Annotated in this window: 105 protein-coding genes; 61 read left to right on the top strand and 44 right to left on the bottom strand. The window is 64.6% G+C overall.

Annotated elements, in window-relative coordinates:
* Positions 1-121: 121 nt before the first annotated feature.
* The 19 genes from EDE08_RS34330 (at position 122) to EDE08_RS34235 (ending at position 21,098) form a co-directional block, all read left to right on the top strand.
* Positions 122-526 (top strand): YciI family protein, encoded by a 405-nt coding sequence (locus tag EDE08_RS34330; RefSeq protein ID WP_131873886.1) that lies wholly within the window; start codon positions 122-124, stop codon positions 524-526.
* Positions 527-573: 47 nt separating this feature from the next.
* On the top strand, positions 574-939 hold the full coding sequence (locus EDE08_RS34325) for a YciI family protein (protein WP_131873888.1): 366 nt from the start codon (positions 574-576) through the stop codon (positions 937-939).
* Positions 940-1,067: 128 nt separating this feature from the next.
* Positions 1,068-1,808 (top strand): TetR/AcrR family transcriptional regulator, encoded by a 741-nt coding sequence (locus EDE08_RS34320; protein WP_131873890.1) that lies wholly within the window; start codon positions 1,068-1,070, stop codon positions 1,806-1,808.
* 121 nt (positions 1,809-1,929) lie between these two features.
* Positions 1,930-2,421 (top strand): DUF2852 domain-containing protein, encoded by a 492-nt coding sequence (locus EDE08_RS34315; protein ID WP_131873892.1) that lies wholly within the window; start codon positions 1,930-1,932, stop codon positions 2,419-2,421.
* 235 nt (positions 2,422-2,656) lie between these two features.
* Positions 2,657-3,421 carry a serine acetyltransferase domain-containing protein gene (locus EDE08_RS34310; protein WP_131873893.1) on the top strand — a complete coding sequence of 255 codons (765 nt, stop codon included), beginning with the start codon at positions 2,657-2,659 and terminating at the stop codon, positions 3,419-3,421.
* 139 nt (positions 3,422-3,560) lie between these two features.
* A complete protein-coding gene (locus EDE08_RS34305) occupies positions 3,561-4,082 on the top strand; it encodes a flavodoxin family protein (RefSeq protein WP_131873894.1) in 522 nt (173 codons plus the stop codon).
* Between the two features lie 380 nt (positions 4,083-4,462).
* The gene (gene tolQ / locus EDE08_RS34300) at positions 4,463-5,179 is read left to right on the top strand and encodes a protein TolQ (protein WP_028180156.1); all 717 of its coding nucleotides are present in this window, start codon (positions 4,463-4,465) and stop codon (positions 5,177-5,179) included.
* Positions 5,180-5,324: 145 nt separating this feature from the next.
* Entirely contained in the window at positions 5,325-5,774 is a 450-nt protein-coding gene (gene tolR, locus EDE08_RS34290; protein ID WP_131873895.1) for a protein TolR, read from the top strand.
* Between the two features lie 3 nt (positions 5,775-5,777).
* Complete coding sequence (gene tolA / locus EDE08_RS34285; RefSeq protein ID WP_131873896.1) at positions 5,778-6,737, top strand: cell envelope integrity protein TolA; 960 nt, start codon at positions 5,778-5,780, stop codon at positions 6,735-6,737.
* A gap of 41 nt (positions 6,738-6,778) precedes the next feature.
* Positions 6,779-8,122 (top strand): Tol-Pal system beta propeller repeat protein TolB, encoded by a 1,344-nt coding sequence (gene tolB, locus EDE08_RS34280; RefSeq protein ID WP_165936330.1) that lies wholly within the window; start codon positions 6,779-6,781, stop codon positions 8,120-8,122.
* Positions 8,123-8,381: 259 nt separating this feature from the next.
* The gene (locus EDE08_RS34275; protein ID WP_131873898.1) at positions 8,382-10,712 is read left to right on the top strand and encodes a putative bifunctional diguanylate cyclase/phosphodiesterase; all 2,331 of its coding nucleotides are present in this window, start codon (positions 8,382-8,384) and stop codon (positions 10,710-10,712) included.
* A gap of 162 nt (positions 10,713-10,874) precedes the next feature.
* A complete protein-coding gene (locus tag EDE08_RS34270) occupies positions 10,875-11,636 on the top strand; it encodes an N-acyl amino acid synthase FeeM domain-containing protein (RefSeq protein ID WP_131873899.1) in 762 nt (253 codons plus the stop codon).
* A 242-nt stretch (positions 11,637-11,878) separates the two neighbouring features.
* Complete coding sequence (pal, locus tag EDE08_RS34265; RefSeq protein ID WP_018641585.1) at positions 11,879-12,367, top strand: peptidoglycan-associated lipoprotein Pal; 489 nt, start codon at positions 11,879-11,881, stop codon at positions 12,365-12,367.
* A gap of 188 nt (positions 12,368-12,555) precedes the next feature.
* Positions 12,556-13,614, top strand: a complete 1,059-nt coding sequence (gene ybgF / locus EDE08_RS34260; RefSeq protein ID WP_131873900.1) for a tol-pal system protein YbgF — start codon at positions 12,556-12,558, stop codon at positions 13,612-13,614.
* Positions 13,615-13,695: 81 nt separating this feature from the next.
* A complete protein-coding gene (tilS, locus tag EDE08_RS34255; RefSeq protein WP_131873901.1) occupies positions 13,696-14,751 on the top strand; it encodes a tRNA lysidine(34) synthetase TilS in 1,056 nt (351 codons plus the stop codon).
* A gap of 276 nt (positions 14,752-15,027) precedes the next feature.
* Positions 15,028-16,950, top strand: coding sequence for an ATP-dependent zinc metalloprotease FtsH (gene ftsH / locus EDE08_RS34250; RefSeq protein WP_131873903.1), 1,923 nt, complete (start codon positions 15,028-15,030; stop codon positions 16,948-16,950).
* 255 nt (positions 16,951-17,205) lie between these two features.
* Positions 17,206-18,045, top strand: a complete 840-nt coding sequence (locus EDE08_RS34245; RefSeq protein WP_131873905.1) for a universal stress protein — start codon at positions 17,206-17,208, stop codon at positions 18,043-18,045.
* Positions 18,046-18,054: 9 nt separating this feature from the next.
* Entirely contained in the window at positions 18,055-19,326 is a 1,272-nt protein-coding gene (locus EDE08_RS34240) for an APC family permease (protein WP_131873906.1), read from the top strand.
* Positions 19,327-19,652: 326 nt separating this feature from the next.
* Complete coding sequence (locus EDE08_RS34235; protein WP_131873908.1) at positions 19,653-21,098, top strand: hypothetical protein; 1,446 nt, start codon at positions 19,653-19,655, stop codon at positions 21,096-21,098.
* Positions 21,099-21,169: 71 nt separating this feature from the next.
* On the opposite strand, the gene EDE08_RS34230 is transcribed toward EDE08_RS34235, so the two are convergent.
* From EDE08_RS34230 to EDE08_RS34215, 4 genes are all read right to left on the bottom strand, one after another.
* On the bottom strand, positions 21,170-22,165 hold the full coding sequence (locus EDE08_RS34230) for a glycosyltransferase family 2 protein (RefSeq protein WP_131873910.1): 996 nt from the start codon (positions 22,163-22,165) through the stop codon (positions 21,170-21,172).
* Positions 22,166-22,375: 210 nt separating this feature from the next.
* Positions 22,376-23,938 (bottom strand): hypothetical protein, encoded by a 1,563-nt coding sequence (locus EDE08_RS34225; RefSeq protein WP_131873912.1) that lies wholly within the window; start codon positions 23,936-23,938, stop codon positions 22,376-22,378.
* 110 nt (positions 23,939-24,048) lie between these two features.
* Positions 24,049-25,323: a glycosyltransferase family 87 protein gene (locus EDE08_RS34220; protein WP_245524977.1), complete on the bottom strand. Its 1,275-nt coding sequence runs from the start codon at positions 25,321-25,323 to the stop codon at positions 24,049-24,051.
* Positions 25,320-26,831 carry a hypothetical protein gene (locus tag EDE08_RS34215; RefSeq protein WP_131873914.1) on the bottom strand — a complete coding sequence of 504 codons (1,512 nt, stop codon included), beginning with the start codon at positions 26,829-26,831 and terminating at the stop codon, positions 25,320-25,322. The genes EDE08_RS34220 and EDE08_RS34215 overlap by 4 nt, the downstream gene beginning before the upstream one ends.
* Positions 26,832-27,242: 411 nt before the next feature.
* Here EDE08_RS34215 and EDE08_RS34210 point away from each other — a divergent pair, with 411 nt between their 5' ends.
* The gene (locus tag EDE08_RS34210; protein WP_027545569.1) at positions 27,243-27,407 is read left to right on the top strand and encodes a Flp family type IVb pilin; all 165 of its coding nucleotides are present in this window, start codon (positions 27,243-27,245) and stop codon (positions 27,405-27,407) included.
* A 275-nt stretch (positions 27,408-27,682) separates the two neighbouring features.
* On the opposite strand, the gene EDE08_RS34205 is transcribed toward EDE08_RS34210, so the two are convergent.
* A complete protein-coding gene (locus EDE08_RS34205) occupies positions 27,683-29,176 on the bottom strand; it encodes a hypothetical protein (protein ID WP_131873916.1) in 1,494 nt (497 codons plus the stop codon).
* Between the two features lie 238 nt (positions 29,177-29,414).
* Entirely contained in the window at positions 29,415-30,143 is a 729-nt protein-coding gene (locus EDE08_RS34200; RefSeq protein ID WP_131873918.1) for a hypothetical protein, read from the bottom strand.
* A gap of 551 nt (positions 30,144-30,694) precedes the next feature.
* On the opposite strand from EDE08_RS34200, the gene EDE08_RS34195 reads away from it, so the two are divergent.
* Positions 30,695-31,375 carry a TetR/AcrR family transcriptional regulator gene (locus EDE08_RS34195; RefSeq protein ID WP_131873920.1) on the top strand — a complete coding sequence of 227 codons (681 nt, stop codon included), beginning with the start codon at positions 30,695-30,697 and terminating at the stop codon, positions 31,373-31,375.
* 153 nt (positions 31,376-31,528) lie between these two features.
* On the opposite strand, the gene pyk is transcribed toward EDE08_RS34195, so the two are convergent.
* Both pyk and EDE08_RS34185 read right to left on the bottom strand, forming a co-directional pair.
* On the bottom strand, positions 31,529-32,965 hold the full coding sequence (gene pyk, locus EDE08_RS34190) for a pyruvate kinase (RefSeq protein ID WP_131873922.1): 1,437 nt from the start codon (positions 32,963-32,965) through the stop codon (positions 31,529-31,531).
* Positions 32,962-33,555, bottom strand: a complete 594-nt coding sequence (locus tag EDE08_RS34185) for a DUF1036 domain-containing protein (RefSeq protein ID WP_131873924.1) — start codon at positions 33,553-33,555, stop codon at positions 32,962-32,964. The genes pyk and EDE08_RS34185 overlap by 4 nt, the downstream gene beginning before the upstream one ends.
* Positions 33,556-33,723: 168 nt before the next feature.
* Between EDE08_RS34185 and EDE08_RS34180 the strand changes: the two genes are divergently transcribed.
* The 4 genes from EDE08_RS34180 (at position 33,724) to EDE08_RS34165 (ending at position 36,849) form a co-directional block, all read left to right on the top strand.
* Positions 33,724-34,029 carry a DUF1244 domain-containing protein gene (locus tag EDE08_RS34180; protein ID WP_131873926.1) on the top strand — a complete coding sequence of 102 codons (306 nt, stop codon included), beginning with the start codon at positions 33,724-33,726 and terminating at the stop codon, positions 34,027-34,029.
* 196 nt (positions 34,030-34,225) lie between these two features.
* The gene (locus tag EDE08_RS34175; RefSeq protein WP_008546273.1) at positions 34,226-34,498 is read left to right on the top strand and encodes a DUF2312 domain-containing protein; all 273 of its coding nucleotides are present in this window, start codon (positions 34,226-34,228) and stop codon (positions 34,496-34,498) included.
* Positions 34,499-34,614: 116 nt separating this feature from the next.
* Positions 34,615-36,381, top strand: coding sequence for an adenylate/guanylate cyclase domain-containing protein (locus EDE08_RS34170; protein ID WP_131873928.1), 1,767 nt, complete (start codon positions 34,615-34,617; stop codon positions 36,379-36,381).
* A gap of 42 nt (positions 36,382-36,423) precedes the next feature.
* Positions 36,424-36,849, top strand: coding sequence for a DUF1801 domain-containing protein (locus tag EDE08_RS34165; RefSeq protein ID WP_131873930.1), 426 nt, complete (start codon positions 36,424-36,426; stop codon positions 36,847-36,849).
* Positions 36,850-36,986: 137 nt separating this feature from the next.
* Here the strand turns inward: EDE08_RS34165 and mepK are convergent, their stop codons facing one another.
* The 3 genes from mepK to EDE08_RS34150 all read right to left on the bottom strand — a co-directional run bounded on the left by mepK (position 36,987) and on the right by EDE08_RS34150 (position 42,931).
* On the bottom strand, positions 36,987-38,603 hold the full coding sequence (gene mepK, locus EDE08_RS34160) for a peptidoglycan L,D-endopeptidase MepK (RefSeq protein WP_245524976.1): 1,617 nt from the start codon (positions 38,601-38,603) through the stop codon (positions 36,987-36,989).
* 285 nt (positions 38,604-38,888) lie between these two features.
* Positions 38,889-41,084 carry a L,D-transpeptidase family protein gene (locus EDE08_RS34155; RefSeq protein WP_131873934.1) on the bottom strand — a complete coding sequence of 732 codons (2,196 nt, stop codon included), beginning with the start codon at positions 41,082-41,084 and terminating at the stop codon, positions 38,889-38,891.
* A 350-nt stretch (positions 41,085-41,434) separates the two neighbouring features.
* Positions 41,435-42,931: a sigma-54-dependent transcriptional regulator gene (locus EDE08_RS34150; RefSeq protein ID WP_131873936.1), complete on the bottom strand. Its 1,497-nt coding sequence runs from the start codon at positions 42,929-42,931 to the stop codon at positions 41,435-41,437.
* A 127-nt stretch (positions 42,932-43,058) separates the two neighbouring features.
* Here EDE08_RS34150 and EDE08_RS34145 point away from each other — a divergent pair, with 127 nt between their 5' ends.
* The 12 genes from EDE08_RS34145 (at position 43,059) to EDE08_RS34095 (ending at position 53,925) form a co-directional block, all read left to right on the top strand.
* Positions 43,059-44,966 carry a M3 family oligoendopeptidase gene (locus EDE08_RS34145; protein WP_131873938.1) on the top strand — a complete coding sequence of 636 codons (1,908 nt, stop codon included), beginning with the start codon at positions 43,059-43,061 and terminating at the stop codon, positions 44,964-44,966.
* 93 nt (positions 44,967-45,059) lie between these two features.
* Positions 45,060-45,284, top strand: coding sequence for an AbrB/MazE/SpoVT family DNA-binding domain-containing protein (locus EDE08_RS34140; RefSeq protein WP_027545558.1), 225 nt, complete (start codon positions 45,060-45,062; stop codon positions 45,282-45,284).
* 11 nt (positions 45,285-45,295) lie between these two features.
* Positions 45,296-45,691 (top strand): type II toxin-antitoxin system death-on-curing family toxin, encoded by a 396-nt coding sequence (locus EDE08_RS34135; protein ID WP_131873940.1) that lies wholly within the window; start codon positions 45,296-45,298, stop codon positions 45,689-45,691.
* 96 nt (positions 45,692-45,787) lie between these two features.
* Positions 45,788-45,940, top strand: coding sequence for an aa3-type cytochrome c oxidase subunit IV (locus tag EDE08_RS34130; RefSeq protein ID WP_008136857.1), 153 nt, complete (start codon positions 45,788-45,790; stop codon positions 45,938-45,940).
* Between the two features lie 137 nt (positions 45,941-46,077).
* On the top strand, positions 46,078-47,208 hold the full coding sequence (locus EDE08_RS34125) for a Re/Si-specific NAD(P)(+) transhydrogenase subunit alpha (RefSeq protein WP_131873941.1): 1,131 nt from the start codon (positions 46,078-46,080) through the stop codon (positions 47,206-47,208).
* Between the two features lie 22 nt (positions 47,209-47,230).
* On the top strand, positions 47,231-47,548 hold the full coding sequence (locus EDE08_RS34120; protein WP_028180801.1) for a proton-translocating transhydrogenase family protein: 318 nt from the start codon (positions 47,231-47,233) through the stop codon (positions 47,546-47,548).
* 39 nt (positions 47,549-47,587) lie between these two features.
* Positions 47,588-48,985 (top strand): NAD(P)(+) transhydrogenase (Re/Si-specific) subunit beta, encoded by a 1,398-nt coding sequence (locus EDE08_RS34115; RefSeq protein ID WP_131873943.1) that lies wholly within the window; start codon positions 47,588-47,590, stop codon positions 48,983-48,985.
* A 217-nt stretch (positions 48,986-49,202) separates the two neighbouring features.
* Positions 49,203-50,000, top strand: a complete 798-nt coding sequence (locus EDE08_RS38740) for an alpha/beta hydrolase (RefSeq protein ID WP_165936329.1) — start codon at positions 49,203-49,205, stop codon at positions 49,998-50,000.
* A 97-nt stretch (positions 50,001-50,097) separates the two neighbouring features.
* Positions 50,098-51,432 (top strand): sodium:proton antiporter, encoded by a 1,335-nt coding sequence (locus EDE08_RS34110; RefSeq protein WP_165936328.1) that lies wholly within the window; start codon positions 50,098-50,100, stop codon positions 51,430-51,432.
* A gap of 49 nt (positions 51,433-51,481) precedes the next feature.
* On the top strand, positions 51,482-52,579 hold the full coding sequence (locus EDE08_RS34105) for a calcium:cation antiporter (RefSeq protein WP_131873947.1): 1,098 nt from the start codon (positions 51,482-51,484) through the stop codon (positions 52,577-52,579).
* A 20-nt stretch (positions 52,580-52,599) separates the two neighbouring features.
* Positions 52,600-52,884, top strand: coding sequence for a cupin domain-containing protein (locus tag EDE08_RS34100; RefSeq protein ID WP_014492439.1), 285 nt, complete (start codon positions 52,600-52,602; stop codon positions 52,882-52,884).
* 93 nt (positions 52,885-52,977) lie between these two features.
* Positions 52,978-53,925: a hypothetical protein gene (locus EDE08_RS34095; protein ID WP_131873949.1), complete on the top strand. Its 948-nt coding sequence runs from the start codon at positions 52,978-52,980 to the stop codon at positions 53,923-53,925.
* Between the two features lie 27 nt (positions 53,926-53,952).
* On the opposite strand, the gene EDE08_RS34090 is transcribed toward EDE08_RS34095, so the two are convergent.
* Together EDE08_RS34090 and rpsU are read right to left on the bottom strand one after the other, a co-directional pair.
* Complete coding sequence (locus EDE08_RS34090; protein WP_131873951.1) at positions 53,953-54,603, bottom strand: tetratricopeptide repeat protein; 651 nt, start codon at positions 54,601-54,603, stop codon at positions 53,953-53,955.
* Positions 54,604-54,854: 251 nt separating this feature from the next.
* Positions 54,855-55,151: a 30S ribosomal protein S21 gene (gene rpsU, locus EDE08_RS34085; protein ID WP_008546194.1), complete on the bottom strand. Its 297-nt coding sequence runs from the start codon at positions 55,149-55,151 to the stop codon at positions 54,855-54,857.
* 260 nt (positions 55,152-55,411) lie between these two features.
* Between rpsU and aqpZ the strand changes: the two genes are divergently transcribed.
* Complete coding sequence (aqpZ, locus tag EDE08_RS34080; protein ID WP_131873953.1) at positions 55,412-56,134, top strand: aquaporin Z; 723 nt, start codon at positions 55,412-55,414, stop codon at positions 56,132-56,134.
* 37 nt (positions 56,135-56,171) lie between these two features.
* Here aqpZ and EDE08_RS34075 read toward each other — a convergent pair whose 3' ends face one another.
* Positions 56,172-57,278: a 5-(carboxyamino)imidazole ribonucleotide synthase gene (locus tag EDE08_RS34075; protein ID WP_131873955.1), complete on the bottom strand. Its 1,107-nt coding sequence runs from the start codon at positions 57,276-57,278 to the stop codon at positions 56,172-56,174.
* Positions 57,275-57,763 carry a 5-(carboxyamino)imidazole ribonucleotide mutase gene (gene purE, locus EDE08_RS34070; protein WP_131873957.1) on the bottom strand — a complete coding sequence of 163 codons (489 nt, stop codon included), beginning with the start codon at positions 57,761-57,763 and terminating at the stop codon, positions 57,275-57,277. The genes EDE08_RS34075 and purE overlap by 4 nt, the downstream gene beginning before the upstream one ends.
* 142 nt (positions 57,764-57,905) lie before the next feature.
* Between purE and EDE08_RS34065 the strand changes: the two genes are divergently transcribed.
* A complete protein-coding gene (locus EDE08_RS34065) occupies positions 57,906-58,625 on the top strand; it encodes a GGDEF domain-containing protein (protein ID WP_165936324.1) in 720 nt (239 codons plus the stop codon).
* 2 nt (positions 58,626-58,627) lie between these two features.
* On the opposite strand, the gene EDE08_RS34060 is transcribed toward EDE08_RS34065, so the two are convergent.
* The 3 genes from EDE08_RS34060 to EDE08_RS34050 form a co-directional block, all read right to left on the bottom strand.
* A complete protein-coding gene (locus EDE08_RS34060) occupies positions 58,628-58,879 on the bottom strand; it encodes a hypothetical protein (protein ID WP_028181614.1) in 252 nt (83 codons plus the stop codon).
* Positions 58,880-58,902: 23 nt separating this feature from the next.
* Positions 58,903-59,121 (bottom strand): hypothetical protein, encoded by a 219-nt coding sequence (locus tag EDE08_RS34055; RefSeq protein ID WP_028181615.1) that lies wholly within the window; start codon positions 59,119-59,121, stop codon positions 58,903-58,905.
* Between the two features lie 123 nt (positions 59,122-59,244).
* Positions 59,245-59,451, bottom strand: a complete 207-nt coding sequence (locus EDE08_RS34050; protein ID WP_008546179.1) for a YdcH family protein — start codon at positions 59,449-59,451, stop codon at positions 59,245-59,247.
* Between the two features lie 329 nt (positions 59,452-59,780).
* On the opposite strand from EDE08_RS34050, the gene EDE08_RS34045 reads away from it, so the two are divergent.
* Positions 59,781-59,960, top strand: a complete 180-nt coding sequence (locus EDE08_RS34045) for a YdcH family protein (RefSeq protein ID WP_061880823.1) — start codon at positions 59,781-59,783, stop codon at positions 59,958-59,960.
* A gap of 162 nt (positions 59,961-60,122) precedes the next feature.
* On the opposite strand, the gene EDE08_RS34040 is transcribed toward EDE08_RS34045, so the two are convergent.
* On the bottom strand, positions 60,123-61,226 hold the full coding sequence (locus EDE08_RS34040) for an NAD(P)/FAD-dependent oxidoreductase (RefSeq protein ID WP_131873961.1): 1,104 nt from the start codon (positions 61,224-61,226) through the stop codon (positions 60,123-60,125).
* 202 nt (positions 61,227-61,428) lie between these two features.
* On the opposite strand from EDE08_RS34040, the gene EDE08_RS34035 reads away from it, so the two are divergent.
* The 5 genes from EDE08_RS34035 to EDE08_RS34015 are packed head-to-tail and all read left to right on the top strand — an operon-like array spanning position 61,429 to position 68,573.
* The gene (locus tag EDE08_RS34035; protein WP_131873963.1) at positions 61,429-64,107 is read left to right on the top strand and encodes a sensor domain-containing protein; all 2,679 of its coding nucleotides are present in this window, start codon (positions 61,429-61,431) and stop codon (positions 64,105-64,107) included.
* A gap of 34 nt (positions 64,108-64,141) precedes the next feature.
* On the top strand, positions 64,142-65,620 hold the full coding sequence (locus EDE08_RS34030; RefSeq protein ID WP_131873965.1) for a glycerol-3-phosphate dehydrogenase: 1,479 nt from the start codon (positions 64,142-64,144) through the stop codon (positions 65,618-65,620).
* 52 nt (positions 65,621-65,672) lie between these two features.
* Positions 65,673-66,845, top strand: coding sequence for an ABC transporter ATP-binding protein (locus EDE08_RS34025; protein ID WP_131873967.1), 1,173 nt, complete (start codon positions 65,673-65,675; stop codon positions 66,843-66,845).
* Positions 66,842-67,756 carry an ABC transporter permease gene (locus EDE08_RS34020; protein WP_131873969.1) on the top strand — a complete coding sequence of 305 codons (915 nt, stop codon included), beginning with the start codon at positions 66,842-66,844 and terminating at the stop codon, positions 67,754-67,756. The genes EDE08_RS34025 and EDE08_RS34020 overlap by 4 nt, the downstream gene beginning before the upstream one ends.
* Positions 67,757-67,760: 4 nt before the next feature.
* On the top strand, positions 67,761-68,573 hold the full coding sequence (locus EDE08_RS34015; protein ID WP_131873971.1) for an ABC transporter permease: 813 nt from the start codon (positions 67,761-67,763) through the stop codon (positions 68,571-68,573).
* A 95-nt stretch (positions 68,574-68,668) separates the two neighbouring features.
* On the opposite strand, the gene EDE08_RS34010 is transcribed toward EDE08_RS34015, so the two are convergent.
* The 4 genes from EDE08_RS34010 to EDE08_RS33995 form a co-directional block, all read right to left on the bottom strand.
* Positions 68,669-69,535 carry a carbohydrate ABC transporter permease gene (locus tag EDE08_RS34010; protein ID WP_131873973.1) on the bottom strand — a complete coding sequence of 289 codons (867 nt, stop codon included), beginning with the start codon at positions 69,533-69,535 and terminating at the stop codon, positions 68,669-68,671.
* On the bottom strand, positions 69,532-70,404 hold the full coding sequence (locus tag EDE08_RS34005) for a carbohydrate ABC transporter permease (RefSeq protein WP_131873975.1): 873 nt from the start codon (positions 70,402-70,404) through the stop codon (positions 69,532-69,534). Before EDE08_RS34005 ends, EDE08_RS34010 begins: the two co-directional genes overlap by 4 nt.
* 94 nt (positions 70,405-70,498) lie before the next feature.
* Entirely contained in the window at positions 70,499-71,884 is a 1,386-nt protein-coding gene (locus tag EDE08_RS34000) for an ABC transporter substrate-binding protein (RefSeq protein WP_131873976.1), read from the bottom strand.
* Positions 71,885-72,136: 252 nt separating this feature from the next.
* Positions 72,137-74,065 (bottom strand): AsmA family protein, encoded by a 1,929-nt coding sequence (locus EDE08_RS33995; protein WP_165936327.1) that lies wholly within the window; start codon positions 74,063-74,065, stop codon positions 72,137-72,139.
* Positions 74,066-74,337: 272 nt separating this feature from the next.
* On the opposite strand from EDE08_RS33995, the gene EDE08_RS33990 reads away from it, so the two are divergent.
* Both EDE08_RS33990 and EDE08_RS33985 read left to right on the top strand, forming a co-directional pair.
* Positions 74,338-75,045, top strand: coding sequence for a CoA transferase subunit A (locus EDE08_RS33990; protein ID WP_061880812.1), 708 nt, complete (start codon positions 74,338-74,340; stop codon positions 75,043-75,045).
* 68 nt (positions 75,046-75,113) lie between these two features.
* Positions 75,114-75,764, top strand: a complete 651-nt coding sequence (locus EDE08_RS33985) for a CoA transferase subunit B (protein ID WP_131873980.1) — start codon at positions 75,114-75,116, stop codon at positions 75,762-75,764.
* Positions 75,765-75,896: 132 nt separating this feature from the next.
* On the opposite strand, the gene EDE08_RS33980 is transcribed toward EDE08_RS33985, so the two are convergent.
* The 5 genes from EDE08_RS33980 to EDE08_RS33960 all read right to left on the bottom strand — a co-directional run bounded on the left by EDE08_RS33980 (position 75,897) and on the right by EDE08_RS33960 (position 81,324).
* Positions 75,897-77,543 (bottom strand): ABC transporter permease, encoded by a 1,647-nt coding sequence (locus EDE08_RS33980; protein ID WP_131873982.1) that lies wholly within the window; start codon positions 77,541-77,543, stop codon positions 75,897-75,899.
* Positions 77,544-77,598: 55 nt separating this feature from the next.
* Complete coding sequence (locus EDE08_RS33975; RefSeq protein ID WP_131873984.1) at positions 77,599-78,624, bottom strand: Fe(3+) ABC transporter substrate-binding protein; 1,026 nt, start codon at positions 78,622-78,624, stop codon at positions 77,599-77,601.
* A gap of 164 nt (positions 78,625-78,788) precedes the next feature.
* Positions 78,789-79,667 carry an SUMF1/EgtB/PvdO family nonheme iron enzyme gene (locus EDE08_RS33970; RefSeq protein WP_131873986.1) on the bottom strand — a complete coding sequence of 293 codons (879 nt, stop codon included), beginning with the start codon at positions 79,665-79,667 and terminating at the stop codon, positions 78,789-78,791.
* Between the two features lie 57 nt (positions 79,668-79,724).
* Positions 79,725-80,822: a copper-containing nitrite reductase gene (gene nirK, locus EDE08_RS33965; protein ID WP_165936323.1), complete on the bottom strand. Its 1,098-nt coding sequence runs from the start codon at positions 80,820-80,822 to the stop codon at positions 79,725-79,727.
* 301 nt (positions 80,823-81,123) lie between these two features.
* Complete coding sequence (locus tag EDE08_RS33960; protein ID WP_131873990.1) at positions 81,124-81,324, bottom strand: hypothetical protein; 201 nt, start codon at positions 81,322-81,324, stop codon at positions 81,124-81,126.
* 167 nt (positions 81,325-81,491) lie between these two features.
* On the opposite strand from EDE08_RS33960, the gene hemN reads away from it, so the two are divergent.
* The gene (gene hemN, locus EDE08_RS33955) at positions 81,492-82,844 is read left to right on the top strand and encodes an oxygen-independent coproporphyrinogen III oxidase (protein ID WP_131873992.1); all 1,353 of its coding nucleotides are present in this window, start codon (positions 81,492-81,494) and stop codon (positions 82,842-82,844) included.
* 180 nt (positions 82,845-83,024) lie between these two features.
* The gene (locus EDE08_RS33950; RefSeq protein ID WP_131873994.1) at positions 83,025-83,222 is read left to right on the top strand and encodes a DUF1858 domain-containing protein; all 198 of its coding nucleotides are present in this window, start codon (positions 83,025-83,027) and stop codon (positions 83,220-83,222) included.
* A 108-nt stretch (positions 83,223-83,330) separates the two neighbouring features.
* Here EDE08_RS33950 and EDE08_RS33945 read toward each other — a convergent pair whose 3' ends face one another.
* Positions 83,331-84,041, bottom strand: a complete 711-nt coding sequence (locus EDE08_RS33945) for a Crp/Fnr family transcriptional regulator (protein ID WP_131873996.1) — start codon at positions 84,039-84,041, stop codon at positions 83,331-83,333.
* Positions 84,042-84,171: 130 nt separating this feature from the next.
* Here EDE08_RS33945 and EDE08_RS33940 point away from each other — a divergent pair, with 130 nt between their 5' ends.
* Complete coding sequence (locus EDE08_RS33940) at positions 84,172-85,383, top strand: NnrS family protein (RefSeq protein ID WP_131873998.1); 1,212 nt, start codon at positions 84,172-84,174, stop codon at positions 85,381-85,383.
* 2 nt (positions 85,384-85,385) lie between these two features.
* Here the strand turns inward: EDE08_RS33940 and EDE08_RS33935 are convergent, their stop codons facing one another.
* A complete protein-coding gene (locus tag EDE08_RS33935) occupies positions 85,386-86,414 on the bottom strand; it encodes an AraC family transcriptional regulator (RefSeq protein ID WP_131874000.1) in 1,029 nt (342 codons plus the stop codon).
* 204 nt (positions 86,415-86,618) lie between these two features.
* Here EDE08_RS33935 and EDE08_RS33930 point away from each other — a divergent pair, with 204 nt between their 5' ends.
* Positions 86,619-87,239: a response regulator transcription factor gene (locus EDE08_RS33930; protein ID WP_061880802.1), complete on the top strand. Its 621-nt coding sequence runs from the start codon at positions 86,619-86,621 to the stop codon at positions 87,237-87,239.
* Between the two features lie 174 nt (positions 87,240-87,413).
* Positions 87,414-89,090 carry a mucoidy inhibitor MuiA family protein gene (locus EDE08_RS33925; protein WP_131874002.1) on the top strand — a complete coding sequence of 559 codons (1,677 nt, stop codon included), beginning with the start codon at positions 87,414-87,416 and terminating at the stop codon, positions 89,088-89,090.
* A 100-nt stretch (positions 89,091-89,190) separates the two neighbouring features.
* On the opposite strand, the gene EDE08_RS33920 is transcribed toward EDE08_RS33925, so the two are convergent.
* From EDE08_RS33920 to EDE08_RS39305, 4 genes are read right to left on the bottom strand one after another with little or no spacing between them, the layout of a single operon-like run.
* A complete protein-coding gene (locus EDE08_RS33920) occupies positions 89,191-90,027 on the bottom strand; it encodes a heme ABC transporter ATP-binding protein (RefSeq protein ID WP_131874004.1) in 837 nt (278 codons plus the stop codon).
* Positions 90,024-91,109, bottom strand: a complete 1,086-nt coding sequence (locus tag EDE08_RS33915; RefSeq protein WP_131874006.1) for a FecCD family ABC transporter permease — start codon at positions 91,107-91,109, stop codon at positions 90,024-90,026. The genes EDE08_RS33920 and EDE08_RS33915 overlap by 4 nt, the downstream gene beginning before the upstream one ends.
* Entirely contained in the window at positions 91,106-92,056 is a 951-nt protein-coding gene (locus tag EDE08_RS33910) for a heme/hemin ABC transporter substrate-binding protein (RefSeq protein WP_131874008.1), read from the bottom strand. Before EDE08_RS33910 ends, EDE08_RS33915 begins: the two co-directional genes overlap by 4 nt.
* A gap of 5 nt (positions 92,057-92,061) precedes the next feature.
* On the bottom strand, positions 92,062-92,268 hold the full coding sequence (locus EDE08_RS39305) for a hemin uptake protein HemP (protein WP_131874010.1): 207 nt from the start codon (positions 92,266-92,268) through the stop codon (positions 92,062-92,064).
* A gap of 261 nt (positions 92,269-92,529) precedes the next feature.
* Between EDE08_RS39305 and EDE08_RS33900 the strand changes: the two genes are divergently transcribed.
* From EDE08_RS33900 to EDE08_RS33875, 6 genes are all read left to right on the top strand, one after another.
* Entirely contained in the window at positions 92,530-94,878 is a 2,349-nt protein-coding gene (locus tag EDE08_RS33900) for a TonB-dependent hemoglobin/transferrin/lactoferrin family receptor (RefSeq protein ID WP_207913175.1), read from the top strand.
* A 98-nt stretch (positions 94,879-94,976) separates the two neighbouring features.
* Positions 94,977-95,312: a heme-degrading protein HmuQ gene (gene hmuQ, locus EDE08_RS33895; RefSeq protein WP_131874014.1), complete on the top strand. Its 336-nt coding sequence runs from the start codon at positions 94,977-94,979 to the stop codon at positions 95,310-95,312.
* A 30-nt stretch (positions 95,313-95,342) separates the two neighbouring features.
* The gene (hutX, locus tag EDE08_RS33890; RefSeq protein WP_131874016.1) at positions 95,343-95,849 is read left to right on the top strand and encodes a heme utilization cystosolic carrier protein HutX; all 507 of its coding nucleotides are present in this window, start codon (positions 95,343-95,345) and stop codon (positions 95,847-95,849) included.
* Between the two features lie 23 nt (positions 95,850-95,872).
* Positions 95,873-96,649: a tonB-system energizer ExbB gene (gene exbB, locus EDE08_RS33885; protein WP_131874018.1), complete on the top strand. Its 777-nt coding sequence runs from the start codon at positions 95,873-95,875 to the stop codon at positions 96,647-96,649.
* 3 nt (positions 96,650-96,652) lie between these two features.
* Positions 96,653-97,099, top strand: coding sequence for a TonB system transport protein ExbD (gene exbD, locus EDE08_RS33880; protein ID WP_131874020.1), 447 nt, complete (start codon positions 96,653-96,655; stop codon positions 97,097-97,099).
* Positions 97,099-97,944, top strand: a complete 846-nt coding sequence (locus EDE08_RS33875; protein ID WP_131874022.1) for an energy transducer TonB — start codon at positions 97,099-97,101, stop codon at positions 97,942-97,944. The genes exbD and EDE08_RS33875 overlap by 1 nt, the downstream gene beginning before the upstream one ends.
* A gap of 192 nt (positions 97,945-98,136) precedes the next feature.
* Here the strand turns inward: EDE08_RS33875 and EDE08_RS33870 are convergent, their stop codons facing one another.
* On the bottom strand, positions 98,137-99,492 hold the full coding sequence (locus tag EDE08_RS33870) for an esterase-like activity of phytase family protein (protein ID WP_131874024.1): 1,356 nt from the start codon (positions 99,490-99,492) through the stop codon (positions 98,137-98,139).
* A 149-nt stretch (positions 99,493-99,641) separates the two neighbouring features.
* A complete protein-coding gene (locus EDE08_RS33865) occupies positions 99,642-100,649 on the bottom strand; it encodes an alpha/beta fold hydrolase (RefSeq protein ID WP_131874026.1) in 1,008 nt (335 codons plus the stop codon).
* 134 nt (positions 100,650-100,783) lie between these two features.
* Between EDE08_RS33865 and EDE08_RS33860 the strand changes: the two genes are divergently transcribed.
* The gene (locus EDE08_RS33860; RefSeq protein ID WP_131874028.1) at positions 100,784-101,677 is read left to right on the top strand and encodes a LysR family transcriptional regulator; all 894 of its coding nucleotides are present in this window, start codon (positions 100,784-100,786) and stop codon (positions 101,675-101,677) included.
* Here EDE08_RS33860 and EDE08_RS39300 read toward each other — a convergent pair.
* The 6 genes from EDE08_RS39300 to EDE08_RS33830 form a co-directional block, all read right to left on the bottom strand.
* Positions 101,658-102,008, bottom strand: a complete 351-nt coding sequence (locus EDE08_RS39300) for a hypothetical protein (protein ID WP_131874030.1) — start codon at positions 102,006-102,008, stop codon at positions 101,658-101,660. The two genes, EDE08_RS33860 and EDE08_RS39300, sit on opposite strands and share 20 nt — an antisense overlap.
* A gap of 78 nt (positions 102,009-102,086) precedes the next feature.
* Positions 102,087-103,055 carry an MBL fold metallo-hydrolase gene (locus tag EDE08_RS33850; RefSeq protein WP_131874032.1) on the bottom strand — a complete coding sequence of 323 codons (969 nt, stop codon included), beginning with the start codon at positions 103,053-103,055 and terminating at the stop codon, positions 102,087-102,089.
* Between the two features lie 126 nt (positions 103,056-103,181).
* Entirely contained in the window at positions 103,182-104,078 is an 897-nt protein-coding gene (locus EDE08_RS33845) for a carbohydrate ABC transporter permease (RefSeq protein WP_061880788.1), read from the bottom strand.
* Complete coding sequence (locus tag EDE08_RS33840; RefSeq protein WP_131874034.1) at positions 104,071-105,027, bottom strand: carbohydrate ABC transporter permease; 957 nt, start codon at positions 105,025-105,027, stop codon at positions 104,071-104,073. Before EDE08_RS33840 ends, EDE08_RS33845 begins: the two co-directional genes overlap by 8 nt.
* Before the next feature lie 174 nt (positions 105,028-105,201).
* Positions 105,202-106,548 carry an ABC transporter substrate-binding protein gene (locus tag EDE08_RS33835; protein ID WP_131874036.1) on the bottom strand — a complete coding sequence of 449 codons (1,347 nt, stop codon included), beginning with the start codon at positions 106,546-106,548 and terminating at the stop codon, positions 105,202-105,204.
* Positions 106,549-106,634: 86 nt separating this feature from the next.
* Complete coding sequence (locus tag EDE08_RS33830) at positions 106,635-107,678, bottom strand: C-terminal binding protein (RefSeq protein ID WP_131874038.1); 1,044 nt, start codon at positions 107,676-107,678, stop codon at positions 106,635-106,637.
* Positions 107,679-107,928: 250 nt separating this feature from the next.
* Here EDE08_RS33830 and EDE08_RS33825 point away from each other — a divergent pair, with 250 nt between their 5' ends.
* Positions 107,929-109,614 (top strand): methyl-accepting chemotaxis protein, encoded by a 1,686-nt coding sequence (locus EDE08_RS33825; protein WP_131874040.1) that lies wholly within the window; start codon positions 107,929-107,931, stop codon positions 109,612-109,614.
* A gap of 253 nt (positions 109,615-109,867) precedes the next feature.
* Here the strand turns inward: EDE08_RS33825 and EDE08_RS33820 are convergent, their stop codons facing one another.
* Positions 109,868-110,845, bottom strand: a complete 978-nt coding sequence (locus EDE08_RS33820) for a Bug family tripartite tricarboxylate transporter substrate binding protein (RefSeq protein WP_131874042.1) — start codon at positions 110,843-110,845, stop codon at positions 109,868-109,870.
* Positions 110,846-110,935: 90 nt separating this feature from the next.
* Positions 110,936-111,871 carry a DMT family transporter gene (locus EDE08_RS33815; RefSeq protein ID WP_165936322.1) on the bottom strand — a complete coding sequence of 312 codons (936 nt, stop codon included), beginning with the start codon at positions 111,869-111,871 and terminating at the stop codon, positions 110,936-110,938.
* Positions 111,872-111,976: 105 nt separating this feature from the next.
* Here EDE08_RS33815 and EDE08_RS33810 point away from each other — a divergent pair, with 105 nt between their 5' ends.
* Positions 111,977-112,366, top strand: coding sequence for a DUF1330 domain-containing protein (locus EDE08_RS33810; protein WP_207913173.1), 390 nt, complete (start codon positions 111,977-111,979; stop codon positions 112,364-112,366).
* Positions 112,367-112,557 lie beyond the last annotated feature (191 nt).

The raw sequence follows: 112,557 nt of genomic DNA, 5'->3' as shown, positions 1-112,557 counted from the left end.
TCCAAATAATTCCTGTCCCGCTGTCGGCTCGGCAGAAGGTCGTTCGTCTTGGAGGGGAGCGCGGGCCAGCTGTTTCCGCCCTCGGGACAGACAGAATGACTGCGAGCAGCGAGGAAGTTCCATGCGGTTCATGATGCTGATGATCCCGCTCGGCTACGAGAACGCACCGCCGGACGTTCAACTCGATCCCGAACGTGTCGCGGCGATGATGCGCTACAATGAGGCGCTGAAGGATGCCGGCGTGCTGATCACGCTCGACGGCCTGCATCCGCCATCGATGGGCGCGCGCGTCTCGTTTGCGACCGGCAAGCCCATGGTCACCGACGGCCCCTTCACTGAAGCCAAGGAAGTGCTGGGCGGTTACTGGATGATCGAGGTCGCCTCGCGCGAGGAAGCGATCGCCTGGGCGAAGAAGTGCCCGGCCTCGGCCAACGAAATCATCGAGATTCGGCAGGTGCAGGAGGTGACCGACTATTCGCTTGAAGTGCAGGAGGTCGTGGCCGGGTTTGGCGACCTCAAGAAGTAGACGACAGCCGCGACCGTTTTCCGATCAACCAACCAGAGGAGATATCCATGAGCGCCGAACATACATTTCTCGCCGTCTATCTCGGCAGCACCACCGGTGCCAAGATGGCGGCCTGGCGCGCCCTGCCGGAGGCCGAACGGAAGACTAGGGAGCAGGAGGGCATGGCTGCCTGGCACGGCTGGGTCGAGAAGCACAAGTCCGTCATCGTCGAGATCGGCGGCCCGCTCGGCAAGACCCGCAGGATCGACGCGAGCGGCGTCACGGAGGTCAGCAATGCGCTGACCGGCTTCACGGTGGTACGCGCCGCCTCGCAGGAGGAAGCTGCCAAACTGTTCGAGAACCATCCGCATTTTGCGATCTTTCCGGGCGAGGCGATCGAAGTGATGCCCATTCTGCCCATTCCGCAGATGTAGCTTCGGTGCGAGTCCGTTCCGGGCTCGATGCCGACGCACCGGCCCGGCATGGCCGTGGAAGTACGGGGTTAATCCTGCCTCATCGCCGCTAGTGACCTTCACGCCCGGCTCATGTAAAGGTCGTTCACATGAGCTGGCGCAAGGAGCAGCGCCGCGCCGAGCGCGGCTATCACCACGGCAATCTGAAGGAAGCCTTGTTGCAGGCCGCTCTCGGGCTGATCGCCGAGAAGGGGGCGGCCGGCTTCACCTTCGCCGATGCCGCGCGCATGGCCGGCGTCAGCGCCGCGGCGCCTTATCGGCATTTCCGCGATCGCGACGAGCTGCTGTCCTCGATCGCCCAGCGCGGTTTCGAGCAGTTCGAGGCGCGCCTGAGCGCGGCTTGGGACGACGGGCGCCCCGACACGGTCACGGCCTTCGAGCGTGTCGGCAAGGCCTATCTCGCCTTCGCCCGCGAGGAGCCGGCCTTCTACAACGCGATGTTCGAATCGGGCGTGCCGGTCGATGCCAATGCCGCGCTTCAGACCGCCAGCGAACGCGCCTTCAACATCATTCGAGCCGCCGCCGAGCGGCTCGCGGCGCTGACACCGCCCGGCACGCCCCGCCCGCCGGCGATGATGATGGCGCTGCACATCTGGTCGATGGCGCATGGCGTGGCCTCGCTGTTCTCCCGCGGCGATGCCGCGCGTCGCAAATTGCCGATGTCGCCGGACGAGCTGCTGGAGGCCGAGGTGCTGATCTATCTGCGCGGCCTCGGCTTCCCGATCGACCGCCGCCCTCCGGCCAAGGGCGCCGAGCCGCCGCCGGTACCGCCGGAGGCTTCCTCCGGTTCGGGCGTGCCGCCGGGCGGCCCCTGGGGCAAGGCGAAATAAAGTTGCGCAAATAATTCCGCGGGCCTGTCAGGCGCTCGGCTTGACAAAATCGCGGGATGGTTTAGCTATGTAAATGTTATTTACATTCACAACGGCGCAGGTGCCGTGATGGAGATGGGAAATGGCCTACACCGCTGATGTCAATCGATGGCGCGGCCCTTCGGACCAATACCAACAGTACGAGCGTCCCCGCATGCTGGATACGCCCTGGCATCCCGGCTGGATTGCCGTAACCATCCTCGGCTTCATCATCTGGTGGCCGATCGGACTTGCCCTTCTCTTTTTCACACTCGGGAGCAGAAGAATGTCGTGCTGGAGCCACCAGGATCGCTGGCAGAACAAGATGGAGCGGATGCAGTACAGGATGGATCGCATGCGCGACCGCATGGAGCGCCGCGGCTTCGGCTTTGGCTTCGGCCCGCCGTCCTCCGGCAACCGCGCCTTCGACGAATATCGCACCGAGACGCTGCAGCGCCTCGAGGAAGAGCAGCGCGAGTTCAAGGATTTCCTGACCCGTCTGCGTCACGCCAAGGACAAGGAAGAGTTCGACCAGTTCATGGCGCAGCACAAGACGCGTCCGACCCCGCCGCCCACCGACCAGCAGCAGGGCTGACATCCAAGCCTGACGCCTCTCAAAGCCTTCAGGCGCATGCCCCCAAAGTCCTGATGGCCCCGAGCCGCCCGTTTGCGCAACCCGCAGGCGGGCGGTTTGGCTTCGACGTGTTCGCCCTAGCGCGAGAGGCCGGATAGCTGCGCGCGAGCGGACGCGCATCCCGTGGGCACCGCTGGCGCCTTGATCCGGACCGCCTATATTCGCCGTCACAGCTGCACGCGGATCGGAGGCGACAATGCCGGAAGCTGCGATAGACGCGAGCGACGACCTCTGGCCGGCGATCCGCCGCGAGGCGCAGCGTGCGGCAGCTGCCGATCCCTTATTCGGCAAGACGCTGGCCGGCGCCATCCTTACCCATGACGATTTCGCCGCGGCTCTGGCCGACCTGATCGGGCGGCGGCTTGGCAGCCGCGCCGAGCGCGCGCGCTTCACATCCTTTTCCCGCGACGCCTTTCACGACGAGCCGGACCTGATCGAAGCTGCCGGCCGGGACCTCGCGGCCATCGCGCGCCGCGACCCCGCTGTCGCCGACCTGCTGCCACCATTGCTGCACTACAAGGGTTACATCGCGCTGCAAGCCTGGCGCGTCTCGAACTGGCTCTGGCGTCATGACCGCCGCGACGCGGCGCTGCTGTTTCAGAACGAGGCGTCGAACCTGCTCCAGGTCAGCATTCATCCGGCTGCCAGCATCGGATCCGCCGTCTATCTGGACCACGCCACCGGCATCGTGATCGGCGCCAACGTCGTCATCGGCGACGACGTCACCATCCTCCAGAACGTCAGCATCGGCCGCAGCAGCGAACTGCCGGCGCGCTCGCCGCGCATCGGCCGCGGCGTCTACATTGGCGCGGGCGCGAGCATTCTCGGCGACATCAGCATCGGCGATTCTGCAAAAATCGGTGCCGGCACTGTTGTGACGAGCGACATCCCCGCCGGCTGCACGGCGGTCGGCAATCCGGCGCGACTGACCAACTGCCCCGAGACGGTCTCGGCCGCCTGACGCGCCCTCGCTGCGAGCATGCGTTACCACCGCTCTCGCACGCTCGCTTTGACGCTTTCTCGGCGCCTGTTGACGTGAATCAAGCCGCGCACATCGTGGACGCGATGTAGTTCGCCGGGCACAGGCAAGGAGCACGACGATGGCGAACGCAAGGATTCTCGTGGTCTATTATTCCCGGACCGGCACGACGCGCAAAGTTGCTCAATCCCTGGCGGCTGCGCTGTCCTGTGACAGTGAGGAAATCACCGAGGCTGGTAGCCGCAAGGGGATATTCGGTTATCTGCGCTCGGCCGTTGAAGCGCGACGGCAGATCCCATCGCGCATCGACGCCACTGTCAGGGATCCATCTCTCTACGATCTCGTTGTGATCGGAACCCCGGTCTGGGCATGGTCGCTGTCTTCGCCAGTCCGTGCCTACCTGCTCGCAAACAGGTCGAAACTCCCTGCGGTGGCGTTCTTCTGCACGCTTGGCGGGGCCGGCAGCGATCAGGTCTTCGGCCAGATGCGGGAGCTCGTCGGCAAGCAGCCTCTTGATTGTCTTTCCCTCACTGCGCGCGAGGTCGCATCGACGAACCACGGAGCGCGGCTCGCCACGTTCGTCGAGGCCCTACAGCGGGCCATTGCGAACGGGCGCAGCAGTGCAGCGACGAATGCGGCCTGAGCGGAGTTCGAAACCCGGTTCCGGGACCGCGGGTCTTGTCCTCGATTTCCCCGCCAGATGCCGCCGCCTCCGGGGGCTGCCCGGGCCAAATCCCTGGCCCGCCAGCCTTTCCGGCAGCCAAATTTGCCGCCGGTAACCGCGCATTAACCAACGCCGGGCTCTGGTAATTGCGGACAGTCGCGCCCAAAGCCGTGTCGGGGCCCATAGTTTTGACATCTTGGCGGGGAATGCAGGCGGCCGGCTTGGACGAGCCCTGCACCCCAGAAGAACAAGGCTTTGAGCGGGCTTGCCGGCCGCGCCGATTCTAGCGCGGCTGTTGGGAACCGGCCATATCGTTGGCCAGGACATCAGGTAACGATCGCCTTGAGAGGATACTGCTTATGAATCCGGCCGACGTGGCTCAGTCAGCCCTTCCGGTTGCCGCCTCCGCCGACGTGTCGCTGATTGCGCTGTTTTGGCAGGCTCACTGGATCGTGAAAGCGGTGATGCTGGGACTTCTGTCCTGCTCGGTCTGGGTCTGGGCGATCGCCATCGACAAGATCTTTCTTTACGCGCGCACCCGGCGCTCGATGGACCGGTTCGAGCAGGCGTTCTGGTCCGGCGAGTCGATCGAGGAGCTCTATCGCACGCTCTCGGCCAAGCCGACGCACTCCATGGCAGCCTGCTTCGTGGCGGCGATGCGCGAGTGGAAGCGTTCATTTGAAAGCCATGCGCGCTCGGTCGCCGGCCTGCAGATGCGCATCGACAAGGTGATGAACGTCTCGATCGCCCGCGAGGTCGAACGGCTGGAACGACGCCTGCTGGTGCTGGCGACCGTCGGCTCCGCCGGCCCCTTCGTCGGCCTGTTCGGCACGGTCTGGGGCATCATGTCGAGCTTCCAGTCGATCGCGGCGTCGAAAAATACCTCTCTGGCGGTTGTTGCCCCCGGTATCGCGGAAGCGCTGTTTGCGACCGCCGTCGGCCTTATCGCCGCCATTCCTGCCACTATTTTCTACAATAAGTTCACGTCCGAGGTGAACCGGCAGGCCCAGCGGCTGGAGGGCTTCGCTGATGAATTTTCCGCCATCCTGTCGCGTCAGATCGACGAGCGGGGCTGACGGACGGCATGTATGGAGCGTTTTCGAGCGAAGTGGATACCGGTTCGCGTGAAGAAAACGCGTCAAGACAAGAATCCAGAGCCCCGTTCGGATTTCATCGGAACGGAATTGGCTCTACTGTGAAGGGCAATTTGGGCACTCGATCATGGCGATGAACGTTGCGAGCTCATCCGGAGGCGGCGGGCGCCGCGGCCGGCGCAAGCCCGTCGTGGCCGAAATCAACGTCACGCCGATGGTCGACGTGATGCTGGTGCTGCTCATCATCTTCATGGTGTCGGCGCCGATGTTGACGGTCGGTGTGCCGCTAGACCTGCCCCAGACCCAGGCCAAGAGCCTCGAGAACAACGACCAGAAGCCGATCCAGATGTCGGTCGACATCAACGGCAAGGTGTTCATCAACGACACCGAGATCGCGATCAATGACTTGATACCCAAGCTGAAGGCGATCACGGATGCGCGGGGCGGGCTCGAGGAACGCATCTATCTGCGCGCCGACAAGAAGGCCGATTACGGGACGGTGGCCAAGGTCATGGGCCTACTGTCCGGCGCCGGATTCAAGAAGCTCGCCCTCGTCACCGAAGCGGATCAGGGGTAAGCGGTGAAGGTGAACGTCGACAAGACACTCGTTGCGTCGATTGCCCTCCATGTCCTCGTGCTTGGATGGGGCCTCGTCACCTTTAGCAGCAAGGCCTACATCGCCCCGGAAGAGTCGCTTCCGGTCGACATCATCTCGACCGATCAGCTCGCCAAGATGATGGCTGGGCAGAAGACCGGCAAGAAGGAAGAGCCGAAGCCCAAGGTCGAGAAGATCGCGGAGCCCAAGCCGGAGGAAGACGCCGTCGGCAAGGTCACCGAGAAGAAAGAGCTGATCAAGACCAACTCGACGCCCGAGCCGCCGCCGAAACCCGTCGAGAAGCCGGTCGAGAAGAAGCCCGAGCCGCCGAAGCCCGTGGCCGAGGCGAAGCCGAAGGAAGAGCCTAAGCCGCAGGAAAAGAAGCCTGATCCGGCCAAGGAAGATCCGATTGCCGAGCTGCAGAAGAAGCTGGACACCAAAAAGCCGCCGCCCAAGCCCGTGGAGCAGAAGGTCGCGGCGGTGCATCCGCAGCAGCAGCCGAAGCCGAAGGAGCGCACCTTCGACCCCGCGCAGATCCAGCGCGACCTCGACAAGCGCGCCACGACACGGCACGAGCTGACTGGATCGGCGCTGAATGCGTCGGCGTCGCTGGGAGCGGCGACCGGGACGGCCGTCGCCAACGTCGCGACCTGGCGCGGTGCTTTCCAGGGCGCGGTCAAGCGCTGCTTCACGCCGACCTATAACGGGCAGGATGCCGATCAGTACGAAGCCGACATCGACATTCCCATGAAGATCGACGGATCGCTGGCTGCCGAGCCGATCGTCGTCGCGGTGCGGGGACCGTCGCGGTCGATCGCGCAGGCGGTGGCGGAGAGCGCCAAGCGCGCCATCGTGCAGTGCCAGGTCTATTCGTTCATGCCGAAGCAGCAATACGAGAGCTGGAAGCTCATTCCGATGACTTTCGGTCTGAAAGATATGTTGTGACATCCGAACCAAAGAATTTTGCGATGAATGACGCCCGATCGATGAACCGCCGCCGCTTCATGACCCTGACCGGGTCGACGCTCGCGATGCTCGGCGGTGGACACGCCTTCGCTCAGGGGCAGCCGCGACTGCGCATCGATCCCACCGAGTTTCAGCCAGTCCCGATCGCGATCACCAGTTTTGTGCCGGGCTCGCCCTCCGACGGCGACGTCGGCAACGGTGTCACCCAGGTCATCACCAACAATCTGAAGCGCTCGGGCCTGTTCGCGCCGATCGACCAGGCCGCCTTCATCGAGCGCATCAGCAACATCGACGTCGCGCCGCAATTCCAGAACTGGAAGACCATCAACGCGCAGGCTCTCGTCACCGGCCGCATGACGCGGCAGCAGGACGGCCGCCTCAAGGCCGAATTCCGTCTGTGGGACGTCATCTCCGGTCAGCAGCTCGCCGGCCAGCAATATTTCACCTCGCCGGAATATTGGCGCCGCATCGCCCACATCATCTCCGACCAGATCTACGAGCGGATGACCGGCGAGAAGGGCTATTTCGACAGCCGCGTGGTGTTCGTGGACGAGACCGGGCCGAAGGAGCGCCGCGTCAAGCGGCTTGCGATCATGGATCAGGACGGCGCCAATGTGCGCTATCTGACCCGCGGTTCCGACCTCGTGTTGACGCCGCGCTTCTCGCCGAACTCTCAAGAGATCACCTACATGGAGTTCGGCCAGGGCGATCCGAAGGTCTATCTCTACAATATCGAGACCGGCCAGCGCGAGATCGTCGGCAACTTCCCCGGCATGACCTTCGCGCCGCGCTTTTCGCCGGACGGCCAGCGCGTCATCATGAGCCTGCAGCAGGGCGGCAATTCCAACCTGTTCGTGATGGATTTGCGCTCGCGCTCGACCACGCGTCTCACCGACACGCCGGCGATCGACACGTCTCCGTCTTACTCGCCCGACGGCACCCGCATCTGCTTCGAGTCCGATCGCGGCGGCCGCTCGCAGATCTACGTGATGGCTGCGAGCGGGGGTGCTGCGCAGCGCATCTCCTTCTCCAAGGACGACACCAACGCCACCTATTCGACGCCTGTGTGGTCGCCGCGCGGCGACTACATCGCCTTCACCAGGCAAGGCGGCGGGCAGTTCTCGATCGGCGTCATGAAGCCGGACGGTTCGGGTGAGCGGCTGCTCACCTCCGGCTTCCACAACGAGGGCCCGACCTTCTCGCCGAACGGCCGCGTGCTGATGTTCTTCCGCGATCCCGGCGGCAATGGCGGGCCGTCGCTGTACACGGTCGACATCTCCGGCCGCAACGAGCTGAAGGTGCCGACACCGGGCTTTGCCTCGGACCCCGCATGGTCGCCGCTGCTGTCCTCGACGTCGGGCTGACGGGAGCGCAGCTAAAACATCGCGTGTTCAGACGCGCGATGTTTTCGAAAAAACGCGCCGATTTTTTCGAGTTCGCAGCGCACGGCAAGACTTCCTTCACCTTGTGCCCGGCAAGGCTTGCCTAGCTGCTTGATATCTAAGCGAAAATCGGTTCGCTATTGCCGAAAAACAACCCGACTTTAACGATGTTCCCTCAGAAAGGCTTCATCTCAGTTGGGTTAGAACTACGCGCCCAACCAGGACGCGCGTACACACCAACATGCAGTTCGCTAGCCAGAGCGGAGAGCAGGAGGAACAGGCCTCGCCGACGATTTCGGCGGCGCTGACCGATTCGCTGTTCGAGGCGCCCGGCACGGTGCTTACCGGCATAGTGTTCTCGGCGTTCTCGGCCTCCTTGACGGCGCTCAAGACGGGACAGACGCTGCTTTGGCTATTTGTCCCGCTGCTCATTCTTGCGGGAGCCATACGCGCCTTCGATTTGAGCCGGTACCAGGCCAGAAAATCCGTTCTGAGCGCAGAACAAGCGGCGCGTTGGCAGCAGCGCTACCAGATCGGAGCGCTCATCCAGGCCGCCGCCATCGGTCTATGGTGTTCCACGACCCTGCTGAGCAATGAGGACGCCATCGCTCACATGATTGCCCTCTCGGTCACCACCGGAATCGTGGCGGGAGGAGCGGGGAGAGCTTACGGACGGCAGTGGATATTTCGTCTGCAGGCCACCTTGATATTCGGACCGGCCGTGATCGCGCTGGCGCTTCACGCCACGCCTTACTACATGGCGATGTCGGTCGTGTGCGCCGCGTTCCTCCTCTCGGTCATGCGGCTCTCCGGCAATCTGCACAGGATATTCTTGCGCGCCGTTGTCGCGCGCGAGCGCGAGGCCGCGCTCGCCGGCCAGTTCGACACGGCCCTTAACAACATGCCGCACGGGCTCTGCATGTTTCGCATCGACGGCCAGCTCGCGGTGATGAACCACCGCTTTGGCGCGATGATGAATCTGCCCGACAATCTCACCCAGACCAGCACGACTGCGCGCGACATCATCGCCGCATGCGTCGAAGCGGGATCGATTTCGGCGGCCAGCGGCGAGGCGATCATCTCCGACATCGAAACCGCCCAGGCGAACGAAATCATCACCGCCGACCCCGATCCGCAAAGGAATCGTTCGCTGTCATGGACCGTCCAGCCGATGGCTGATGGCGGTGCGGTTTTGCTGCTCGAGGACATCACGGAGCGCCGCAACGCCGAGGCCAGGATCAGCCATCTGGCCCGCTACGACGATCTCACGGCGCTGCCGAACCGTGTCAATTTTCGGGACGAGATCGAGCGTTTGCTCGCAGTCGCGCGCCATTCGGAGCGTCTGTCGGCTCTGCTCTTCGTCGATCTCGACCAGTTCAAGCAAGTCAACGATACGCTGGGTCATCCCTGCGGCGATCAGCTTCTGTGTGCGGTCGCCAATCGCCTGCGCGAGATGCTGCGCCCCGAGGATTTCGTCGCCCGCTTCGGCGGCGACGAGTTCGTCGTCTTCCAGCAGAACATCTCTTCACCGGAGGACGCCTCGGCGCTTGCCCGCCGTATCGTCGAACGCCTGAGCGAGCGCTACCGTATCGAAAACCATCTGGTCGAGATCGGCGCCAGCGTCGGCATCGCGCTGACTTCCCCGGGCGAGATCAGCGCCGATACGCTGCTCAAGAATGCTGACATGGCATTGTACCGAGCCAAGGCCGACGGTCGCGGCACCTTCTGCTTCTTCCGCGACGAGATGGCGGCGACCGTCGAGGCCCGCCGCATCCTTGAGCTCGACCTGCGCAAGGCGCTCTCGAACGAGGAATTCGAGCTGTTCTACCAGCCATTGGTCAATCTGAAGTCCGGCAAGATCACCACCTGCGAGGCGCTGCTGCGCTGGAATCATCCGGTGCGCGGCACGGTCTCGCCGGTCGACATCATCCCGGTCGCCGAGGACATGGGCCTGATCGTCGATCTCGGGCGCTGGATCCTGCGCCGCGCCTGCATGGAATGCATGAAGTGGCCGGACGGCGTCAGCGTTGCCGTCAATTTCTCGCCGCAGCAATTCCATCAGCGCGACGTCCTGAGCGAAATCCGCTACGCGCTCGAAGTGTCGGGCCTGCCGGCACATCGACTGGAAATCGAGATCACCGAGTCCTCGCTGCTGCGCAACACCCAGCTCACCCACGACATCCTGTCGCAACTGCGCGCGCTCGGCGTGCGTATCTCGCTCGATGATTTCGGCACCGGCTATTCCAGCCTCAGCTACCTGCACAATTTCCCGATGCAGAAAGTGAAGATCGACCGCTCCTTCCTCGAAGGAATCGATACCGACCGGCCGCTGACGCTGCTGCGCGGCGTCGCGCGGCTGTCCGCCGACCTCGGCATGTCCGTCGTGGTCGAAGGTATCGAGACCAACGAACAGCTCGAACTGATCAGCGCCGACGGCACCGTGACCGAAGGGCAGGGTTACCTGTTCAGCCGGCCGGTTCCGGCGGTGCGCGTCCGTCAATTGCTCAATGCCTCGCATGGCCGTCGTATGCCTGACGACCAGCTCGTCATCGCGTCGTCGCGATCGGCCTGATCCCTTCGTCGCGGCTCCTTTATTGCAACCGGCCCCCGCCAGCTCCGTAGTATTGCGGGCCCCAAAAGGTTAACCCTAACAATTCTAAGGCTTTGCAATTTCGTTAAGGAGCCATTAATCTGCTACTACTCGCGGAAGTTGCTTGGTGTTTAGAGGTAGCAGATGAAGTCCGGAGCCGAACCGAGCGCGGCGCTCCTTCCACGCGGCGCCGCGTTGTTTGATCGCATCGATTACCGACTCATCGAAACTCCCGAGGACAAGGACAACCTGTACTTGATGCGCTACCGCGCCTATCTGCAGGCCGGACTGATCCCGCCGTCGGAGTCGCAGCGGGTGACGGACCGTTTCGACGACGCGCCCAACGTCTGGAATTTCGGCGTCTACGTCGACGACGAGCTCTGCAGTTCCGTTCGCATCCACGTTCTGACGTCCGAATGCCGGATGTCCTACACCACGGAGGTGTTCGGCGACGTCCTGCATCCTCGGCTGGACCGGGGCGAGGTCTTTGTCGATCCGTGTCGATTCGTTGCCGATCCCGAAATGCAACAGCGGTTCCCCGAACTGCCTTATCTGACGGTCCGGCTTCCCTTCGTTGCCTGCGAGCATTTCAATGCCGATGTCGGGCTCTCGATGGTGCGGACCGATCATCAGGCGTTCTACCGCCGCGTGTTCCTGTCAGAGACTCTCACCGAGCCGCGTTCATTTCCGGGCTGGCCGACGCAGAAGGCCGTGCTGATGGCCTCGGATTATCCCAAGGTCCGGGAAAAGATCCTGACGCGTTTCCCGATCATGCGCTCCAGCGCGTTCGAGCGACGCATGCTGTTTACACGCAGCACCGCGCGCCAGGCTGCAACGCGTCCCGCGCTGGTGACCACGCCGCGGAACCGGGATGTGGCGGCTCCGGTGGTCGGTTCGGCCTACTAAGGCGGTCCCCCTCTCGATTCAGCTCAAAATTCCAGCAGAAGCCGACGCTTTTGCCGGCCGGCGCGGCTTGCCTTCACCCTCGCGCCACATTTACAAATCATTAACCATGACGGTTGCTTTTCGCTGACTGGGGGCATTTGAGCGGCTGAGGCAAGGTTCCGTCAAGGTTGACGGAACGTTCGCTTAACCAACCCCCTGTAGACCGGACAGCAGTGGACTAACGTGAGCGTGGAGGCTCCGGAATGAAACATCCTATGCGTATCCTCCAGGGATTGAAGCTGGCCGCGGTGCTCGCCGTCGCGCTGTCGATGGGCGCCTGCGCCAACAAGAATGCTGCGACGGATGCGATGGCCAATGCGGCGACGCCCGGCAGCCAGCAGGATTTCGTCGTCAACGTGGGTGACCGCGTGTTCTTCGAAAGCGACCAGACCGATCTGACCCCGCAGGCGATCGTGACCCTGGAGAAGCAGGCGCAGTGGCTCCAGACCTATCCGCGCTACAGCTTCACCATCGAAGGTCATGCCGACGAGCGCGGCACCCGCGAATACAACATCGCGCTCGGCGCCCGGAGAGCCCAGTCGGTGCGCTCGTTCCTCGCCTCGCGCGGGATCGATCCGAACCGTATGCGCACGATCTCCTACGGCAAGGAACGGCCGGTCGCCGTCTGTAACGACATCTCCTGCTGGTCGCAGAACCGGCGCGCCGTCACCGTCTTGAACGCGAGCTCCTGACGCTTCAGTCAGCCGCCGTTCAGCTTCGTAAATGGACTATGCCGGCGCCCTCTCGGGCGCCGGTTTCGTTTCAGCATTCTGTGACAGAAACCGCTTGGTAGCAGTCACATTTTTGGCGTACTCCACTTCAATGTGGGGCGCGTCGAATGTTCCGTCGCAGGCCATTTCGCTTTTGTCGTCAGGGCAAGATGTCATCCAGAATTAAGGTCTTTACCGGCACCGTGGCGACCGCCGCGCTGCTCTCTTTGTGCTCGCCCGCACTTGCGCAACCGGTCTTCGCGCAGTCGGATGACGCCGACCCCGAGATGCGGATCGAGCGGCTGGAGAACCAGCTGCGCCAGCTCACCGGCCAGAACGAAGAGCTGCAATATCGCAATCGCCAGCTCGAGGAGCGGCTGCGGGCGCTCGAAGGCGGTGCGCAAGCCGCGTCCGGCCAGGCACCGAACGTTGCGGCGATGCCGCCCGCCCAAATCGCACCAACCCAGGTCACGCCGGGCTATCGCCAGCAGCCGGCCGCGCAGCCGAATTACGAGCAGCCGCAGATCGCCGCCCCTGCGCCGATCATTCAGGAGCAGCCGGCGCCCGGCGCACCCGGCACGCGCCGCCGCGGCGATGCGTTCGATCCGAACCAGAACCCGAACGCGCCGGGCGCGCCGCGCGCGCTCGGCGGCGGGCAGCAGCCGATGCCGGCGGGAACCGGTGCCGGCGGCCGCAACCCGGGCGAGCCGCTCGATCTCGCCAACACCAGCCCCCGGTATCAGCAAGGCGTACCGCCAGCCGCACAGCCCGGCTATCCGCCGGCCCAATCCGGCTATCCCGCGCCGGCCGCCGGCAGCGCGGGCCTGACCACCCTGCCGCCCTCGGCCACGCCGCGCGACGAGTTCGACCTCGGCATCGGCTACATGCAGCGCAAGGACTATGCGCTTGCCGAGCAGACTATGAAGAATTTTGCGCAGAAATTTCCGAGCGATCCGCTGGTCGGGGACGCGCAATACTGGCTCGGCGAAAGCTACTTCCAGCGCCAGCAATACCGCGACTCCGCGGAAGCCTTCCTCGCCGTCACCACCAAATACGAGAAATCGGCCAAGGCGCCGGATGCGCTGCTACGGCTCGGGCAGTCGCTCGCCGCGCTGAAGGAGAAGGAGGCCGCCTGCGCCGCCTTCGGCGAGGTCGGCCGCAAATATCCGCGCGCCTCCGCCGGCGTCAAAGCGGCGGTCGATCGCGAGCAGAAGCGGGTGAAGTGCTGAGGCCCGGCGTTTCTATCCTGACAACGCGGGTGGTGCTGCGCTAAACATCGCGATCATCCGCCGAGGATGCTGGGCCGGGTCATGTCAGACGATGATTCTCCGATCTCGGCGCGCGAGGCGAAGCGGCTCTTCGCCGGCCTGAGAGCTGCGCCGGCGCTGGTGCTCGCGGTCTCGGGCGGGCCCGACTCGGTCGCGCTGATGTGGCTTGCGGCGCGCTGGCGGCGCAGCCTCGCACGCGGTCCGCTTCTCACCGTCGTCACGATTGATCACGGCTTGCGGCGAGAGGCGGCGCGCGAGGCGCGCGAGGTCAAGCGGCTCGCCGCCGGGCTCGGGCTGCCGCACCGGACCCTGCGCTGGCGCGGCACAAAGCCGAAGGCGGGGCTGCCTGCGGCAGCGCGCGAGGCCCGTTACCGTCTGCTCGCCGACGCCGCGCGTGCCGCGGGCGCGAGTCATGTGCTGACGGCCCACACCCGCGACGACCAGGCCGAGACGCTGTTGATGCGCCTCTTCCGCGGCAGCGGACTTGCCGGGCTGTCGGCCATGGCTCCCCTCAGCGAGCGCGACGGAATCGTGCTGGTGCGTCCGCTGCTCGATGTTCCGAAGTCGCAGCTGATCGCGACCCTGAGGCGGGCGAAGGTCGGCTTTGCCGAGGACCCCACCAACCGGGACACCGCCTTCACCCGGCCGCGGCTGCGCGCGCTGCTGCCGCTGCTCGCGGCCGAGGGCGGCGATGCGCGCAACCTGGCGCGGCTCGCGACAAGGCTGGCGCGGGCCAATGCGGCGGTCGACGTGCTGGCCGACGGCGCCGAGCGCTTCCTCCGTTTGCGGGATCGCGGCGTTGCGCCGCAGGCGGGGGGCCGAAGCTTCGAGGCCTCGGCCTTTGCCGCCCTGCCGGAGGAGGTCCGGCTGCGGCTCCTGCTGCGGGCGATCAACGCGCTCGGACATGAAGGGCCGGCGGAACTCGGCAAGGTTGAAACCCTGATGTCCGCACTGGACCAGGCGGTGGCCGCAAGTCTCCGCGCCCGCGCCACCGGCCGGCCGGTCCTGAAACAGACCCTCGCGGGAGCCTTGATCAGCCTTGCCGGCGGGCGTATCCACATTGCACCGGCACCGGCCCGGCGGCGCACCGGGAGATGAGCACGAATGAGGGCGGATCATGGCACCGGCCGTTTCGCATCCGCGCCGTCAGGCCACCTTAACCAGGCCGGAAAACCCCCGATCGGGCGCCATTATTTCCGCGGGAATCGCGCTAAGATGGGATAAATAGTCCCATCGCGTTCCCTTGGCAGCGACCGGGGCGGCACCTAAATTGTATCCGTCTAACGATGAGGATTCCTTGGGATTTCCTCGCATTGACCAAAGCCACTGCCCAAGGATCAGGGTTGCGATCCGCGCGACCACGAAGGAAGATCAATGAACGCCAATCTGCGCAATTTCGCCCTCTGGGTCATCATTGTCTTGCTGCTGTTGGCGTTGTTCACGCTGTTTCAGAATCCGGGTCAGCGGGCCTCCTCGCAGGACATCGCCTTCTCCCAGCTCCTGAGCGAAGTTGACCGCGGCAATGTGCGCGACGTCGTGATCCAGGGGCCTGATATCCACGGCACCTTCACCAACGGCTCGAGCTTCCAGACCTACGCGCCGAACGATCCGACGCTGGTGAAGCGCCTCTATGACAGCAAGGTGCAGATCACCGCGAAGCCGCCGGGCGACAATGTGCCCTGGTTCGTCTCGCTGCTGGTCTCCTGGCTGCCCTTCATCGCGCTGATCGGCGTGTGGATCTTTTTGTCGCGGCAGATGCAAGGCGGCGCCGGCAAGGCGATGGGCTTCGGCAAGTCGCGCGCCAAGATGCTCACCGAAGCGCATGGCCGCGTCACCTTCGAGGACGTCGCCGGCGTGGACGAAGCCAAGCAGGACCTGCAGGAGATCGTCGAGTTCCTGCGCGACCCCGGCAAATTCCAGCGCCTCGGCGGTCGCATTCCGCGCGGCGTGCTGCTGGTCGGTCCTCCCGGCACCGGTAAGACCCTGATCGCGCGTGCGGTCGCGGGCGAAGCCAACGTTCCGTTCTTCACCATTTCCGGTTCGGACTTCGTCGAGATGTTCGTCGGCGTCGGCGCGAGCCGCGTCCGCGACATGTTCGAGCAGGCCAAGAAGAACGCGCCTTGCATCATCTTCATCGACGAAATCGATGCCGTCGGTCGTCACCGCGGCGCCGGCCTCGGCGGTGGCAATGACGAGCGCGAGCAGACGCTGAACCAGCTGCTGGTCGAGATGGACGGCTTCGAGGCCAACGAGGGCGTGATCCTGATCGCCGCCACCAACCGTCCCGACGTGCTCGATCCCGCGCTGCTGCGTCCGGGCCGCTTCGATCGTCAGGTCGTGGTGCCGAACCCCGACGTCGTCGGCCGCGAGCAGATCCTGAAGGTGCATGTTCGTAAAGTTCCGCTGGCGCCGGATATCAACCTCAAGACCATCGCGCGCGGCACGCCGGGCTTCTCCGGCGCCGACCTGATGAACCTCGTCAACGAGGCTGCGCTCACCGCCGCCCGCCGCAACAAGCGGATGGTGACCCAGGCCGAGTTCGAGGAGGCCAAGGACAAGGTGATGATGGGCGCCGAGCGCAAGTCGCTCGTCATGACCGAGGAAGAGAAGCTGCTGACGGCCTATCACGAGGGCGGCCACGCCATCGTCGGCCTCAACGTGCCCGCAACCGATCCGATCCACAAGGCGACCATCATTCCGCGCGGCCGTGCGCTGGGCATGGTCATGCAGCTCCCGGAGCGCGACAAGCTGTCGATGTCCCTGGAGCAGATGACCTCGCGCCTTGCCATCATGATGGGCGGCCGTGTCGCCGAAGAGCTGATCTTCGGTCGCGAGAAGGTGACCTCGGGTGCCGCCTCCGACATCGAGCAGGCCACGCGCCTTGCCCGCATGATGGTGACGCGCTGGGGCCTGTCGGAAGAGCTCGGCACCGTCTCCTATGGCGAGAACCAGGACGAGGTCTTCCTGGGCATGTCGGTGTCGCGCACGCAGAACGCGTCCGAGGCGACGGTCCAGAAGATCGATTCCGAGATCAGGCGTCTGGTCGAGGAGGGCTATCAGGAAGCCACGCGTATCCTCACCGAGAAGCGTGCCGACCTCGAGGCCCTCGCCAAAGGACTGCTGGAGTTCGAGACGCTGAGCGGCGACGAGATCGTCGACCTGCTCAAGGGCAAGAAGCCGAACCGCGAATCCGTGCTCGAGCCGACCACCCCGCGCGCCTCCGCGGTGCCCCCGGCCGGCAAGCCGCGCCCGCGTCCCGATCCGGATCCCGGCCTGGAGCCGCAGCCGCAGGCCTGATCGCAAGCGGCAGACCGAATGGAAGAACGCGGCGGAAACGCCGCGTTTTTTTTTGCCCGAACGCGCGTTCGTGAGCTGGCACTCCGCTGAATCCCTCAGCGGAGTGAGCTCCGCCGAACCGGTGCATTCCTGCTCCCGCCTGCCCTTCACTCGAGCCTTGGCCGTTTTGTCACAGCCAACTCGGCTGAACCTGTTGCGGTGGGTCAAGAAGGGGGACCTCGACAGCGTTAGGCTCAAGTCCTTAAGGAGGGAAACATGGCTTTCAAGGATGTTCTGCTGACCCTGACGAGCTATCCGGAACCGACGTCGGTCTCGGTGATTGACGATGCGGTTTCGCTAGCCGCCGTCCTGGATACGCACCTCGCAGCCATTTCCTGCGAAGTCCATTTGGAAGTACGCGAGAGCTTGCTTGGGAATGCGATCATAGACATCCCTGCCATGATCGCGCGCGAGGCCGCCAGGAGCCGCCACAATGCGCAAGCGCTGCTCGCGGCGTTCGAAGCGGCGGCCGCAAAGTCGGGCATTAGGCATGAGACCATCTTCGAGCAATGTGCAACCCAAAGCGAGCCGGGGCTGCTGGTCGATTACGCAAGGCTTCGCGATCTCACGATCATGCCGATGCGGGAATCCCACGAGCGGTGGGATGCCGAGGAGGTGATCTTCGAATCCGGCAGGCCGACGCTGATCCTGCCTACGGCTCCGCGATCGCGTCCATTCCGGCCCGATGCTGTTTGCGTGGCCTGGGACTTCAGCCGCACCGCCGCCCGAGCGGTTTCTGACGCGCTTCCTTTGCTTGAAAGGGCGAAAAACGTGCGCGTCGTCACCGTCACGCATGAAAAGGCTTTGGATTCCAAACGTTCCGCCGAAGAACTGGCAAAGAACCTGGCCCGTCACGGCATCGAGGTTGTGCTGGACAAGATCGACGCCGAAGGCAAGCCGATCGGCGAGGTCCTCGAAGTGTACGTGCTATCTCACGGCATCGACGTGCTTGTGATGGGCGCGTACGGAACGTCCAGGTGGCGCGAATTCGTGCTTGGCGGTGCGACGAGAAGTCTGTTGTCTAAACCGCCGATCCCGATTCTGTTCTCGCATTGACGGTCGTTCATGCAAGAGGTGAGAACAGATGCTGCCACTTGTCGAACGGGCAGCAGCACAACGCCGCACAAGTCTTCAAAGCTGATCAGATCGCTCACGCTGACGCACGCGGTGCTCTACGGGCTCGGCGTCACGATCGGAGCCGGCATCTACGTCCTGGTGGGAGCTGCCGCCGCACGCAGCGGGATGCATGCGCCTCTGGCGTTCCTCGCTGCTGCCGTCGTGATGGGCATCACGGCCGGGACCTTTGCTGAACTGGGCACGCGGCTGCCGGTTGCGGCGAGCGAGGCGGCCTACGTTGAAGCCGCATTTCACCACAAGTGGCTCGGCGGTGTCGCAGGATTGCTCGTGGTGGCCGCGGCGACGATTTCAGGGGCTACCATCACGGTCGGAAGCGCCGGCTACATCGGCGTATTTCTGCCGCTGCCTGCCGCCTGGATCATCGCCGGCGTCGTGCTTGCGATGGGAGCGATCGCCTGCCGGTCCGCGGTTCAGTCCATCAGCTTCGCTGGACTGATGACGGTGGTGGAAATCGGAGGATTGATCCTCATCATCGGGGCCGGCCTATTCGAGGGTGAATCTCTGGTCTCTCGGCTGCCCGAATTGTGGGCTCCCATGAGCGACCTGGCAGCCTGGACCGGGATCGCACAGACCTCGCTGCTCGCCGTGTTTGCGTTCATCGGGTTCGAGCACCTGGTGAACATCTCCGAGGAAATGAAGAATCCTTCGCGGACTCTGCCTTGGGCCCTCTTCATCACCCTCGGCGTGACGGCGCTACTCTACATGGCGGTTGCCTGGATTGCGGTGGTCGCCGTGCCGCCGGCCGAGCTCGCGCATTCATCAGCCCCTCTTGCGCTGGTATTTCAGCGTCTGACCGGGCTTCCTATTTCGGTTCTGAGCGCGATTGCGGTCGTGGCGACGGTCAATGGAATCATCGTTCACATGATCATGATCGGACGTGTGCTGTACGGCCTTGCGGACCGGGGCAGCCTTCCGGCTCTTCTCGCGAGGGTGAATGCCACAAGCAGGACGCCGGTCGTCGCGACCCTCCTCGGCGTCGGCGCCATCCTGATCCTCGCGCTCGGCGTTCCGCTGACGGGATTGGCGGAATGGACCTCGCGATTGACGCTTGGGATTTTCGCCTTGGTCAATCTGGCACTGCTTCGAATCAAGGCAAACGAATCAAAGCCTCCGGCAGGCGTGTTCGTCGTGCCCGTTTGGGTGCCGCTTGCAGGGCTATTTACAGGTGCCGCATTGCTCCTGGTCGATCTCTTCGGATAGCGCCGGCTTCAGGCGCGGTCGCCTGCCGAGCCGAGAGCCGCCAGAGAGCCGCTCGCATTGTGGTCCGCTTCAACCGCTTGGGAAATGATGTTCCTGCGGCTTGTTGAGGTTTGATGTCGGCGAGTTGCTGGCCGCAAACGCTCGAGAGCTGACCTCAGGTGCTCATTCGTCCTTGCTGTGCTTCGTTCCCGTGGCTGCATTTGATGCGTTCCGGTCACGTCAATCGGTGCTGCCGTTCACAGGAACGCTGGAATCGTCGGCTCACCCTAGGCGAATGCGAGAACACTCAAGAAGAACTTAACGCTTGCGTTCTAGTTTGGCCCGCCATGTCTGACCAGGTCGTCCACAGCGCGGTTCAACCGTTTTCGGCACGTGCAGCGCTCCCTTGGCTGGTGGGCCTCAGCGTCTATGCGGCGCTGCTCATTGCCGGGCCACGCTTGCTCGGCGATCCCGACACCTATTCTCATGTCGAGCTCGGGCGCTGGATCATGGCGCATGGCGCCCTGCCGACGAGCGATCCCTTTTCGTTTTCCAGGCATGGCGCGCCCTGGATCACCTTCGAATGGCTCTCGGAGGTCATCTACGCGGCCGCGTACGTAATTTCCGGCTGGCCGGGCGTCGTCGTCGTCGCCGCGGCGGCGATAGCGCTCGCCTTTGGCTTGCTGACCTTTTTCCTGCTGCGTGAGCTTTCGCCGGTCCAGACGCTGCTCATGGTGATCGCCGCCGTCATCCTGCTGGCGCCGCATATGCTGGCGCGGCCGCACGTCCTCGTCCTGCCGGTCATGGTGATTTGGGCGGCCGCCCTGGTGCGCTGCATGGATCGTGGAGGGCCTCCGCCCTACTGGGCCCTGCCGCTGCTGGTGCTGTGGGCCAATCTTCACGGCAGTGGGGTGCTGGCTCTCGGGCTGATCGGCCCTGCAGGGCTCGAGGCGCTGCTGCGCGAGAAGCCAAGCGAATGGCCGCGCGTGCTGCTGCGGTGGCTACCCTTCACGGCACTCGCAGTCGCAGCCTCCTGCCTGACGCCCCATGGGCCGGAGCCGCTGCTCATGCCGCTGACGACACTCGGCCTCGGCCCCGCGCTCGCCTGGATCGCGGAATGGCGACCGCAGGATTTCGGCCATGTCGGCGGTTTCGAGTTGCTGCTGCTGGCTGGAATCTTTGCGCTCTCGCGCGGCGTGACGCTGCCGGTCGTGCGGGTTCTTGTGGTGCTGGGCCTGCTCCATTTCGCGCTGGCGCAGATGCGCAATGCCGATCTGTTGGCCATGCTGGCGCCGCTCTATCTGGCAGCCCCTCTGGGGCGGAGATTCGGCGGCGCGGCTGCGGACGATGCGGCCGTCGCGTCGCGCGGCCTCACTCTGGCCGGACTCGGCGTGTTGATCGCGGCGAGCGGGGTGGCCCTGGCGCATGACGTCAGGCCGGCTCCGACCATCACGCCTCAGGCAGCCATCGCTGGAGCCGATCTCGCCAAGACTGGGCCCGTGCTCAACGACTATTCCTTCGGCGGCTATTTGATCTTTGCCGGCATACCGACCTTCATCGATGGTCGCGCCGAACTGTACGGCGGACCGTTCATCGAGCGCTACAATCGTGCCCTGGCGCTGATCGACCTCGGAGATTTTCTCAACTTGCTGGAGGAATACCGCATCGGAGCGACGTTGCTCGCACCGCACACACCGGCAGTCGCCATGCTTGACCGGCTGCCCGCGTGGCAGCGCGTCTATAGCGACGACGTGGCGGTCGTGCACAAGCGGCGGGATGCGCCACAAAGATAGGCCAAGGGCGTATCTGATTTATAGGCATCCGCATGACACGCCCGTCCGGCGCCTGGTCACGCGTCGTCGAGTCACTCGTTGATGGCGTGGATCGCGGGTGGGGCCGCCGCCTCGTTGCGGTCGAAGCCGGCGCGGGTCTGCACCACGTAGAGCGGGCGGCGCTTCACCTCGGCGTGGATGCGCCCGACATAGAGCCCCACGATGCCCGTCATCAGCATGTTGATTCCACACAGCAGCGACACGAGGACGATCGTCGAGGACCAGCCGGTCACGAGGTGGCTATCGTTGCTGAGCCACATCAGCACCACCCAGCCGCCGTAGAGCATCGCGAGTCCGGAGACCGACAATCCGCACCAGATCGCCAGCCGCAAGGGCAGGTCGGAAAAGCCAAGTGCGGCATTCATCGCGAGCCGTACCATCTTGAACAGCGGGTATTTTGTCTCGCCCGCCGCGCGCTCGAGGCGGTGGAAGGCGACCTCGGCCTGCCGGAAGCCGAGCCAGGCGATCATGCCGCGCACGAAGCGATCCTGCTCCGGCATTTGCCGAAGGGCGTCGAGCACCTTGCGATCGATCAGGCGGAAGTCGCCGACATCGGCGGGGATGCCGACTGAGGACATCCTGCCGAGCAGCCGGTAGAACAGATGCGCGGTCGCACGCTTGAAACGGCTTTCCCCCTCGCGCGACAGGCGGCGGGCGTGGACGACGTCGTTGCCTTCCTGCCATTTCGCGATCAGTTGCTCGATCACTTCGGGCGGATCCTGCAGGTCGGCATCCATCACGATGATCGCGTCACCTTGCGCGGCGTCCATACCGGCGGTGATGGCGACCTGGTGACCGAAATTGCGCGACAGGCCGATATAGCGAAAGCGCGGGTCGCGCGTGGCGAGCGCCTGCAGCACGATCGAGCTGGAATCGCGGCTGCCGTCGTCGACGAAGATCGCTTCTGCCGGCCCGTCGAGCCGCGACAATACCAGCTCGAGACGGCGCAGCAGGACCGGCAGCACGGCTTCCTCGTTGAATACGGGGATGACGAGGCTGTAGCGGATCGATCTGGGCCTGGCCGCCATGCGAAAGATTCCAACTGTGTTTCAGGAGCGGGACTCTAATGCGCCGGTGGTTAAGGTCGCCTTGTCGCAACGATTAAGGATCTATTGCTCCGGGGCCCATGCCGCGGGCTTGAACTACCGGAGACCAAAGGACGGAGCAGCTGGATGGTGCCTGATTGTCCGCGTTGTGCCGAGCGCACGAGGACGATCCAATCCCGATCTCGTCGCGCTTCAGGACCGGCGACGGATCCTGTAGAGGACAAATCGGTCCGAACTGTCCAACAGCTGGAGCAGATCCGGCAGCGGATTCGCGGCAGGCGGCCCAACCAAATAGAGATAGTCGTAGTCCCGGTACCACGTGCGGACGAGGGGCGGGGCGTTCGCCGGCGGCTGGCCTGCCGCAATCGCAACAAGCAGCCCTGACGGCACTATTCCTCCGTCGGACAGCGCAAGACGGCGCACGGCCTCGCGTGTCCGTACGGGTTGCTTGCCGGTTTCCGTGAAGAGATTGATCACGAACGCGTCGGCATAGTGCACGGCCAGCGTCGGCGCATAATACATCGGATACGAGGTGAGGTCGGCGAAGGGCGGATCTCCATTGTCGCCGGTGCTGCCAACCAGGACGCGCGAGCCGCGATCGAGCTTGCGGAACGACTCGATGATGGCCGCATAGTCCGCACGGTAAGGCAGCCACACCGCGAGGACGACGGCGAGATTGATCAATATGATGCAGCTGATCGCGGCGAGCGCAGCCATGTTCCACGCTCGTCCCGGCAGCGACAGCGAGCAGAAGGCGGGCAGGATCAGGGCCGCGGCGGGAATGATGCGGAGGTCGACAAACGAGGTTCCGAACAGTCTCGACGGAATGACCAGGTACAGCAGCGCAAGGCCGATCGCGATCCAGATCCCGGCTGGCTCGAGCTTGAGGAAGCCGCGTCTTGTGGCGAAGTACAGCAGGATCGCAAGCGTCAGCCCGGTCGCTGCCGCTGCCGTCAGATTGTAGCCGTTCATGATGCGGAGCGGCCAAATCGGCTTGAACTCGAGGAACCAGCTCGAACCTTGCCCCCCGATCGAGCCGGCAGCCAAATGCATGACCGTGAGCAGCGCCAGCGCCGGTAGCGCAAGGGCGACAAGCCGCGCGGCGGCGACCGGGTACGTAATTCGCTGATGGCGGAGGCGCCAGAGCTCATAAAGACCAAGCGTCGCGCCGTAGATGCCGAGTGAAAAGAAGTGCGCCACGAACAGCGCAGCGACGAAGACCAGGTTGGCGGCGAAACGGAGCGGCCATGGGCGTTCTGCCAGCATCAGATAGACGGCGATGCCCCAGAGCGCGAGGCCCAGTCCGAACTCGAAATTCACGAAACCCCAGCTGAACGGCAGGCAGTAGAGGAAAGCGAGCGCAGCGAAGCCGGCAAGATGAATCCGTCCCTTTCGGGTCCATTCGAGCAGCAGCGCGCCTCCGACGACCAGCAATTGGCTCAGCAGCAGAAACAGCCGTGTGGCGTTCTCGACGCTCATCAGCCGCGCCATCTGCGGGACCAGCAGATCCATCCCGAGATTGGGATAGAACGCCCACACCACCTCGTAATGCGGATTGGCGTTGGAGGTGCCGTTCTGGCTCAGAATGTACATGCGGGCGAGGTGATTGGGATAATCGACCATCGCGGGAATCGGGGTCAGCAGCACCGGAAGAAACGAGACGGCCGCCAGCATTGCAAGAACGCCAATCACCACGGATCGCTCCGAGCGGAGACGATCCGGAATGGTCAAGGTCGGCCTGTTGGAAGAAACCATGTCGTGGGATCGTTGGGTCTGAGCGGTGTGCGAGGTCTTGTCTGCGTCACGTCTGCAAGGACCGGCCGTCGCCCGGATCCGGACGCCTGCACGGAGTCCCGGCCGCGGGCCTAATCGCAAGCGGTCGATCGAATTGAAGACAGCGGCGGAATTCCCGACTCGCGAGACTTCGCCCGGCTATGCAACCTTCGGAACACGAGGCCGATGAGAGCGATGGTGAGGAGCGGTGATAGACGTCCCGCAGGGACATAAACCGCAGGGCTGAGCAGCGGGACCATCCAGATGCCGAGCCCGATCAGCCAGTCGAGAAGGCGCGGCGCATCGATCGATGCGGCGAGCCACAGCACGATGGCGACCGCCAGCAGCGTCGCATCATAGGGGCCCGAATGCGGGGCCGCCAGCACGGTTGCCGCAAGCAACACGATCAACTTGCTGTCGCTGTTCAGCGAGGAGCGAAACGCCACGAACGTCGCTGCCGCGCTCGTTACGATCGCGCCCAATTGCAGGATCGAGGCGATCCGCTCCGGCACGCCCAGCAGTACCGCGCAGGCCCATACGCTGTGACCCCAGATGCGGCCATAGGCCAGCCATTTCTCGTCGGGGCTGACCAGATTGTTGAACGCCTGTGGTATCCACCGAATCCACAGCTCGATGCCAAAGATCATGACGCTTGCGAGCGCCAGTGCGAATGCCGAGCATGCAGCCGCACACAGGCCGCGATATTGGCGCAGACCCAGCAACGCGAACGGAACGAGCAGAAAGAATTGCGGCTTGAAGCTCAGGAGCCCGAGGATGGCGCCGCCAAGGAGCGGCCGCGGTCCGAGTAGTCTGACGCCCGCCACCAGCAGTGCAGCGACGAGAAACGCGCATTGTCCATCGGCCAGATTGAGCGATGCGGACGGCGAGACCAGCACGGCAGCGATGATGTAGGGCGTCAGTTGCGGCTGCGCGGCGCGGTTGCGAAGCGCCCAAGCCAGGAGGCCTGCGGTCGCAGCCTGGAATGCAACATAGGAGCCGGCAAAACCGAGCGGAGCGAACGGCAGCAGCAGGACGAGAAAGCTGGGCGGATAGAACCACGGGCGGAACTCCAGGGGCACCGTGAGCCATGATGCGAACGACTGGTTGAGATGCGCGGTGAATGCCTCGGCATCGAGGACCAGCGCGAGTTTGCCGGCAAGCATCGATCTGATGGCGCCGTAGAACACCATCCAGTCAGTGCCGGGGGCGATGTGGTTCAGTCCGATCCATCCGGGATGGACGAAGGTCGAGATCAGGATGCCCCAGCCGAACAGCGCAGCGATCGACAAGGCCGGCAGGAACATCAGGGGGATTTCGATCCGGCGACGCGCCGGAGCGGATGTCGGCGATTGAAGGGGCATGCTCATTTGCGGGCATCCTTCGGGATCTCAGCTCCCGGCGCCACGCCGGCCTGCCCGTCGTCCCGCACATGGATCACCGCAATGTCGTCCGCATAGATCCGCTTCCAGCCCTTGAGCTGGTCGAGGATCTGCGGGCCCGGCGCGTCAGCGACCAGGAGCGTCGCGTCGATCCTGTACTCATCCAACAAGCGCGGCAGCAATTCGGGCTTCTTGCCCTCCGTCGCCTTGAAGAAGTCCACGACGAATTTCTCGCCATAGAGCTCGGCGCGGCCGTCGACGAACACAGGGATGTCGCGCGAGATCAGATAGCCGCCGAACTGGTAGGCGTTGAAGATGCGCCGCACCTTACGTTGCTCGAGCAGATCAACCGCCGCCACCGGCGTCTGCGTCATCGTGAAGGTGAAGCGGTGGTGTCCCAGATAGAGCGACGTCGAGGTCCAGCTTGCCGCCACGATCATCAGCGCACCGAGCGTAGCGACATGGCGGGCCGGCCAGCGGTCGGCATCTGCGGCGTCGGGCGCCGGGCGCGGGAACATCTGGCCGAGCGGCTTTGCCAGCACCAGCGGCACCAGGAACGCAAATGCCTCGATGCTTCTGACATGGGTCAGCGCGCTCCAGGTCAGGAACAGGATCAGGAAGATCCGGGGCGCCGACAGCACGAGGCCCCGATAATAGCCGAACGCGATCAGGCCGAGCAGGGCGCCTTCGAACGAGGTGAACGTGGCGAAGTTCGCCGGCATCCATTCGAAGATCAGCGACAGCAGCTCGCCGAGGCTGAGAATGTTGGTCGCGCCTTGCAGCGTCCGCCAGCCGTAGGGTGTGCAGCAGCTCGCGATCAACGCACCGATTCCGAACAGCACCCAGCGCATGAACAGAGCAAGTCGCCGCCCCTTCTCGGCATGCTCGACCGCCTCGAGCGAGATCGGACCGATCAGCGCGAGGCCCAGCACGAAGCCGCCGTGCAGGTTCGCCCAGAGCGCCATCAGCGGGAGCCAGGTCCAGGACGGCGCGCTCTTGCGGTCGGCGGCGGCCATCAGCAAGCCGACCCACGCCACCATGACGGGCAGCGCCAGGATATGCGGACGGGCGAGCACGTGATGCATCGACAGCAGCAGCGCCAGCATCGCGAACAGCACCGCGCGCGGTGCCTCGATCTGCGCGTCGAGGAAATGGACGAAGATGGCGGCGGTGAGCGCGACTCCGATCGCGGTGATGATGACGGGGCCCGCCCAGCCCCAGTGCGTGTAGGAGAAGGCGAACAAGACCTGCGACAGCCACGATGTCGAGATCCAGGCTTCGCCGGTGCGCGTGAAAGAGCAGAAGTCGGTGTACGGCACGGCGCCGTGATCGAGGATCCATCGCCCGATCTTGATCTGCCAGAACGAGTCGGAATCCTGAAGCAGCGTGTCGCCGAGATAGAGGAAGAACAGGTACGCGCCGGCACCGACGCACAGGGGCACCAGAGCCCGTGCGCGGCTCTGAACCGCGATGCTGTTGGCAAGGGAAAGGGACATGCCGCCTCGTTGTCCTGTTGTTCTCGTCGGGTCGGGCATGATCCGGACCCGGAGGGCCGCGTTAGCGCAAAGTACGTAGCGGTATTCCGAGGAGATCACGCTCAAACAATCACCTGAAGCACGATGAACGGGTCATCTCATCGCGCTTCAGTCCGAGCGGGCGGCATTGGACCATGGCGGTCATAACTTCGGGTAAATCGGCCGCGCCGGGCCGTGTCCCGACAATTTAACGGGTTGTTTTGGATTTCGATTTACCATCGGCGAATACTCGCAAACCACCCGATGTTTACGTAGTCGGATTAACTGCGGCGCAATTCTTTGCCTCTACGTTCGGTTCCATGGTCGGGCGGCGCTGGGAAGCCGAAAAGACCAGATCAGTTGTAAGCCTCGTGTACCCATTTGGAGCACTCTATGAAGAACCTCGTTGCGCGTTTCGTGAAGGATGAATCCGGCGCCACCGCCATTGAATACGGCCTGATCGCTGCCGGCATCGCGCTGGCGATCATCACCGTCGTCAACAATCTCGGCACCACGCTGAACACCAAGTTCACCTCGATCTCGACCAGCCTCAAGTAAGGCCAGGACGAGCTGCGAATTTTCGAGAGCCCCGTCCCTGGCGGGGCTCTTTTTCGTACGAGGCTCCTGCAGCCGGATGGCTTTCGCGAGCATGATCCTGGGCGCAGCTTCGCCAGCGCCTCATTGTGAGCCGGACATTTCGTGAGCCGGACATTTCGCCGCAAAAGCGACCTGAGAGCCGCCGCAGGCTTCGCAAAGGATGGCCGTGGCGAACGGTTCTGCACCCGTCTGTTCGTTTGCGCAACGCGCGAAGGCTGACGGGTCGCGTTCGGCAGTCAGCGTGACGCGGAGGGTGACTGCACTGGCGCGTCGTCGCGGACGTGAACCACGGCGATGTCATCCGCATAGAGCCGCTTCCATCCCGGCAGATGGTCCATGATCCTGGCGGCGGGAACGGTGGTGTTCAGCAGCGTCGCGTCGATCCGGTAGGTCTCGAGCAGGCGCAGCAGGGTGTCCACGTTCTTGCCCTCGACGGCATCGAAATAGTCGAGCACGAACTGCTCGCCATACAGCTCGGCGCGGCCATCGATGAAGCTCTTGATGTTGCGGGTGATCAGGTAGCCGCCGATCGGAGCGGTGCTGAAGATCCGTTGCGCGCGCCGTTTTTCGAGCACGTCGACCGCGGCCGCCGGTGATTGATTGCCGATGAACGCATACCGGCTCGGCGTGGCATAGGACCGCGTGATGCTCCAGCCGGCCGCGACGATGGCCAGCGCCGCGATTGCGGTCAGGGCAAAGGAGGGGCGCGCCTCGCTTTCCTTCAGCGCGAGCGTTCTCGTCACTCCGAAATGTTCGGCGAACGGTTTTGCCAGCACGAGGGGCGTCAACAGTGCGAAGGCCTCGATGTTTCTGACGTGGTTGAGTGCCGCCCAGATCAGCCCGAGCAGCAGGAATATGCGGGTCCATGACAGCACCACCCCGCTGCAATAGCCGATGGCGATCAAGCCGAGCAGGCTGGCGCCAAACAGGTCGAGCGAGCTGAAGTCGGCCGGCATCCACTCCCAGATCAGGGAGAGCAGCTTGCCGAGGCTGAGGATCTTGGTCGACGCCAGGAGCGTGTTCCAGCCATAGGGCGTGCAGCAGCTTGCAGCGAGCGCGGCAAGGCCGAACACGGCCCAGCGCGTCGCCAGTGCAAATCGGTCCTTGCGATCGCAGGACGCGATCGCATCGAGGCCGATGGCTCCGATCAGGGCGAGGCCCATGACGAAGCCGCCGTGAAGATTGGCCCACAGCGCCATCAGGGGCAGCAACAGCCAGGACGGCGCGCTACGCCGATCGGCGGCCGCCAGCAGCCCGCCGACGAAGGCCACCATGACGGGCAGCGCCAGCATGTGCGGGCGCGCGAGAAAATGGCCCATCGACATGAACAGGAGCGGGGTGACGAGCACGAAAGCGCGTGCTGGCTCCAGATAGGGCTCGAGCAGGTAAACGAAGATCGCCGCGGTCGCGCCGATCGCGAGCGATGTCAGGATGACCACGCCGGACCAGTTCGATGGCTCGTAGACCAGTGCGAACAGGACTTGCGACAGCCAGGAGCTCGAGATCCACGCCTCGCCGGCGCGCGTGAACGAATAGATGTCGGTGTAGGGCATCGCGCGGTGTTCGAGGATCCACTGCCCGATCTTGATCTGCCACAGCGTATCCGAATCCCGCAGCATGATGTCGCCGACGCCCAGGAAGAACAGGTAGACACCGACGCCGATGCAGACCGGCAAAAGCCATCGCGCGACGCCGCGGACCGGAACGCTGCTGATGACGGAAATCGACATTGGAGGCTCGGGGTTGGGCGATCGCGCAACGGCGCATCAGGACCTGAGCATGATCGCCTTTAAGTTGGGGTAAACCGGGCGAGATCTGCGCTGCCAGAGGGTGAAAGGATGCGTTTACTACCTGCTCGCGTGAAGGCGGAACCTTGATTCGAGAATGCCGTCTTTGGCAGGGTGCTTTTTTGTAGGAGGGGGTCGGCAGCGGGATGACCGGTTGAGGGGCATGGCCGGGGACTGGCGCTCAACGTCGCCAGAGTCTCGCATGGTAGACCATCATCGTTCGGGGCGCGACTTCTTGACATTGCATGACACCCCGCGGCCGCGATGCATCGCCGTCAATGCCTTCAATTGTGATGGTCTGACGACTTTTGTTCCATACGACCTGACGAGGAACATCAAAATTCATCGACAGCGTAATCTCATCATCGCGGACGTCGGTAACCTCACCTCGGTAGAGCCGTCCGTCCTTGCCGCGCTCGAAGATCGCTTGTTTTGATGCGGCATCCATCGTGAAATACATGTACCCCGCGTCTTCGCAGCGAACGGAGATCGGATGCTGAATTGGTTCGCGAACTCGGAAGCTCAAAATGCTTCTCGGCGGTGTGACGGTGCACTGATGAGTCAATGTCGGCCGAAAGGTGGGGTCGTCGAATCCCGGCCAAGTCAACATCTTCTGATTGCGATCAAAGATCAGGTCGAGTCGTCCTGGACGGACGCGCAGCATGAATTCGATCTTTCCATCGTTCGTGGAAATGATCTCTCCTGAATATGCATTGATGCCGAAATTTGTCTCGACGTCTATCGGCGGCGTTTCAAAGACGACAGCTTTTGCGTCGATGTCGAACGTTGCGAAGTAGGGGCGGACCGGAGCGCCACCTTCACACCGCACCGAAAATGAGTCGCTGGCTGTCGCGCGGTCTGACGTCAGCATCAGAAAGCAAGTGAGCGCGAGGCCCAGGAGCCGATTCATGTCGCACGCTCCGTTCGTCCATGAGACCCCCACGCCGCAGCTCGACAGCGCCGATCTCGCTCGAACTCTCGAAATTGCCCGGCAGTGAGGGGCGACGCCATCAGCACACTGCGCGCGACTGAGGTCAACGTCCGGCTGTGAACAGGATAAATGAACCTATAAGTTTATGATCGTAGCGCAATCCCAGGCGAAATACTCACAGACGGAAGAGCGACCACTGAACTCAAATTGTAAACTGGCGGTCCAAGCCGTCGAAGAATACTCGTTCGGCCGCGCGATGGGTTAGTTGCACGTCGAACGGGCTGGCCAAGTGTGACGTTGATCCGGCGCTGCTCCGGGCAAACTCCCAGCGTTTGGACGGCGGCCGCGACAAAATGCCGTCGATGCAGGCTTGGCGCCTCCGTCCGCTCGCAATGACGCTTCACGCATTTCCCATCTTGTCATTCACCCTGAATAGTTGTTCAGTCCTTGCGGGGCGATTTGCATCTTTTGACGTGACGAAGCGTTTGGCCGCAGGGCGTGTGGCCGGCGTGTGGGACAGGAAGCGCGCCATGGTTTATCGGCGGACGCATCAAGTGGTGAAGCGCCTTGCGGCGCGGCGCAGCGCGATTCTGGCGGCGGCGCGGGACGCGGCAGCGGAAGGCGGCATGGCGGCGGTGCAGATCGCGCCTGTCGCGGTCCGGGCCAATGTCGCGGCCGGCACGGTCTATCGCTATTTCCCCTCCAAGGCCGACCTGATCTCCGAGCTCATTGCCGAGGTCTCCCGCGACGAGCTCGCGGCGATCCGAAGGGCAGCCGACGCCGCGCCGGGGCCGTCCTCGGCGCTGGCGGCGGCCGTGACCACCGTGGCGGTCCATACCCTGTCGCAGCGCAGACTGGCCTGGGGCATCCTGGCCGAACCTGTCGATGTCGATGTCAGCGCCTCCCGCCTTGCCAGCCGGCGCGAGATCGCCGGCGAGATCGCCTCGCGGATCGACGCTGCGGTGCGGGCCGGTCACCTGCCAGCGCAGGATACCGCGCTCGCCGCCACCGCATTGCTCGGCGCGCTGCACGAGGCCCTGGTCGGCCCGCTCGCGCCCGACAATCTCGATGATCCCGTCAAGATGCGCGATGCGGTGCAGACCGTGACGTTGCTGGCGCTCCGCGCGGTCGGCGTCATGGACGCCCGCGCCCGCGGCCTCGTGGTGCAGCAGACGCTGCTGCCGACGACGAAGGCGCTGGTCGGGGCTTGAAAAATCGCGCTGCGCGCGAGGTGTCGACCTGATCGCATTCAGGTCATTGCCCGCGCATGCTTTTTCGCGACATCCCAGCAAGCCGGCCGGTTCTGGCCGGCTACTGTGCATGGGGTTGTTTTTCGACTTTTTGTTTGGCCGCCCCGGCGGGCCTCACATGTTGGCGTCGCCCTCGGGGCCGACCGAGGCGATGCGCACCATGTTGGTGGTGCCGGGAATGCCGAGCGGGACGCCGGCGACGATGATCACGCGCTGGCCGGCGCGAACGAAACCGTCCCGGAACGCGATCTGGCCGGCGCGGCTCACCATGTCGTCCTGGTCGCGCGCGTCTTCCGCCACCACGCAATGCACGCCCCAGGCCACGGCGAGCCGGCGGCCGGTGGTGATGTTCGGCGTGATCGCCACGATCGGCGGCTTCGGCCGTTCGCGGGCCACGCGCACCGCGGTCGAGCCCGAACTGGTCCAGCAGATCAGGGCGGGCAGGTCGAGCGTCTCGGCGATCTGCCGGGCGGCGTCCGCGATGGCATCGCCCGCGGTGGATTCCGGCGCGGGACGCTGGGCCGTGACCACCGAGCGATAGGTCGGGTCGCGCTCGACCTCCTCGCCGATGCGGTTCATGGTCGAGACCGCCTCGACCGGGAATTTGCCGGCCGCCGATTCCGCCGACAGCATGATGGCGTCGGCACCCTCGTAGACGGCCGTGGCGACGTCGGAGACTTCGGCGCGGGTCGGCACCGGCGACTGGATCATCGATTCCAGCATCTGGGTCGCGATCACCACCGGCTTGCCGGCGCGGCGGGCCATCCGCGTCATCTGCTTCTGCAGGCTCGGCACGCGCTCGAGCGGCAGTTCGACGCCGAGATCGCCACGCGCCACCATCAGCGCGTCGGAGGCTTCGATGATGTCGGCGAGGCGATCGATCGCCTGCGGCTTCTCGATCTTGGCCATCACGGCGGCGCGGCCGCGGATCATCTTCTTGGCCTCGATGACGTCGTCGGCGCGCTGCACGAACGATAGCGCGATCCAGTCGACGCCGGTGACGAGGGCCGCCTCGAGGTCGGCGCGGTCCTTCGGCGTCATCGCCGAGACCGGCAGGTCGGTGTCGGGCAGGCTGACGCCCTTGCGGTCGCTCATCCTGCCGCCGACCACGACACGCGTCACCGCGTGCTCTTTCGAGGTCTCCTCCGCGATCAGCCGCACCTTGCCGTCGTCGAGCAGCAGCGCATGGCCTGGCCGCAACGCAGCCAGGATCTCCGGATGCGGGAGATTGACGCGCGTGGCATCGCCCGGCGTCTTGTCGGAGTCCAGCGTGAAGGTCTGCCCGTTCTGGAGCTGGACCGCGCCTTCGGCAAAGGCGCCGAGCCGGAGCTTGGGGCCCTGGAGGTCCACCAGGATGCCGATCGGCCGGCCATAGCTGCTCTCGACGTTGCGGATCGTCGCCACCAGCTCCCGCATCTTGTCATGCGAGGTGTGGCTCATGTTGATGCGGAACAGGTCGGCGCCGGCCTCGAACAGGCGGCGGATCATCGCGAGGTCTGAAGAAGCCGGTCCCAGGGTCGCGAGAATCTTGATACGGCGAAGACGCCTCATGGCTTATTTCCAGACGGGGACGAGGGCGCTGGCGGGAGGCCAGGCGCGGCGGGGGGCGTACCACCGGGCGGACCATTGGGCAAACCGGGAACCCCACCCGGGCCAACCGGGCCGGGCAGGCCAGGTACGCGCTGCTGTCCAGGCTGTTCGTTCACGTCGGTCAGCTGCACCGTCCAGGCCCGCTGCTCACCGGTGTCGACCTCGAAATAGCCGGTCCGGTCATAGCCGCGCGCGAGGCAATCCTCGGTGCCGCGTATGGTGAACTCCTTGTCGCGCGAGCACATGAAGGCCTGGCCCGACCATTCGCCGCCGCGGTCATAGTCGATGGCGTAGATGTAGTAGTAGCGGGCGACCAGCGTGCCCCGGAGCAGCGTCTCACAGGAGCGCGAGGAGATGTTCCACCAGCCCTCGGTGGTCCAGCCCTCGGCATCCTTGTAGCCGAGCGCGATCCCGACCCGGCTCGACGTGTTGTTGCAGAGGCGGAAATCGGCCGAGGCGGGGCTGGCGCAAAGGCACAGCAGGGCGACGACCAGCACCGGGACCAACCGGGCGAGCAGGCGAAGCGGGAAGCGGGGAGATTCGGCAATCATTGTCGCGGAAGCTATACCAGATCATTGACGATTTGGCGTTGGGCCGGGGACGCGCCCCGTAGCCGGGCTTTGGCCCGTTTGCGCCGCGATATGGCAAAATCTGTGACAGGACCCACCTGATCCCGTAAGGGTGACCGCCATCGGGACGGGCCCTTAAGGAATACAGCCATGGCAATCGACGACAAAACCAGAACGGAGCTCGAGGCGGCGGCTTTCCGGCGCCTGGTCGACCATTTGAAGACGCGGACGGACGTCCAGAACATCGATCTGATGAATCTGGCGGGTTTCTGCCGCAACTGCCTCTCCAACTGGCTCAAGGACGCCGCGGACGCCCAGGGCGTGCCCTTGAGCAAGGACGAGAGCCGGGAGGCCATCTACGGCATGCCCTACGAGACCTGGAAGGCGAAGTACCAGGGCACGGCCACGCCCGAGCAGCTCGAGACGATGAAGAAGGTCCATCCCCACGAGCATTGAACGGCCCGACCTCCATCGCCCGAGTCGCACCCGGACAACAGCTTTCTTCGCCGCGGCGCAGGAAGGTGTGGGCGCGCTGTGGACGAGCGCGATGCTTGCTTGAATGCAGCTGGCCCCAACCCTAAGGGTCTACCCAGCACGCGCGGTGAGGGATGCCGGCGTCACCTCGTTTTGCCAGTTCCATTGGGAGTACAAGATGGCCACCTCCGCCGCCGTCCGCGACGACGAGCCCGCGACGAAATTTGCCAAGGACCAGCTCAAGTCCATCATCGAGCGCATCGAGCGGCTGGAGGAAGAGAAGAAGGCGATCTCCGACGACATCCGCGACGTCTATGCCGAGAGCAAGGGCAACGGCTACGACGTCAAGGCGCTGCGCACCATCGTGCGCCTGCGCAAGCAGGACCCCAACGAGCGCGCCGAGGCCGAGACCATTCTCGAGACCTACATGCAGGCGCTGGGGATGATCTGAAGGCGACGGGCCCGCGCCTCATCCATAAGAGTACCTCGCCGGGCGCAATTTGCGGACGGCCTGCGCTTGGGTAAAATCCGCTGGTCTGCTAGAATGCTCGGTGAAGGGACCGAGCAATGGATGTGCCTGGACCAGAGCGCAGGCTCGCCGCGGTCCTCGCGGCTGACATGGTCGGCTTTAGTCGGCTCATGGAGGTCGACGAGGGTGGCACGCTCGCGCGTCTGAAGACCCACCGGATCGAGCTCATCGATCCGGCGATTGCCAAAAATCACGGCCGCATCATCAAGACCACGGGCGACGGCCTGCTCGTCGAATTCCACAGCGTCGTCGATGCAGTGTTGTGCGCTGCTGAAATTCAGAGCCGGATGGGGCGCCGCAACGCCGATGTCCCGCCGCCGCGATGGATCCAATTCCGCATCGGTATCAATCTGGGCGACGTGATCGTCGACCAGAACGACATTTTCGGCGATGGTGTCAACGTCGCGGCACGGTTGGAGGCGCTGGCCGAACCCGGAGGCATCTGCATCTCCAGCGCGGTGCGCGACCAGCTGGGCCAGCGTCTCGATGGTGTCGCATTCGAGGACATCGGCGAGCAGAACGTCAAGAACATCGCGCGTTCCATCCGCGTGTACCGGATTCGATTGGAGGATGGGCTGGCAAGCGCGACAGCCGGCACGACGGCCGCTGCAAAGGCGACTGGTAAGTCGAAGAAGCCGTCCATCGCCGTGCTGCCCTTTGCCAACATGAGCGGCGATCCGGAGCAGGAGTTCTTTGCGGACGGTTTGACCGAGGACATCATCACGGAGCTTTCACGCTTCCACGACCTGCTGGTGATCTCGCGCAACTCGACGTTCGTGTACAAGGGAAAGTCGGTCAAGGTACAGGATGTCGGGCGCGAATTCGGTGTCGACTACGTCATCGAGGGAAGCGTGCGAAAGGCCGGAGATCGCGTCCGCGTCACCGTGCAGCTGATCGATGCCGAGACGGATCGGCATATCTGGGCCGAGCGCTATGACGGCGAGCTCAAGGACATCTTCGCGATCCAGGACGAGATGACCCGGGCGATCGCCGCCACGTTGCCGGGCCGTGTCGAGGCTGCGACGCACGATCGAGCGAACCGCAAACCGACGGACAACATGGCAGCTTATGAATGCGTGCTGGCCGCGAAGATCCTGCACCATCGCTCCAATCGCGAAGACAATGCGCGGGCGCAACTTCTGCTTGGTCGGGCGCTCGAACTCGACGCGAACTATGCTCACGCGCACGCGTGGAAGGCGTGCGTCCTCGGCCAGACCTGGGTCTATAACTGGTGCGCGGATCGCGACGCCACCTTCGAGCAGGTGGCTGCAGAGCTGGAAACCGCGCTGGGCCTCGACGACAATGACAGCGACGTCCACCGCATCCTCGCGGCACTCAATCTGAACCGCGACGACCATGGCAAGGCCGCCTATCATCAGGAACGCGCGCTCGCGCTCAACCCGAACTATGACCTCGTGGTGGTGCAGCAGGGCGAACTGCTGACCTGGCTGGGGCGGCCGGAGGAGGGCATCGACTGGATCAGGAAAGCGATGCGCCTCAACCCCTATCATCCAGAGCGCTTCTGGAGCCATCTCGGGCGCGCCTATTACTGTGCCGAGAAATACGCCGAAGCCGCCGAAGCCTTCTCGAGGATCTCACGCCCCGATCACACCCATCACGCCTTCCTTGCCGGGATCTTCGCGCAGATGGGCAATGCAGTGGCGGCTGGCGCGCACGCGGCCGAAGTTCTCAAGCGCGAGCCGGCATTTTCGGTGGCCAGTCATCTCGCTACCCAGCATTATAAGCGGGAGGTCGATCGTCAGCGCTATGAGGCAGGCCTTCTCCGGGCAGGCCTGCCGGCTTGACTTGGCGCGGAGACCGATTGCCTCTCCATCGAGAGTGAGACTGTGACCGAGCCGATATTGCCGCGCGAGGTGAGCCGGGCCTTCGACGCCTTTCCGACGCCGATGCGCAAGCGGCTTCTTCAGGTACGCGAGCTGATCTTTGCGACCGCTGCGGCGCATGAGGAGGTCGGCCAGCTCAGCGAAACCCTGAAATGGGGTGAACCCGCCTACCTGACCGAAGAGACGGGCAGCGGCTCAACGATCAGGCTCGGCCGCCTGAAGGATTCCGATCACGCCGCCATTCTGTTCAACTGCAAGACGACACTGATCGACACCTTTCGCGAGCGCTTTCCAGATGAGTTCGAGTATCGGCAGACCAGGGCGTTGCTGTTGCCGGTGGCGGGCAAATTGCCGAAGCGGGAGCTCGCCGTCTGCTTGTCGCTGGCGCTGACCTATCATCTGGACCGGCGGGGCGGGAAAGCGAAATAAATAGATGCTGTGAACCTGTAGCCCGGATGAGCGAAGCGATATCCGGGCTGTTTCAGCGCGCGCTGCTTTCCCGGATGTCGCTGCGCTCATCCGGGCTACGAGGCCGAGTTCGTGGATAGAGAGAGGGGCTACCGGCCTCAGCGCAGCGCCGCGGTGCGCATGACGAACGACGTGGTCTCGAGCTTCGCGGTCGCGCTGCCCGAGAAGCTGTCGCAGGACAGGCCCTGCATCGGATCGTCGACAAAACCCATCGCGACGACCGCGCGCGGCTTGACGAAATAGGCACGCAGCGCGACCATGTCGAGCTCGCCCATCAGCGTCACCGACATCGCGCGGCTGGCGCTCGGCGACAGCATCACGATCTTGAGCCAGATGTTTTCGCCCTTGGCCGCAGAGAGGCGGGTGGCGGTTGCGACCCTGCCGTCGATGCTCTTGCCGACCACCATGTTGATCTCCGTCGCCTGGGCCACGCTGCGGGAGGCCGCAGACGGGCGGGCGGTGCGCGGGATCGGTGCTGACGCTGCGACGACGTTGGCGCGGTCGACCGGGGAGGCCGCCGGCGCGTAGGCCAGGGCCTGGAAGGCCGCGTTGGTCACGCTCGCGGTTGGTTGCGGATCGGTGGCGGCGGCCAGCGCCTGACGCGCCTTCAACGCTGCGACCTGAGCCGGCGTCGCCTGCTGCGGCGCGGCCGGGACATCATCCCAGAAGCCGCGGGCGTTGATGATGTCGGCCGGCGTCTCCAGCTTGCCCTCGACAGACTTGCCGGTCGCGCGCTTGTCAGCCACGGGCGCGGGCTTCGGCGGCGGCGCAACGATCTGGGCATCGGCCGAAGCGAGCTGGAGGGTTGCGGCGATCTGCGGCTTGGCGCGGGGCGTCGGCACCGGCTCGGCGGGCCTGGCGGCGGCTGCGACCACGGTCGGCGCGGACGGCTTCGCGGCCGTTGCGGGCGCGCCCTCGTCATCCTCGTCGCTGCTCGCGGCAGGAGCCGGCTTGCTCCTGAACAAGGCGGCGAAGAAATTCGGCTTGCTGCCGGCGTCGTCGCCGCTGCCGCGCCGCTCGATCTCGGCCTTTGCCAGCTCATAGTTCTTCAGCGGAACGCCGTCGGTCGGCAGATGCACCGTCTTGCCGTCCGGGAAAACGCGGGCGAGCTGGTCGTGCGTCATGCGCGGCCAGTGCCGCACGCTGCCGGTGTCCAGATGCACGAAGGGCGAGCCGGAGGTCGGATAGAAACCGACGCCGCCGCGCTGGAGGCGCAGGCCGGCGAAACGGATCTGCTCCAGCGGCACGCCCGGGATGTAGAAGTCCATCGCATGTCCCAGCATGTGCTGGCTGGAGCGCGCCACGCCGGAGGAGCGGCGGCGGAGCATGGCGTTGGTAGCGGGGGAGCGGTAGGAGGAGATGATCTGGATCGGCTGCTTGCCGTCGACGTCGCGATAGACTTCCCAGAGGATGTCGAAGAGGCGACGGTCCATGACCGTCTCGTCCTGGGTGCGCCAGTCGCGCAAAAAGTGGTTGAGCTGCTTCAGCGCGGCTTCGTCATAGCGGCCGTCGCGCTTGAAGGTGACGGTGAGGTCTTCACCGGAATGGGTGTGGTGGAAGGAGAGCGTCTTGGTCTCGTTCAGCGCCGCGGCGTCGTGGACCGAACCTGCGGCGGCAAGCAGCAACACGGAGGCGAGGCCGATCCGGGATCCGGCCTTCACTCCCGCATGGGACAACGACAGCACAGCGAATTGGCGTGCGAGACCAGTCAGCACGTATGAGCCCACCCAGTCGACGAGCGTTCAAAATGGACTCTCCCGCCAACCCCGTTAGCAGCGCGAAGAGGATGAACGCTTTCTTAAAGCAAGAAGGTTAATTCGAGGTTGACCTTCCCGCCCCCAAACCAAGTCAGAGTACGATCCTAAGCGGTTGACTGTGGCAAAAAAACGCCCGCCGCCCCGGCGCGGGTTGGCGCATGGTTAACGTTAAGCGGCCCCATCCAAAGGACGGGGCCGCTGATTTCATTGCAGAATTCTTGTGAGCCTGGCGCTGAGCCGGCCTCAGCGGGTAAACACTCGCTGCGGACGACGGCCGACCGGCGCCGGCGGCTGGGCCGGGGTCGGCGCTCCGAACAGCCGCTCGAAGAAGTTTAGCCCAGACGAGCCGAAGCCCCCGCCATTGTTGGCCACCGCGACCCCTGATGGCAGCGTCGTCGGCGGGCGCGAATAGTTCGGCTGGGAATGGGCGACGACAGCCTCGAGGTCCTTGCCGCGGTTGTTCTTCAGGATGTTGATCATGGCCGCATCGCGACCGTAGATGTCCTTGCGGAATTGCAGCTTGCCGGCGTCATCCACGAACGCAGTCTGATAGGTGATGTTGACCGGGATCGGGGTCGGGAATTTCAGATCGATCTCGCTCTTGCCGTACATGCTGCGCACGCGCTCCGGCGTGTACTTCTCATTCGGCATGGTGATGTTGAGCAGCACGGAGGCGTACTGATCCGGATTCTGCACGCGCATGCAGCCATGGCTGAAGGCGCGCTCGTCCCTGGCGAACAATTGTTTGTCCGGCGTGTCGTGCTGATAGACCAGGAACTTGTTCGGGAAGTTGAAGCGAATGCGGCCGAGCGCGTTGGCTTCGCCGGGCGGCTGCGAGATGTGCACCGAGCCGTCGCGGTTCTGTTCGAGCTTGAGGCCCATGCGCTGAAGCACGGTCGGGTCCTGCTGCAGCGCCGGCAGGTATTCGTTGTAGACGATCGACGGCGGCACGTTCCAGGTCGGATTGACCGTGATGTACTTCATCGTCTCGGTCAGCAGCGGGGTGGCGTGCTGGCCGGGCTTGCCGGTGACGACGCGGGTGGTCCAGACCTGCTGGCCGCGCTGCATCACCTTCAGCGTGAAGTCGGGAATGTTGAGGATGACATAGGCATCACCCAGCGAAGGCGCGCCGAGGTCGCGCGGCAGCCAGCGCCAGCGCTCCATGTTCACCACCACCACGTCGATCTGTTTGTCGCGCTTGGGGGTGTTGAGCGCCTTGACCGTCTTGTCGTCGAGGATGCCGGTCGGCTTCATCTCGGCGCCGCTCTGGAATTTGCGCACGGCCTCGGCGACCGCCGCGTCGTAACGGGTGTCGCCGGCGTTCTCGGCAAGGCCGAGCTTGGCGCGGAGCTGCGGCACGCGCGGATCTTCGACGACGATTTCAGCGCGCTTCTTGCTGGCCCGGGTGTATTTCAGCGCCGGGCCGTCGGCGATCTCGATCACCGGGCCGTTGCCCTGGCCGCGCAGCTCGGCGAGCTTGGCCTTCAGCTCCTTGTAGAGCTTGTGCGGCGGGTTGTAGCTGTCGAGCGCTGCGGACGCATCCGCCGCGGTCGTGACCTTGGCGAGCACCTCGTTGGGGTCGACCGGATGCTCGGGATAGAGAATGTCGCCGCTGACCTGCGACCAATGCATCCGGCCGCTCTGGGCATGGCGTGCGTAGTCGAACATGCTGGCGGTGAGCTTGAGCTCGGCATCCGCGAGCGCATCGGGCGTCGTGGCGGCGGCGAAATCCGGCAACGGATAGTCCGCGGGATTGAGGCCGTCGGAGGCCGCGTCCTTCAGCCGCGCGATCACGCCCTTCGCCGCAGCGGTCGGGCTGCCGCTTTGCGTCCAGACCGGCGCGAAATCGCGTGCGGCGTAGAACTTCTCGATCGCCGCGCGCTCGTTCTTGCGGTCGAAATAGCGCGAGGTCTTGGCGCCGATGATGTCCTTGAGCTTGTCCGCGACCGGCTGGTCGGCGGCGGGCACGTTGCTCGCGGCCTTCACCGGCTCGGCGGCGGGAGCCGCTGCAGCAGGTGCCGCGGGAGCCGCCGGCGTGGCGGTCGCGGTGTCAGCCTTTGCAGGCTCGGTGTTTGCGGGCTCGGTCTTCGCAGTCTCGCTCTTCGGCGCTTCGGGCGCCGGCGTGGTGGCGACGTCGGACGGCCTGGTCTCGACCTTGTCCGGCGCAGGCGCGGCGTCCGCCTTGACGGGCTCCTTCGCGATTTCCTTGGTGGGATCCGGCACCGTGGCGGTGGTGTCGAGCTTGATGTCGGCTGCAGTGGGGGGCGGGACGTTTGCCGGCTCGGGGCGCGGGATCGCAGCTTCGATCGCGAGTTCGGCGGCGCTGCTGCGCGCCTGGTCCTGCGCCAGCGCCGAGCTGGCGGACACCGCGAGGAAGGTCGCTGCGACCGTCATCAAGACACGGTCAAAGCCCGCACGGTGGTTCAAACAGTCACGCATTGTGTCGCACCCCTCGGGTGAGCTGTCCCCTCGTGGAACAGCTTCGTTATCGCCTATTGATGAGCTTCGGCTAAACTGCGCCGGCCTCTCGAAAGTTGCACGCCTGCACGCAACGATTCCTACGCAGACGATATACAGGCCCCGATTCTGCGGCCAGCGCTACCCGGGACAACTCACGACAAACTGACTTCAAGGGAGCCTCTTGGCAACGGATTGTGCGCTTCTGCCACGCGGTTTTCCGTCTGTCTGTCACTTCCGGGTCACGGTTCAAATCACGGTCGAATTCTGTCGTCATGCGAACAGCTTACCGCTGTCGCGCACCGTCGCGCGAACCTCCGTTCGCACCCGGCTCAGTGCGTCTCCTCACCGCTTTTGCCGCCATGTCCGGGAACCCCGGCCTCGTCGAGTTTGCGGTAGAGCGTCGACCGGCCGATCTTGAGGCGGCGAGCCACTTCAGACATCTGGCCGCGATAGTGCGAGATCGCGAAGCGGATGATCTCGTTCTCCATGTCCTCCAGCGCGCGGACATCGCCGGTCGCGGTGAGCATGGCGAGAGTTCCCACGGCGGGGAGTGGCGCGATCGGTATTTCGTTACCTGAGACCACCGAAGGCATCGCCGCCGGCTCGAGCATCAGCGGTGCGGTCGGAATATCAGTGGCGGGATGCGGTTGCGAGGCGAGCAGGGGAAAATCGCCAATGTCGAGCTGGTCGCCGTCGCTCATCACCACGGCGCGGTAGACCGCGTTTTCGAGCTGGCGGATGTTGCCGGGCCAGTCGAGCTGGGCCAGGTGCGCCACCGCCTCGCCGGTGATGCCGGTGATTGGGCGGTTCTCCTCGGCGGCAAAGCGCGCCAGGAAATGCCTGAGCAGATGCGGGATGTCCTCGCGCCGGGCGCGCAGCGAGGGAATCGTCAGCGGCAGCACGTGCAGGCGATAGAACAGGTCTTCCCGGAAATGTCCCTGTTTCACCCGCTCCAGCAGCTTGCGATTGGTTGCCGAGATGATGCGGACGTCGACCTTGACCGGCTTGCGGCCGCCGACGGCCTCCACGGCACCTTCCTGCAGCGCGCGCAGCAGCTTCACCTGCGCGGTCAGCGGCAGCTCGCTGACCTCGTCCAGAAACAGCGTGCCGCCATGAGCCTCGACAAACTTGCCCATGTGCCGCTCGGTGGCGCCGGTGAAGGCGCCCTTCTCGTGGCCGAACAGGATGGACTCGACGAGGTTGTCGGGAATCGCGCCGCAATTGACCGCGACGAATGGCTTGGCCTTGCGCTCGCCGCTGCCATGGATGGCGCGCGCGAACATTTCCTTGCCGACGCCGGATTCGCCCTCGATCAGCACGGGGATCGCGGAATTCGCCGCCTTCTGCGCGGCGCGCATCACCGGGGTCATTGCCTCGGCGCGCGTGATGATGTCGGAGAAAGTCAGCCGGCCCTCACGGCTGTGACGGATGCGCTGCAATTCGCCCTTGAGCGCGGACGTGTTGAGCGCGTTGCGCAGGGAGACCTGGAGCCGCTCCACGCCGACCGGCTTGACGACGAAATCTGCCGCGCCCGCGCGCATCGCCGAGATCACGTTGTCGATGCCGCCATGGGCGGTCTGCACGATGACGGGGATGCTCAGGCCGGCGTCGCGGATCTTCGCAAGTACGCCCATGCCGTCGAGGCCGGGCATCACGAGATCGAGGATGACGGCGTCGACGGCCGGCGCGTCGGGGGCGGTGAGGGTGGCGATTGCGGCGTCCCCGGAGTCCACGACGACCGTCTCATAGCCGCATTTCTGCACCATGTTCTCGACCAGCCGGCGGGCTACAGCGTCGTCGTCGGCGATCAAAATACTGGCAGCCATGGTGTTCCCCGCACGCTACTACTATCTGTCTCGAATCGGGGCACTCTGGCCGAAGCCGATTAACGCATGCTTAAGCCTTGATGCCCCCGCCCGCCGTCGCGATTGTTGAACACAGGTTTTCCACACAATGACTTCGCGCTCAAAGACCGCTCTCACAAAATCGGCACTCCGCAAGCCAGCCACCAAGAAATCCTCCGCCAAGAAAAGATCCTCCAAACCTTCGCTCGCCGAGCCTTCGCTTGGAAAGGCTGCGAGCAAGACCGGCAAGCTTCCGGAGTGGAACCTCGCCGATCTCTATTCCGGGATCGACGCGCCGGAAGTGGCACGCGATCTCGAAAAGCTGGATATCGACTGCGTCGCCTTCGAGACGGACTACAAGGGCAAGCTGGCAACAGGGACAGCAAACGAAGATGGCGGAAAATGGCTCGCCGAAGCCGTGCGACGCTATGAGGCGATCGACGATCTCGCCGGCCGTCTCGGCTCCTATGCCGGTCTCGTCCATGCCGGCGACAGCGTTGACCCCGCGATTTCAAAGTTTTACGGCGACGTGTCCGAGCGCCTGACGGCGGCGTCGACGCATCTTCTGTTCTTCGCGCTCGAGCTCAATCGGATCGATGACGATATTTTGAACCGCGCGATGCAGGCCACCGAGCTCGCCTACTACCGTCCGTGGATCGAAGACTTGCGCAAGGAGAAGCCGTACCAGCTCGACGACAAGCTCGAGCAGCTCTTCCTGGAGAAGGCGCAGACCGGCTATTCCGCCTTCAACCGGCTGTTCGACCAGACCATATCCGGCCTGCGCTTCAAGATCGGCTCCAAGGAGCTCGCGATCGAGCCGACGCTCACTCTGCTGCAGGACCGCGATGGCGCCAAGCGCAAGAGCGCGGCGGCAGCGCTGGCGAAAACCTTCAAGGCCAATGAGCGTACCTTTGCGCTGATCACCAACACGCTGGCCAAGGACAAGGACATCTCCGACCGCTGGCGCGGCTTCAAGGACGTCGCGGATTCCCGCCATCTCAACAACCGGGTCGAGCGCGAGGTGGTGGATGCGCTGGTCGCCTCGGTGCGCGCGGCCTATCCGAAGCTGTCGCATCGCTATTATGCGCTGAAGGCGAAATGGTTCGGCAAGAAGCGGCTGGCCTATTGGGACCGCAACGCGCCGCTGCCGTTTGCGGCCACCGACGTGATCGGCTGGCCCGATGCGCGGAACATGGTGCTGACAGCCTATCGTGGTTTCTCGCCCAAGATGGCCGACATCGCCGAACGCTTCTTCACCGATCGCTGGATCGACGCGCCGGTGCGGCCGGGCAAGGCGCCGGGCGCCTTCTCGCACCCGACCACGCCGTCGGCGCACCCCTACGTGCTCATGAACTACCAGGGCAAGCCGCGCGACGTGATGACGCTCGCGCATGAGCTTGGCCATGGCGTCCATCAGGTGCTCGCCGCCAAGAACGGCGCGCTGATGGCGCCGACGCCGCTGACGCTGGCGGAGACCGCGAGCGTGTTCGGCGAGATGCTGACCTTCCGGCGGCTGCTGGCCCAGACCAAGAACGCGAAACAGCGCCAGGCGCTGCTCGCCGGCAAAGTCGAGGACATGATCAACACCGTGGTGCGGCAGATCGCGTTCTATTCCTTCGAGCGCGCGGTCCACACCGAGCGCAAGAATGGCGAGCTCACCGCGACGCGGCTCGGCGAGATCTGGCTGTCGGTGCAGGGCGAGAGCCTGGGGCCCGCGATCGAGATCAAGGCGGGCTACGAGAACTACTGGATGTACATCCCACATTTCATCCATTCGCCGTTCTACGTCTACGCCTATGCCTTCGGCGACTGCCTCGTGAACTCGCTCTACGCCGTCTACGAGAATGCGGCGGAAGGGTTTGCCGAGCGCTATCTCGACATGCTCGCCGCCGGCGGCACCAAGCACTATTCCGAGTTGCTGCGGCCGTTCGGGCTGGATGCCAAGGACCCGAAGTTCTGGGACGGCGGGCTCAGCGTCATCGCCGGGATGATCGACGAGCTGGAGGCGATGGGCTGAGGTAGGAGGGCGCCGCTCGTGGTACGTAAAACATCTGTTGAACTAGGTCTCCGATGATGTTATACACATGTATAACAGGTTGGAGCGTAGGCCATGAAAATTGAGATCAAGAAGATTGGCAATTCAGACGGACTGCTGCTGCCACGCGAATTGATGCAGCGGCTCGATCTCAAGCGCGGGCAGCAATTGCACATCGTGGAATTGCCCGGCGGTGGCTTCCAGGCGCTGCCTTACGATCCCGACTTCGAGCGGACGATGGAAATCGCCGACGAGGTGATGGACAAGTATCGCGACACCCTCGCAGCGCTTGCAAAATAGTCGGCCATGCAATGAGCGATCCTCAGGAGCCGCTCTGGATCACTTACGAGCAGGCCGTCGCCATTCACAGCCGGCAACTCCGACGCTTCGGAGGCGCGCCTGGACTGCGTGACGAAGGCATGTTGCGGTCGGCGCTCGATCGCCCGACCAATAAATGGCGCTACGAGCAGGCGCCGTTGGACGAGCTTGCCGCAGCCTATGCATTCGGGCTCGCGAAGAACCATGCATTCGTCGACGGAAACAAGCGCATCGCCTTCATGGCGATGATGGTCTTCCTTCGCAAGAATGGCGTGGCGTTCAGTCCCGATCCGGCGGAAGCGACGACCATCATCCTCGCTCTCGCTGCCGGTGAAGTCAGCGAGGAGAGCCTCGCGCGCTGGATCCGCGACAATCTGGATTCCAAATGACCCGATTTGCGGGAAAACTCCGCCTCGGTGCCGTTGCCCTGTTCAAATCTTTAAGGTATCCCAGCCCGAGAATTCGACGTTCGACTGGGGACATTCATGGCTGACCATAGTGAAGTGGCGTACACCACCGCCGACGGCAACGACTATGTTGCCCACGAGCAGACCTATGAGGGCTTCATCAAACTGGTGAAGTACGGCACGGCCTCGGTCGCGCTCATCGTGATCCTGATGGCGATCTTCCTCACCTGACCCATCGACTGCCGCACCGCCAGCGTCGTCGGTGCCCATAAAATTTGCATTCAAGCCGGTCCCAAAACCGGTATCCAACGTTGCGGGAGTAACGCTAAGTTCGCGTGCGCGCTTTTTCCCGCGTCGCCGGAGGCCTCATGAAGATTGCCGTTGCCAAGGAAATCGATCCGTCGGAGCCGCGCGTCGCCGCTTCGCCTGACACGGTGAAGAAATTCAAAGCGCTCGGGGCCGAGATCGCCGTCGAGCCGGGTGCCGGCATCAAGTCGGGCCTGCCGGATTCCGAATTCACCGCGGCTGGCGCCACCGTCAGTGCCGACGCGCTCAAGGACGCGGACATCATCATCAAGGTGAAGCGCCCCGAGGCGTCCGAGCTCGCGCAGTACAAGCGCGGCGCGCTCGTCGTCGCGATCATGGATCCCTACGGCAACGACGCGGCGCTCAAGACGATGGCCGATGCCGGCATCTCTGCATTCGCCATGGAGCTGATGCCACGCATCACCCGCGCGCAGGTGATGGACGTGCTGTCCTCGCAGGCGAATCTCGCGGGCTACCGCGCCGTGATCGAGGGCGCCGAGGCGTTCGGCCGCGCCTTTCCGATGATGATGACCGCGGCCGGCACCGTGCCCGCGGCCAAGGTGTTCGTGATGGGCGTCGGCGTCGCCGGCCTCCAGGCGATCGCGACCGCGCGCCGTCTCGGCGCCGTCGTCACAGCCACGGACGTGCGTCCCGCCACCAAGGAGCAGGTCGAATCGCTCGGCGCGAAATTCCTCGCGGTCGAGGACGAGGAATTCAAGAACGCACAGACCGCCGGCGGCTACGCCAAGGAAATGTCGAAAGAATACCAGGCCAAGCAGGCCGCGCTCACCGCCGAGCACATCAAGAAGCAGGACATCGTGATCACGACCGCGCTGATTCCGGGCCGGCCGGCGCCCAAGCTCGTCAGCGCCGACATGGTCAGGTCGATGAAGCCGGGTTCGGTGCTGGTCGATCTCGCCGTCGAGCGCGGCGGCAATGTCGAGGGTGCGAAGCCGGGCGAGGTGGTCGACCTCGATGGCATCAAGATCGTCGGCTACACCAACGTCGCCGGCCGCGTCGCGGCTTCGGCTTCCAGCCTCTATGCCCGCAATCTGTTCTCCTTCATCGAGACCATGGTCGACAAGAAAGAGAAGAAGCTCGCCGTCAACTGGGACGACGAGCTGGTCAAGGCCACCGCGCTGACGAAAGACGGCGCCGTGATCCACCCGAACTTCCAGCCCAAATCATCTTAAATCGGGTTTAAGGAGAGCCGCCATGGAGCATGCAGCACAGCTCGTCGACCCCTTCATTTTCCAGCTGTCGATCTTCGTCCTCGCCGTCTTCGTCGGTTATTTCGTCGTCTGGTCGGTGACGCCGGCGCTGCATACGCCGCTGATGAGCGTCACCAACGCGATCTCCTCGGTGATCGTGGTCGGCGCGCTGCTCGCGGTGGGTGTCGGCATGATTTCGAGCGGCTCGGGCTGGGCGCGCGGCTTCGGCTTCGTCGCGCTCGTCTTCGCCTGCGTGAACATTTTCGGCGGCTTCCTCGTCACCCAGCGCATGCTGGCGATGTACAAGAAGAAGTCGAAGTGAGCGGCCACCTCGGGCTGAAGGGATCAATGGGGACCTGAGATGAGCGCCAATCTCTCTGCATTCTTGTATCTCGTGGCGGGGGTGCTGTTCATCCTGTCGCTGCGCGGGCTGTCGAGCCCGGCAACCTCGCGCCAGGGCAATCTGTTCGGCATGATCGGCATGGCGATCGCGGTCGCCACCACGCTCGCAAGCCATCCGCCGGCCGACGGCGTGGCGTGGATCCTCGTCATCCTCGCGGTCGCGATCGGCGGCGGCGTCGGCGCGGTGATCGCCCGCCGCGTGCCGATGACCTCGATGCCGGAACTGGTCGCCGCCTTCCACTCGCTGGTCGGCATGGCCGCAGTGCTGGTCGCGGCCGGCGCGTTCTACGCGCCGGAGGCCTTCGGCATCGGGACCCCCGGCAACATCCATCCGCAGAGCCTGGTCGAGATGTCGCTCGGCGTCGCCATCGGCGCGCTGACCTTCACCGGCTCGGTGATCGCGTTCCTGAAGCTGTCGGCGCGCATGAGCGGCGCGCCGATCATCCTGCCGTTCCGCCACATCATCAACATCGCGCTGGCCCTGGCGCTGGTGTTTTTCATCGTCGGCCTCGTGCTGTCAGGCAGCGCGTTCGACTTCTGGATGATCGTCATCCTCGCGCTGGCGCTCGGCGTGCTCATGATCATCCCGATCGGCGGCGCCGACATGCCGGTCGTGATCTCGATGCTGAACTCCTATTCCGGCTGGGCAGCGGCCGGCATCGGATTCACGCTCGGCAATTCCGCGCTGATCATCACCGGCGCGCTGGTCGGCTCCTCCGGCGCGATCCTGTCCTACATCATGTGCCACGCGATGAACCGGTCCTTCATCTCGGTCATCCTCGGCGGCTTCGGCGGCGAGACCGCCGCGGCCGGCGGGGGCAGCGGCGAGCAGAAGCCGGCCAAGCTCGGCTCGGCGGACGATGCAGCCTTCATCATGAAGAACGCCTCCAAGGTCATCATCGTGCCCGGTTACGGCATGGCGGTGGCGCAGGCGCAGCACGCGCTGCGCGAAATGGCCGACATGCTGAAGAAGGAAGGCGTCGAGGTGAAATACGCCATTCATCCGGTGGCCGGCCGCATGCCAGGCCACATGAACGTCCTGCTCGCGGAAGCCAACGTGCCCTATGACGAGGTGTTCGAGCTCGAGGACATCAACTCCGAATTCGCGCAGGCCGATATCGCCTTCGTGATCGGCGCCAACGACGTCACCAACCCCGCGGCCGAAGAGGACAAGTCCTCGCCGATCTACGGCATGCCGGTGCTCCAGGTCTGGAAGGCCGGCACCGTGATGTTCATCAAGCGCTCGCTCGCCTCGGGTTACGCGGGCATCGACAATCCGCTGTTCTACCGCGACAACACCATGATGCTGCTCGGCGACGCCAAGAAGGTCACGGAGAACATCGTCAAGGCGATGTAGCGCGAGACGCGCCGACCGTGACCATCAACGAGGAATGGCACCGGTCCCATCCCATGCCCCCCAAAGCGACGCGCGAGCAGCGCGTCGTCTGGCACGCTGCTCACAAGCAGGCGTGCGGATGCCGCGATGTTCCGGCGAGCCTTCGGACCGATGTCATGAAATTGCTGCGGAGCCGTCGCAAGCCGTAAGTCTCAATCGAGAGGCGGGTCGCGCAATGATGACCATCGTCAAGTGGATCGCCATTGCGCTGGTGACCGTCTATTGCGCAGGCCTCCTCGTGCTGTATGTCCGGCAGCGCGAGATGCTGTTTCCGATCCCGCCCGTCGGCCGCACCGCCCCTGATGCTGCCGGCCTTCCCGAGGCGGAAGAGCACGTGCTGACCACGTCAGACGGCGAGAGAATCGTCGTCTGGCACGTGCCGGCCAAGCCAGGTCATTCCGTGATTCTGTACTTCCCCGGCAATGGCGATTTTCTCGCCGGCCGCGTCAGCCGTTTCAAGGCGATGATCGCCGACGGCACCGGCCTCGTTGCCCTGTCGTATCGTGGCTATGCCGGCTCGAGCGGGACACCGAGCGAACGGGGCCTGCTGCGCGACGCCGCAGCCGCCTATGCTTTCACCACTGCGCGCTATGGAGCGGAACGCATTGTCGTCTGGGGCTTTTCGCTCGGGACGGGCGTGGCAGTTGCGCTCGCATCCGAGCTCCCGATCGGCAGGCTGATCCTGGAGGCGCCCTATACCTCGACGGTCGACATCGCTGCACTGGCATTCCGGTTCGTGCCGGTGCGCCTCCTGATGCGCGACCAGTTTCGTTCCGACGAACGGATCGCGCGCGTCACGGTGCCGCTGTTGGTGATGCATGGCACCAATGACCTTGTCATTTCGATCATGTTCGGAGAGCGTCTGTTCGCGCTCGCGCGCGAACCGAAGCAATTCGTTCGCTTTGCGGGTGGCGGACACGACAATCTCGACGCCTTCGGTGCGGTCGAAAAGGCAAGGCAATTCATTGGATACTAAACGGCTCGTCACGCGGCTCTGGAGCCAGGCCCTCGCCGCCATCCTGACATTGTTGCCGCATCAGGCGTGGGCTGCGACCGGGCTCGACGGCGCGGCGATGCGCTGGCCCTATGCGCTGCCCTTTGCCGGCCTGTTGCTGTCGATCGCACTGGGCCCGCTGTTGTTCGCAAAATTCTGGCACCACCATTACGGCAAGATCGCCGCGGCCTGGTCGCTGCTGGCGCTCGCCTCGCTCGTCATCTTTGCCGGCGGCATGGCGACGCTGGCGGCGCTCGTTCACGCCGTGCTCGCCGAATATCTCGGCTTCATCGTGCTGTTGTTCTCGCTCTATGTCGTGGCCGGCGGCGTCCTCATCACCGGGGACATCAAGGCGACACCGGCGACCAATGCCGGCATCCTCGCGCTTGGCACGTTGGGGGCGAGCCTCGTCGGCACCACGGGTGCCGCGATGATCCTGATCCGCCCCTTGATCCGCGCCAACCGGCTGCGCCGTCACAACACCCATGTCGTCGTCTTCTTCATCATCCTGGTGGCCAATGTCGGCGGCGCGCTGAGCCCGCTGGGCGATCCGCCGCTCTTCGTCGGATTCCTGCACGGCGTCGACTTCTTCTGGACCACGCAAACCATCTGGTTGCAGACCGCGATCGTGGCAGGACTGCTGCTCGCGATCTTCATCGCCGTCGACGTCTGGCATTTCCGCCGAGAGCCGCCACCCGGCGACGCCGGCCCTGCACAGCCGGTTCGCATCCGCGGCCTCGTCAATCTTGTGCTGATCGCGGCCATCGTTGCGAGCCTGCTGACCTCGGCGATGTGGAAGCCCGACGTGGCCTTCGACATTCTCGGCACCGAGCTGCACCTGGAGGAGGTCGCCCGCAATCTGGCGCTGCTGGCCATTGCGGCGCTGTCGGTGTGGCTGACGCCCGACGAGCACAGGCAGGCCAACGGCTTCACCTGGGAGCCCATCCGCGAGGTCGCGAAGCTGTTCGCCGGCATCTTCGTCGCCATCATCCCGGTCATTGCCATGCTCAATGCCGGCCATGACGGTGCGTTCGCATGGCTGCTTTCCGCCGTGACGGGGCCGGACGGCGCACCGCGCGAGGTCGCCTATTTCTGGTTCACCGGCCTGATGTCCGCGTTCCTCGACAATGCTCCGACCTATCTGTTGTTCTTCGAGCTCGCCGGCGGCGACCCGCAAGTGCTGATGCACGAGCTCTCGGGCACGCTTGCCTCGATCTCGATGGGGGCCGTCTACATGGGAGCGCTCACCTATATCGGCAACGCGCCGAACTTCATGGTGAGCAGCATTGCCAGCGAGAGCGGCATCAAAATGCCGAGCTTCTTCGGCTATTTCTTGCGCGCTGGCGCCGTACTGATCCCGCTGTTCCTGCTGCTGACGCTGCTGCCGGTGGCGCCGATCCTGCACTGGCATTGAATCTCGCGCCTGATTTGCTACTGCTCATTCAAGCAAATGGAAGAGGTGGATGAGCGCGCATAGTCCGATGCCCCGGTCGGCCTGGATCTTCCCGGGGCTGGCCGTGCTGCTGTTCGCAGCCGTCAGCGCGACGGACTATGTGTTCACGCTGTCGCTCGGCGGGCTCGTCTTCGCCGTCGTGCTCCTGGTCATCCTGTTCGGCACCGTGTTCGCCGCGGTTCATCATGCCGAAGTGATCGCGGAACGGGTCGGCGAACCCTATGGCACGCTGGTGCTGACGCTTTCGGTGACCATCATCGAGGTGGCGCTGATCACCACGATCATGCTGGGCGACAAGCCTGCCCCGGCACTGGCGCGCGACACCGTATTCGCCGTGGTCATGATCGTCTGCAACGGTCTCGTCGGCCTTTGCATCTTCATCGGCGGCCTGCGCTATCGCGAGCAGGGCTTCCAGCTCTCGGGGGCCAACGTCTATCTCAGCGTGCTGTTCGCGCTCGCGACCATCACGCTGATTCTGCCGAACTACACCACGACCGCGCCGGGGCCGGTCTATTCGGCGGTTCAGCTCGGTTTCGTCGACGTGGTCACGCTCGCACTGTACGGGGTGTTTCTCTACACCCAGACCGTCCTGCACAAGGATTACTTCGTTCATGAACGGGCCGAGGGCGAGGCCGGGGAGGCGCATCTGTCCGCCGGGGCGCTTGCGCTCACCTTGGCGCTGCTCCTGGTCTCGCTTCTGGCGGTCGTGCTACTGGCCAAGAAATTCTCGCTGGTGGTCGATGCCGTCGGCGCCAGGATCGGCGCGCCATCTGCCTTCGCCGGGCTTCTGGTCGCGCTGCTGATCCTGATGCCCGAGGGCGTGGCGGCGATCGCAGCGGCCCGCAGGAACGACCTCCAGAAGAGCATCAATCTCGCGCTCGGCTCGTCGCTGGCGACCATCGGTCTGACGATCCCTGCCGTCGGTGTCGCCACCTATGCGCTCGACAAGGAACTCGAACTCGGCCTGAACGCCCAGGGCAGCGTCCTTTTGCTGCTGACCTTCTTCCTGAGCATGCTGACCTTCGGCACGGGCAGGACCAATGTCCTGTTCGGACTGGTCCATATGGTGGTATTTGCCGTCTACGTGTTTATGGTTTTCGTGCCGTGAAGCGCTAAAGGAGAGTTTCGATGCTTGCCGCCAAGTCCGAGGTTCAGGTCGACAACGAGCAGGTCCGGGTGACCGAATGGCGGCTCGCCCCGGGTAGCGCTACCGGGCATCACACCCATGGGATGGACTACGTGATTGTTCCGGTCGTTGCCGGCGAGATGACCATCGTGGCGCCCGGTGGCGAACGGTCCAAGGCGCAGCTCGCCGCCGGAAAATCCTACTTCCGCAAGGCCGGCGTCCAACACGACGTACTTAACGAAACCTCAACTGAGATCGTGTTCCTTGAGATCGAGCTGAAGCCATAGATCCGGCGTTACCCTTTGCCATTGATCCGTCGCAGTTGATCCCTCACAATGCCCTAAAGTTCCCGCATCAGATCGCGCGGGGAGTGGCCGAGAATGCTGAAATACCTCGCTAAAATCTCGATGGATATTTTCCCCTCGGTGCTCGCGACGATCATCGGGGCGTACATCGTTAATCATTACATCAACGCCAAGCCGGCGGTTGATGCCCCCGCGGCCGTTGTTGCCCCCGCCGACGCCGGCCAGAACGGCAAGGCTGATGTTGCCAACCTCCCTGCGCCCGGCGTCAAGGCCAAGGGCATCGCCGAGAAGAACGTGACCGACAAGCCGGCAGCCGACAAGGCGGCCGATCATCAGCCGGTCGCCGAGCCCAAGGGGTCGAAGGCCGCCGAGAAGGCTCCGGATGTGGCGCCGGCTGAGAGCCCGCGCGCCAAGCCGTCCGCCCGCGAAAAGGCGGTCGCCAAGTCTACGCCGGCCGTGACCGCGCCTGCGCCGGTGGTCGAGGCCAATTCAGCGCCAGCTGCGGCCGCTCCGGCCGCAGCCCCCGATGCCAACGATCTCGTACGTGCCGCGATCGAGCGACTGCGGAAGTCGCCTGAGGGCAGGTCTGCTGCCGAGGCCAGATCTTCCGAAACCAAGCCTGTCGAGGTCAGGTCGTCCGAGGCCAAGCCAGCGGAGAGGTCCGCGGAGCCTGCGGTGCGGGAAGCCGCCCGCGCGCCGGAGGCCCCGCGGGTCGTTATTATGGAGCCGTCCACGGTCCGACCGCTGCCGCCGCCGATCACGGTATCGACGCCCTCGCCCGAGGCCTATGGCAATGGCGGCCCCAATCCGCCCTACACGGCCTCGGTCGGCAGCGACGATCCGAATCGGTTGACACCTCCGGCTGACATTCCCGTGCCGGCAATCGCGCCCCCGCTCGACCTGCGTGCCGATGCTGGTGCCTCCATGCCGCGGCCGAAGAAGGCCAATGTCGCCGACGAGATGCTCTCGGGCATGAAGTCGATGTTCAACTCCGTTCTGCCGAAAAGCACCACCCCCGATTAGGACTGCGTCCGCGCTGCGGCCGAACCGTCAGCCGCCGACGCGGGCGAGGCCGCTGCGGGCGGCGTCATCGCGTGGACGAAGCGCGACGGCCCTGGTGTAGGACGCTGCCGCCTTGGCCCTGTCGCCGAGCCGCTCATAGGCCTGCCCGCGCGTGGTCCAGACCTGGGCATTGTGCGGATCCGCCTCGGAGGCTTCATCGAGATCGGCCGCGGCCTCCTTGAGCTTGCCGATCGCGAGATAGCTGGTGGCGCGGCCGAGCAGAGGCTCGACCTTCTGCGGGTTGAGCCCGCTCGCGGCGCCGAAATCGGCGATCGCGAAGTTGTGCTGGTTATTGCCCTGGTAGATCAGGGCGCGGCCATAGAGTGCCTGCGCATTGTAGGGATCGAGCCCGACGGCGCGATTGAACTCGTCGAGCGCTGCCGCGGTCTCCCCTGACTTCGCCAGGGACTGGGCCTTTGCAGTGTGGGCCTGAGCTTCAGTGACGTTGCCGGCGCTCACCGTACTCTCGGCAGGCGCCTCTGCCTTGGGCGTCTCCTGGGGCTTGTCCTTCGCCGGCATCAACGATCCCAGATCGAAGGAGCAGCCGCATAGCGCGATCCCCATCAAACCCAACGCGAGCGGCTGCTGCCAGATCCGGCGTCGCCACGCCAAGCTGCGCTGAGGGAATGGGGGAGCCATCTACGGTTCGCTCGCGCTAAAGCATGATCCGGCAAGGTGTGCCGCGGTTTCCTCTCGCGACAAACGCGGAACGCGTTTGCGCGGAGATCGTGCTCAAACAACTACCTAAAGCGCGATGACCATTCATCCAATCTTATCGCGCTTTAGCGCCGCATCGGTTGTGCCCCGTCCCGCGAAGGCACCGCTCACAAACAATAACGCGGGCCAAGGGCCCGCGTCATCGAAAACCGATATCTTAAAGGTTCGGCAAATCAGCGCGGTCCGCGCGGACCTGCACCGGGGCCGCCACGACCGCCGCGATCACCGCCCGGGCCTGCGCCGAACACCGGCTTCGGCTTCATCGGCAGCAGGCCTTCGCGCTGCAGCTTCTTGCGGGCCAGCTTGCGCGCGCGGCGCACGGCTTCGGCCTTTTCGCGGGCCTTCTTTTCGGAGGGCTTCTCGTAGTGACCGCGGAGCTTCATCTCGCGGAAAATGCCCTCGCGCTGCATCTTCTTCTTCAGCGCCTTGAGAGCTTGATCGACGTTGTTATCGCGAACGAGAACCTGCACGCGGCATCCTCTTCAGTGGATCGGATTTGAATTCTGGTAAGTCAAAGGGGATGGCAAAAAGCCGGGCGCCCTTGGCCTTGAGGGCGCGGATGTATCAGACAAAACCTTGGATGTCCACCGGCCAAGCGGGTTTTCGGGCCAAGTTCGGCCATTAAATGCGGCGAAAATACCTCCATGCGGCCCCGATTTGGGCGATTCGACGCCAATGGCGAGGCCGCGACCGGAGCTTTGTTCCGGAATCTCGAAATCAGGGGACCACAATGGACATGAAAAAATATGCTGCCGAAGCCATCGGCACCTTCTGGCTCACATTCGCAGGTTGTGGCAGCGCAGTGATCGCGGCCGGCTTCCCCCAGGTCGGAATCGGTCTGGTCGGCGTGTCCCTGGCTTTCGGCCTGAGCGTCGTCACCATGGCCTACGCGATCGGCCACATCTCGGGCTGCCATCTCAACCCGGCTGTCACGGTCGGCCTTGCCGCCGGCGGGCGCTTTCCGGCCGGACAGATCCTGCCCTACGTGATCGCCCAGGTGGTGGGCGCGGTCGTTGCCGCGTGGCTCCTCTATGTCATCGCGAGCGGGGCGCCCGGATTCGACGTCAGCAAGGGCTTTGCCTCCAACGGCTATGATGCGCATTCGCCTGGCCAGTACAGCATGATGGTGTGCTTCCTCACCGAGGTGGTGATGACCATGATGTTCCTGTTCATCATCATGGGTGCCACCCATGGCCGCGCGCCGGCGGGCTTCGCACCGCTCGCGATCGGCCTCGCGCTGGTGATGATCCATCTCGTCAGCATTCCCGTCACCAACACCTCGGTGAACCCGGCGCGCAGCACGGGCCCGGCACTGTTCGTCGGCGGCTGGGCGCTGTCGCAACTCTGGCTGTTCTGGGTTGCACCGCTGATCGGCGGCGCGCTGGGCGGGGTGATCTATCGCTGGCTCAGCGAGGAGCCCGCCGGCGTCGTTGCGGGCGTGAAGACCGCGTGATCGCAAAACGGGATCGCGGCTAGCAGCTGCGGTCCCCTCATTCGCCCTGTGGCGGCCGGACTTCGGTGACATGGCCCATCTTGCGGCCGGGGCGCGCTGCGCCCTTGCCATAGATGTGCACGGTCGCGCCCGGCACGCTCAGCCACCTTTCGTAGTCGTTGATCTCGTCGCCGATCAGGTTGGTCATGGTGACGACTTCGCCGTGGCGCACGGGCTTGCCGAGCGGCCAGCCGGCGATGGCGCGGATGTGCTGCTCGAACTGCGAGACCGAGGCGCCATCGAGCGTCCAGTGCCCGGAATTGTGCACGCGCGGAGCGATCTCGTTGACCAGCACCTTCGGTCCGGTGCCATTGGCGAGCACGAACATCTCGACGGCGAGCACGCCGACATAGTCGAGCGCGCCTGCGATCTTTCCGGCGATGCTGCGCGCTTCCTCGGCGAGCGCATCCGGAATCGGCGCGGGCGCGCGCGATATCTTCAGGATGTGGTCGCGGTGCTCGTTCTCGGTGACGTCGAAACATTCGACCTCGCCTGCGGCCGAGCGCGCGGCGATCACGGAAATCTCGCGCTCGAACGGCACGAAGGCCTCCAGGATCGCCGATTTGGTGGCGAGGCTGGTCCACACCTTCGCGATGTCGTCGCCGTCGCGGATCATGACCTGGCCCTTGCCGTCATAACCGAAGCGGCGGGTTTTCAGCACGGCCGGAAGGCCGATCCTGGCGATCGCCTCGCGCAGGGAAGGGACGGAGGTGACGTCGGCATAGGCTGCGGTTCCGATGCCGAGCCGCGTGACGAAATCCTTCTCGGCAAGACGGTCCTGGGTGGTCTCGAGGATCTTGCGGTTGGGTAGCACGGGTCGGCGCGCATCCAGCACCATCGCGGCTGCCGCGGGCACGTTCTCGAATTCATAGGTGATGACGTCGACGTCGTTCGCGAACAGCTCGAGCGCTTCGACATCGGCATATTCGGCGCAGGTCGCGTTCAGCACGACGTCGAAGGCCGGCGAATCCGGATCGGGCGAGAACACCTGACAGCGCAGGCCGAGCCGGGCCGCAGCCATGGCCAGCATCCGCCCCAATTGTCCGCCGCCGAGGATTCCGATGGTGTCACCGGGCTTCAGCTTCACATGCCTGGTGTCGGTCACGCCTTGTCCTCCGGGCGCTCGGCGACCGTCTCAGTTTGCGCCTTGCGCCAGGCGGCAAGGCGATCGGACAAGGCCGGGTCGGACAATGCCAGCACGGCGGCCGCCAGCAGCGCGGCGTTGATCGCACCGGCCTTGCCGATGGCGAGGGTGCCGACCGGGACACCCGCCGGCATCTGGACGATCGAATAGAGCGAATCGACGCCCTTGAGCGTCTTGGATTCGACGGGAACGCCGAATACCGGGAGTTCCGTCAGTGCCGCCGCCATGCCGGGCAGATGTGCAGCCCCACCGGCGCCCGCGATGATGACCTGGTAACCCGCAGCCTTGGCGCCCTTGGCGAAAGCAAACAGCCGGTCGGGCGTGCGATGTGCCGAGACGACGCGGCTGTCGGCGGCAATGCCGAGCGCGTCAAGCGTGTCGGCAGCATGCCGCATCGTGTCCCAGTCCGACTGGCTTCCCATGATGATGGCGATCGGCGCGGTCATGACGTTAATTGTGCCCGGAAAAACAGAAAGATAGGCCAGATTTACGGTTCCGGCCGGCGGCTCGCAAGGCGGTGGCAAGGAGAAGGGAATCCACTATCCTGTCTTGGTGAATCCCCGCAAGCCTTCATTGAGCAGGATGCCCATGAAGAAACCAAGAAGGGCGAGCGCTGCGAAGGCCAAAAAGGGCCGGAAGACCAGCGCCAGCCGATCCGCCCCCAAACGGGTGACCAAGCGTCCGGCGAAGCCGCCCCGGCGCGCCGCCTCGGGCGATGGTGGGGCCAAGGAAAACGTCAGGGCGACAATCCGGGGCCTGCGAACCAAGCTCAAGGAGGCGCAACTCCGGGTCGCGGAACTGGAAGCTGTGGCCGACACCGATTTCCTGCTCGCGATTCCCAACCGGCGCGGCTTCGAGCGCGAGCTTGCGCGCGCCATCGCCTATATGAAGCGCTACCGCGCCAGCGGGGCACTGATCGTGCTCGACGTCGATCGGCTCAAGCCGATCAACGATTCGTTCGGTCATGCCGCCGGCGACGAGGTGCTCAGGGCGATCGTCGCCACGCTGACGCGACAGGTCCGTGCCTCCGACGTGGTCGGCCGGCTCGGGGGCGACGAGTTCGCCCTCCTGCTTTGGAATCTCAGTGAGACGGACGCCAAGGCGAAGGCCGTGGCCTTCGAGCAGGCGATCGACGAATTGTCCTTCGTCTTTCGCGGCCAGCACGTGACCGCGGGCGCTTCCGCCGGCGTCGCGCTGCTGGGGGCGCAGTCCGACGCCGGCCGCGCCCTGGAGGAGGCGGACGCCGCCATGTACGTGCGCAAGGCCTGTCGGCGGCACGAGCCGCAGATCAGGCTGGTCAGCAGCTGAGCTTACAGTGTCCCCAGATCTTCCGGCACGTTGCCGAATTTGCGCAGCAGCCTGGCGTCGCCGAATTCGCCGGTCACGGGATCGCCGCTGCGGCTGAATGCGACCGCGCCGATGTGGCCGGCACCGTGGGCCAATATCTCGGCGCGCCGCAGCGCCGCAGTCGAGGTCTGGCATTCCTCGGCAGTGCCCGCGACCGGCGAGCCGTCTGCATCGATCAAGAAGGGCATTGCAACGTAGTAGGTCACATCCGACATGGCGTTGCTCCGGTTGTTGAAAATCAGGCGGCGCTACTCTTGCTCCGCATCTTGCTGCGCGAGGTCTCCGGAATGCAGCCGGCGGAAATCGCCGCCTGTAATTCCTCCAGCTCGGTTTCCAGATATTCATTGGCCATGATCAGCGCTTTGATCGTGCTGCGCAGATTGCCGTCGCACATCGCGATCGCCTGATCGCAGGCCTGTTCATAATGGCTGTTGTCGAGAAGGGGCGTTGCCGACATCTGCGTTGTCCTCGTGTCGTGGCTTTGCATTTCGGAGGTTTGGGCGCTCCAAAATGTTCCTATTTTGTTCTTATTGAGTCAAGCGGATTCATGTGGGCCAGCCGCGGTGCCGCCGGTCACGGATCAGGCGATGATGTCTGGGGTAATCTGGTCTTCGATGAACGCGATGCGGTCACGCAACAACAGCTTGCGCTTCTTCAACCGCTGTAACCGCAATAGGTCGGGGGCGGGCGATTGATGCAGTGCATCGATCGCGGCGTCCAGATCTCGGTGTTCCTGCTGCAACCGGGTGAGCTCGGCTTCGAGCTCACGCTCGTCTTCATTGGTCATGTCTGCGGTGGCCGAAAACCGATAAGCGTGAGATTAAGGCTGTGGATGCCTTGTGGAAATTATCGTCCTTGCGCGGCGTGATCGCAAGCGATCTGCGATCCCCGCTCGCCGATCTCCCGCAAGATATTTCTGCAGGCGGGTGCGGCGTCGCGCAGGCGCATTGATATCACGGATTTTTCCCGCGCGGTTCCCCTAGTCACGCTTCGTTACATATGAACTTTCAAAAATGACACTGCGACGACGGATACCCATCGACAGAACGGATCGCTGATGTAGACTTGCTTGTCCGGATCGAATCCTGAGGTTCAACCCTACCGAGGAGGTTTCGAATGACAATTCAGGCACATCTTGTTGAATTGGAACGGAAGCACAAACTTCTCGAAAACGAATTGCACGAAGCTCTCGTGCACCTTTCAACAGACGACCTGCAAATTGTTGAGTTGAAGCGCCGGAAGTTGATGGTCAAGGACCAGATCGAGCGTCTGAAGCACGGCGATACGCTCCACTAGCGACCCCCGTAACATCGTAGAGTTGATCACATCCTTTCACGCAGGGATGAGAGCATTCGTGCTCATCCCTGCTGCAAGATGGCGCAAGACGTCTGTCTGGCGCCAGCTTTGTCGGGACCGTTTTCTCGACGCCAACCGTCATCCACCTCGCGCGAACACGCGCTAGATGTCTGCGAGCTCGGCGACGTGATCGGCGATCGCGAGCGACGACGTCAGTCCCGGGGATTCGATGCCGAACAGGTTGATCAGGCCTGCGACGCCGTGATCGTGCGGGCCCTGCATCAAGAAGTCCTGCGTGGCCACGGCCGGCGGCACGATCTTCGGGCGGATGCCCGAATAGCTCGGCATCAGCGCGCCATCGGGCAGCGTCGGCCAGTATTTGCGGATCGCCGGATAGAAGCGCTCGGCGCGTGACGGATCGACCTCGTAGTCGATCGTCTCGATCCATTCGACGTCGGGCCCGAAACGTGCCTGCCCCGCCATGTCCAGCGTCAGATGGACCCCTAGCCCGCCGGGCTCGGGCACCGGATAGATCAGGCGCGAGAACGGCGCCCTGGCGTTGCAGCTGAAGTAATTGCCCTTGGCGAGATAGGCCGGTGGAATCCGGTCCAGCGGCATGCCGTCGATGTTGCGCGCGACATTCGTCGCCGACAGCCCCGCGGCGTTTACGAGGAGGCTGCATTGCAGCGTCATCGGCGCCTCGCCGCCGGCCTCGACCTCGATGACGCCGGCAGTCGCCTTGGCGCGGATCAGCGGGGTGTGAAACGCGAAGGCCGCGCCGGCGTCCTCGGCCTCGCCGCGCAGCGAGAGCATGTAGGCGTGGCTGTCGATGATGCCCGTTGACGGTGACAGCAGCGCAGCATCGCAGGCGAGCGCCGGCTCCAGCGCCCGCGCGGCCTCCCCCGTGAGCAGCTGCATGTCGAGCACGCCATTGGCCTCGGCATGCGCCTTGATCGATTGCAGCTTCTCGGTTTCCTTCGCACTGGTCGCAACGATCAGCTTGCCGCAATTCTTGTGGGGGATGCCGCGCTCGGCGCAGTAACGGTAGAGCGCGTGCTTGCCGCTGACGCACATGCGCGCCATCCAGCTCCCGGCGCGATAGTAGATGCCGGCATGGATCACCTCACTGTTGCGCGAGGAGGTGACGGTGCCAATGGCCTCCGCTGCCTCGAGCACGATGACCTCGCGCCCGGCCTGGGCGAGCTTCCGGGCCACCGCGAGCCCGACCACGCCGGCTCCGATGACAATGCAATCGACCCTATCCATGGTTGCGCAGAATGTTCGCTGGAGGTGCCGGTGGCATTGGAGCCGAGAACGAGGGCGAGGGCCCGTTTTCCATTAAGCAAGCATTTATCATGTCAGGGCAATTGCCGATTTTAGCGTCGCATTTTTCTGTTGCGCCTACAGGCGTTTACCCGATCCAAACCCGCGAGGCCAGACAATCCGACGTTGAAATCGCGGGTGGCTGATGGCTGAGAAGAACTGGCAGGTGGGCAGCGCGCTTCTGATTGCTGTGCAGGCCGTCGTATGCCTGGCCGGTGCGGTCACGCCTGTGCGTGCCTTTGCGCTATCGGACAGCTCTGCTCCGGGCGATCTCACCAAGCTCGATCCCAACGTGATCTGGGAAGCCCTGATTGCGGTCATCGTCGTGTGCTCGTTCCTCGCCGCGATCGCGCTGTGGATCCATTCCTCGCTGCGCCGGACCAGGCGTCTGCAGTTGCGGCGGAACGCCTTCATCTCCTCCGCCATGAACAATCTCAACCAGGGCGTGGTGATGACGGATGCGCAGCGCCGCATCATCTTCTGCAACGATCGCTATCTCGAGATCTATGGCCTGACGCGATCCGACCTCCGGCCCAACATGACCGGCTACGACATCTTGAGGTTGCGCCGCGAGCGCGGAGTGCTCGGCGTCACCGATGACGAATTTTACCAGAAGGCCGCAAGCGCCAATGGTCTGATCACGGAACTGCCCGACGGACGGGCGATCCTGGTGAAATATTTCGTTCTGCCGAACGGCGGCTCGGTGGCGACGCATCTCGACGTCAGCGAGCAGCGCAGGCTGTCGCGGCAGCTTGCCTCGACCAAGCAATTCCTGGAATCGGTGCTGGACCATGTGCCGGCCTGCGTGGCAGCCAAGAACATGGACGGCTGCTACATCTTCGCGAACAGCGCCTATGAACGGTTCTGGGGTTTGTCGCGGGACTTCGCCGTCGGCAGGAATGCGCGGGAGCTGTTTGCGCCGAGCTCGGCGTCCAGCATCGAGGCGGCCGACGAGGCGGCGCTCAATTCGCCGGATGGCCAATATCGCAATGAGTTCGAGGTCGACCGTGCCGGTGTGCGGCGCATGGTCGCCTCGGTCCGGATCGTGGTCCGCAACGAGAGCAACAAGCCCGAATTTCTGCTCATCGTGTTCGAGGACATCACCGACCGCCGCTCGCTGTCGCAGGAGCTGGAGAGCACCAAGAAGTTCCTCGAGCTCGTGGTCGACAACATCCCGGTCGCGCTGATCGTGGAACAGGTCAAGGACGGCCGCTATCTGCTCGCCAACCGCAGCGCGGAGACGATCCTCAACCGCAGGCGCGAGGAAACCACCGGCCTGACCGCCTCCGACATCTTCAACGCCAAGGAAGCCAAGCTGATCATCGCGCGCGATGAGGCCGCGATCAAGAAGCGCGGGATGATCACCGAGGAGCATCCGATCTCCACCAAGGACGGCCTGCGGCTGTTCCTCACCCGCCGCGCCACCGTGCTCAATGATGCCGGCGAACCGCAATATCTGATCAAGACACACGAGGACGTCACCGACCGCCGCCAGACCGAGTCGCGCATGGCGCACATGGCCTATCACGACGGCCTCACCGATCTGCCGAACCGCGCCGCCTTCCTCCAGGCGCTGACCCAGATGATCGAGGCCTGCGAAGGCACCGGCGAGGAGTTCGCCGTGCTCTGCGTCGACCTCGACGGCCTCAAGGAGGTCAACGACGTCTTCGGCCATGCGCTCGGCGACAAGCTCCTGATCGAGGTGGCCCATCGGCTCCAGGACTCCGCGCGCGGCGGCGTGGTGGCGCGCCTGTCGGGCGACGAGTTCGGCCTGATCATCGACGGCAAGCAGCCTGAGGCGGGCCTCGCACTGGCGCGGCAGATCGGCGAAGCCGTCGCCCGGGAATTCCAGATCGACGGCCGGCCGGTCCGCGCCGGCATCACCACGGGCATGTCGGTCTTCCCGCACAATGGCACCGATGGCGCCTCGCTGCTTGCCAATGCCGGCGCGGCGCTGTTCCGCGCCAAGCAGAAATCGCGCGGCACGATCAGCCTCTACCAGCCGGAGATGGACCAGCAGATCCGCGATCGCCGCGTGCTGCATCAGGACCTCTCGATGGCGGTCAAGAACGGCGAGCTCTCGCTCGCCTTCCAGCCGCAGGGGGCCGCGGGCCACAGCGTTGCCGAGAGCGAGATCATCGGCTTCGAGGCGCTGGCGCGCTGGCAGCATCCGGTGCGCGGCCAGGTTTCGCCCGCCGAATTCATTCCGATCGCCGAGGAGAGCGGCCTGATCGTCGAGATGGGCGAGTGGATCCTGCGCGAGGCCTGCCGCGAGGCGGCGTCCTGGCCGAAGCCGCTCCAGGTCGCGGTCAATCTGTCGCCGGCGCAGTTCATGCACGGTGACGTGGTCGGACTGGTCCATTCGATCCTGATCGAGACGGGCCTTGCACCGGGCCGGCTCGAGCTCGAGATCACCGAGGGCGTGCTGATCGAGGATTTCGATCGCGGCCTTGCGTTGCTGCGCCGCCTGAAGGCGCTTGGCGTGCGCATTTCCATGGACGATTTCGGAAGCGGTTACTCCTCGCTCAGCTACCTCCAGGCGTTCCCGTTCGACAAGATCAAGATCGACCGCGCCTTCATCACCAATCTTGGCCGCAATCCGCAATCGGCGGCGATCGTGCGGGCGGTGATTGATCTCGGCCACGGCCTCGATATGTCGATCATCGCCGAAGGCGTCGAGACGGTGGACCAGCTCGCCTTCCTCGCCAAGGAGGGCTGCGACGGCGTGCAGGGCTATCTGTTCGGCAAGCCGCTGCCGATCGGGAAATATGCCGGCCTCGTCGGTCGCGCCGAAGCCATGGAGCTTGCGCTGAAGACCGGCTAGTTATGGGAGTGCTTCGCTCCCATTCGACGGCTTCATGGCGGATTACGACCTCGCGATCATCGGCGGTGGCCTGAACGGCGTCAGCCTCGCGCGCGATGCGGCAGGTCGCGGCCTGCGGGTTATCCTCTTCGAGCAGGGCGATCTCGCAGGCGCGGCATCGTCGGCAACACCGCGGTTGATCCACGGCGATATCTCGGTGCTGGAGCGCCGCGGCTTCTGGCGGGTGCGCCGGGCTCTGGCCGAGCGCCGGACCTGGCTCCGGATCGCGCCGCATCTGGTCCGGCCGATGCGCTTCGTTGTTCCCGCGCATGCGGATGAGCGTCCACCATGGCTGCTGCGTGCCGGTCTGTTCCTCTATGACAGCCTCGCCAGCCGGAGCGGCCTGCCTGGGTCGGCGACCCTCGACATCACTCATCACCCGGTCGGCAACGCGCTGAAGCGCCCTTTCGGCACGGCGTTCGAATATTCGGACTGCGTCGTCGACGATTCCCGCCTCGTGGTGCTCACGGCGATGGATGCGGCCGAACGTGGCGCGGCGATCCGGACCGGGGCACGCTGCGTCCGTGCCGATCGAACCGACATCTGGCGGCTCGCCGTGGTCGATCGCGGCCATCGCCGTACCATCACGACCCGGGCGCTGGCCAACACGAGCGGGGCCTGGACGCCATTGGTTGCGGAGACCGTGCTGCGGCATCCGCAGCCCGCCATGGCCGCCACGCAGATGAGCCAGATCATCGTGCCGCGGCTGTTCGAGTCCGATAACGTCTACGTCTTCCAGAACAGCGACGGCCGGCTGATCTTCGCGAGCCCGTTCGAGCGCGACTTCACCCTGATCGGCACGGTGACGCGTGATTTCACCGGAGATCCCGCGATCGTGGCGATGGCCGGATCCGACGTCAGCTATCTCTGCGAAGCGGCCAGCCGCTATTTCCGCGAGCGCATCGTTCCGGTCGACGTGGTCCGGACGGTCTCTGGCGTCAATTTGAGGCCGGCGTCGGTGCGAGGAGGTGACGGCACGACCCTGTTCCACGCGCGCCGGCGCAAGGCGCCGCTGCTCACGATGTTCGGCGGCGATGTCACCACGTCGCGCCTGCGCGCGGAGCGTGCGGTGACGAAGCTGACGCCGTTCCATCCGATCTCGCCGCCCTGGACCGCGGGCGCAGCGCTGCCGGGTGGAGATTTCGCTTGGGACCGTTTCGACACCGAGGTCGACCGCGCACGCGAGCGCTGGTGGTTCCTCTCGGAGCCGCAGGCCCGGCGCCTGGTTGCGGTCTATGGCTCGCGATTGCCGGCGGTGCTCGGGGACGCCAAGACCCGCGACGATCTCGGCCCTGCCTTCGGCCCCGAGCTGACCGGCGCCGAGGTGCGATACCTGATGAGCCGCGAATGGGCGCGCTTCCCCGAGGACGTCCTGTGGCGTCGCTCCAAGCTCGGCCTGACCATGCCCGCGGCGGACCGTGACGCGCTGGCGGCGTTCATGGCGGATGTGAACGATTCATCCCGAACTGGTTGAGCTAGGGACGATCGGCCGCTAGCGTGCGGCGGAATCGGGGTTGGCGGGGACCATGACGGACGAGTTGCCCAGAACAGACACCGCGGCCAGTGCGGCCGGTGGAGATCCGTATCCGGCGGCAGGGCAGCCGCTGCTGCGGATCGAGGGCGTCGCCAAGACGTTCGGGACGTTCCGCGCCGTGGATGGCGTCTCACTCGATATCAAGGCCGGCGAGTTTTTCGCACTGCTCGGTCCGAGCGGCTGCGGCAAGACCACGCTCTTGCGCATGCTAGCCGGCTTCGAGGCGCCGGACGAGGGACGCATCCTGCTCGGCGGCAAGGACATCGCGCAGGCGCTGCCGCACGAGCGCCCGGTCAACATGATGTTCCAGAACTACGCGCTGTTCCCGCATCTGTCGGTGCGCGACAACATCGCCTTCGGCCTGAAGCGCGCAGGCATGCCGCGCGCCGAGATCACCACCCGCGTGGCCGAAATGGTCGCGCTGGTGAAGCTCGAAGGGCTCGAGAAGCGCAAGCCGGATCAGCTCTCGGGCGGCGAGCGCCAGCGCGTGGCGCTGGCCCGCGCGCTGGCGCGCCGGCCGCAACTGCTGCTGCTCGACGAGCCGCTCGCAGCCCTCGACAAGAAGCTGCGCGAGAGCACGCAAGGCGAGCTGATGGAGCTGCAGCGGCGGCTCGGCATGACCTTCATCATCGTCACCCACGATCAGGAGGAGGCGATGACGATGGCGAGCCGGATCGGCGTGATGAAGGCCGGCAAGCTCGCCCAGGTCGCGAGCCCCCGCGAGCTCTACGAAGCACCGCGCTCGCGCTGGATCGCGGAGTTCGTCGGCGACATCAATCTGTTCGACGGCGAGTCCAAATTGCGCGACGGTCACCGTCTGGTCATCGGCACGCGTGATGCGGGTGCGCTGGTGGTGGCCGAGCCGCGCGAGCCGGTCGGCGCGGGAAGATTGGCTGTCGCGATCCGCCCCGAAAAAGTCAAGCTGTCGCGCCGCGGTCCTGTGAGCGAGGCCGGTCGTGAAACGGCGATCAACCGGCTCGACGGTGTCATCGCCGACATCTGCTATCTCGGCGGCACCACCACCTACAAGGTGAAGCTCGACACCGGCGGGACGGTGCAGGCTTCGGTCGCCAACAGCGCACGCATCGACGTCGACGCCTACAGCCTGAACCAGCACGTCGTTGCCTGGTTCACGCCCGACGATTGCGTGGTGCTGCCGTCATGAGCTCCCGCCGGATCTTCGCGCGGCCGGCGCGCTTTGCCGCGATCGCACCCTATGTCTGGATGGTGCTGTTCTTCCTGGTGCCGTTCGCCTTCGTGCTGAAGATCAGCCTGTCGCAGACGGCGATCGCACAGCCGCCCTACGAACCGGTCTTCGACCTGACGGCGGGATGGGACGCGCTCAAGGGCGCCTTTGCCGCGCTATCAATCGACAATTTCAGACTGCTCGTCTCCGACGACATCTATGTGTTCGCCTATGTGCGCAGCCTCACCGTCGCGATGATCGCGACTGCGCTGCTGCTTTTGATCGGCTATCCCATCGCCTATGGCATGGCGCGGCTGCCGAAGCGCTGGCAGGCGGTGGCGATGGTGCTGGTGATCGTGCCGTTCTGGACCTCGTTCCTGATCCGCATCTATGCCTGGATCAACATCCTCCAGCATGACGGCCTGCTCAACCAGATACTGCTGGCGTTGCACCTGGTCAGCCAGCCCGTGGTGTGGCTCTCCACCGACACCGCGATGTATATCGGCATCGTCTATTCCTATTTGCCGTTCATGATCCTGCCGCTCTACGCCACCCTCGCCAAAATGGAGCCGGCGCTGGAGGAGGCGGCCGGCGATCTCGGCGCGCCGCCGTGGCAGGTGTTCTGGCTCGTCACCTTTCCGCTGTCGCTACCCGGCGTCGGCGCCGGCGTGCTGCTGTGCTTCATCCCGATCGTCGGCGAATTCGTCATTCCCGACCTTCTGGCCGGCTCCAATTCGCTGATGATCGGCCAGACCCTGTGGCTCGAATTCTTCACCAACAAGGACTGGCCGGTCGCCTCTGCCGCGGCGATCGTGCTGCTGGTGGTGCTGCTGCTGCCGCTGCTGCTGTACGAACGGCTGCAGAAGCGGCAGCTCGAACATGGGCGGTGAGGCGATGCGCAAGATCTCCCGCCTGTCCCGTTTCAACATCGCCTCGCTCGCGCTCGGCCTGGCATTCCTCTATCTGCCGATCCTGATCCTCGTCATCTATTCCTTCAACGCCTCGCGCCTGGTGACGGTGTGGGGCGGCTGGTCGCTGCGCTGGTATCACGAGTTCTTCAACGACCGCGCCATGATCGAGGCGGCCTGGATGAGCCTGCGGGTCGCGGTTGCCTCCGCGACCATCGCGACGCTGCTCGGGACGCTCGCCGCGGTGGCGCTATCGCGCGGCGAGCGGTTCCGCGGTCGCACGCTGTTCTCCGGCATGCTCTATGCGCCGCTGGTGATGCCGGAGGTGATCACCGGATTGTCGCTGCTGCTGTTGTTCGTGGCGCTGAACGCCGAGCGCGGCTTCTGGACCGTGACGATCGCCCATACAACGCTGACGATGTGCTTCGTTGCCGTGGTGGTGCAGTCCCGGCTCGGCTCGCTCGATCGTTCGCTCGAGGAGGCCGCGATGGACCTCGGCTGCAATCCTGTCCGTGCCTTTGTTTCGGTGACGCTGCCGCTGATCGCCCCCGCGATCGTCGCAGGCTGGATGCTGGCCTTCACGCTGTCGCTGGACGATCTCGTGATCGCGAGCTTCACCACGGGCCCCGGCTCGGCGACGCTGCCGATCCGGATCTATTCGGAGGTCAGGCTCGGCGTGAAGCCCGAGATCAACGCGATCTGCACGCTGGTGATCGCCCTGATCGCGGTCGTCATCGTCATCGCCTCGCTGGCTTCAAAGCTATCGAGCTCGCAGGGCGAGAGCGCGGCGCCGCTGTAGGAGAGAGCGTCATTCCGGGGCGATGCGAAGCATCGAACCCGGAATCTCGAGATTCCGGGTCTGGTCCTTCGGACCATCCCGGAATGACAGCCTATTTAAGACTTCACCGCACCCGCCGTGAGCCCGCCCACCATGTAGCGGCGGAAGGCGTAGTAGACCGCGGCCGGCGGCAGCGCGTAGATGAAGCCCGTGGTCATCAGCAGTTCCCACGGCGAATCGTCGGCCGCAAGGAAGTTGCCGAGCGCGACGGGGAGGGTGATCTCGCGGTCGTTCGAGAGCAGCAGGAACGCGTAGAGATACTCGTTCCAGGCGAGCAGCACCGCATAGGTGCCGATCGCGACCAGCGAGGGCATCATCAGTGGCAGGTAGACCAGGCGGAAGATCTGCAGCGTCGTGGCACCGTCCATCACGGCGGCTTCGTCCAGCTCGACCGGCAGCTTGTCGGAGGCCTGCTTGAGCACCCAGATCGCGTAGGGGCTGGCGATCGTCACCATCGCCAGGATCAGCGACCAGTGATTGTTGAGCAGGCCGTAATTGCCCATGGTGCGGTACATCGGCACGGCGAGGAACGCCGCGGGAATGAAATAAGTGAAGAGCGCGAGGTTCAACACCGTGCGCCCGCCCGGCACCTTCAGCCGCGAGATCGAGAACGCCGCCGCCGTCGCGATGAACAGTGTCAGCACGCCGACGGAGACCGCGATCACGGTCGAATTCCAGAACTGGATGTAGAAGTCGCGCAGGAAGTAATGCTGCTGTTTGAACACGATCTCGAAATTGTGCAGCGTCGGGTGATCCGGCCACAGCTTGCCCGAGAACGCGTCCTCCTTCGGGGAGATCGCGAACAGGAACATGTGATAGATCGGGATCATCGTCCAAAGGAAGACGGGAATGCCGATCAGCAGCAGCCGCGCTTCGGTTCCGACTTCGCGCCAAGTAAATTCTCTTACGCCGGGGAGCTTCATCGCGACAACCGTTTCATCATGAAGTACACGAGCGGCAGGACGAACGGCATCGCGCAGGCGATCGATGCCATGGCCAGCGAGAGCTGGTCGAGCCGGAGATAGCGGATGCCGAGCGTCGCCAGCACGTGCGTGAGGTCGGCCGGGCCGCCGCCGGTGAGCAGGTAGACGCTGTTGAAATCGCCGAGCGTCCAGATCATCGAGAGCAGCGTGCAGGTGACGTAGAGCGTCTGCATCGACGGCCAGGTGATGTAGCGGAATTTTTGCCACCAGCTCGCGCCGTCGACCTCGGCGGCCTCGAACAGATCGTGCGAGATCGCGAGGCGCCCGGTGATCAGGATCAGCGTCCAGAACGGCAGCGACTTCCAGATGTGCACGGCGATCGCCATGGTCAGCGCCACGGTCGGATCGTTCAGCCAGTTCGGGCCGTCATCGCCGGTCAAGGAGAAGATGTAGTGGTTGATCATGCCCCATTCGGGATTGAGCATGAAGCGCACCGACAGGATGGTCGGGATCGACGGCACCGCCCAGGGCAGGATGAAGATCACCGAGAGCCATTTGATCCAGGTGCGCTGCTGGGCGAAGAAGCCGGACAGGAACAGCGCGATCAGCATCTTGATGTTGATGCCGATGACCAGGAAGATCAGCGTGTTGACCGCGGCGCGCGCAAAGATCGGATCATTGTAGAGCGCCACATAATTCGACGGGGCCCGCGCCAGCCACAGCCCGTAGCAGACGGGATAGACGACGAAGGCAAGGAAAACGAGCAGATAGGGCGCGAGCAGGATGATGCCCCAGACCTGCGCCGGGGTCAGCCGCGACGACAAGGGCGGGCCGGGGATTGCCTGATCGCCAGAGAGCGTGATCGCCATTCTTTCGAACTCTTCAAAGAGAAGCCGGCCGCGAAACGCGGCCGGTGTTGTTCTTACATCCTCTCCCCGCAGCGCGGGAAAAGGGGCGGGCGACTTAGCCCGCGACCTGCTTGATGCGGGCGATCAGTTCGTCGACGGCCTTGTCGACCGGAACCTTCTCGCTGACGACGCGATTCATCGCCTTCGCCCACACGTTCTCGTTGTTGAGGATCGTGAACTTCCAGTTCTTGGTGAAATCGAACGCGGCGGTGCCGCCTTTGAACTGCGCGTAGACGGCCTTGCGGTGCTTGTCAGCCTGCCAGAACGGGCTTTCCTGGCTTTCCTTGGTCACCGGGAACCAGCGGCCGAGCGCGCCTTCGATGTAGGGACGGACGTTATCTTCCTGGAGCAGGAAGCTGATGAACTGCTTGGCCTCGGCCTTGTTCTTGGCCGCGGTGAACACCAGCCCGGTCTTGACGTCCGAGCGGTAGCGGATGGTCGAACCATCCGGCGCCTTCGGGAAGGATGCCGTGATGATGTCCTGCTCATAGGCCTTCTTGCCGGCGTCGCGCTGCTCCTGGGTGAGCGCCTGGTTCTGCGAGTCCTCGAACCACTTCGCTGCGATCGAGATCGTGAAGTTGTGGGTCATCACGATGGTCTTGTTGTGGAACGCGACGTTGTTGTCGGGATCCTTCCAGGTGGTCGAGGAGGGCGGGGTGCAGCCCTTGATGTAGGTGTCGGTATAGTCCTTCAGCGCCTTGATCAGGCCGTCGCGGACCTTCGGGTCGTCGACCAGCAACTTGCCGTCGTCGTCGACCAGCTTGACGTGGTAGGCATCCATGAAGGTGTAGAACGACTGGAAGGAGTCGGTGGATTCCACGCCCATCGGCTGGCCGACGGCGTAGATGCGCTGGCCGGTGGCCTTGCGGATCGCCGGCTGCACCTTGTCGCACCAGAACGTCCAATAGCCCGTCCAGTCGTTCGGGATGTCGCTCTGCTTGAAGCCGGCCTTCTCCAGCATGTCGTTCCAGATCTGGACGTGCATGCTCTGCTGCTTCAGCGGGAAGCCGTAATAGGCCTTTTTCTTGGCGACGTCGTTGTAGAGGATCGACGCATCGAGCGTGTTCTGCACGAACCGGCCCTTGATCGGCTCCATGACGTCCGTGAGGTCCTCGAGCTTGCCCTCATAGGCCCACTTGCCCTGCGCCTGCACGTCATAGGAGTCGGAATAGGCGACATCGGGAACCGTGCCGGCATCGAGCGCCGCGACCGTCTTTGGAATCATGTCCTGGATCGCGTATTGCGACAATTCGACCTTGATGCCGGTCTTGGCTTCGAATTTCTTGATCGTCTCGATCAGCGCGTCGTCTTCGGAGCGATAGAAGCCCTTGCCCCACCAGACCGTGATCGTCTTCTGCTGCGCAAAGGCGGGTGCAGTGGTGGCAAAAAGCCCAACCGCAGCGACCGCCAATGATACTGCGCCAATTACCTTGGATCTCACGTTTTTCTCCCTCAAACGGCCGGTGTTTTTAACCGGTCGTATAAAACACTAGCGCAGGATGGTAGCGCAATCAACGCATCTTGTCAGACCCGGGTCGTGGAGGTGTTGGGCCAGAGCAGATGCTCAACGCGTGGATCGATCCAATCGCCGCATCAATTCGGCCGGATCAATTCGCGATGGTCGGCCAACACCAGAGAGGCGCCGTCCTCAGTTGAATTTCACCTGAGTCGGACGTCAGCTCAGCTGGACTTGCTAGTTGGACTTGGCGGTCTCTTTAGAATTTTCCGCCGTCGGCGCTTCCGCCGGCGCGGGACGCTTTCCGCTTCCCGTGATGCGCTCGATCGCGGAGCGCACGGCATCGCCTCCCTTGCGGTCCTTCAGCATGTCAAGCAGCGGCGCGGAGGCCGGCGAGCGGCGGATCAGGCTTTCCGGATCGGGGAAGATCAGCGGATCGTCCCATGGCCCCTGCACCACGAACGGCAATTCGAATCCCGAGGCGCTGTTGAGGCTTGCCACACCCTTCATGTCGTATTCGCGCGTCGGCACCGAGGCGGTGCCGGTGAGCGTGATCTTCGTCGCCGGCCCTTCGACGCGAATGTCCTCGGCGGTGGCGATCCCGTCGGAGAATTTCACGGCGATGGTGAGGTTGGTGTAGGGCGTCGAGCCGTTGCGGAAATTGCCACCGCCCGACAGTGGTCGCCGCTCCAGCCGCTTCAGGAGCTGCTCGGCATTGAAGCCGGAGATCGCGCCATCGTGCCCGGTCACGGTGGCACTTCCGTCGAGCGACTGCACGAGGCCGAACGGGCTCGATCCCGAGGCGAGAAGCGAGACGTTGATGTTGCCGCGGCCGGACAGCTTGTTGAGCCCGAACAGCTCCGTGGCGCAGGCCTGGAGGTCGACGTCGGTGAACTGGAATTGCGCCTTGATGTCGGCGACGGTGTCGGACCGGGCGATGCCGAACGAGCCCTTTGCGATCCCGCCATAGACCTGCGCCTCGCCGACCGAGAGCGCCAGCGTGCCGTTGCGCAAATTGGCGCCGATCGCGGTGCGGCCGAGCTTCGTCGGCCCGACCGTCAGCTTGGCCGCGGACAGGCGCATGTCGAGGTCGGTGGTCGACAATCCCTGGAGATCGAACAGCTGCCGGTTCCAGTCGCGCGCGCCGCTCGCGAGCAGGCGGAACGTCGAGATATAGGGCGTGAAGTCGAGCGCATCGGCGGCGAGCGTCGCCTGCAGCGTCTGCCGGCCATTATTGGCGTAGGTCATGACGCCTTCGGCGGCGTTGCCGTCGAGCTCGACGTTGACATTGGTGAGCGCGATCGAGGCGCCGACGACGTTGGCGCGTGCCTTCAGCGCGAAGCGGCCGAAGCCGCCGCTGCCGGGCTGCGGCTGCCCGGTCCAGCGCAGCGCGTTGCGCAAGGACGGGCTGTCGACGGTGAGCGTGCCTTCCATCATGGGGCTGGTGCGATTGGCGACACTGCCGTCGAAGGCCAGCTTGAGCGGCGCGCTGGCGATTCGCGCCTTCAGGCCGGACCGGTCGCCGGAGAGGGCGGCGACGAAATCTGAAAAGCTGATCGAGCCGTCGACACGCTCGCCGCGCCAGTCGAACTGTCCGGTCGCGGCAAAGGAGCGCGAGATCGAAGGCCAGGCCAGCGACAGGTCGATGTCCTCGAGCTTCTCGGTGGCACGCGTGGCGGCGTCCTCGTAGTCGAGCACGCCGTCCTGGATCCGGATTTCGGAGAACGAGACCTGGTTCTCGGCCCCGGGCTTCATGGTGCGCGCGATGGTCTGGATGAAGGGAGTCCAGTTGCTCTCGCCGTCCGGCTTGAGGCTGACATGGATGCGCGGACGCAGCAGCGCGAGGTCCGCAATCTCGAAACGCTGCAGCAGCAGCGGCAGCAGCCGCAGATTTGCAGTGAGCACGTCGACCTGCAGTGCTGGCGTGCTGGTGCCGCCGCCCTTGAGGCCGACGTCGTGGAAGGAGATGTAGCTCGCCGGCAGCACGGAAATGTCGATGCTCCCTGCGACATTGAGCTCCAGCCCGGTGACGTCGCGGATCTGCGCTTCGACCGCCTTGCGCAGCGCGTCGCGGTTGATGAGCCAGGAGGTCGCGATCAAGGCGATCAGCGCGACGCCGAGCAGCGCCGCGATCGGCGTCCCGAGGCGCTTCATTCCTTGGGCCATGGTCAATGGCATGTCCTGATCGGGTTGGTCGTTGGAGCCAGAGGGCGGGCCGGGAAACCTGCGCGCCCACACCCAACCCCCGCAACTTGATGGGTTTTCTTGACGCTTTCAAGGCCGCTGCACGGTTATGCCCACGGCGTGGGCAGCTTCTACCACCCAGCGGCGCAGCGGAGAACCCCGTATCATTGACGGCTTCGGACGATTTCGCCTAATAATCGCCGCCAATAAGGCGCGACGGCCAGCAAGCCGAAGGTTCAGTCGAGGTTTTTTGCATGAACAAGGTCTATCCCGACGCCAGGTCGGCTCTGTCAGGCATTCTGAAAGACAACATGATGATCATGTCGGGTGGCTTCGGCCTCTGCGGCATTGCCGAGGAGCTGTCGGACGCGATCCGGGAGTCCGGTGTCAAGGGCCTGACGGTGGTCTCCAACAATGCCGGCGTCGACGGCATCGGCCTCAGCCGCCTTCTCGAAACCCGTCAGATCAAGAAGATGATCTCGTCCTATGTCGGCGAGAACAAGCTGTTCGCCCAGCAATTCCTCGCCGGGGAGCTGGAACTCGAATTCAATCCGCAGGGCACGCTGGCCGAGCGCATCCGCGCGGGCGGCGCCGGCATCCCGGCCTTCTACACCAAGACCGGCGTCGGCACGCTGATCGCCGAAGGCAAGGAAGTGAAGGAATTCGACGGCGAGAAGTACCTGATGGAGCGCGGCCTGTTCGCCGACCTCGCCATCGTGCACGCCTGGAAGGGCGACACCGCCGGCAACCTCATCTACCGCAAGACCGCGCGCAATTTTAACCCGATGATGGCGACCGCCGCGAAGATCACGGTGGCCGAGGTCGAGCATCTGGTTCCGGCCGGTGAACTCAATCCCGACCACATTCACACGCCCGGCATCTTCGTGAAGCGCATCGTCGAGGTCGGCACGGCCAAGAAGCGCATCGAATTCCGCAACACCCGCCCGCGCCCGAGCGCATGATCCGGAAAACTGGACACCGGTTTTCCGATCAGATCATGCGCCACTAAAGAATCGACAGGAGCACAACGATGGCCTGGACCCGTGAACAGATGGCCGCGCGCGCCGCGAAGGAGTTGCGCGACGGCTATTACGTCAATCTCGGCATCGGCATCCCGACGCTGGTCTCGAACTACATCCCGGACGGCATGGACGTCAGCCTGCAGAGCGAGAACGGCATGCTCGGCATGGGCCCGTTCCCGTATGAGGGCGAGGAAGACGCCGATCTCATCAACGCCGGCAAGCAGACCGTGAGCGAGCTGCCCTCGACCTCGTACTTCTCGAGCGCGGATTCCTTCGGCATGATCCGCGGCGGCCACATGGACCTGTCGATCCTCGGCGCCATGCAGGTGGCCCAGAACGGCGATCTCGCCAACTGGATGATCCCCGGTAAGATGGTCAAGGGTATGGGCGGCGCGATGGATCTCGTCGCCGGCGTCAAGCGCGTCATCGTGGTGATGGAGCATTCGGCCAAGGACGGCCCGAAGCTCCTGAAGCAGTGCAACCTGCCCCTGACCGGCGAGCGCGTGGTCGACATGGTCGTCACCGATCTGGCCGTCTTCACCATCGACAAGCACGGCAGCGGCGGCATGGCGCTGATCGAGCTCGCCGACGGCGTTTCGCTCGACGAGGTCAAGTCCAAGACCGAAGCGGAATTCCGCGTCGCGCTGAAGAATACGTAATCGGGAAACTGATGGGGCGCGCATGACGATACGGTCTGCGCGTCCTTGGGATTTTGGTTCAGCGATCAGGTTGGTTGACGGCAACGCGATTGGTCGAAGCACCACGGATGCGCGAACGATGTACCCATGCCTTCAAGCGGGGCCGCTCGGCACCTCGGAGAACCGGGTCAGCCAGACGACCGGGCCGATGCTGGCGGCGATGATCAGGAGGGCCGCGAGCGCGCCGTCCTCGAAATTGCCGCGGCTTGCGAACTGGTAGATCGACGTCGACAGCGTTTCGACGTTGAGGGGCCGCAAGAGCAGCGTTGCCGGGAGCTCCTTCAGGCAGTCGACGAACATGATGATGACGGCGCCAAGCATCGCGGGCCGGAGCAACGGCAGATAGATCTGCCTCAACATGACCGCCTGGCCCGCGCCGACCGTCCGCGCGCTCTCGTCATAGTCGCGCGGAATGCTGTCGAACCCGGCTTTGATCATGCCGACCGGCACGGCCAGAAAACGAATCGTGTAGGCGATGACGACGGCCGTCCCGGAGCCGACCAGGATCAGCCCGGGCAGCGAACGTCCCGTCCAGGCCGCGACCGCGCTCAGCGCGTTGTCGACCGCCAGCACGGGGGTCAGCAGGCCGAGGGCAATCACGAGACCCGGCAGCGCGTAGCCGGTCTGCGCGATGCTCATCGCCACATATCGCAGAGGATCCGGCCGAAAGCGGTGCGCGATCGTCGTGGCGAGCGCAAGCATCAGCGCCACGAGCGTCGCGAGCGCTGCATAGGCAAACGAATGGAAGGTGTGGCGCCACAGCAGCGGGTCGAAATTTGCAAGCAGTCCGCGACCGAGAGCCTGATGCGCCAGATAGAACAGCGGTACGACGAAGCCGATCAGCACCGGCAGCACGCAGACCGCGAACGCGATCCATGCTCTTGCGCCCGAAAGCGGGGTTCGCTGCCTCACATGCGGGCTTTCGGCGGAGAATTCGGCGTTGGCGTTGCGACGGCCGTAACGCTCCATCGCGATCAGGCCGGCGACGATCGCAAGCATCAGGCATGCGAGTTGCGCCGCCCCGGCGAGGCTGCCGCGGTTGAGCCAGGTGGTGAAGATCGAGACCGTCAGCGTGCGGATGCCGAGATATTCGCTGGCGCCGATGTCATTGAGCGTTTCCAGCGCGACCAGCGCCACGCCGACCGCGAGCGCCGGCCGCGCCATCGGCAATGAAACGCGCCAGAAAACGGTCCATCGGCCGGCCCCCAGCGTCGTAGCCGCCTCGGCGAATTCGGCGGATTGAACCTGAAACGTCGCGCGCGCCGATAGATAGACGTAAGGATAGAGCACGAGCCCGATCACGAAGATGGCGCCCGGCAGCGAGCGCAGGTTGGGCAGATGGCCGAGGGCATCGCGCAGCGGCAGCCAGATCGCGAGGGTACGGTGCACCAGGCCGAGCGGTTCGAACAGGTCGGCATAGACGTAAGCCGCAAGATAGGTCGGAATCGCCAGCGGCAGCGGCATCAGCCACAGGAGCATGCCCCGGCCGGGAAAATCGTGGCGCGATATCACCCATGCGGTGCCGGCGCCGATCAGAAGTGTGAGCGCGCCGACCCCGACGAGCAGAAGCGCAGTGTCCAGGAGGGCGGCCGGCAGCACGTAGTTGATCAGGTCGTGCCACACATCGGGCGCCGGCTGCAAAGCCAGCGAAACGATCGAGATCACGGGCGCCGCGACCAGGATCGCGGTTGCGATCGCGATTGCGGTCGCGGCGCGCCCGGCGTGGGCGCGGCCTCTCAAACGAGGCCGTGCGCCCGAAGCTTCTGCTAGTTTGAGTGACGAGGGCCGCCAGAGATCAGTTGTCAAAGCCGACCTTGTCCACCAGCGAGGCCGCAGCCTTGCGGTTGGCGGCGATCTTTGCGATCGGCAACGGATCCGGGCCGAGCTTGCCGTAGCCCGCGATGGTAGAGTTGATGGCGACACCGGCGCGAACCGGATATTCGTAATTCTGGTCGGCATACATCTGCTGCGCCTGCTCGCTGACGAGCCACTCGATCAGCTTGATGCCGTTGGCCTTGTTGGGCGCGTGCTTGGCGAGCAGCACGCCGGAGAGGTTGACGTGGGTGCCGCCGCCCTCGAAAGTCGGCAGGATGACGCGGGTCGCCTCCGCCCACGGTTTCTTCTCGGGATCGTTGTTGATCATCAGCGCCCAGTAATAGGTGTTGCCGATGCCGATGTCGCACTTGCCGGCGGCAACGTCACGGGCGGCTTCGCGATCGCCGCCCGACGGCTTCTGCGCGAGATTGGCCTTCACGCCGCGCAGCCATTCCTCGGCCTTGGCCTCGCCGTGCTTGGCCGTGTAGGCCGCGAACAGGGCGTTGTTGTAGATGTGCTGGCCCGAGCGAATGCAGATCTTGCCCTTCCACTTGGGATCGGCGAGCTCCTCATAGGTGATCTTGTCCTGCTTGACGCGATCCTTCGAGGCATAGATCACGCGCGCGCGCATGGAGATGCCGGCCCAGTGTCCGTCCGGATCGCGATACTGCGCCGGCACGACCTTGTCGACCACCTCCGACTTGATCGGCTGGGTGACGCCGGCCTGCACGGCTTCGTCGATGCGGCCGATGTCCACCGTCAGCAGCACGTCGGCCGGGCTGTTGGCGCCTTCCGCCTTCATGCGCTGCTCCAGACCCGAGCTTGCGGAGACGACATTGACCTTGATGCCCGTATCCTTGCTGAACGCGTCGAACAGCGGTTGGATCAGCTTGGTCTCGCGATAGGTATAGACGTTGACCTCGCCATTGGCGGCTGCTTTCGACGCGAAGGACGAAGTCAGGCTCAACACCGCCGCGGACGCGGCGAGGACGCGAAGATTGATCATAAGGGCTGCTCCAGGCGCGCGATTGAACGCCCGATTGAGTAGCGCAGGCGATGCGGCAACGTCAGCGACGCGATGTCGCGAGGGTCATGACTTAGAGGGATTCCAATATTGTCTTTAGATCGATTCTAATTAATGGATGGAGGCGTTGACGGGAAAGCGCGCCGCTATGATCTTGCCGGCCACGTCTTGCTCAGGCGCTGCGACACGCTGACCAGCCATGACGTCTCCTCGCGCACCAGGCGGAAGCCGAGATTGGCGGGCGGCACGCCTTGGGCGCAGCCGCCAGCGCGGGCGTCGCGGATGAAATCGGTGACATAGGCGCGGTGGGCGCCTTCGGCGATACGCACCCCGCAGTTCACGGTCGGGCGGCCGGCATTTCCGGCGTCGTCGACACGCGAGCGCACGAAGCAACTCGAGGTCCACTCCCAGACGTTGCCGGCGAGATCTTCGACGCCGTGCTCGTTCGGGCCGAATTTGCCGAACGGATAGGCTGTGGTGTCGGTGAGGCCGCGTTCGGATTCACGCTCATAGCGGCTGATCCAGCGCTTCGAAGGGTCGCTTGCATCGACCGGCACACCATCATCCCTGAACCTGGAGCCGGCGACAAACGCCCATTCCTCGTCGCTCGGCAGGCGGTAATGCCGGCCGGTCTTGCGCGACAGCCAGCCTGCATAGGCCTCGGCATCGTGCCAGCTCACCTGCACTGCGGGGCGATCGGGGGCGATCGCCACGTCGCGATCGAGCGCGCGGCAGGCGCCATCCTTCACGCAAAGCTGATAGTCGGATGAGGAGACCTGATTCCGCATGATGTGCAGCGGCCGGTCGATCCGGATCGTGCGCAGCGGCGCTTCCGCCTGCTTCCCGCCGCGGGTGAAGTCGCCGGCCTCACGATATGAGAAGCTGCCGGGGACGACCTCGACCATGGCCGGCTCGCCTCCCGCATGATGCGTCGCCATCTCGGAAACCAGAGGCGCAACGGCCAGCGGCCCCACAAGCCCGGCCGCGCAGGCGAGCACCAGTTTGAGCTTGAATGCGATCAGCATGATGATCCCCCCGAAGGAAGAAGGGGCCGGTGATCAATCACCGGCCCCTTGTCGCGTCTAGTTGGTGCTGGCAGGCGGTATTTCGGCAGGGGCCTTCACCTGGGTCATCAGATCGTCGTTCCACTTGCCTTCGACCTTGAAGTGCGCGGTGGCGCCGAGATTGGCCGCCTCGATCAGATTGTGCGTGACATAGGCGTAGATGCCGGGCTGCTGGAATTTGTACAGCGCAGCTCCCGCCGACCCGCCGCGGATGAACCAGGTCTCGAGCCCGACCTCCGGCGCATTGCCGAACTTGCCGGTCTCCCAGACATAATCGCCATGGCCGCCGATCAGATGCGGACGGCTGTCGCGGTTGGCCTGCGAATGCACGATCAGCACGTTCTCCCCGACCTTGGCGGTGAGCGCGTTCTTGCCGGTGAGCGCGCCGACCTTGCCGTTGAAGACGACATGGGTGGGGATCAGCTTGTTCATCACCTCTTCGGTCTCGGTGAAGGCTTCGCCGGGCGATTCGTAGGACTTGAAGTTGCCCTTCTCGTCGCGCGGCACGTACATGTCCTGCTCGCCAATATAGTAGACCTTGTCGTATTTCAGCGCTCGGCCCTTGCCGTCGTTCAGCCCGTCGCGCGGCAGCACCATCACGGCGCCGTTCATGCCGGAGACGACGTGCCAGGGGATCATCGGGCCGCCCGGCGCGCAGTGATAGACGAACACGCCGGTCTTGGTCGCCTTCCAGCGCAGCACGACCTGTTCGCCGGGGTTGATGAGCGTGAGTTCGCCGCCGCCGAGCGCGCCGGTCGCGGAATGGAAGTCGATGTTGTGCGGCATGGTGTTGGTGGCGGGATTGACCAGCGTCAGCTCGACATAGTCACCCTCGTGCACGACCATGAGTGGTCCCGGCATCGAGCCGTTGAACGTCATCGCCTGGAAGGTGGTGCCCTTGTCGTCGATGACGACTTTCTTCTCCTGGACCGTCAGCTTGAACTCGACGATCTTGGGCCCCTGCGTCGTGGCCTGCTCGTGCGCGTGCACGAAGGGCGGAGCGACCAGCTCTACCTTCTGACGCGGCAGCTTGAGATCGCCGGCGGCGAAAGCTGGGGTCGCCAGCATCAGGGCGGTCGCGGCGGCGCTGATCAATGCGGCTCTGCGGGTGAACATCGGAAGCATCCTTCATGAAAAGGTTTGATGACGGAATGCAGTGTGCGCCGGTCGCGGCAAGCGTGTTTGCGCTGCGACAAGCTTCGGCCGGATTCACCTCCGCAACAGTACTTAGGTGCTCGGCGGAGTTGGATCGGTGATGCCACACGGATTGGCGAGCGTGACCGCAACCGCATCGGCGCTCAGCGGCCACTCGTTCGCATCTTCAAGTTGGATTGCGATCCCGGCGGGACCGGGCGTGTCCGGGCAGGGACGTTGGGAAGCCCGCACCGGCAAAGACCTTCGCGAAGAGGCGACTGGCTTAGGGGAGATACATGGCAAGCCCGACCGTTCCCCAGATCGCCAGCGACAGCACGACGAAGACGGCGATTGCTGCGGCCAGGGCGCGCACCACGCCGCCGGCGGCTGGTGTGGCCGGGGCCGGCCGGAAGTCGTCGAAACGCGGGATATGGCCGCGGATGTCGAGCAGGGAGAGAATGAGTTCGAGTGCAAGAAGCCTCATGGCCAGCGCTCCGGATGGCGACGCGAATTGCGCAAATCATCGCCGGGAACCGGCCGCTGCGCTTTGCGCGAGCGCAAAGTCGTTTCCGCGCATCCGGGTTAACTAACACGCATTCCGTGATTTGCTGTGATGTTTGCGCGCGGCGGAAATTTACGAATGGATAAGATATGAGAGCTGATCTTGCGGCGGTCTACGGCGAGGAACGCCTGCCACGTTACACGAGCTATCCGACCGCACCGCACTTTTCGCCCGCGATCGGTCCAGACACCTATGCTCGGTGGCTGGCGGAACTGCCGGCAGGCGCCGGCGCGTCGCTTTATCTGCATGTGCCGTTCTGCCGGGAGATGTGCTGGTACTGCGGCTGCCATACCCAGATCGTCCGCCGCGATGATCTCGTCGCCGGCTATCAGCGGACGCTGCGCAGCGAGATCGCGCTAACCGCCGAAACCATCGGCCGCCGCATCAAGGTCGAGCACATCCATTTCGGTGGCGGTACGCCGACGATCATGGCGCCGGAGGCTTTTGTCGAGTTGATGGCAACGATGCGCCAGAAATTCTTCGTGCTGCCTTCGGCCGAGATCGCGGTCGAGATCGATCCCCGCACGTTGTCCGACGACATGGTCGAGGCCATGCGGCTCTCCGGCGTCAACCGCGCGAGCCTCGGCGTGCAGAGCTTCGATCCCGTGGTGCAGAGGGCGATCAACCGGGTGCAGAGCTTCGAACAGACCGCGTCCGTGGTCAACATGCTCCGCGGCGCGGGCATCGAGGGAATCAATTTCGACCTGATCTACGGCCTGCCGCACCAGACTGTCGCTTCGTGCCTGGACACCGTGCGGCGCAGCCTCGCGCTCGCGCCCAACCGCTTCTCGGTGTTCGGCTATGCTCATGTGCCTGATTTCAAGAAGCACCAGCGCATGATCAACGAGGCCGTGCTGCCCGACGGCCTTGCACGCCACGACCAGGCCTGCGCGATCGCGAATGCCCTGAAGGAGGCCGGTTACGTGCAGATCGGGCTCGATCATTTCGCACGGCCCGACGATTCCATGGCGGTGGCGTACGAGCAGCGGACGTTGCGGCGCAATTTTCAAGGCTATACCACCGACAAGAGTGAAGTCCTGCTCGGCTTCGGCGCGAGCGCGATCGGACATCTGCCGCAGGGCTATGTCCAGAACGAGGTGCAGATCGGCGCCTATGCCCAGAGCATCACCGCCGGCCGCTTCGCCACCGCGAAAGGCTACGGGCTCACCGACGACGACCGGTTGCGCGCCGACATCATCGAACGCATCATGTGCGAGTTCGGTGCCGATCTCGGCGACATCTGCGCCCGTCATGGCGCAGAGGCCGGAGCGATGCTGAAATCGGCGGCCCGTCTGAAGCCGCTGATCTCCGACGGCGTCGTGCGATTGGACGGCGACCGGCTCGCGGTCGCCAAGGATTCGCGCTTCCTGGTCCGCAGCGTCGCCGCCGCATTCGATGCGCATCTGGATCCCGGCAAGCAGCTGCACAGCCGGGCTGTGTAGCTTCCTGTCATTCCAGGGCGCACCTCTTGGTGCGAACCCGGAATCCATTTCACTGCACTGGTTGCTGCCCGATGGATTCCGGGTTCGCGCTGCGCGCGCCCCGGAATGACGAGCCAGCTTGCGCTTCAACAAAGAGGCTTCCGCTCGCTCAGCTATCGTCAATTCGGAACGGAGTTGTCCATGCCCTTCGGATCCGACGATCTGGTCGACGACATCATGCGCACGGCGCCGCACACGATCCGCGTGTTTCTCGCCTTCAGGATGGCCTGCGTCGGCTGTCCGATCGCGACCTTCCACACCGTGGATGATGCCTGCCGCGAGCATGGAATCGAGCGCGACAAATTCCTCGCTGCATTGAGCGATTGCGTGCCGGCGTGAAACGGTCTGGAATCGCGCGGGCGCGCGCGTTCCCGGATGAGGGAGCGTTTTCGCCGTAAGCGGAAGCGCCCCTCATCCCTGTCAGTGGAGGCATCCCGGCATCGGCTCTCACGCCGCGCCGCCGTCGGCATTCCGCTCCGCCAGCACGACGATCTTGTGCGGCTCGCGCAGGATGATGCGCTGGCGGCCGCTCTCCACGAGGCCTTGGTTCTCCCAGCCGCTCAGGATGCGGCTGACGGTGTGCAGCGTGGTGCCGGTCATCTGCGCGATGTCCTGGCGGCTGATCGGGAAATCGATCTCGATGCCGTGGTCGAGTTTCTTGCCGGACTGCTTGGCGAGGCGCAGCAGCGCGTGCGCGATGCGTTGCTCGACCTGCTGGGTCGACATTTCGAGGATGCGGGTGTGACTCTCCTGAAGCCGGGTGCCGACGGTCTGGAGCGTGTTGGCGGCGAGCGCCGGAAACCGCTCGATCAACCGCGGCCAGGCCGAGGTCGGCCAGATCAGCACCACGCTGTCGTCGACCGCCATCGCCGTCGCCGGATAGCGCGCGGCTCCGATCGCCATCGCGAGCCCGAATGTTTCGCCGGGCGCGACATAGCGCACCACGATCTGCTCACCGGTCGGCGTGGTCTTGGCCGCGCGGACATGGCCGTGCAACAGCAGGAAGAAGGATTGCGCGTCGGCCCCCTGCTCGAAGATGGCACTGTTCTTGGAAAAGCGGGCCGAGCGGGCCTCACGCAGGATCTCGTCCAGAGCCTCCGGCGTCACCCCCGCAAACAGCGGCAAATGCGCAACCAGCGATGTGTCGACCTTGGCCATTCTGCCTCCTTGGCATCAGGGAGTGTGATGGCACCTGCAATCGTCCTGGTGTTTGCGGTAACGCAAAACGGGCCGGTCGGCTGGCGGTATTTTTCCAGACAACGATCTGGATTTCATCGGAGTTGATGCCATGGCTGGCGCCCGATCCCGTAACTTTGCGGGCTGGCCGCTGTTCGCGAACAGCTTTCGGCCCTTTTTCCTGCTTGCCGCGATCCAGGCGGCGCTGTCGATCCTGGTCTGGGTGCCGATGTTCCATGGCGAATTGTCCGTGAGTTCCGCATTCGGGCCGCGTGACTGGCATATCCACGAGATGCTCTATGGCTTCCTGCCCGCCGTCATCACCGGCTTCCTGTTCACGGCCATCCCGAACTGGACCGGGCGGCTGCCGATCCAGGGCATGCCGCTGGGGGCGCTGCTGATGGTCTGGCTCGCCGGGCGCGTCGCCTTGACGATGTCGGCCGATGTCGGCTGGGCGTTTGCGCTGATCGTCGATGCCGCCTTCCTCGCATTGGTCGTCGCCGCCGCGATGCGCGAGATCATCGCAGGCGGCAACTGGCGCAACCTGCCCGTGGTGGGGCTGGTGCTCGTTCTGCTCGCCGGCAACGTCGCCTTTCATGTCGAAGCGCATGAGCAGGGCGCGGCCGATGTCAGCATCCGCGTCGGCATCAGCGTGGTCATTCTGCTGATTGCGTTGATCGGCGGCCGCATCATCCCAAGCTTCACCCGTAACTGGCTGGTCAAGTTCAATCCCGGCCGATTGCCCGTGCCGTTCGGACGCTTCGACGGCGCCGTGATCGGATGCAGCGCGGTCGCGCTCGTCTCGTGGATCGTGGCGCCGTCGAATGCCGTCACGGGTGTCCTGATGGCACTTGTCGGTGGGCTGCACTTGGTGCGGCTCGCGCGCTGGGCTGGCGATCGCACCTTCCGCGAGCGGCTGCTCGTGATCCTGCATGTCGGCTACGTCTTCGTGCCGTTCGGTTTCATCCTGCATGCCCTCGCGGTTTTCGGTGTACTGCCGCCAAGCGCCGGCATCCACGCCTGGATGGCAGGTGCGGCGGGAACCATGACGCTCGCGGTCATGACCCGCGCGAGTCTCGGCCACACCGGACAGGCGTTGACGGCTTCGCCGGCGATCCAGGGAATCTATGCTGCGATCATCATCGCGGCTCTGGCCCGGATCGCTGCCGTCGTGTTGCCCGCGCATGGCGATGTGTTGTTGCACATCGCCGCCTGCGGCTGGATCGTCGCTTTCCTCGGATTCGCCATCGCGTTCGGCCCGCTGCTCGCCGGCAGCCGGCGGCGTGGCCTCGCCACGATGGGCGTGCCCGCTCCCGCGCGCTGAACTCAAGCTGCAGTCGCCGTGGGCGGTGCCATCTCGGGCCGCACGCCCTTGCGCCACTCGGTGATGGTGCAGCCGAACCGGCTGCGGAACCAGCGCGCCATGGCGCTCTGCGCGGAGAAGCCAAGCTGCATCGCGATGTCGGCCAGCCGCCGGCCGGGAGCGTCGATCAGCTGGATCACGAGATCGGCGCGTTGCGCGTCCAGGATGGCCGAGAAGCTGGTGCCGGATGCTGCGAGGCGGCGGTGGATGGTGCGGCGGGTGCACGCAAGATGCTCGGCGACGCGCTCGATCGTGCAGTCGCCGCCGGCAAGGAGGAGACGTACGACCTCGTCGACCTTCTGCTCCCAGCTTGCGGGCCGTGTTTCGATCGCCTCGATCCGCTTGCGCAGATAGCTCGCAATCAGCGGATGCGCGCTCGGGATCCGACGTTCCATATCATGCGCGGACAAGACGATCGCGTCATCCCTCGCGTTGAAGATCACGCGACAGCCGAAGAATTCGCGATAGCGCTTGCGATCGTGCGGAGGCGGATGATGCAGGTGCACCTCCCGCGGCCGCCAGTCATGCCCGAACAGCGACTGGATGGTGCGGTGGACGCTGCCGAGCGCCACGTCGATCGACTGCCGCGGCGCGCTCGGTTTCCGGCCGCGCAGATGCATCGTGATGGTCACGGTCTGCTTGCCGCGCGCAACGTTCAGCCGCATGCCATCGTGATGGATATGGATGAAGCGCGAGAACGCATCGATCGCCTCGCCGACGGTCGCTTGCTCGCGCACGATCAAGCCGACCGTGCCGAAATTGGTCAGGCCGCCGCGTTCGGCGAGGCGCAAGCCGAAATCTTCGGCGCCGGACGCCTCCGCGGACAATTCGAGCAGACGGCGCAGGCCGGCGACGGCAATGGGCGTGTCGGGCTTGTCGAGGCAGGCTGGCGGCAGCCTGGCCTTGCGCATCATCTGCCTGGGGTCCAGCCCGACCGACCGGGCGACCTCCGGATAATAACTCAGGCTCGAGCTGCGAATGAGGTCGGTCATGCGAACCGTTCCTGTCAGCTGCTCACGCAGATGTCCCGAAATGTAAAATTTCTGTCCCGGTCCGTCAAATCCAGGAACCCTGCGGAACATACATAGGGGAAACCGAAGCACGGGCGTGAATGCCGTGCTTACGACGGCGCGACAGGGCGATGGAGCCCGCTACCGTCTCAGGCCTTTTGACCAAGACATTGCTGGATCGGGATCATGCCGGGAAACATGCTTTCCAAGGGTGAGATATTCGTCATCGACACCGACGCTGCCTCCCGCGAACAGCTTTCGACCGCGCTCCAGCAGAACGCCTACGAGGTGATCTGTTTCGCCGACGGTGCATCCCTCTTGTCCGCCGCGAGGGCGCGGATGCCGGCCTGCGTGCTGCTGGAGTTGCCGCCTGATCGGTCCGGCCTCGACGTGCTCAAGCGGCTGCGGGGGGAGAACTGCATGGCGCCCGTGCTGGTGACGTCGGCGAACGGCAGCATCGCCATGGCGGTCGACGCCATCAAGAGCGGAGCGGCCGATTTCATCGAAAAGCCGTTCCGCACCCACGACATCGTCGGCCGGATCGATGCCGCCATCGACGAATTCGCGCAACCCGGCGCGAGCCGGCAACGCTGGCTGACAGGCTGCGAGCCCCTGACCGCGCGCGAGGGCGACGTGCTCGAGCATCTCGCCGCCGGCCTCACCAACAAGGAGATCGCCCGGCGGATGCATCTGAGCGCGCGGACTGTCGAGGGCTACCGCGCCAGCATCCTGAAGAAGGCCGGCGCCCGCAACGTGACCGATCTGCTCCGGCGCATCTTCGGCCAGGGTTCACCTACGCAGGCCTGAGGCTCCGCCGAGGCCGCGCGCGGATACGTTCCGCGGCCATACTGCTGCCGCGGCTACGCCCCAAGGAAACCCCAATCGAACCAGTTCCTTCCCCGCCGCGTCTCATCACGATGGCGAGGCATTTCATCGCGCGCGTCCGGCTGGCGGCGCGGCGATACCGGCAGGAGGGACTTCATGCGCATCACCGCAAAACGGTTGGTAACCACGAGCCTGGTCCTGGCGACCATGGCCGTCGCTTCGTCGTCATGGGCGGCCGCCGTGGACGCCACGTCGGCGATCGACACGGTCACCGTCTATCCCGACGGCGCCACCGTCACCCGCGTCATTTCGGTGGATCTCGCCTCCGGGGACTCGACACTGGTCGCCAAGGATTTTCCGCTCTCGCTCGATCCGTCGTCGCTCCGCGTCGAAGGCGAGGCGGGCGCCAAGCTCACGATCGGCACGATCGACGCGCGGCCGCCGAGGGCGGCGCAGCCAGCCAACCTCCCCGAGATCGACAAGCGCATCGAAGCACTGAGAGATCAGCGGGCCGATCTGCAAGGTGCGATCGACTCTGCCGACGCCCGGCGTAAATTTGCGCAGCATTTCGCCGAAGACTCCCCGGCCGGCCTCGGCGAGAAGGGCGAGGCGCGGCCGATCACCGAATGGCGCGCGGCTTTCGCGGCGGTTGCCGAGGAGATCGCGATCGCCGACACCGCGATTCGCGATGCCACGCGAAAGCAGCGCGAGCTCGACCGACAGATCGCGCAACTGGAAGCCGAGCGCTCGGCCAAGCCGCCAAGCAAGCTGGAAGTGCGGATCGACGTCGCCTCGGCGACTGCGACCAAAGCGACATTGCGGGTGACCTACGCCGTGCGCAACGCGCGCTGGGTGCCGCTCTACGACGCCCGGCTCGATACCGGCGCCAAGGATCGCAAGCCGCAGCTCGAACTCGTCCGCCGCGCCGAGGTCACGCAGTCGACCGGCGAGGACTGGTCGAACGTGACGCTCGGCGTCTCCACGGTCCGCATCGGCCGCGGCGGCAGCGCGCCGGAGCTGAACTCGTTGGTCGCGCAATTTCCGCACGTACCGAAGCCCCTTGCGCTCGGCAGCGCCTCGGACCTGGCGCGGCCCGCGCCGACCGCCCGCCAGCGCTCGGCGCAGTTCGAGCCCATGTCCAAGGTCGCAGAGGCGACCGAGCGCGCCGACGAGCAACAGGCAATCGCCGAGATCGGCGATTTCCAGGCCACCTTCAGAATTCCCGGCCGCGTCAGCCTCGGCGCTGCCGAGGGCGCCAAGAGCCTGCGCATTACCTCCATGACCGTGCCGGCCGATCTCGCGGTTCGCGCGGCACCGGTGATGGACCCGACCGCTTTCCTCGAAGCCAGCTTCAAGCAGACCGACGATGCCAGTCTCTTGCCGGGCAAGGTCGCGATCTACCGCGACGGCACATTCGTCGGCCGCGGCAAGATCACGGCGTCCGCCAAGGACGACATCGTGCGGCTCGGCTTCGGTGCCGACGACAAGGTCAGAATCGAGCGCGCCGTGCTCAAGCGCAACGAGGGCTCGGCCGGCTTGCTCGTGACGACGTCGAAGACCGACGAGCGTTCGTTCAAGACCACGATCCGCAACGGCCATGATTTCCCGATCAAGGTCGCGATCGAGGATCAGCTGCCGGTCAGCGAGAACGAGGACATCGTCGTCGAGATGCTGCCCTCGAGCACCCAGCCAACCGCGAGCAACATCCGCGACAGGCGCGGCGTGCTGGAATGGTCCTTCGACGCCAGGCCCGGCGAGGTCAAGGACATCAACTTCGCCTGGCGCATCCGCTGGCCCAAGGACAAGAGCATGGTGATCGTGCCAGCGGGGTAGGCGGTGCGGCTTCTTCACCTCTCCCGTAGGGAGAGGTCGGATCGCATCGTAAGATGCGATCCGGGTGAGGGGTTAGGCTCCCACCGGACGCTGCGGCCCCTCACCCGGATTGCTGAGCAATCCGACCTCTCCCCGTCGGGGAGAGGTGAGGCGGCGCGCACATCGACTGTGGCAAAACATACGGCACGCCATCGGTCTGATGGACGACAGCGTCGATCTCGAAAATATCCCGGATCCTCTCCCGCGTGACGACCTCCGCGCGCGGCCCGTCGGCGACGAGCCGGCCGCCATTCAGCACGATCAGCCGGTCGGCGAAGCGGATCGCGAGATTGAGATCGTGCAGGATCGCGATGACGGCGGTGCCGGCCGCCGCGCGGCGGCGCGCCGCTTCGACGAGGTCGATCTGGTGACGCAGATCGAGGCTCGAGGTCGGCTCGTCCAGCAGCAAGAGCCCGGGGCCGTGCTCGGCCTCGCCGCAGGCGAGCTGCACCAGCACGCGGGCGAAATGGGCGCGCTGCTGCTCGCCGCCTGACAATGTCGGCAATTGCCGTTCGCGGAAATGTGCGAGGGCGACCTCGTCCAGCGCCGCATCGACGAGCGGTCCAGCCTCGCGCAAGCTGCGCTCGCCCGCGCCCATCAGAACCACCTCCTCGACCGTGAACGGGAAGGTGACGTTGATGTGCTGGGACAGCATGGCGCGGCGCGCGGCGAGCTCGCGCGGCGTGAAGCTGCCGATGTCGCGCTGCTTCAGGCGCACCCCGCCTGCGCTCGGGCGAAGATCGCCGGAGAGCAGCCGCAGCAGCGTCGACTTGCCGGCGCCGTTAGGGCCGATGATCGCGACCATCTCGCCGGCCGCAACCGTCAGGCCGACGCCATCAAGCAGCGTCGCGCGGCCCGCGCGCTTGCCCAGCGCTCGTGCCTCGATCACCGCGTTCATAGCGCAGTCAGCCCGCGCTGCCGCAGCAGGATGAAGAGAAAGACGGGTGCGCCGACGGCGGCGGTCAGGATGCCGATCGGCATCTCCGCCGGCGCCACGATGGTGCGCGCCAGCGTGTCGGCGCCGACCATCAGGATAGCGCCTGATAGCACCGACGCCGGCAGCAGCAGGCGATGCGCCGGCCCGATCACGAGGCGGAGCAGATGCGGCACGACGATGCCGACGAAGCCGATGACGCCGCTGATCGACACCGCGACGCCGGTCATGGCGGAGACCATGACGATCGAGATCCGCTTCAGGCGTTCGACGTCGACCCCGCCGTGGAAAGCGTCGGCCTCGCCGAGCACCAGCAGATCGAGGCCGCGCGCGATGAAGGCGCAGGCGGCCAGCCCGATGACGAGAACCGGCGCGAGCAGGGCGCTCTTGGTCCAGGTCACGCCGCTCATCGAGCCGAGCATCCAGAACGTGATGTCGCGGAGCTGGCGGTCGTCGGCGATGAACACGAGCAGCCCGATGCCGGCATTGGCGATGGCGGTGATGGCGACGCCGGCGAGCAGGAAGATCGCGATCGAGGTCCGCCCCGAGCGGCTCGAGATGCCGTAGAGAATCGCGGTGGTCGCCAGCGATCCCGCGAAGGCGGCGAGCGGCAACAGCTCGGTCTGGAGAAAGCGCAGCGCCTCGCCGAAGCGCGAATCCGTGAAGACGATCGCGCTTGCGGCTGCGAGCGCGCCGCCGCTGGAGACGCCGACCAGGGCGGGATCGGCGAGTGGATTGCGAAACAGCCCCTGCATGATCGCGCCGGCCGCGGCAAGCAGGCCGCCGACCATCGCGGCCGCCGCGATGCGGGGAATGCGGATCGACCACAGCACGAGCTGGTCGCGCGCCGTCATAGCAGTGCTTTCGCTGGCAAAGCCCAGCGCCGCAGGCAGCCGGGAGAGAGGGATGCCGGCGGCGCCGACGGTCAGCGCGACGATCGCCGTCACCGCGAGCATCGTGATCAGGACAGGAATCGCGAGTGATGCGGACCGCCGTCTCGCGCTTCGTCGCGGGCTCCGTGCCTCGATCCCGACCGCCACGCTCATTGCCGGCAATTCGCCGCCGACAGCGCCGACGTGAACGCGCCGCCCTCGGCCAAGGCTGGATAGAGCTTGACCGAGAGATCGCGCGCCGCCGTCGCGGTGCGCGGCCCGAAGCCGAGCAGATAAAGCCCATCCATGGTGATGAAGCTCTTGTTGGAAACGACCGGCGTCAGCGCAAAGCCGGGGTGCGTGTAGACTGCATCGGCCTGCAGCGAATCCTTGCCGCGCTCGATCGACAGCACGACATCGGGCTTCGCGGCCACGATCGCCTCGTCGCTGATGACCTTGTAGCCGTCGTAATCGCCCACCGCATTGGTTGCGCCAGCGAGCTGGATGATCTCATCCGCCGCGGTCTTGTGGCCTGCCACCATCGCTCGCCCGTTCTGGAGCGACATCACGAACATCACCCGCACCGGCTTCGTCACCTTGGCGCGCAGGGCACGGAGTTGCGCAAGATCGGCGCCGACCGCGGCGCTGAGACATTCGGCACGCGCATCGACGCCCATGGCGTGGCCGACCAGCTTGATCTTGTCGATCAGGCCTTGCTCGGAAAAGGTCTCGGGCACCAGCACCAGCGGCACCTTCGCCGTCTCCAGGATGTCCATGGTCTCGCGCGGGCCCGAGCCCTGGATCGCCAGGATCAGGGTGGGGTTGAGGCCCAGCACGCCCTCGGCGGAGATCTGGCGCATGTAGCCGATATTGGGTTTGTCGCGCAGCGCCGCCGGCGGATAGAGGCTCGTCGTATCGACGCCGACCAGGCGGCTCTCGAGCCCGAGAGCATAGAGGATCTCGGTGATGGCACCGCCGATCGAGACGGTGCGCCCGAAGTCGTTCACTGCGACCTCGCGATCCCGCGCGTCATGCACGGTGATGCCCGCGGCGTGCGCAGCAGACGCGAACGCGAGTCCGCCGGAGAGCAGGACACTGGCGATGGTGCGGAAAAATGTCATTGCAGTTACTTCGTCAGGATCAGCTTGTTCTGCGAGGTCAGACGGAGACGATAACTGTCCTCGCCATGCGCAATGATGATCTCGCGCTCGGCGGCAAACAGCTCGCGGCTGTCGATCCGGTCCCCTCGCATGGTGAGAGTCCGCGTTGCTGGGGAAGGGCTTTGTGCCGGCCCTGCCGCGCTGCCGCTGCTGTCTCCCGATGTTGCTGACATTGTCGGTGTGATGCGCTTTCGAACCTGGAGTACCGTCCGTTTGTATAGGCGGCGCCAAGCGCATTCCAACCGTCGCAGTTTACAATCGATATAAACTGCAACCCGATGTCATTGACCGTCAGAGTGTTGCCACGTAACCATTTCTGACAGCGGGGAACTCGCCCGCCTATCGAGACGATCAGCCAGCCAGTCGCTCGCGTTGCGAGCGCGCGCCAGCCAGAAGACATCAAAAACTAAAACGAAGTGCAGGCTGGGGCTGATATGGCTGACGGGGCTAGGTATTCGCGCGCCCTGATTTTGGGCGCGTCGGTGGTTTCAATTGCAGCATTGGTGACGGAGAGCAGTCTCGCGCAGACCGCATCGCCGCAAGCCGAAAGTGCGGCGTCGGAGCGGCCGAAGCCGGCAAAGCGCAAGCCGGCCAAGCCGCAGGTCGCGCAGCAGGCGACGCCCGACGTCATGAATGCGCACGCGCAGGTTGGCGGTACTGCACCCGTGCAGACGCTCGATACCATCACGGTCGCCGCGACCAAGACCCCGGAGCGGGCGATCGATGCGCTCGCGCCCGTCAGCGCGATTTCGCTGGACAAGATCCAGGGACTCCAGCCGAACCGCCTGTCGGACATCTTCTACGCCATTCCCGGCGTGTCGTTTCAGGAGCGCGGCGACGATCCCGCGACCGTCATCAACATTCGCGGCTTGCAGGATTTCGGGCGCGTCGCGGTCGTCGTCGATGGCGCGCGGCAGAACTACCAGCGCACCGGCCACAACGCCAACGGCTCCTTCTTCCTCGATCCTGAATTGATCGGCGGGGTCGATGTGGTGCGCGGACCGACCGCCAACATCTACGGTTCCGGCGCGATCGGCGGCCTGGTCTCGTTCCGTACCAAGGACATCAACGACGTGCTGCGCCCCGGCGAGCGTTGGGGCGTCGATCTCTCGGGCTCCTACGGCTCCAACAACAATCGCGGTCTAGGCTCGGTGTTCGGCGGCGTGCGCGCCACGCCCGACGTCGATATCTTCGGCGGCGCGGTCTACCGCACCCAAGGCAATTACAAGGACGGCAACGGCACCGAGATCGGCAACACCGGCAACCAGGTCGAGGCCGGGTTGATGAAGCTCACGGTGCGGCCGGCCCTCGGTCACGAGGTCAAGTTCGGCGCCGTCTTCCAGGACTATCAATACGATATCGGCCAGTTCAACCGCGGTCCGGTGGCAACGGCGGCGCAGCGAGCGCTCTATCAAGGCTCGTCGGTCTACGCTTCCGATGCGAAGAACTACACCGGGACCATCACCTGGAACTATTCGCTGCCGAGCGACAACCTGTTCGACTGGCACATGTCGATCTACGGCAATCGCGTCGACAACGACCAGACCAAGACCTATCACTATTCCACGTCCGGCGGCGCCTATTGCGGGACGGGCAATTTCGGCAACAACATTTCAGGCTGTGTCGGCGACAAGCGCGGCTATGTCCTCGATACCTACGGCATCGACGTCAACAACACCACGCGCTTCAACGTCGGCGACTGGCGCAACGCCGTCACCTGGGGCATCGACGCCTTCCAGGACGATGTGATCACTACCGACAGCCGCGGCAATTCCAACATCACGACGCCGAGCGGCATCCGCACCGTGTCGGGCGGTTTCCTTCAGCTGAAGCAGAACTACGGCACCTGGTTCGAGGCGGTGAGCGCGATCCGCTATGACCGCTACGACCTCGATTCGGGGCGGACCAGCGCCGGCGGCGACCGCTTCTCGCCGAAGATCACTCTCGGCGTTACGCCCGTGCCAGGCTTCCAGCCCTATGTCAGCTACGCCGAAGGCTATCGCGCGCCCTCGATCACCGAGACGGTGATTTCCGGCGCACATGCGACTGGTGGCGGACCGGCCTTCTTCGTCTGCCCGAACGGCACGGTGGGGCTGTTCTGCTTCCTGCCGAACCCGAGCCTTCGTCCAGAGGTCGGCAAGAACAAGGAAGTCGGCTTCAACCTGAAATACGACAACATCTTCAGCGCCAACGACTCCTTCCGCGGCAAGATCAATCTCTTCCGCAACGACGTCAGCGACTACATCGACCTCGTTGCGTCCACGCCGGTGCCGACCGGGTTCGGCTCGTTCAGCCAGTACTACCAGTATCAGAACATCGCCAATGCTCGCATCCAGGGCTTCGAGGCTGAGACGATGTACGATGCCGGCGACTGGTTCATCGGCGTCGCCGGGCACTACATCCAGGGCAAGAACGTCCAGACCAATATCGGGCTTGCGACCATCACCCCACGTAAGGTCGTCACGACCGGCGGTGTCCGCCTGCTCGATCGCACGCTGATCCTGTCGGCGCAGTGGGCCTCGTTCGGCGCCAACAACGACGTGCCCGCCGGCTATCTGCCCGCAACCGGCTACGAATTGGTCAACCTGTACCTGACCTACAACGCGACCAAGGACATCGTGTTCACGGCGTCGATCGACAATCTCTTGAACCAGTACTACCGGCCTTACGCCGTTCCCGGCAGCTCGACTGACGGCACCTCGCAGAACGACGTGCTGTGGTCGAGCCCGGGTCCGGGCAGAGTCTACAAGGCCGGAATGAAGATCCACTTTGGAGGTGCGTAAGCCGATCGGCCCCGCAGCTCCACAACCACCGCCGGGCCGCGCTGATGCTCCAGCGCGGCTTCGGCGCGTTTTCGTCTTGATAGCAAGGAGAGACCGTTATGTTCATCGCTATGAATCGCTTTCAGGTGAAACCTGGCTCGGAGGCCGCGTTCGAAACCGTCTGGCGGACGCGGGAGTCCTATCTCGGCGGCATGGCGGGTTTCGTCGAATTCCATCTGCTCAAGGGGCCGGTCGCCGAGGACCACACGCTGTATTCCTCGCACACGGTGTGGATCGACAAGGCGGCGTTTGAGGCCTGGACGCGCTCGGAGGAATTCCGCCGCGCCCATGCGCGTGCCGACAACAAGACCGGCGAGAGCCTCTATCTCGGTCATCCCAAGTTCGAGGGGTTCGAGGTCATCATGACCGAGCGCAAGGCGAGCGCGGCTGCCTAGATCGCGGCCGATCACGAAAGGGAGCAGGACATGCCGAGCACCGATCTCAAGGCGTATATGGCCGACAATCCCGGTGCGGTGATCGAAGACGTTGCGCGCGAGCGCAAGGTCACCCCGCGCGCGGTGATCGAGGCGCTGCCGCCTTCCATGATGCGCATCGGGGGCGGCGAGCACTTTGCCGCCGCCATGCAGGACATCGCGGAATGGGGCGAGGTCACGCTGATCGTCCACACCGATGATGCGATCTTCGAGTTCACGGGCCCAATTCCCGCGGGCGAGATCGGCCGGGGCTATTTCAACCTGATGCAGCCGAAGGGCCTGCATGGCCATCTCCGCCACGAGCGCTGCGCAGGCATCGCCTTCGTCGAGCGGCCCTTCATGGGCAAGTCCTCGGCCTTCGTCGCGTTCGTCAACGCCGACGGCGGCATCATGTTCAAGGTCTTCGTCGGCCGCGACGAGGCGCGGGCGCTGCGCGCAGACCAGCTGGCGCGGTTCCGCCGGCTGGCTGACCGCAGCGCGGCGAAGCCTTCGACGTAACTTCCATTTGTCGGGAGATCGGGATGCAGGGCAGTTCCAGGCTTCGGCACGTGATCCTCACAATCGCGCTGGCCTTGGCGCCGGCGCCGGCCTTCGCGATCGACGAAGCGCTGTTGCCGCGCAATCTCTCGCCCTGGGGCATGTTCGTCGGCGCCGACATCATCGTGAAGATCGTGATGGTCGGGCTCGCCATTGCCTCGCTGGTGACATGGACGGTGTGGCTCGCCAAGACCATCGAGCTGCGCCGCAAGGGCTCGCTCGCCCTGCGGCGGACGCGCGCCCTCGAGGGCAACATGACGCTGGCCGAGGCATCCGCAAGGGCTGGCGACGCGCGCGACGCAGTCGCCCAGCTCATCCAGTCATGCGCCAGGGAAGCGGAGCTCTCCGGCGGCATTCTCGACGACGGCCTGCAGGAGCGGGTGGCGCTACGGCTGGAGCGGGTCGAGGCGGCGATGTCGCGGCAGATTGCACGCGGCACCGGCGCGCTTGCGACCATCGGCGCCATCGCGCCCTTCGTCGGCCTGTTCGGCACCGTCTGGGGCATCATGAATTCCTTCATCGGCATCTCCGAGAGCCACACCACCAGTCTTGCGGTCGTCGCGCCCGGCATTGCGGAAGCGTTGCTCGCGACCGCCCTCGGTCTCGTCGCCGCGATTCCGGCGGTCGTGATCTACAATCATCTCGTCCGCGGCATTGCCAATTACCGCGCCCTGCTCGGCGACGCCTCGGCGCAGCTCATGCTGCTGGTCAGCCGCCAGCGCGACCACGGCCATCTCCGCCTGGCGCGGGCTGCGGAGTAGGCCATGGCCACCAAGCTCGGCGCACGTTCGCCATCGGCGCTCAAGCGCGGCGACCCCGGCGATCTCGACGTCACCCACGAGATCAATGTCACGCCGTTCATCGATGTGATGCTGGTGCTCCTGATCATCTTCATGGTGGCGGCTCCACTTGCCACCGTCGACATCGGCGTCGATCTGCCGGCCACCGCGGCCGAACCGGCGCCGAGGCCCGACAAGCCGGTCTTCGTCACCGTCAAGCCGGATCTTTCGATCGCGGTGGGTGAGGATATCGTGGGCCGCGACGCGCTCAGCGGCGCGCTCGATGCAGCCACCAAAGGCCGCAAGGACGAGCGCATTTATCTGCGCGCCGACAAGGCCGTTTCCTATGGCGACCTGATGGAGGTGATGAACAGCTTGCGCAATGCCGGCTATCTCAAGGTCGCCCTCGTCGGCCTCGACGGACGCAGCTGATGGCCGCGAACGTCTTCGCCCTGCACGAGCCGCTGGGCGAGCGCGAGGGCGCGCGCTGGGGTGTCTCGGCGGCCGTGATCGTGGCGTTGCATGTGGCCGCCGCGCTGCTTGCGGCGAACTGGCTCAAGTCGCAGCCCGAACAGGGCGTCAGCCTGCCGGCGATCATGATCGACATGGCCCCCGTGACCTCGGCGCCGCAGCCGACGCAGGACGACGTCGCCCCAGGACCGGTGATGCAAGAGGCCGACGCCTCGCCGCCGGAACCCGTCCAGCAGCAGGCCGTCGAGGAAGCCATCGCGCCGACGCCGCCGCAGGAGAAGCCGGAGGTCGTCGCGCCACCGGAGCAAAAGCTTGAGCCGACGCCGGCCAAGCCCGAGCCGGCCAAGCCCGAGCCGGCGAAGATCGTGCCGGTCGAAAAGCCCGCTCCAGTTAAGCCGAAGGTGGTTCGCCGCGAGGCAAAGAAGCCGTCGGAGGCAACGCCCGCGCCGCGCACCAGCGCACCGCCGCGCGCCGAGCGCGAGGCGCCGATGGCGTCCGCCATGAGTGCGGGTGCGATGGCCTCCGCGATTGCATCCTACAATCAACGCGTCCGCGCGCATCTGATGCGCTTCCACCAATATCCGTCAGGTGGGGGTAGCCAGCGCGGCGTCGCGAGGCTGAGCTTCACTCTCAGCCGCAGCGGGCAAGTCACGTCCAGCCGCCTCGGCGGCTCGTCCGGCGTCGCCGTCTTCGACGCCCAGGCCATGGCGATGATCCGCCAAGCCTCGCCGTTCCCACCCATCCCGGACGAGATCAGGAACGGCTCGATGAGTTTTACGATCCCGGTGGAGTTTACGGTGAGGTGACGTGCCATCCCCGCAAACTCAGCCGTCGTCCCGGACAAGCGCAGCGAAGCGGAGCGCTGATCCGGGACCCATACTCACAGGATCAGGTTTGACGAAGACTCGTCAGCACCATCTCGCGCCACGACTTCCGTTTGGGGCTATGGGTCCCGGCTTTCGCCGGGACGACGGCGGAGTATGTCACGACTAAAGAGGCTACTTCGCCTTCAGGAAATCCGCGACCTCGAGCAGAACGAACTCGTTGTCGTCGGCTTTGTTGGGATCGCGGCTGGAGGAGAACGGCAGATTGTTGTCGTTGCCGACGATGATGTGGGTGTCGTCGACGCGGTCGACGTTCTCGATGGTGAAGAACGGGAAGGTGTAGACGCCGTCGTTGAGCGACTTGCGCGCCTTCTTGTCGGGATCCTTGATCTTCATCAGGTCAATATAGCCGATCTTGCGCACGGGCTTGCCGACATTGGCGTCGGAGAGCTCGATCTTGTAGACGCGCTTGAACTTGGCGAGGTCAGGGAAGCAGTTCTCGCCGCGCTGGCCTTGCGGGCAGGCCTTGTCGGCGGTGCCTTCGCCGTTGTCGCGCTCGATGATGAGGCCGGAGGCCTGATCGATCATGTTGAAGTCGCCGATGGCGTTGCCGTTCTGCTCGAACACATACTGCCAGTAGCGGCCGGTGAACTTCTCCGCGGCGACGTCGAATTCGAGGATGCGGGCGGCTTCCTTGCCGTCGACCTTCTCCCAGTCCTTCTTCTCGGCATCCCACAGCGGTCCTTCGAGCAAGCCATAGAGGAACTTGCCGTCTTTCGACGCGGCGAAGCCCTCATAACCCTTGGAGCGGCGGAGATTGACGTTGGTATAGGTCGCGCCCGGCGCACCCGGCGTCGCGACCGCCCAATTGTCCGGCGAGCGCACTGGCTTGCCGTCGGCAACCGTGTCGAACACGCCGAGGATCTTGCCCGACTTGTCGGCCTTCAGGATATAGGGGCCGAACTCGTCTCCGATCCAGAAGGTGTCGCCGACGATCTGGAAGCCTTCAGTGTCGAAATCGGAGCCGGTGAGATAGCGCTTCTGGGTATCCTCATGCACGATGCGGAACGGCACCTTCTTGTCGGGATCGTGCAGGAAGATGGTTTCCTGTCGCTCGATCTTGCCGCTCGCCCAATCCATCTTGTAGCGGTTCAGGTACAGCATCGAGTCCGGCGAGTTGGCGCGCGCACCCATGCCGTTGTCGGTGATGACCCAGAAGCTGCCGTCGGGCATGGTCTTGATGCCCGAATGACCCTGGAGCGGCTGGCCCTTGAACGGCAGCGACACGCCGGTCGGTCGCTCGTAGGACTTGCCCATGACGGTGCCAAGCGCGTCGACCCGCTTGCCGGTGGTATATTTGCCTGCGGTCTTGAGATCGGCGGGTGCGTCAGCCGGCGCGTCGATGAACGAGCTGGCCGGCATCACCACGTGGCCCGCGAGCTTGGCCGGGAATTCGCCTTCGCCCTGCGCCATCGCAGAACTGGCGGTGAGAATGATCGTTGCGACGGTGCTGAGAAGGGTCGCGCGCATGTGCGTCTCCTGTTGGTGGACGCATGCCTTATGCGGATGGTGCATTGCAGTTTTGTGAAGCCGGGCCAAAGGCCGCAGGCCCGGCTGCTGTTTGGCGGCGAGGAGATCGGAATCGGGTTCGGTGACGCTTGATCCGATCTCGTTGCGCCTCAGGCAATCTTGCGAGCGAGGAAATCGCGGATCAGGGGCGTTACCTCGTCGAACCTGTCCTCGAGCAGGAAATGGCCGGAGTTGATGAGATGAAACTCCACCTGGGGAAGGTCGCGCTTGTAAGGATGGGCGCCGTCGGCCGGAAAGATGAAATCATTCTTGCCCCACACGATCAGCGTCGGCGGCTTGTGCTTGCGGAAGTAGGCCTGCACTGCCGGGTATAGCGGCAGATTGGTCCGGTAGTCGTAGAACATGTCCAGTTGGATCTCGTTGTTGCCGGGCCGGTCCAGCAGCGCCTGGTCATGGACCCAGTTGTCGGGCGAGATGCGGCTCACGTCGGACATGCCGTCGGTGTACTGGAATTTGGTCGTCTCCAGGGTCAGCAGCTTCATCAGCGCCTGACGGCTGGTGTCTGACCCGTCGGCCCAGTATTTCTTGATCGGATTCCAGAACTCTTTCAGTCCTTCGTCGTAGGCGTTGCCGTTCTGAACGATGAGGCCGCTGATGCGCTCGGGATGTTTGAGCGCCAGCCGCCAGCCGACCGGCGCGCCGTAGTCCATGACGTACATCGCGTAGCGCTTGACGCCGAGCTGGTCGAGCAGGCCGTCGACGAGTTCGCCGAAGCGATCGAACGTGTACTTGAATGTCGCGCGCGGCGGCATGTCGCTCTGGCCATAGCCGGGATAATCGGGAGCGATCACGTGGTACCGGTCGGCCAGGGCCGGAATCAGGTTCCGGAACATGTGCGACGATGTCGGAAAACCGTGCAGCAGCAGCACCACGGGCGCATCCTTCGGCCCGGCTTCGCGGTAGAAGATGTTGATCCCGTCGATCGTCTTGGTCCGATGGTACGTGACCGGATAGCCGCTCCCCGTCTTGGAGCGATCGTGTTGCGGTTTCGCCGCCGCAGCCGGCGTAGTAGCGGCAACGGCAACCCCGGACAGACCGAGGACGAGGTGCCGGCGATCGAGGCCGGCTGATGGGCGCGTGATGTTCTCGGTAGTCATGATCATTTTCCAGGCAAGCTTCCAGCCGTCGCATTTCCAAAGTCCGCGGCGAGCTTCGGGTAGCCGATTGCGAGCGGCGGGATCAGTCCATATGATCGAGAAGCAACTTCTCAGGTTACGGAAAGACGCGTCTGATGGACCGGCTGGAGGCGATGTCGGTGATCATCGCCGTCAATGAAACAGGAAGCTTCTCGGCAGCCTCCCGGCGCCTCAGGATGCCGGTCGCGACGGTCAGCCGGACGGTTGCCGAGCTGGAGGCGCGGCTGAACGCCCAGCTGTTTCAGAGGTCGTCGCGCCAGATGATGCTGACCGATGCGGGACGATCCTATATCGAGGCCTGCAAGCGGATCATCGAGCAGGTGGACGATGCCGAGAGGGAGGTCTCCGGCGAATACAGAAGTCCGAGGGGCGATCTCGCGGTCACGGCGCCGTGGGGACTGGGCCACATGCATCTTCTGCCGATCGCGCTCGAGTTCATGGAGGCTTATCCCGAGATCGCGCTGCGGCTCGTCCTTACCGATCGCATCGTCAACACCGTCCACGAGAATATCGATGTGTCGATTCGAATCGGCAGTCTGCCGGACAGCAACCTGATCGCGACCCGGGTCGGCTCGGTCCGGTTCGTGCTCTGCGCCAGTCCCGGATATCTGGCGAAGCGGGGGCACCCGAGCGACCCCGCCGAACTCGCGTCGCACGATTGTATCGGCGTCGATAGCCATTCGGCGCAGAAAAGCTGGAAGTTCGTCAAGGACGGCAGCGAAGTCACGGTGCCGATACGGTCGAGATTGACTGTGAGCGACTCGGAAGCGGCGGTCGAAGCTGCCGTCGCGGGTGCCGGCGTCACGCGGGTGATGTCCTACAAGATGGAGGCGGCGCGGCGTTCCGGCAAGCTCGTCCTCATGCTGGAGGAATTCGAGCAGGCGCCCTGGCCCGTGCATATCGTCTACGCGGAGCGAAAGCCCGCTCCGCTCAAGCTCCGCGCCTTTCTGGATTGGGCCACGCCGCGCCTCAAGGCGCGGCTCGCCTAGCTATTCTCTTCACCGCGCCGGTCAGCGACGAGACGTAGTAATCCACGAACAGTGAGTAGAAGATCGCGGCCGGCAGCGAGCCGAGCAGCGATCCCGCCATCAGCGCGCCCCACTGGTAGACGTCGCCGGTGACGAGCGCGTCGACCTGCTTGCCGGTGGTGTATTTGCCTGGGGCCTCGAGATCGATCGGCGCGTCGATGAACGACCCGGCCGGCATTACCACGTGGCCGGCGAGCTTGGCCGGGAATTCGCCCTCGCTCCGCGCCAGCGCAGAACTGGCGGTGAGGGTCGTTGCGACGGTGCTGAGAAAAGTCCCGCATGTGCGTTCCATCTTGGCGGACGCACGCCTTCGGACGGCACGTTGCAGTTTTGTAAAGCTGGGCCAAACGCCGCAGCTGGCCGCAGCGCTTCACACGCCTTCGTAGACCAGCCTGGTGAAATAGCCGGGATCGACGACGAACTGCCCCCATTTCGCGTCGAACGCTGCGGTTGGCTTGGCGGCAACAGCCTCGTCCCTGGTCTTTCCCCGCTTCTTGAGGTTGCCGACATTGTCGCGGATGGCGACGAGCATGTCGCGGAATTCCTGGAGCTCGGCCTTGTTGCTGACGGGCTTGCCGTGGCCAGGAATGATGATGGTATCGCTCTTGGTCGCGGCGAGATTGGCGTCGGATGCCGAGATCATGCCGTCGATGCTGCCGCCGGTGGAATAGTCGATGAAGGGGTAGATGCCGTTCCAGTAGGTATCGCCCGCATGCAGGATGTTGGCCTCGGCGAACGAGACGGAGATATCGCTATCGGTGTGCGCGGGTCCGTAGTGCTTTAGCGAAATCGACGCCCCGTTGAGCTTCAGCTCATGCTCCCTGGCGAAGACCTCGGCCGGAAGAGCGCCGGCGGGAGCGGGGAGGAAATTGTAGTCCCAGTCCTCGACCCGCTGGATGCCAGAGAGATGCTTGCGGGTGTTCTCGTGGGCTACGATCTTCGCGCCTGCCGCATGCAGCCACTCATTGCCGTCGGCATGGTCGAAGTGCCAGTGCGTGTTGACCAGATGCGTGACCGGCTCGCCGCCGAGTTCGGCGAGGGCCTTACTGAGCTGAGGGCGCGAGACGCCGATGCCGGCGTCGACCAGCAGCTTTCCGTCCGGGCCTGTTAGCACCGCGATATTGCCGCCGGACCCATCGAGCACACTGATGTTGTTGGGCAGCTTGTAGGTCGTGATCGGAGATGTCGCAGCACTGTCCTTGATCAGGCTGACGATACCGCGGGCCTCGGCATATGCCTGCCTCGGTGTAAGCCAACCTGTCGTGGCGGCGAAAGCACCGCCGACGCAGCACAGGCAAAAGCCTCGTCTGGACATTGAGGGGAGTTTTGACGATCCCATGAAATCCTCGCTTTCTGGAGCGAGTATCGATAACGCCAACGCTCCCCCGCCGCCGGTCCAGCGGGTAGCATCGGAGCAGGCATGCGATCTATCACGATAGCACGATCGTTTGTGCGAGGCGGCCAGCTATTCCTTCACCGCGCCGGTTAGCGAGGAGACGTAATAGTCCACGAACAGCGAATAGAAGATCGCGACCGGCAGCGAGCCGAGCAGCGATCCCGCCATCAGTGCGCCCCACTGATAGACGTCGCCGGTGACGAGCTCGGTCAGGATCGCGACCGGCACGGTCTTGTTGGCGCCACTCTGGATGAAGGCGAGCGCGTAGATGAACTCGTTCCAGGACAGCGTGAAGGAGAAGATGCCGGCCGAGATCAGGCCGGGCACCGCGAGCGGCAGCGTGATCCGCCGCAGGATCTGCAGCCGTGTCGCACCGTCCACCAGCGCGCACTCCTCGAGCTCGTAGGGAATCGACTTGAAATAGCCGATCAGCAGCCAGGTGCAGAACGGGACCAGGAAGGTCGGATAGACCAGGATCAGGGCAAGCGGCGAGTCGAACAGGCCGAACTGCACGACGACGGTGGCGAGCGGAATGAACAGGATCGACGGCGGCACCAGATAGGCGAGATAGATGCCGAGGCCGACATAGGGGCTGCCGCGGAAGCGCAGCCGTTCGATGGCGTAGGCGGCCAGCGTGCTCGCGATCAGCGACAGCGTGGTCGAGCCGACCGCGACCAGCATCGTCGTCGTCAGCCAGCGCGGATAGGCGGTGTTGAACAGCAGGTGCTTGATGTGGGCGAGCGTCGGCGAGGAGATCCAGAACGGGTTGTTGTCCTTGTAGTTCATCAGCTCCGCGTTCGGCTTGAACGAGGTGATCGCCATCCAGTAGAACGGGAACAAGAGGATCAGCACGAAGCAGCCGAGCGGCAGGTAGATCATCATCAGCCGCCGCAGCCCGGAATCCCAGGCCATGGTGTCGGGCGCGGCTTTGGCGTCCGCGGTCGGTTGCGCGACGGTGTCAGTCATTGGCCTCTCCCTGCTGCCACTTGCGTCGCGCCAGGCCGAAATAGGAGAACAGCGTCGCGAACACCAGGAACGGGATCATCGAAACCGCGATCGCCGCGCCTTCGCCGAGCTCGCCGCCGGCGATGCCGCGCTGGAAGGCCAGCGTCGCCAGCAGATGCGTCGAGTTCACCGGGCCGCCGCGGGTGATGGCGTAGACCAGCTGGAAATCGGTGAAGGTGAAGATGATCGAGAAGGTCATGACGATGGCGAGGATCGGCATCATCATCGGGAAGGTGATGTAGCGGAAGCGCTGCCAGGCGCTGGCGCCGTCGAGCATCGCGGCCTCGTAGAGCGAGGGCGAAATGGTCTGCAGGCCCGCCAGCAGCGAGATCGCGACAAAGGGAATGCCGCGCCAGATATTGGCGGCGATCAGCGAGAATCGCGCCGGCCAGGGCGAGCCGAGGAAGTCGATATTGCTCGACCGCCAGTGCAGCACGTCGACCAAAAGATAGGAAATGATCGAGAACTGCGGATCGTAGATCCACCAGAACGCCAGCGCCGAGAGCACCGTCGGCACGATCCACGGCAGCAGGATGATCGCACGCAGGAGGCTCTTGAACGGAAAATGGTTGTTGAGCAGGAGCGCCAGCCAGAAGCCGAGCGCGAACTTCCCGAAGGTCGCGATTCCCGTATAGACCACGCTGTAGAACACTGCGTTCCACCACAAGGGATCGGTGAGCAGATACTGGAAGTTTTCCAGGCCGACATAGATGCCGCGGCGGCCGATCGTGGTGTCGGTGAAGGCGAGCCAGATGCCGAGTCCGAGCGGATAGGTCAGGAACACGGTGAGCAGCCCGATCGCGGGCGCGAGGCACATCACGATCAGGAACGGCTTGTAGTCGAACAATCGCACGATCCAGTTCGGCTGCCGGGCCAGCGCGCTGTGCGTTGAAAGAGCGGTTACGGACATCGGACCTTCGTCTTTTCAGGGCTCCAAGGTCATTCCGGGGCGATGCGCGCATCGAACCCGGAATCTCGAGATTTTCCGGTGCGCATTTGCGCACCTGAGGTCTGGTGCTTGCGCACCATCCCGGAATGACGGCTCGTCATTGCTCCTCGCAATGACGGCCGCATTATCGGGACGTTACTTCGCGGCTTGCCGCCGGAAGTACCGCTTGCAGCGCTGCTCGGCCTCTGCTGCGGCAGCCTCCGGAGTGGCAGCGCCGGTTGCGACGGACGCGAACATCTGAATCAGCACGTAGTCGGCGCTGACGGCACCCGTCGCCGTCGAGATCGGGCCCTTGTAGCCGTCGTAATAGGTGCTGTTCATGGTGTCCTTGAACAGCTTCACCTTGGGATCCTGCGACCACACGGCAGCCTCGGCATAGGCGGCCAGCGGCTGGGACCAGTAGCCGGAGTTGGCATTGAGCCACGGCTCGTACTGGTCCTTTTCCAGCATGTATTGCAGGAAGGCCTTGGCGGCGTTGGGGTACTGGCTGTGCTTGAACGCCATGGCGTTCAGGGTCAGGCCGGCCATGGGCGAGATCTTTGCAACACCCTTGGGCAGCAGCTGATGCTCGCTGTCCTCGGCAATCGCCTTGGTCGCCGGGTCGTTCTTCAGCGAGAAGTACAGCGAGACGCCGTTGGCGGTCAGCGAGATCTCCTGCGAGGAGTAGGCGCGGTTGTTGCTGACGTCGTTCCATGACGGCGTGCCGGCGATGAAGGTCGGATAGAGCTGCTTGACCCAGTTCAGCGCGGCGATCGTCTCCTTGCTGTTGATGACGACGTTGCCTTCCTCGTCGAGCAGGGAGCCGTTGTGCGACCATAGCGCCCAGTTTGCGAAGCCGTTGCCGTCGCCCTTGGCGTTGCCGAGCGCGAAGCCGGCCGGCTTGCCGGCCTTGTGCAGCTTCTGGCACAGGTCGAGAATCCCGGCATGGTCTTCCGGCACCTTGTCGAAGCCGACCGATTGCAGGATCGACTTGCGGTAGATCAGGGGCCCCGCTGTGGCACCGAACGGCAGTCCGATCCAGGCGTCGCTCTTGTTCTTTTTGCCATAGCGTTGCGCCAGCGGCAGCCAGCCGCCATACTTCTTGCCGACATAGTCGGCGACGTCGGTCAGCTCGATCAGCTTGTCGATGTAGATGTGCGGCGCATCCGAGAAGCCGATGATGATGTCGGGACCGGCGCCGGAATTGGCGGTCACGGCGGTCTGCTGGTTGATGTCTTCCCAGCCGACGAAGTCGACCTTGACCTCGACCCCGGTCTCCTTGGTGAACTTCGCCGCGTTGGCGCGGAACACGTCCTCGTCGGCCTGGACGAAGCGCACCGGGCGCAGCATGCGCAGGGACGCGCCCTTCTCGATCTCGCGCTTGGGTGCCGCCACGTCGGCGGCCTTGATATTGGATGTTTGCGCTGCAGCACCGGTGGCTGCGAGCGTTGCAGCGGACAGGCCCAGCGCCAAGGCGTCACGACGTGTGATGTCGTTCCTCATCGGTTCCTCCCTATGATGTCTCCCTCCCCGGCGTTGATCGCCGGTGAAGGGCCGTTTCGGTCGTCGGCGCGTTCTACGCCGCCCGCCTAGCTGTTCGGTCCCCGGTCCATGCTGACGGGCTGCCAGCGGCGGAGCGCGGTGTTCTGCAGCACCGACGGATTGACGCAGCTTACCGGCCACATGCCCTGAAGCACCAGTGACAATTCGTAGCCCACGCGGCGCTTGCGTGCCTCGTCAAACCGTGCCGAGGCCGACGCCACATGGGCGGTCAGGGTCACGTTCTCCATGCCGAGCAGCGGATTGTTGTGCGAGGGCGGTTCCTTCTCCAGAACGTCGAGCGCGGCGTGCGCGATCCAGCCCTCCTGCAATGCCTTGATCAGGCTCTCCTCGTCCACGGTGGCGCCGCGACCCGTGTTGATGAAGATCGAACCCTTCTTCATCTGCCGAAAATGCTTCTCGGTCAGCATGTGATGCACCTCGGGCCGGGCCGGGGCGTGCATCGACACAAAGTCGGATTGCGACAACACCTCGTTCAGCGTCGCCGGGATCACGCCGTGGTCGTACATCAGGGTTTCCTGGATGAACGGATCATAAGCCATCATGCGCAGGCCGAACGGCGCCGCGCGCTTCGCAACTGCACGCGCCACGCGGCCGAACGAGATGAAGCCGAGCGTCTGGCCCATCAGGCGCGGGATCTTGAGCAGCGCCGGCCGGCCCTCGGCCCAGCGGCCGCCGCGCACCATCCTGTCCTGCTCGACCAGGCGACGGAAGCCCGCGAGCAGCAGCATCATGGCGTGGTCGGCGACCTCCTCGATGAAGGTGTCGGGGATGTTGGTGACGGGAATGCCGCGCGCGGTGGCGGCCTTGACGTCGACACTGTCGACGCCGACCGAGCCGAGCGTGATGACCTTGCAGCTCTCGAGCGCGTCGATGATCGACTTGGTGATCGGGATGCCCTTGGCGTAGATGGCGTCGGCATTCTTTGCGGCGGCGATGAACCCGGCCTCGTCGGCGGGCGCCTCGACGATCTCGGCATCGATCGGATCGAGCGCCTCGCGCTCATAGGAATAATCGCTGCCCGCGACGGTGAAGCTCGCACCCTTCGGCGTCACCACCCTGTATTTCGGCATGTCATGCTCCCGATTTGGTTTCTTGTTGTGACCCGCCTTCGTGGCGGGCCTTTGCGCCTTTTACGCGAAATCGGGGCGGTTGCGTACAATTCCCGGTTGTCGTGAGCAAGGTATATTTCCGTTTTCCCGTGCGCGGTCCGGGCTTCTACGGAGGCACGTAAGTAACTTGCTAAGGGCTCCCGCACTAAAAGTTGATTCGATTTAGTCGATTCCGTCGCGCGCCCGTACCCATCATTGCCGGAGCCAACCCGTGAAATTGAGCAATCTGAAGATCGCCCCGAAGCTCGGCATCCTCGTCGGCGTCACGCTGTTGGGTCTCTGCATCTCCGGCCTCCTCGCCGGTTACCTGATGAAGCAGGAGATGGTGAACGCACGCATCGACCAGGCCAAGGCGATCGTGGAGATGGCGCGCAACTATGCTGCCGCGCTCAAGAAGCGCGTCGATGCCGGCGAGATGACGAAGGACGCGGCGATGGCCGAGCTTCGCCGCTACGGCAACGCGATGACCTATGACAACGGCGCCGGCTACCTGTTCGGTACGTCCTACGACGGCATCACCCAGCTCGCGCCCGATCCGAAGGTGATCGGCGCGAACCGCATGGACGTCATGACCAACGGCCGCAAGCTGTCGGTCGAGCTGATGGACGGCGTCAAGGCCAACGGGTCGATCCTGCTGCATTATGAATATGTGAAGCCCGGTCAGGAGAAGCCGATCCGCAAGATCGGTTACGCGGTCGCGGTGCCCGGCCTCGACATGTATCTCGGCACCGGCGCCTATCTCGACGACATCGATGCCAAGATGGGGCCGGTCTACTGGATGCTCGGCATTGCAATGCTCGGCATCTTCATTGTCGCCGGCGGCGTTGCCTGGCTGATCGGTCGCGGCATCAGCCGCCCGCTGGCGCTGCTCGGCGCCCGCATGAAGGACCTCGCCGACGGCAAGCTCGAGGGCGACATTCCGGGCGTCGGCCGCGGCGACGAGGTCGGCGCGATGGCCTCGACCGTGCAGATCTTCAAGGACAACGCGGTTCGCATCCGCGAGATCGAGCAAGCCGAGGCCGATGCCAAGGACCGCGCCGCGGCGGAACGTCGCAGCGCGATGGAAGAGATCGCCAACGACTTCGAACGCAGCGTCAACGGCATCGTCCGCTCGGTCTCCTCGGCCGCCGCCGGCATGCAGACGACGGCGCAGTCGATGACGGCAACCGCCAGCGACGCCTCCTCGCGTGCCGCGACGGTCGGCGCTGCCTCGCAAAAGGCCTCCGGCAATGTCGGCACGGTCGCGGCGGCCGCCGAAGAGCTGTCGAGCTCGGTTGCGGAAATCTCCCGCCAGGTCACCCGCTCGACCGAGGTCGCGAGCCGCGCCGTCAGCGACGCCGAGCGCACCAACGCCACCGTGCAGGTGCTCTCGACCGGCGCCGAGAAGATCGGCGAAGTCGTCAAGCTGATCCATTCGATCGCCGCGCAGACCAACCTGCTCGCGCTCAATGCCACCATCGAGGCGGCACGTGCCGGTGAATCCGGCCGCGGCTTCGCGGTCGTCGCCTCCGAAGTCAAGGCGCTGGCCAACCAGACCGCGAAGGCGACCGAGGAGATCTCCGCGCAGGTCGCGGCAATGCAGACCTCGACCAGCGACGCGGTCACGGCCATCTCCGGCATCACCCAGACCATCGCCGAGATGAGCGAGATCACCGCGGGCATTTCCGCGTCGATCGAGCAGCAGGGCGAGGCGACGCGCGAGATCGCGCGCAACATCCAGTCGGTCGCGGCCGGTTCGAGCGAGATCAACGCCAATATCGGCAGCGTCACCTCGGCCGCGGAAGCGACCGGCACGGCGGCCGGCGACGTGCTCACCAACGCACGCGAATTGGATAGCCAATCCGGCGCGCTGCGCAACGCCGTCGATGGCTTCCTCGCCAAGGTGCGGGCGGCGTAACTCGTCGCGCAAGAACTCTACGCGGTCGTCATGCCCGGGCTTGTCCCGGGCATCCACGTTCTCGAGCACCGCGCGCACGGATATCCGTGGATGGCCGGGACAAGCCCGGCCATGACGGAAGATGTGGAGTACGCTGAATTCGTAGGGTGGGCAAAGACGCGAAGCGTCGTGCCCACCTTATCTTTTTGAGCTCGTCGAGATGTCGGTGGGCACGCTACGCTTTGCCCACCCTACGAGAGCCGTGCCGTGGACTCTACTGCTTCTCGATCTTCGCGTTCGTGATCAGCTTCTCCCACAGCACGAGCTGCTCGTTCACGAACGTGCCGAGCTGCTCCGGCGTCCCCGAGAACGCGTCCATGCCGAGCGTGGCGAGCTTGGCCTTGATCTCCGGATTCTCGACGATCTTCCTGATCTCGGTGTTGAGCCGGGTCACGATCTCCTTCGGCATGCCGGCCGGCCCGAAATAGCCCTGCCAGGACGAGATGTCGAAGTCGGGCACGCCGGCCTCCTGCATCGAAGGCAGGTGCGGCACCAGCGGCGAGCGGTCCTTGGTGGTGACGGCGAGCGCGCGCAGGGCGTTGCCGTTGACGTGGGGCAGGCCGGTCAGGATGTCGACGAACATCATCGAGACGCGGCCGCCCATGACGTCGTTGAGCGCCGGCGGCGAGCTCTTGTAGGGCACGTGCAACAGGTCGAGCCCGGCATTGTGCGCGAAGGTCGCACCTGAGACGATCGCCGACGACGAGCCCGATGCGTAGCTGAGCTTGCCCGGATTGGCCTTGCCGTACGCGACCAGCTCGGCGACAGACTTGGCCGGCACTTCCGGATTGATGACCAGCATGAACGGCAGGTCGCCGGTGCGCGCGATCGGGGTGAAATCCTTGACCGGATCGTAGGTGAGGCTCTTGAGCAGATAGGGGTTGGCCGAATGCGTGGTGTTGGTCGTCACCAGCAGCGTGTAGCCGTCGGGCGCCGCCTTCGCGACATAAGTCGCCGCGAGCATGCCGTTGGCGCCGGCCTTGTTCTCGATCACGATGCCGACGCCGAGCGCCTGCGACAGATGCTGCGAGATCAGCCGCGTCGTGGTGTCGGTGCCGCTGCCGGCCGCGAACGGCAGCACCAGCGTGATGTTGCGGCTCGGATAGTTGTCGGCCTGAGCGGTGGATGCGGCGGCAAGACACAGCGCGGCCGCGCCGATGGTGCGCAAGTTTCGAATCAGCCCTGAAATCATCTTGAGTCGTTCCCTCTTTTTCGTTGGCGGGGAACCTAGCGTCTCTTCAATGAAATCGAAAGGCGTGAGTTTGCCGCCCGTCACGTGGAATTACTTCACCGCCGAGCCCTGGCGCGATGCGATCACGACGCCGGCGAGCACCAGCACGTAGCCGATCAGGTGGAACGCTTGCAGCTTTTCGCCCAGCAGCAGGATCGCCATCGCCGAGCCGAACACCGGCACCAGATGGAAGAACGGTGCCGCCCGGTTCGGCCCGATCAGCGCCACGCCGCGGTTGAAGAAGAGGTAGGCGAGCGTGGAGGGAAAGATCAGGATGTAGCCCAGCGTCGCCAGCGTGATCGCGTCGAATTGCAGCACGCGGCCGCTTGCGGCCTCCCAGATCGCCGTCGGCAGCAGCATCGTCGCGCCGCAGCAGGTGGTGAAGGACAGGAAGGAGAGCTGATGGATCTTCGGCCGCCGCGGGATGAAGGCGGAGTAGATGCCGAACGCCACCAGCGAGGAGGCGAACATGATGTCGCCCCTGTTGAAGCTGATGCTCGTGAGCGCGGCGAGATCGCCGCGCAGGATGATGATCAGCACGCCGAGCAGCGAGATCGCGATGCCGCCGAGCTGCGCGCCCGTCAGCCGCACGCCGAACAGCACCAGCGACCACAACGCCACGAACAGGGGACCTGCCGACTGGATCAGAAGCGCGTTCAGCGCCTCGGTGTATTGCATCGCCCAGTACGAGATCGCGTTGTTGAAGGCAAAGCCGACCAGCGACAGGAACAGCATCAGCGGCAGGCTCTTGCGCAGGGCAGGCCAGTCGCGCTTCAGATGCGGCCAGGCGAACGGCAACAGGATGAGGAACACACCGTACCAGCGGATCGTGGTCACCGTCAGCGGCGGCACATGCGCGCCGACATGGCGTGCGAGCACGATGTTTCCGGCCCAGAACAGCGAGGTCAGGCTGAGCAGCAGATAAGGCTGGTTGTTGAGCCAACTGGCCGGATTCGAGGCCGGTGGCGCGGGCGAGGCGGTCGTCATTGGCGTTGCATGAAAGCTTGCGCCGGATTGTCGTTGTGACACAAGTCACAGGGTCGCAATGCTACAATGCAGGCATGACCCGAGGAGGTGCCATTGGCGGTCAATATGTTGAACGTTGAGGGCCTGGAGCAACTCGATCCGCAGGCGCCGGTGGTGATGCTGAACCTGATGCGTTTCCATGCGCGTTCGCGCGACGGCAACGGGTCCGGCTGGGACGCTTATCTTCGCTACAGCGCAATCACGGTGCCGATGATCAGGGCACGCGGCGGCACGCTGCTCTGGACCGGCGAGGCCAAGGCGGTCGCGCTCGGTCCGCACGGTGGCAACGAATGGGACTTTGTGGCGCTGGTCTATTATCCGACGGTCGCGGCCTTCCTCGACATGATGACGTCCGAGGCTTACGAGACGCAGGCCGATCCGCATCGCATCAACGGCTGCGCCGAGCACGTGATCATCGCGACCAGCGAAGCCTACAGCAAGTTCAAGACGAAGTAGGCTGTCCGTCGCGCGCGCTTCTTCCCCTCTCCCCTTGTGGGCGAGACGGGTGAGGGGTTTCTCTCAGCGAGTCCAACTCTCATTGGAATGTGCGTGTGGATACCCCTCATCCGGCGCTTCGCTGTCCAGCGGATGGATGGGTAACAAACCAGACCGGATGGATAGGTAACAGTCGTTCATGGTTCGGTCCG

The sequence above is a fragment of the Bradyrhizobium sp. R2.2-H genome (genome assembly GCF_004346455.1).
Taxonomy (GTDB): Bacteria; Pseudomonadota; Alphaproteobacteria; order Rhizobiales; family Xanthobacteraceae; genus Bradyrhizobium; species Bradyrhizobium diversitatis.
The sequence above is the reverse complement of the archived record's forward strand: the minus strand, read 5'-3'. Positions and strand labels throughout refer to the sequence as shown.

Excerpts from the sequence above, each read along its gene's own strand:
- EDE08_RS34330 (WP_131873886.1), top strand. The coding sequence starts at position 122 with ATGCGGTTCATGATGCTGATGATCCCGCTCGGCTACGAGAACGCACCG.
- EDE08_RS34325 (WP_131873888.1), top strand. The coding sequence starts at position 574 with ATGAGCGCCGAACATACATTTCTCGCCGTCTATCTCGGCAGCACCACC.
- EDE08_RS34320 (WP_131873890.1), top strand. The coding sequence starts at position 1,068 with ATGAGCTGGCGCAAGGAGCAGCGCCGCGCCGAGCGCGGCTATCACCAC.
- EDE08_RS34315 (WP_131873892.1), top strand. The coding sequence starts at position 1,930 with ATGGCCTACACCGCTGATGTCAATCGATGGCGCGGCCCTTCGGACCAA.
- EDE08_RS34310 (WP_131873893.1), top strand. The coding sequence starts at position 2,657 with ATGCCGGAAGCTGCGATAGACGCGAGCGACGACCTCTGGCCGGCGATC.
- EDE08_RS34305 (WP_131873894.1), top strand. The coding sequence starts at position 3,561 with ATGGCGAACGCAAGGATTCTCGTGGTCTATTATTCCCGGACCGGCACG.
- tolQ (WP_028180156.1), top strand. The coding sequence starts at position 4,463 with ATGAATCCGGCCGACGTGGCTCAGTCAGCCCTTCCGGTTGCCGCCTCC.
- tolR (WP_131873895.1), top strand. The coding sequence starts at position 5,325 with ATGGCGATGAACGTTGCGAGCTCATCCGGAGGCGGCGGGCGCCGCGGC.
- tolB (WP_165936330.1), top strand. The coding sequence starts at position 6,779 with ATGAACCGCCGCCGCTTCATGACCCTGACCGGGTCGACGCTCGCGATG.
- EDE08_RS34275 (WP_131873898.1), top strand. The coding sequence starts at position 8,382 with ATGCAGTTCGCTAGCCAGAGCGGAGAGCAGGAGGAACAGGCCTCGCCG.
- EDE08_RS34270 (WP_131873899.1), top strand. The coding sequence starts at position 10,875 with ATGAAGTCCGGAGCCGAACCGAGCGCGGCGCTCCTTCCACGCGGCGCC.
- pal (WP_018641585.1), top strand. The coding sequence starts at position 11,879 with ATGAAACATCCTATGCGTATCCTCCAGGGATTGAAGCTGGCCGCGGTG.
- ybgF (WP_131873900.1), top strand. The coding sequence starts at position 12,556 with ATGTCATCCAGAATTAAGGTCTTTACCGGCACCGTGGCGACCGCCGCG.
- tilS (WP_131873901.1), top strand. The coding sequence starts at position 13,696 with ATGTCAGACGATGATTCTCCGATCTCGGCGCGCGAGGCGAAGCGGCTC.
- ftsH (WP_131873903.1), top strand. The coding sequence starts at position 15,028 with ATGAACGCCAATCTGCGCAATTTCGCCCTCTGGGTCATCATTGTCTTG.
- EDE08_RS34245 (WP_131873905.1), top strand. The coding sequence starts at position 17,206 with ATGGCTTTCAAGGATGTTCTGCTGACCCTGACGAGCTATCCGGAACCG.
- EDE08_RS34240 (WP_131873906.1), top strand. The coding sequence starts at position 18,055 with ATGCAAGAGGTGAGAACAGATGCTGCCACTTGTCGAACGGGCAGCAGC.
- EDE08_RS34235 (WP_131873908.1), top strand. The coding sequence starts at position 19,653 with ATGTCTGACCAGGTCGTCCACAGCGCGGTTCAACCGTTTTCGGCACGT.
- EDE08_RS34230 (WP_131873910.1), bottom strand. The coding sequence starts at position 22,165 with ATGGCGGCCAGGCCCAGATCGATCCGCTACAGCCTCGTCATCCCCGTA.
- EDE08_RS34225 (WP_131873912.1), bottom strand. The coding sequence starts at position 23,938 with ATGGTTTCTTCCAACAGGCCGACCTTGACCATTCCGGATCGTCTCCGC.
- EDE08_RS34220 (WP_245524977.1), bottom strand. The coding sequence starts at position 25,323 with ATGAGCATGCCCCTTCAATCGCCGACATCCGCTCCGGCGCGTCGCCGG.
- EDE08_RS34215 (WP_131873914.1), bottom strand. The coding sequence starts at position 26,831 with ATGTCCCTTTCCCTTGCCAACAGCATCGCGGTTCAGAGCCGCGCACGG.
- EDE08_RS34210 (WP_027545569.1), top strand. The coding sequence starts at position 27,243 with ATGAAGAACCTCGTTGCGCGTTTCGTGAAGGATGAATCCGGCGCCACC.
- EDE08_RS34205 (WP_131873916.1), bottom strand. The coding sequence starts at position 29,176 with ATGTCGATTTCCGTCATCAGCAGCGTTCCGGTCCGCGGCGTCGCGCGA.
- EDE08_RS34200 (WP_131873918.1), bottom strand. The coding sequence starts at position 30,143 with ATGAATCGGCTCCTGGGCCTCGCGCTCACTTGCTTTCTGATGCTGACG.
- EDE08_RS34195 (WP_131873920.1), top strand. The coding sequence starts at position 30,695 with ATGGTTTATCGGCGGACGCATCAAGTGGTGAAGCGCCTTGCGGCGCGG.
- pyk (WP_131873922.1), bottom strand. The coding sequence starts at position 32,965 with ATGAGGCGTCTTCGCCGTATCAAGATTCTCGCGACCCTGGGACCGGCT.
- EDE08_RS34185 (WP_131873924.1), bottom strand. The coding sequence starts at position 33,555 with ATGATTGCCGAATCTCCCCGCTTCCCGCTTCGCCTGCTCGCCCGGTTG.
- EDE08_RS34180 (WP_131873926.1), top strand. The coding sequence starts at position 33,724 with ATGGCAATCGACGACAAAACCAGAACGGAGCTCGAGGCGGCGGCTTTC.
- EDE08_RS34175 (WP_008546273.1), top strand. The coding sequence starts at position 34,226 with ATGGCCACCTCCGCCGCCGTCCGCGACGACGAGCCCGCGACGAAATTT.
- EDE08_RS34170 (WP_131873928.1), top strand. The coding sequence starts at position 34,615 with ATGGATGTGCCTGGACCAGAGCGCAGGCTCGCCGCGGTCCTCGCGGCT.
- EDE08_RS34155 (WP_131873934.1), bottom strand. The coding sequence starts at position 41,084 with ATGCGTGACTGTTTGAACCACCGTGCGGGCTTTGACCGTGTCTTGATG.
- EDE08_RS34150 (WP_131873936.1), bottom strand. The coding sequence starts at position 42,931 with ATGGCTGCCAGTATTTTGATCGCCGACGACGACGCTGTAGCCCGCCGG.
- EDE08_RS34145 (WP_131873938.1), top strand. The coding sequence starts at position 43,059 with ATGACTTCGCGCTCAAAGACCGCTCTCACAAAATCGGCACTCCGCAAG.
- EDE08_RS34140 (WP_027545558.1), top strand. The coding sequence starts at position 45,060 with ATGAAAATTGAGATCAAGAAGATTGGCAATTCAGACGGACTGCTGCTG.
- EDE08_RS34135 (WP_131873940.1), top strand. The coding sequence starts at position 45,296 with ATGAGCGATCCTCAGGAGCCGCTCTGGATCACTTACGAGCAGGCCGTC.
- EDE08_RS34130 (WP_008136857.1), top strand. The coding sequence starts at position 45,788 with ATGGCTGACCATAGTGAAGTGGCGTACACCACCGCCGACGGCAACGAC.
- EDE08_RS34125 (WP_131873941.1), top strand. The coding sequence starts at position 46,078 with ATGAAGATTGCCGTTGCCAAGGAAATCGATCCGTCGGAGCCGCGCGTC.
- EDE08_RS34120 (WP_028180801.1), top strand. The coding sequence starts at position 47,231 with ATGGAGCATGCAGCACAGCTCGTCGACCCCTTCATTTTCCAGCTGTCG.
- EDE08_RS34115 (WP_131873943.1), top strand. The coding sequence starts at position 47,588 with ATGAGCGCCAATCTCTCTGCATTCTTGTATCTCGTGGCGGGGGTGCTG.
- EDE08_RS38740 (WP_165936329.1), top strand. The coding sequence starts at position 49,203 with ATGACCATCGTCAAGTGGATCGCCATTGCGCTGGTGACCGTCTATTGC.
- EDE08_RS34110 (WP_165936328.1), top strand. The coding sequence starts at position 50,098 with ATGCGCTGGCCCTATGCGCTGCCCTTTGCCGGCCTGTTGCTGTCGATC.
- EDE08_RS34105 (WP_131873947.1), top strand. The coding sequence starts at position 51,482 with ATGAGCGCGCATAGTCCGATGCCCCGGTCGGCCTGGATCTTCCCGGGG.
- EDE08_RS34100 (WP_014492439.1), top strand. The coding sequence starts at position 52,600 with ATGCTTGCCGCCAAGTCCGAGGTTCAGGTCGACAACGAGCAGGTCCGG.
- EDE08_RS34095 (WP_131873949.1), top strand. The coding sequence starts at position 52,978 with ATGCTGAAATACCTCGCTAAAATCTCGATGGATATTTTCCCCTCGGTG.
- EDE08_RS34090 (WP_131873951.1), bottom strand. The coding sequence starts at position 54,603 with ATGGCTCCCCCATTCCCTCAGCGCAGCTTGGCGTGGCGACGCCGGATC.
- aqpZ (WP_131873953.1), top strand. The coding sequence starts at position 55,412 with ATGGACATGAAAAAATATGCTGCCGAAGCCATCGGCACCTTCTGGCTC.
- purE (WP_131873957.1), bottom strand. The coding sequence starts at position 57,763 with ATGACCGCGCCGATCGCCATCATCATGGGAAGCCAGTCGGACTGGGAC.
- EDE08_RS34065 (WP_165936324.1), top strand. The coding sequence starts at position 57,906 with ATGAAGAAACCAAGAAGGGCGAGCGCTGCGAAGGCCAAAAAGGGCCGG.
- EDE08_RS34060 (WP_028181614.1), bottom strand. The coding sequence starts at position 58,879 with ATGTCGGATGTGACCTACTACGTTGCAATGCCCTTCTTGATCGATGCA.
- EDE08_RS34055 (WP_028181615.1), bottom strand. The coding sequence starts at position 59,121 with ATGTCGGCAACGCCCCTTCTCGACAACAGCCATTATGAACAGGCCTGC.
- EDE08_RS34050 (WP_008546179.1), bottom strand. The coding sequence starts at position 59,451 with ATGACCAATGAAGACGAGCGTGAGCTCGAAGCCGAGCTCACCCGGTTG.
- EDE08_RS34045 (WP_061880823.1), top strand. The coding sequence starts at position 59,781 with ATGACAATTCAGGCACATCTTGTTGAATTGGAACGGAAGCACAAACTT.
- EDE08_RS34040 (WP_131873961.1), bottom strand. The coding sequence starts at position 61,226 with ATGGATAGGGTCGATTGCATTGTCATCGGAGCCGGCGTGGTCGGGCTC.
- EDE08_RS34035 (WP_131873963.1), top strand. The coding sequence starts at position 61,429 with ATGGCTGAGAAGAACTGGCAGGTGGGCAGCGCGCTTCTGATTGCTGTG.
- EDE08_RS34030 (WP_131873965.1), top strand. The coding sequence starts at position 64,142 with ATGGCGGATTACGACCTCGCGATCATCGGCGGTGGCCTGAACGGCGTC.
- EDE08_RS34025 (WP_131873967.1), top strand. The coding sequence starts at position 65,673 with ATGACGGACGAGTTGCCCAGAACAGACACCGCGGCCAGTGCGGCCGGT.
- EDE08_RS34020 (WP_131873969.1), top strand. The coding sequence starts at position 66,842 with ATGAGCTCCCGCCGGATCTTCGCGCGGCCGGCGCGCTTTGCCGCGATC.
- EDE08_RS34015 (WP_131873971.1), top strand. The coding sequence starts at position 67,761 with ATGCGCAAGATCTCCCGCCTGTCCCGTTTCAACATCGCCTCGCTCGCG.
- EDE08_RS34010 (WP_131873973.1), bottom strand. The coding sequence starts at position 69,535 with ATGAAGCTCCCCGGCGTAAGAGAATTTACTTGGCGCGAAGTCGGAACC.
- EDE08_RS34005 (WP_131873975.1), bottom strand. The coding sequence starts at position 70,404 with ATGGCGATCACGCTCTCTGGCGATCAGGCAATCCCCGGCCCGCCCTTG.
- EDE08_RS33995 (WP_165936327.1), bottom strand. The coding sequence starts at position 74,065 with ATGGCCCAAGGAATGAAGCGCCTCGGGACGCCGATCGCGGCGCTGCTC.
- EDE08_RS33990 (WP_061880812.1), top strand. The coding sequence starts at position 74,338 with ATGAACAAGGTCTATCCCGACGCCAGGTCGGCTCTGTCAGGCATTCTG.
- EDE08_RS33985 (WP_131873980.1), top strand. The coding sequence starts at position 75,114 with ATGGCCTGGACCCGTGAACAGATGGCCGCGCGCGCCGCGAAGGAGTTG.
- EDE08_RS33975 (WP_131873984.1), bottom strand. The coding sequence starts at position 78,624 with ATGATCAATCTTCGCGTCCTCGCCGCGTCCGCGGCGGTGTTGAGCCTG.
- EDE08_RS33970 (WP_131873986.1), bottom strand. The coding sequence starts at position 79,667 with ATGCTGATCGCATTCAAGCTCAAACTGGTGCTCGCCTGCGCGGCCGGG.
- nirK (WP_165936323.1), bottom strand. The coding sequence starts at position 80,822 with ATGTTCACCCGCAGAGCCGCATTGATCAGCGCCGCCGCGACCGCCCTG.
- EDE08_RS33960 (WP_131873990.1), bottom strand. The coding sequence starts at position 81,324 with ATGAGGCTTCTTGCACTCGAACTCATTCTCTCCCTGCTCGACATCCGC.
- hemN (WP_131873992.1), top strand. The coding sequence starts at position 81,492 with ATGAGAGCTGATCTTGCGGCGGTCTACGGCGAGGAACGCCTGCCACGT.
- EDE08_RS33950 (WP_131873994.1), top strand. The coding sequence starts at position 83,025 with ATGCCCTTCGGATCCGACGATCTGGTCGACGACATCATGCGCACGGCG.
- EDE08_RS33945 (WP_131873996.1), bottom strand. The coding sequence starts at position 84,041 with ATGGCCAAGGTCGACACATCGCTGGTTGCGCATTTGCCGCTGTTTGCG.
- EDE08_RS33940 (WP_131873998.1), top strand. The coding sequence starts at position 84,172 with ATGGCTGGCGCCCGATCCCGTAACTTTGCGGGCTGGCCGCTGTTCGCG.
- EDE08_RS33935 (WP_131874000.1), bottom strand. The coding sequence starts at position 86,414 with ATGACCGACCTCATTCGCAGCTCGAGCCTGAGTTATTATCCGGAGGTC.
- EDE08_RS33930 (WP_061880802.1), top strand. The coding sequence starts at position 86,619 with ATGCCGGGAAACATGCTTTCCAAGGGTGAGATATTCGTCATCGACACC.
- EDE08_RS33925 (WP_131874002.1), top strand. The coding sequence starts at position 87,414 with ATGCGCATCACCGCAAAACGGTTGGTAACCACGAGCCTGGTCCTGGCG.
- EDE08_RS33920 (WP_131874004.1), bottom strand. The coding sequence starts at position 90,027 with ATGAACGCGGTGATCGAGGCACGAGCGCTGGGCAAGCGCGCGGGCCGC.
- EDE08_RS33915 (WP_131874006.1), bottom strand. The coding sequence starts at position 91,109 with ATGAGCGTGGCGGTCGGGATCGAGGCACGGAGCCCGCGACGAAGCGCG.
- EDE08_RS33910 (WP_131874008.1), bottom strand. The coding sequence starts at position 92,056 with ATGACATTTTTCCGCACCATCGCCAGTGTCCTGCTCTCCGGCGGACTC.
- EDE08_RS39305 (WP_131874010.1), bottom strand. The coding sequence starts at position 92,268 with ATGTCAGCAACATCGGGAGACAGCAGCGGCAGCGCGGCAGGGCCGGCA.
- EDE08_RS33900 (WP_207913175.1), top strand. The coding sequence starts at position 92,530 with ATGGCTGACGGGGCTAGGTATTCGCGCGCCCTGATTTTGGGCGCGTCG.
- hmuQ (WP_131874014.1), top strand. The coding sequence starts at position 94,977 with ATGTTCATCGCTATGAATCGCTTTCAGGTGAAACCTGGCTCGGAGGCC.
- hutX (WP_131874016.1), top strand. The coding sequence starts at position 95,343 with ATGCCGAGCACCGATCTCAAGGCGTATATGGCCGACAATCCCGGTGCG.
- exbB (WP_131874018.1), top strand. The coding sequence starts at position 95,873 with ATGCAGGGCAGTTCCAGGCTTCGGCACGTGATCCTCACAATCGCGCTG.
- exbD (WP_131874020.1), top strand. The coding sequence starts at position 96,653 with ATGGCCACCAAGCTCGGCGCACGTTCGCCATCGGCGCTCAAGCGCGGC.
- EDE08_RS33875 (WP_131874022.1), top strand. The coding sequence starts at position 97,099 with ATGGCCGCGAACGTCTTCGCCCTGCACGAGCCGCTGGGCGAGCGCGAG.
- EDE08_RS33870 (WP_131874024.1), bottom strand. The coding sequence starts at position 99,492 with ATGCGCGCGACCCTTCTCAGCACCGTCGCAACGATCATTCTCACCGCC.
- EDE08_RS33865 (WP_131874026.1), bottom strand. The coding sequence starts at position 100,649 with ATGACTACCGAGAACATCACGCGCCCATCAGCCGGCCTCGATCGCCGG.
- EDE08_RS33860 (WP_131874028.1), top strand. The coding sequence starts at position 100,784 with ATGGACCGGCTGGAGGCGATGTCGGTGATCATCGCCGTCAATGAAACA.
- EDE08_RS39300 (WP_131874030.1), bottom strand. The coding sequence starts at position 102,008 with ATGGAACGCACATGCGGGACTTTTCTCAGCACCGTCGCAACGACCCTC.
- EDE08_RS33850 (WP_131874032.1), bottom strand. The coding sequence starts at position 103,055 with ATGGGATCGTCAAAACTCCCCTCAATGTCCAGACGAGGCTTTTGCCTG.
- EDE08_RS33845 (WP_061880788.1), bottom strand. The coding sequence starts at position 104,078 with ATGACTGACACCGTCGCGCAACCGACCGCGGACGCCAAAGCCGCGCCC.
- EDE08_RS33840 (WP_131874034.1), bottom strand. The coding sequence starts at position 105,027 with ATGTCCGTAACCGCTCTTTCAACGCACAGCGCGCTGGCCCGGCAGCCG.
- EDE08_RS33835 (WP_131874036.1), bottom strand. The coding sequence starts at position 106,548 with ATGAGGAACGACATCACACGTCGTGACGCCTTGGCGCTGGGCCTGTCC.
- EDE08_RS33830 (WP_131874038.1), bottom strand. The coding sequence starts at position 107,678 with ATGCCGAAATACAGGGTGGTGACGCCGAAGGGTGCGAGCTTCACCGTC.
- EDE08_RS33820 (WP_131874042.1), bottom strand. The coding sequence starts at position 110,845 with ATGATTTCAGGGCTGATTCGAAACTTGCGCACCATCGGCGCGGCCGCG.
- EDE08_RS33815 (WP_165936322.1), bottom strand. The coding sequence starts at position 111,871 with ATGACGACCGCCTCGCCCGCGCCACCGGCCTCGAATCCGGCCAGTTGG.
- EDE08_RS33810 (WP_207913173.1), top strand. The coding sequence starts at position 111,977 with ATGTTGAACGTTGAGGGCCTGGAGCAACTCGATCCGCAGGCGCCGGTG.